We start from the raw sequence: 115,343 nt of genomic DNA on the forward strand, positions 1-115,343 counted from the left end.
ATCGGAGAATTTAGTAGGCTCTCTATCTTACAATTAATTTTACCCACCTACTTACGAGAAGCATTACCACCAACACGATACGAACTGCCGCTAGATCTAAAGCGTCAACTTCAAGCACAGGGAGAATTAGAATCTGATGTGTCTCTCGAAGCTCTAAAACACTATCGACAAAACTACTTTCAGCAACCCTTTCAGAAGGTGTTGGAGGCAGTTGCAGATTCTCAACGAGCAGTAATACTGGGCGATCCGGGGGCAGGAAAGTCTACGCTGTTGCAATATCTGGCGCTGGAGTGGGTGGAGGGCAAGACTAAATTATTGCCGCTATTAATTGAGTTGAAAGAGTATGCAGTTGCGCCAGTAAATAACTTTTTAGACTTTCTGCATCGTGGGCGGGGTGTCGATTGGCAGTTTGATCAACAGCAACTTGATCAGCATTTGCTGGAGCATTCAACGCTGGTGATGTTTGATGGATTGGATGAGGTGTTCGATCGCTCCACTCAATCCGCCATCATTGACGACATCATCCGCTTTGCCCAGCAATATCCGAAAGCGCAAATCTTGATTACAACGCGCACTATTGGCTATAACCCAGAACGACTACAACACGCGAATTTCCGTCACTTTACGATTCAGCCGCTCGATACTGATGAGATTCATGAATTCATCGATCGCTGGTATACCCTGGCATTAGGCAACGGTGCCGATAAGCCACGATTAGTGACGCGATTGAAAGAAGCGATCGCCAACTCCAAAGCCATTCAAAACTTAGCCGATAATCCCTTATTGCTGACAATGATGGCAATTCTCAATCGACGGCAGGAATTACCGCGCGATCGTGCCGATCTTTACGACCAAGCTTCACGGGTGCTGCTCTATCACTGGGATGTGGATCACAAACGATTGCAATTGCCGATGGATACGATCGGGCGACGAGAAAAACAGGAAATGCTACGCCTAATTGCTTACGAAATGCAAACTAGCGAAGAGGGGCTGAAGGGAAATTTGATTAGCGCCGATCGCCTGACTCGAATTTTGACCGACTATTTGCGCGATCAGGGCTTTGGTGAACCGCGTGAAAAGGCGAATAGATTAATCGATCAGTTGCGGCATCGGAATTGGATTTTGTGCGATCGGGGTGCCGATACCTACGGCTTTGTTCATCGCACTTTTTTAGAATATTTTTGCGCGATGGAGATTGTTTATCGCTTTGAGAAATCGCGCACTTTGACCTTTGAACAATTGCGAGATGAGGTCTTCGGTCAACACTGGCAGGATGAAACTTGGCATGAGGTTTTGAGGCTGATTTGTGGAGTGGTTGACACGAGTTTTACATGTCAGCTAGTTGAGTTCTTGATTGAAAAAAATGATGAATCGAAAGAGTTCATAAATATATTTTTAGCAAACGAATGCTTATTTCAGGTCTTCAGCAAGAAAGACGTTTTCCATTTAAGACTTAAAGCTTTTGAGAGAACAAAAAAGATACTTCAATACGTTTATGAACCTAACAGTTTAGGACACTCAGAATTCATAGGCCTTGTTAATAAAGATCCTACCGGATATTTAGAGGCTTTTTCCCTTCTGTCTGAATCAATGCGGGAAGATGAGATTGAGTTTGCACATTCCGAAGAAGTACTTGATGACACAGAGAAAAAAATGTCTCAACTACTTACCTTGGCTATCGAACATTATGCTCCATCAGTGATTCTCCTTGTGCGAGCAATTGAGTCGATTGCTTATCATTACAAAGATATTCCACACAGTTTTGAATTCCTTTTACATTGTGCAAAAGATTCAAGTAGAGATTTTAGAATAATAGTTTTGGAGAATATTATCAGATATTATTCCAACCATCCCAAAACAATCGAGCTGCTGCACGATCGCTCCCTCAACGACCCCGACGAGCAACTGCGAAAATGGGCACAGGAGCAATTAGAAAAGATGGCAGGTGAGAGACAATAGAGACACGATCGCAGAAAGACAAAACTTAATTGGTGGAGAAAACCGTGGAAATTCAAGAACTGAAGATGTTAATCAAAGAAACTATGCGGGAAGTTTTACGGGAGGAGCGATTGATGCTCTGCAAAATCCTGGTGCCCTATGTTGATGATGCTGAACAAGCAGAACTAGAAGCCGAGTTTGGTTCGCCCGCTGATTATAACGAAGATGAAGCGACTGATATGACAGCGTGGGTGAAGCATGGCAATCAAGTTTCGTAAACAAGCAGTCAAATTTATCGAGAAGGCTGACCCTAGCACCTTCAGCCGAATTCAAGCAGGTCTGAATCAACTGCTGATTGTTGTTGAAGAACAAAGCATCATTCCGTTTACAGAACTTGACATCAAACAGATGAAAGGGAAATGGGAAGGCTTCTACAGGCTCCGAATTGGCAAAGTTCGACTGATTTTCACAGTTGATATCGCCTCTGGTGATATCGAAGTGTATGTCATTGGCAATAGAGGTGACATTTACAAGAAAGATTAATTGCTATACCCCCGATCGCACCCATCCTAGAATCCTTAAACTGCTGTGCGATCGAGCAACTCACGGCAAGCCAGAAAACTTGCATTAGCCTGTGAAGTCATGAATCCAGTTAACTATATTCGGAGAGAAAGCCCATGACGGACTCTACCCCAACCCTGAACGATACTCAACTTTGAGTCAAAGCGATCGCCGCTCTCAAGAAAGAGCTAGGCATGGTAGCTACTCTACGCTTTCTAGCTTTGATCAACCACAACTCAACCGACTATGTAGAAATTTCTCGTCAGATTTACGAAGAGCAGCAATTGGACGAAATTTTTTCCAGAGCAAAGGAAAACTGGAAAGGTTAATTGCTTACCCATTCCAAAACTCTTGAACTGCTGCACGACGCTCCCTCAACGACCCCGACGAGCAACTGCGACAATGGGTACAGGAGCATTAAAAATTCAAACTATAGAATTACAAATGGAGGACATGCCATGACATCGCAACTTCAACAAGCGATTAATCTCGCTCAGTCGCTTTCATTCGCAGAGCAGCTTGAACTTCTAAAAACACTATCCACCATCATTCAACAAACCCATTCTCTGGAAAATCAAGCCACGCCGGAAGCAGATACAAACTTTTCAACAGAAAGCTTTCGTAACTCCTGGCAGCAAGCAGTAACCGGACAAACCCTACCTCTTTCTCAACTTTGGGAGGGTATTGAAGTTGACTGACGACGCATCCTTGGTGGAGATTAGACTGACTCCTGAGTTTCAACATAAGCTGAAAGCATTAGTCAAGAAGTATCGCCAAATTCGAGCTGATCTTCAGCCCATTCTTGAGCAATTGCAAATTGGAGTATCTCTAGGAAATCAAATTCCTGGTATTGGTTCCACAGTTATGAAGGTGAGGCTCAAAAACAGCGACAGTCAAAAAGGGAAAAGTGGTGGCTATCGTCTAATTTACTGGATCGTATCTACTGAGTTGATTGTTTTGTTAGACATTTACTCAAAGTCTGACCAGTCAGATATAGAAGTAGATGAGATTCGTCAAATCATCAAAGGATTTAACACAACTTTTGAAGAAACAAATGTCTGAAGCTTTCCTCACCAATATTCTACCCATCCCAAAACTCTCAAACTGCTGCACGACGCTCCCTCAACGACCCGACGAGTAACTCCGAACATGGGTACAGGAACAATTAAAAATGCAAAGTGTAAAATCAAAAATGGAGGACGCATGAGCAAACTAACATGCATGTGATTACACGCAAACGGCTTAATGAATTTGCCAAACTGCATCCAGATACAAAAAACGCTCTGGCTCAGTGGTATAAGCTCATTAAGCAAGATGAATTTGATTCATTCGTTGAACTTCGTGAACTCTCTCCATCTGCCGATCAAGTCGGGAAATTAACTGTCTTCAATATTGGAGGTAACAAAGTTAGACTCATTGCAGCGATTCATTACAATCGCAAAAAAGTTTATATTCGGGCTGTATTAACTCATGGCGAATACGATGATGATAGGTGGGAAGAATAATGCAAAACCTTAATCTAGATCAAACAATTGTTGCCTGGTCATCCATTGCAGAGACAGTTTTTGTTCCTCATACCGAACAAGAATACGATCGCCTAGTCAAACTACTTGATAGTCTGATTGATCAAGTCGGCGAAAATGAAGATCATCCCCTTGCTTCGATGATGGATGTAATCGGTGTCTTAATCGAAAACTATGAAGCTGAACACGTTCCTAAGTTAGAAGAAGTGGCGTAGCTTACGGTTTTACCCATCCCGAAACTCTCGAACTGAGGAGCGATCTCTTCGAGTTACCCGCAAGCGATCGCGCCAACAGTCCTTTACGATAAACCAATCGGCAAAAATCTCATCTCCAACCTCTCTTATGCTTAGTCGCGTTGCTGACTCAATTTACTGGCTCAATCGTTATGTCGAACGGGCCGAAAACATTGCTCGATTCATTGATGTGAATTTGACCCTGCTGCTCGATTCGCCTTTGGGATTGGGACAACAGTGGGAACCGTTGGTGATGACAACCGGAGACTTGCCCCTGTTCAAAGAACGGTACGGCGAAGCCACCCAAGAGAACGTGATTCGATTTTTGACCTTCGATCGCGCCTATCCCAACTCAATCCTGTCTTGCCTTCAGTCCGCACGAGACAACGCCCGATCGGTGCGAGAAATCATCTCCTCCGAAATGTGGCAGCAGGTTAACGCCTTTTATTTCCTGGTCAAAGAAGCCTCAGAGAATCAGTCCTTGTCTAATCTTTCTGACTTTTTTGTCGAAGTCAAACTCGCCAGTCATCTCTTTGTCGGAGTCAGCAACGCCACCATGACCCACAACGAAGGTTGGCACTTTGGGCAAATTGGACGATTTCTCGAACGCGCCGACAAAACCACCCGCATCCTCGACGTGAAATACTTCATCTTGCTCCCGTCGGTCAAAGATGTCGGCACTACATTAGATGAGTTGCAATGGATGGCCTTGCTCAAGTCAGCCAGTGCCTACGAGATGTATCGCAAACGAGGACTCCACCGCATCTCGCCCCAGTCGGTTGCAGAATTTTTGGTCTTAGAGCGAGAATTCCCCCGATCGATTCGTTTTTGCATCCAGCAAGCCGAACGATCGCTCCACGAAATCACGGGCACGCCACCGGGAACCTGGAACAGCCCAGTCGAACGCGCTCTAGGAAGATTGCGATCGGACTTAGACTACATCACGATCGACGAAATCGTTCACACTGGCCTTCATGAATTTCTCGACAATCTACAAGGACGCACTAACGATGTTGGTAAAAAGATCTTCGAGACATTCTTTGCACTGGAGCCGATCGGATAAAAAATGCGGGTTGAGTCCCCGAAACACCGTCCCACCTTCAGCGATCACAAACTACCCATTTCATCCCTCATCCCTCATCCCTTCTCTCTTTGCTTTACCAAATCACTCACACTACCACTTACACCTACAGTCAGCCTGTGATGTTGCAGCCTCATCTGGTGCGATTGCGACCGCGATCGGATGGTTGGCAAACCCTGCAAATGTTCATGCTGACCGTCACTCCCACCCCGTTGTCTCGATCGGACATCACGGACTTAGATGGCAACACGCTGATCAAACTATGGTTTCCGCAAACGCTTACAGACTCCCTAGCGATCACAGTTCAATCACAGGTCATCACTCATCAGAGCAATCCTTTTAACTATCTAATGGAGTCTTGGGCACTCAAACTGCCGATCGACTATCCTTCCTCACTGCTCTCCCAACTTCAGCCATATCTGATCGGACAAGGGTTGAAGTACCCCACTGCCATCGACCCGATCGCCCTACAGCTAGCCCAGGAGATTCAGCAAACTACCCAAAGTGACCCGATTCAATTTTTAGGAGAACTCAATCAGTGCATCTACCAAAACTGCCAATACATGATCCGCGAAACAGGCGCACCTACCCCACCCGGAGTCACCTGGAGCGAGAAGAAAGGTTCCTGTCGAGATTTCGCTGTTTTGTTTATCGAAGTGTGTCGAGCGATCGGACTGGCTGCCCGATTTGTCAGCGGCTATCAAGAAGGCGATTTGGACAGCGCTGATCGTCACCTCCACGCCTGGGCAGAAGTGTATCTACCGGGAGCAGGTTGGCGAGGCTATGATCCGACGCATGGGTTAGCAGTGAGCGATCGTCACATTGCCTTAGTTGCCAGTTCCCTGTCTAGTTACGCCGCCCCCATCTCTGGTAGCTTCAAACAAACAGGCGGCATACAATCTGAGATGAAGTATCACCTGCAAATTCAAGGAACGTGAGTTTAATCAGGTTTTTCGCTGTGTTGTTTAGCGCTTCTGCCCCCCAAACTGCCAACTTTGGGAGACTTTTAGATCAGATTTCTGGTTCAAAGTCCCCCAGCCTTGAGAGATTTAGGGGGCTGACCCGATTAATCACCGTAGACGAAAGATGCCATCGAATTCACGTTAATTTATAACCGGAATGAACAATCTCATCTAGTCCTTTAACCTGGTGCAAGAGCGGGAGTCGTCATGTTTAAGATTCGTTTGATGTCTAGTAGAAGAATAGTCGTTGTCGTTTCCTCGTGGGGGATGACCAGCGCATGACTCGCGATCGCTAGCACACCAGACAACGGGCTAGACTGCGGTAGTCGCTGCATGTTCTCTCCCAAAAACTCGATACAACTCGGTGGCTCAGAGACTGGAATTGCACAAAACTCTCCTGGAAAACTGTGTGCAATCAATAAAAAAGGCCGTGAGGTCGGTTTTGCTCCTAACTGCTGGTGCAAATCTAAAACTCGAACCATGTGCTGACCAATCTGCACTAGCCCCATTTTGTCGACTTTGGGATCTGTGCTGAGAGGACACCTGACCACTTGCAGAACTTCAGCGATCGGCAGCGCCAGATCATAATCCTCCACAGCAAATGCAATAAACTTCTCCGCTTTTGACTCATTTTGCATCGGTTTCAGATTATCCTCGCTCGGATACAGCATTGAGTACATTTCTGGCTAGTAGCTCTGACACGATCGCTAACAGTTTGTGCTCCATATAAGGCTTGACCATATAGGCGGTTGCTCCCAATTGCGCGGCGAGTGTTTGATGTTTTTCACCACTCTGAGACGACAGCATCAAAATCGGAATGTCTGCTAACTGAGGGATTTGTTGTCGGCTTCTCAGCAACTCAAATCCATTCATTCGAGGCATTTCAACATCACAAATGATCAAGCGAATCTCAGACTGACGTTGAAACTGCTCAAGGGCTTCATAACCATCTTGAGCCTGAAACACACGGTGGCCCGCTTTTTGCAGCGTCAGCGTTAGAGATTCGCGGGTTGTGATGGAATCATCTACTACTAGAATGCGCGTGTCTGACCTGGTATCTGAAGCTGGGAGGTTTGGAAACGTGAACTGAGATTGAAGCAGCGATCGCTGCCTGTTTTCTGGAAGTGACGCAACCGTAGACATTGCCCAACTGTTCTCAATTCCAATGTCGCGCTGCTGATCAAACACTTTTTGCAGCAACATCGCCCCATCCATCACTAAGGCCAATCGTCCGTCAGCTAAAACAGCGGCTCCGTGCAGGTAGTTTGGCGACCCGATCATGGTTCCTAAAGGACGAATAACCAACTGTTGTTCGCCGACTAAGCGATCGACCTCTAACCCCAGCAGCGTGTCTTGACAGCGAATCACAATCACAGGATTGACTGACTGAGTAAGAGCAGGAGACTGAAAAGGTTGGGAAGCTGGGATTGCATCATACTCCAGAATGCTTGTCAACGAGTAGATAGGAGCGACCTTCTCATCTGTGCCTTTAGTCCAACGGAGAAACTTACCCCCATTGCGCTCCTGAATCTGACTAGCAAGCGGAAGTAGAATTTGCTCGACGGCATCATCTAACAAAGCATAGGTTTTGGAGCCAACTTCACAGACAAACAATTGAGCGATCGTTAGACTCAGCGGAATTTGTAACCTAAACGTAGTTCCTTGATGTAGTTCAGACTCAACCGTTACTAACCCGCGCAGAGATTGTAACTGACTTCGCACAACATCCAGCCCAACACCGCGCCCAGACAAATCACTGATGTGAGACACCGTAGAAAACCCTGGCTCAAACAGTAAATCGGCTAGTTGAGTTGGATTGAGACGATGTGCTTGATCGAATGAGAGGAGTTGTCGCTCGATCGCACGTTGTCGAATCTGCTCAAAATCTAGTCCATTTCCGTCGTCCTGCACGTCAATCACCAGATGCCTTCCCTGGTAGTAAGCAGCGATTTTAATCTGCCCTTTCTCTGATTTACCGCGCTGTTGGCGAACTTGGGTAGCCTCAATCCCGTGGTCAAACGCATTGCGAACTAGATGAAGCAGGGGGTCAAATAGCTTCTCAGCAACCGCCTTGTCTACCAAAACATCGTTTCCTTGTAGTTTTAGCGAGACGGGCTTGTTGTGCAGAGTTTCTAGCTGTTGCAAAGTCTTAGGAAAGCGACCAAAAATCTCGCCCAGCGGTAGCATTCGGGCTTCGATCAAAGCACTCTGAATAGAGGTTAGCAGTTGATGTTGTTTTTCGAGTGTTTGATTAGACTCGCGCGTTAACAAATCAATGGCATCCGCTGTTTCTGCCAACTGCACAACGTGATCCAAAATTGTCTGAATCAACGCAGCATTACTCCCATAGTCCCGCGCTAAGAAATCAGAGCGAGTTTGGTGTACCTTCCCTTTCTTAGAAGCTCTATGGGCCGCTTTAGAAGACCTTGAACGAGAAGTTGTAGGATTCCCGGTTTGCGATTGTTTTAGCAAAGTTACCTGATGGTCAGACTGATTTTGAAGTTGGTTGAGGAGTTGTTGATGCTGCTTGATTTGGGTGAGCAGCGTTTTACTCGCAGACTGTAGTTGCTCGGTCTGGAGCGCCTGACGACTTTGGGTGGTGACGAGTTCTCCGACTGAGTAATTCAGGTGGTCAAGATGTTTGACGCTCACTCGCACACTAGGAGACAGTGAAGCTGAATCTTTTTGAGACCAGGAATTGAGAGAAGTCGTCGATCGCTCCGGTTGGGGAGAAGCGTGTTCCTTGGTAGTTTGCTCACTTCTGACCTCTGATGAGGCCATGAGTTTTCCTAGCTCGATCGCTGGCTCGTCTACTGTAGACTGCATTCCCCAGATGCTTTCTAGAAGAGGCGCGTTTGGCTCCTCGCTTAACAACTCATTGCCTTCTAGTCCAGCCTCTAGTGAGAAGGTATTCGCACGAGGCGGAAGATTTGCTAGTTGTTGTAGCTCAATCGAAGGTTCGCCCCCCTGACTTCGATCGCCCGCGAGTACAGCCGCCTGTCCTGCTTGAAAGTCTACTAACGCAGTTTGAGCGATGATCACAGACTGTTCCGGGTGATTGTCTAAAGCGGTGAGAACAGTGTGAGCGATCGCCCCAAACCCAGCTAAATTCAAAGATTCGGCTAACCCTAAGAGAATTTCAGCCTGAGTGTGCAGGGTCGTGGCAATTTTCTCAGGTGATTGACTGTCTAGCGCCGTCTTGATTTGCTCTAGCTGCTGGGTGACTCCAACTTCAAACAAAGATTGCGTCAAATCAAAGCCCAAATCAGTTGAAGTCGGCAGATAAGCCTCGTGACCAAAACAGTCTCCCAGTTTCCCTTGTAGTTGAGAAAAAATGGTGGCGGCTCGATCGAGAATTTCAGCATCATCAACCGATCTGCCTGTGAGTTGAGCCATGAGAGGCAGGCGCAGACACTCCATGCCCTCAAACAGTAGCGCTTCGGACTCCAGATCAAGGGAGACATTGGGCTGACAGAGCGCTCTAAAGATATCCTCTAAAGAGTGAGCGACAACGGAGATAGTCTCTAAGCCTACGCTCATCGCAGCCCCTTTGAGAGTATGGGTAGCTCTCATCAGGTTGTTGACTTGATTGATGCCCCAGTTTTCTTTGAGGCTCAACAAGCCTTCTTCGATCGCGTGCAGGAGTTCGGGGGCTTCTTGGAGAAAGTATTGATAGGTTTGCTCGCGGATGGTAGGGTCTAGGGACATGATAGAAGTCCAATACGCTAGTTGACTTTGAATTGTTCACTCTTAGATTGCAGGTCTTGAGCCGTTGCCAGGAGATGCTTAAAGGATGCAGAAATCGTCACCGAATCTTCAGAAGTTTTGTGAGCGATCGCGGCTACCTTCGACATTGTTTGGGTCACTGATTGACACTGCTGAGTCTGGGCTTGAGTGGCTTGCGTAATGCCTGTGACCAGTTGACTAATTTGAGCCGTCGCACTGACAATCTCATTTAGATTTTGCCGAGCTTCATTCACAACCGTGGTTCCTGACTCCACCTGTTGAATTCCGACCTCCATTGCAGTAGACACCTCAGCCGTGCTTGCCTGAATCTCTTGAACAAGCTGCTCAATCTCGGTGGCAGCCGTCGCAGACTGTCGAGCCAGCGATCGCACTTCATCGGCAACTACGCCAAACCCTCGCCCAAACTCCCCGGCTCGTGTGGCTTCGATCGACGCATTCAGTGCTAGTAGTTGGGTCTGAGTCGTAAAGTTACCAATCAAGCTGACAACTCTAGAAATCTTTTGAGAAGATTCGCTCAGACGCTGGAGCCGCTTGCTGGTTTCTACAACGGTTTCTCGAATGTCTTCCATCTCCTCGACAGTGCGGTCGATCGCAGCATCCCCCGCCAAAACAGTCTGGTTGGTTTGTTGGACTGCGGCTTCTACTTGCTGGGCGTTAATTTCCACTGCTCCTGTTGAGTCAACCATCGTCTGCACTTGTTGGAGAGCTTGGTCGATTGAGTGGAGTTGTTCTTGAGCTTGAGCAGTCAGCGTTGTAATAGATGTATCGCTCGTTTGAGTTGTCTGGGTGACCTGACTGGCGGCAGTTTGCATCTGCATAACGATTTGTCGCAAACTGTTTAGAGTATTGTTGTAAGCATCGGCAACCGTTCCAACTTCGGTGTCTGTAACCGGAGCGCGAACCGTCAGATCACCTTCTAACGAGGGTCGGACTGACATCAAGACTTGAATGACTTCTTGCTGAAGCTGCTCTTTCGCGGTCTTCTCTTGTAGGGCTGATTCTGCTAACTGCTGCGATTGTTCTTTTAGCTGTTGGGCATAACCTCCCTGCTGGATTGCAACGCCGACTTGAGCGGCAATCTGTTTGATAAATTCAATTTCTGTTTCTTGCCAATGTCGAGGTTCGCTGCAATGGTGAATACACAACAAGCCCCACAGTTCCTCACCTTTAAGAACGCCTACGACCAGATCGGCTTTTACTTGAAACTGGGCAAGTACTTCGATGTAGCAATCCGTTAGCCCTGCATTGTAAATGTCATCGATCGCGCAGACTCGCCCTTTTTTGTAGTGTTCCGCAAATCCATCGCCAAAGCAGTGGTCTTCAACCTTAATAGACAGGGCTGAAACAAAACTGGGTTTAACACTCTCGGCGATAGTTTCTCCGATCGTGTAGCCAGATTCAGGGTAGAGCTTGAACAGAGCAACGCGATCGACTTCCAAAAAGCCTCGAATCTCTCTAGCAGTGGTCTTGAAGGTCTTCTCTAAATCAAGCGACTGCCGAATTTGCTCAACCACCTTGGCGGTAAACTGTTGCTGTTCGACGGCTCTTGCCAACTGTTTGGCTTGAGTTCGCAGTTGTTCGATGTACTCCGCCTGTTGTAGGCTAAATCCAAAAGGAGCCGCCACGCGCATCATTAGCCGAATGTCTTCCTCTTCCCAGTGTCGAGGCTTGCTATTTTGAAACGCCGACAGTAGCCCCCAAAGCTCTTGCCCGTGGAAAATAGAAACCACCAGACAAGCTTTAACGCCATAGTTCTCTAAAGCTTCTATATGGCAGTCGGTGAGACCTGCATTGTAGATATCATCGATCACTAAGGGTTCGTTATTGAGAAATCGACCGCCTTTGTGTTCCTGAAGGTAAGGGTCTTCCCAGCTACTCCCGACCAGTTGAGGTAAGCCTTTAGCCTCTGACTCCGCTACAAAGTCGCCCAAAAAGTCTGAGCGAAACTTGTAAATCGTTACCCGCTCGACATTGAGAAGTCTGCGAATCTCTTGAGTGACCGTCTTGAAGATGGCATCTACTTCCAGGGTTTGGCGCAGTTTGTCGATGACATCGGTGATTGCTTGCCCATGTTCAATTTCCCGGTTTAACTGGATGGATTGCGATCGTACTTGCTCCAAAGATTCTGCTTGTCGAAGTGCCAGCCCAAACTGCTGACCAACTTGAACCAGCAAACTGACATCAGTCGGCTCCCAATGGCGTGGTTTTGAGTTTTGGTAGGCAGCCAGCAAGCCCCACAGGGTGTCTCCATCAAAGATTGGGGCAATGGCATAAGCTTTGACTTCAAACCCTTCTAGAATCTCAATGTGACAGGGACTGTGACCTGCGTTGTAGATATCGTCAATGGCGATCGATTCATGGTTGCGATAACGACCGCCCTGCGTCTCTTGCATGTAGGTATCATTCCAGGCGGTTTCCAGATTAAGTCCGACCAGTGCAGTCCAGGTTTTGCCTACTGATTCTGAGATAAACTGACCTGTCCAATCAGGGTTAAAGCGATAGACAGCAACGCGATCGCACTTCAACTGCTGCCGAACTTCGTGAGTCGTCGTCTGAAAGACACTGGACACATCCTGAGACTGGTGAATCTTATTGATAACTCTTGTAATAATCCGGTCTTGCTCAACTTTCTTTTGCTTTTGGGCCCGCGCGACGACAGGCTGAAGATGGAGTCTCAGTTCTTTAGCAATTTGGTTAAGTCGATCTAGTTCAAACGCCTGCCATTTGCGCGAGTCAGCACAGCGTTGAGCAACTAATAACCCCCAGAGTTGCTCCTCGACCCAGATTGGGAAACTAAGACTAGCCTTCACCTGAAACCGTTCTAGTAGCTGAAGTTGATGAGGGGTCAGAGATTCTTGATCCTCTAGAGCAATAAAGGCTTGCTGTTGATAGTCTTGTGCTTGTTTGGCTCCAAACGCGATCGCAGGTAAAAACTCCTTCAAACTGGGCGTGTAGCCGTTAACCATCGACTCAGCTAAGACAACACCCTGTTGGTTATTTTCAAAGCGATAAATCAGTACTCGATCGGTTTGCAAACATTGTCGAGCCGCAGACACAGTAGTTTCAAATAGATGCTCTACTGTTTCAGCATGGCGCATCTGGTTAGCAATGTTAACTAACCAACTCAGAGCAGAGTGATCAGCGTTTTCGGTCAGTGTCTCGCCGCTATGGATCGAGTTTGGCATTGGATGAGTCGTCTCGTAGGTAGGTGGGTGGATAATCTCGTAACTAGGATTGTGACTTGATTCAGATTGCTCTAGTTTTTGCATGATTGTTGGTGTCTGTGCATCATCGTCTAGTTGAGAAAAATGAGAAACTTCCTCTTCCTGAGCAGTCAAACTTGCATCAGCACGCTCATGGTGTGAGTCATCGAGATCGTCTAGTTGAAAAGTGTGGGAATCAGCTTCCAGCCTTATTTCCTGGGTAGTCAAGCTGGCATCAGGGTGTGTATCAATAACTTCTGGTGCTTGTGAGGGGTCACTGCCCACGAGCTGCCTCACAAATCGAACGGTTGGAGAAGCGGATAAAGCAAAAAACTTCAACCCTCTCCGCCTGGGTGTTTTTTCCATAGGGGGCAATGAACGATAGTTTTGAGATCTAAGACCGCATCGCTGCACCCAGGTAACGTACCTTGAACAAGAGGCAATAGCTTAGGAGGAAATAACCCGATCGTGGCTGGCTGGAGTTGCTGGAGATCGTGTAGTTGAATGTCATCGACTTGGGGAACTGCAAGCCCGATCGACTGATGATTGATCTGAATCACAATGATCGAGATCGCATCCAACGAGTGCGTGAACAGCGGAGAAGGGTAACCCACAAAGTTATTAAAGTCTACTAGCCAGAGCATTTCTCCTCGCCAGTTACAGATTCCCATTACACAGTCTGGCATTTCGGGAACGGGTAAAATGCCTGAGCGATCGAGACTGAGAATTTCTGTAATTTGTTCTAGAGGCAGGAGCACACTATCTTGAGTCCCCAGAGGAAAGCAGAGCAGCCGTTGACGAGTGTCTGGAGGAGGAGGCGCTAAGAGTAGCGCGCTCAGGTTACTGATGGTGTGTACTAAATCAAAGGATTGCATTGTAGAGTGGCTTCCTAAACAGCCGTTAAACGAAGGATGATGTTCGTAAACTCTTTCTGGTCTACAGGCTTAGGGAGGTAAGCATCAGCTCCCAACATGGCTCCCCACATCTTATCGACATCCGTTCCTTTGGTTGAGCAGATGACGACCGGGATTTGTGAAGTACTCGCCTGTGTCTTCAGTTCGCGGCACAACTCAAACCCGCTTTGCCCTGGCAAGATCACATCGAGAATAACCAGATCTGGTTTATTTAAGCCAAGCTTGATTCGAGCTTCTTCACAGCTAGTCACACTAATTACTGCTAACCCTGCTTGTTTAAGGTAGTAGGTGAGCACTGTGGTTTCTGTCAAACTATCTTCAACTAAAAGGATCGTAGTCATGAGCAATGTTCTCGTAATACAACGTTCTTCAAATCGGCACCCTGATTAGAATGTTACGGAGGAAACTGATAAATGCTGCCGTAATGCAGATAGCACTTTGTCTGACTCGATCGGCTTTGCCAAAAAGCCAGAAGAGCCAACAATTTTTGCGCGCACGCGATCGACAATCCCGTCACTACTCGTGAGAATAATCACTGGAGTCTCTTTAAACGCTGAGATGCGACGAACTTGGGCACACACTTCATAACCATTGGCGACTGGCATGAGTAAGTCCAAAAAGATCAGGTCAGGTTTGTGTTCTAGTAACATTGGTAGCGCCTGTACTGAATCGCGAATGTTGATGAACCGATAGCCAGCCGGGATTAGAATGCGCTCCATTGTTGCACTATCAAATCGGCTGTCGTCAATGTAGGCAACCAAAGGCCCTTTACTAGGCTTGACCTGAAAGGCGATGTCGCTGACCAGCGTTAGCCCCATCATCCCTTGAGTAACGTGGGGCATGAGAGACTGTGTTAAGGGCACCAGGGGTTGTTTTAGCTTGATGGCCAAGTCCCGTAGTGTCCAACTGCCATCGGCAAACGTAGAGAGGTTGTGGTAAGCAAGTAGAGACGTTTGCTGTCGCAGTCCCTCTTCGTCCCAGATAATCGGAGCCAGGTTAGGGGAAAAGTTAACCAAGCCTGCTTGTTGCCAAATCGCCCAGGCTTTTTCTGCGTGCTGCCAGGCCTGGTCAGCTTGAATCGAAACCAATGTTGAATGAATGAGTTCTTGAGGGAGTTTGTTGTAGTAGTCCAGCTTCATTGCTGAACGTTGATGGGGGTGTTGTTCTGCCTGAATGACATCAAACAGGATCTCTAGAATGTTACCTCCGACGATCGCTGCCAGCGTTCCTTGCTGAATTTTTCCCTGTTTTACCTGGTTGATCAGAGATTTATAGTCCCAGTGCTGAGGACGGCCTGTTTGTTGTTCAAAAGAGTCAGCGACTAAATGTGGACAGTGCTGATAGAGTTGTCGATTCCAACGGCGCAGCGGATGCATTTCACCAGCACTCCAGGTTAGACAACCCAGTCGAAAAAACAAACTCCACATGGCTCCCTCGCTGTTGGGAACACTCAAGTCGAGCCGCCCTGAGATTTTTTCACGGGTAAAAATTTGAATATGTCTTGCTAGTTCATCAGTCGTCTCCACTTTGTAAGTTGCGATCGGAGGCTCTATCGATTTCACAGAGGAGGGAGTAAACATTGTTAAGAGAAAGTTTTTGGATGTGATAGAGACTCAGCGCCCCAAAAACAGCAGGGCTGGAGCAAAAGAATTTTGAAACCATGATTCTTGAGATGGATGGTGAAGCAACTTGCCCCAAAGCAAACCGGAACAATCAAGATTTTTGGGAGTTCCTTCTATTAAAATCGCCTCTGCCTTCAAGCCTGCCGTTTACACACACGTTGATCGATCTGTCATTGCTGAGATCCTTCGCCCCCTAAATCCCCCAAAAATGGGGGACTTTGAGCCGTCGTCCTGGCTTTGAACTTTGGAAATCTTTCCTTTGTCAAAGTCCCCCAGAATGGGGGATTTAGGGGGCTGAAGCCGCCTGAAACGAAGCGACAACGACTTGTGTGTACACGGTAAGCCTTTAAGCAGGAACCGAATTCACAGTCTCCTTTTGTAAGGGGACTAGTAGATTCTGTTATCGATCGAACTTTCCAAACAGATGCTCAGGATGCTTTTCTGCATTATTGAGTTAGTTATGAAGGGATGTCTCTAGCCGTAACTACCTTCGTCAAAGGCACCCGATCGACTTTTAATCTTGTCTGTGGTAGCTGCATCGATGTGAACACCCTGGTGAGTTTCCGTGGTTTTAGGTGTTTGAGTCACAATCCTTGTAGTGGTAAAAGCCCTTAGTTCCCTGAAAATCTCGTTCCAACAGCCAGGGTTGAATTCTCTAAAATCTAAGTTACCATCATTCTTGCTATTTTCTCTCAAAATTTCCAGCATTTTTGCTGAACTTCATACGCCGTTGTTAGTATTTTTCTAGCACCTTTATACCAACTCAACAATGATTAGTATCTCTACTGAACCCTAGCCCAACTTCAGGAAAAACCAATCTTTATTTGAGAAGAAACTTAATGTGCAATCAGGATTAGTCGATCGCAAACAACCACTTTCAGCAAAACACACCACTAACGTTTGAAAGCGGTGCGTCTCACAAAGCTCAATGTAACCTGATCTTTGGGCTTATTTAATTTACAGTTCTTGGGATGCTGACAATTACTACAAGCTCAAAGGACAAACTTTTGATTTGCCTGAGCTTGCCAAGTCCAAATTGCATACCCTCGCTTAGTATTAGTTATAATGACCCGCTGATGTAAGTCAGCTAACAAGGCTGCAACTTTGAGTGCATTCTCGCGCGTTTTCTCTAACTTGACGAGGCAATAAGACTGGTCATCAAACAAGATGGCAAACTGATAACGGGAAGAACCAGGTAGGGTCACACGATGAGTCTGGTAGGGTGGCTGTAATTCTAAAATTGGCATCTCGATCGGGGGTTGGGCAACCGATCGAGACCCATTCTGGGCAAAACTATGGCGTTCAGCGACGACCCCTTCGGTCTGTGAGTGGGAGGCTGCTGAATTAGAGGTTACTGCATTAAAGACTGGTGAACGGAAGAAGGCAACATCATTCCAGCTAGTTGGTTCAGCTTGGGGAGCAAGGACTGCAACATCAGAAGATTCGTCTAGAACAATCGTTGGCGGCAAGTCTAGATTAAAGGTTTCTGGTAGGGCAGTGTCTTTTTCAGAATCGAGGAAATCATTAGCCAGGAATGAAGGTGTGGCAACCTCTTCTGTCGTCACAAAATGCTGGGTGACCTCAAATTGCTGCAACTTTTCTTGAATTTTTGTTTGAAACTTATACCACCTTCTGAGCATTTCAATGGTGGCTATTCCAGACGCGACACTCAAAATAATAGACACCCCAACATGGCGAATCGCAAGTTCCTTACGCTCATTTGTTAATAGCCGCTGAACAGTGCCCTCCTGCGATGGGGTTGTTTCGGCTAAAAAGAGCGTTGACTGCCTCGATGTCAATGTGAAGATTAATCCCGAAAAAGTAGCACAAGCAACTAAAATGCCAGGCAACAGGAATTTCTTAAATAAGGACTTGTCCATGATGGGTGATTCACATAAGGAGGCATTGAGAGGGAGTCAATAGCGCGATGGAGATGAATTTGAAGTTGCACATTGCATTAAATCGCAAAGTAGAACTAAATTGAAGACGCTCCGTAATCCTGCATGATAGATGGGTAAAGGGTTCTACCTTCAGGTTAATTAAGCTGACCTACTTTAAATTTGAGCACAGAGATAATATTTTTTTCAGAAAGACACTCTCAAAGTTACGAACCCATCTTGCAATAGTCCGGAGGATTTTGAGAGAAACCGGAACCTCCCAACAAAAAAAGAACTTTTTGCAAGCACAGGGTTACCTCGTTCGCGTTAGAAGACTCGACCAATGCATCCACTAGAAAGATTGAATTGCGTTCAATGCTCTACTATGTAAAACACAGCTTAAAGAACACAAACCCGTTAGCCAAACTGTTCAATTATAAAATTTCCTCGTGTTAGCCCTGCTGATCAGGGTTACTAGCTTGTTTTTAGATATAGTGAAAGCAGTTTTTCTCAGTGTCTTGTTGGTGCCTTCTACTGAGTAGACTTCCTGGAATCTGAGAAGACCAGCCTGTTCTGCTGAACCCTAATGAAACTTTTCAAACCTCCTCTAATATCGTTCAAGCCATCTTGCGATCGAAACCTTTGGCAGTTGAGAGCTTAGTGTTGGGTAAAATTTATGACTTCACGTTTTCTGTTCGTTGCACTCATCTTGCTAACCACTTCAATATCAGCAGCATTCTGGTTGCGACGATCGCTCGATCAAACACTGGTTGCCCAGCCAGTTGGCTCTTCTGTGGTACAGTCATCTGCTTCCACGGTAGCCCCCACCAAAGCGGCGAATCGGCAGACGCTGTTAGACACTAATCAATGCATCGGTTGTGATCTGAGTGGCGTTGATTTGAGTGGCTTGAATTTAACCAACGCTAATTTGAAAAATGCAAACTTAGCAGGAGCCAACTTTAGTCGCAGTCAATTTAGCAACGCTATTTTGAGTTATGCTAACCTGCGAGGTGCCAACCTTCAGAACGTCAATTCTCAAGGGGCAGATTTTCGAGAAGCTGATTTGACGGGTGCCAATGTCAATCGATCGCAGCTTCTCAACATCAACCTGACGAAGACGATCCTTAAAAATACAACATTTGTGAACACTGAATTGCGCGATGCAAACTTTAGACGGGCGCGATTTGATCAGACTAATTTGCAGGATGCAAGCCTATACGGAACGATATTAATTGAAGCCAAACTAGTTAATACTAATCTCAAGGGTGCAGATATTCGGTATGCCAATTTTCACAAAGCACAGCTTGTTAACACTGATTTGAGCAACTGTTGGATCGATTGGACAATCATGCCAGACGGGTTGACGTACCACGGGACGACTCCGTACTAGAACTCCGGAGTTAAACTAGTCGCTTTATCTGATCTTCATAATAATCATTGATTTTCATTAATGTCTCACAAACCAGTCCTATTGAGGTAATGAATTCAGTAACATGTCGGATGCAAGTGGGTGGTACTACTGAAGGGATTGACCCAACGTTTGTTCGTTGACGAATGCAACCATTTTGAAGCTTTGATCAGGTGCAGATGTTCCTGATGTGCAATCATTTATGCGGATTAGTGAAATAAATGTCACCTCAAAAGTCTAAATACCTTTGGGCGGTTAGCAACCGATGTGATAATAAGTCTGCATCAATACTTAGTAGGGCTTTAATCCTCTATAGGTAGCATATCTTTTGAATCAGTCCAACCAGGGTTCGCAAATCATTCGTTTTAGTGTGCTTGTACCGATTTAATGGGCTTGTACCGACAATCTAGGCTGCTGATTGTGTCGGTTCAGAAAATCAGGGACTTCAGATTTTTAGTTGCACGTCATCTTGGCTAAAGTTGCAGTGTTCACCCGCGCTATTATTACCCCAGTTGTTGAAAATACATGGATTTTGTAGCCTACCCTCCGTAACTGCCATCAGCCGCAGAGTTTTGTGAGCAATGCTCACCTGATCAGGACTGCACTTTCTATGATTGCTGGGTTAATGACCAAATCTGAGTTTGTCAACCTAAATCCCTGCTGATCCGGCATTTTAGCTTGAGAGAAACCGTCTCTCTACAAAAAACGCCAAATTTCTTGTACGTCAAATTCACTGACTTTTAGATGACACACATCCAGAATTCAGTTCTAACGATCGGTTCTAAATAACTGATTGTGTGTGCCATGCCATTTTGAGGAGAAAGTATGTATTCTCAGGTTAAACGCTCGATTCACGCTAGCAGGCTGAATCGGTTATTGTGGCTTAGAGCAGGTGGGCTATTAGCGCTCACGGGAGCGGGGATTAGTGGATTGAGTGAGCCAGTGTTGGCAACGCTGCCGCCGGAGCTGGTAGAAGATGCGCCTTTGATCAATCCAGCGAGTCTGACTAACCATCTTGGCAGTGAGAAATTTGCTAGCTTCTCAGATGAGGTGACTAGTCCGGCTTCTGTTGCGTCTATTTTGCCTGACGAAACAGCGATCGCCAATGCAGAATCTCCACCTTCGATCGTCCAATCCCAGAACAGCCCAGCCACGCCGTTTACTCGATCGCAGACCGTTTATAAACAAAAGAATGATTCATTAGATAGCGCTAAGTTAGACAATCCCAGATTAGACACCAGAGTGATGGCGACCTATTCGAGTCGGACTGATTCTATGTTTGGGGCAGTCGTAGAGTCACGCGGTAGCTTGCCACAGACAGAATTAGACCTGGCGCAGGGCGATGTTCGAGGGATGGGAGAGTCGAGGTTGATGACGCTGCCGCCAGAGCGATCGACGAGTGCGCCTTGGGTCGATTCCGCTAATATGACAAGCTATGTTGGCAGTGAGCGATTTGTCGGGTTCTCAAATGGTGCAGATTCCACAGTATCTAGCTTGCCTGATGGTTCAATGTTGGCTCAAGCCAGTTCAGAACCGTTGCCTTCAGCGGATGTCCGACGGCAGGGAAGCGCAATTTTGGGACGGCCCTCGATTCAACTACAGGGCGTTTTCAAACAGGAAGGAAGTGAATCGTCAGCGAGAGCCAGGGTAACAGGAACTTATGCCATTACGCCTCATTCTATGTTTGGGGCAGTCGTGGATCTGACAACTGGCAATGCTTTTGCTGATTCACCCCGAACGGGATTAGACCTCAACGAGTTGTACTTCGCCACCTCGCCTGCCAACCTGCCAGAGTTGCGGTTTGTGGTGGGACTAATGGATTTAACCTCCTACTTCGATCGCAACAGTTTCGCCAAAGATGGCGCGAGTCACTTTTTTAATCTAGCGTTTCAAACCAATCCAGCTTTAAGTGCGGCGGGAGTCTCATCGCGGATTGGAGTGCTGGCCAACTGGAATCTGACCGACAATATCGAAGTCAAGGCGGCAACCTTTTCGGCGAACCGCGACTTGAGCCAGTTTGCTTTAGATAGCTTTGCGGGAGAGTTGGGAGTGCGCTTGGGGCCCGCTATCATTCGGGGCACCTATGTATCTTCTAGAGATGCTGGACGGCGGACGGGGTTTCGGGAGATTTTTCAGTTTCCTCGCGACGATGGGTTTGGGTTAGCCAGTGGCGATCGAGAGACTGCTTACGGAATCAATGCAGAAGTTTATATCCCACAGTTAAAAATGGGCTTATTTGGGCGCTATGGGCGCTATGACAACATAACGCTGGGGCAGGGCGGCGATACCTTCAGTTTTGGGGTGACCTGGCTAGATTTGTTTGGACGAGACGATCGCCTAGGGATTGGCTACGGACGACAGTTATCCAACGAAGATCTGCGTCGCGATTCGGATGCCAAAGTTCCGGATGTCTTAGAGGTCTATTACGACCTGCGAGTGTCTAAGTTTTTGCGGGCTGGGGTGATGGTTCAACAACGAAATGAATTCTCAGAGACGGTGGTTGGGTTTCGCTTGAGAACAGAGTTTGATGTGAGTCCACGGGGGAGAAGATGAACAATATCAAAGACGTTATCAAAGACGTTGAGCATCAAAAGACTCAATCTACTAGAGAGAAGATTGCACCGTCTGGTCAGCTTTCCTGGCTCAATTATCGATTGTTGAGTGTTGCGATCGCGAGCATTCTAACACTGGGCACCGTCACTCCAATTCTGGCTCAACCCGCAAGTCCTGGTTACACCTTATTAAACAAAGGTTGGGTGGATCAAGCGATCAAAGCCTTTGAGCAAGCTTTGCAAAGGAATCCTCGATCGCTGGATGATCGGTTGGGGTTAGCGATCGCTTATCAAAAAGCTGGACAGGATGCCAACGCTTGGAACGCTTATCAGCAGGTATTACAGTTAGATCCTCAAAATCGCGCTGCCTTGACCGCGGTGGGCATTCTGGGAAGCTATCGTCCGGTTTGGCAGGCAAAGGGAATCGAAGCCCTGACGACGCTATTAGCCCTAAATCCGAACGATGATCAAAGTCGATCGCAACGGGCGCTACTACTGGGCTATCAGGGCCGATTTACCGAAGCGATCGCAGATTATCAACTGGTGCTGCCCCGCAGTCCTAAACCAGAGGTGATTTTGGAAGCCGCGCAAATCTACACGTTTAGCGGTGATTATCAGGAGGGATTGAGGCTATTCGATCGCTATCGCAAACTCGGAAAAACGGTGCCAGACAATGCGCTACCTGCCTATGCGACAGCCCTCCGCGAAACGGGCAATCCAGCCGCCGCCGTTCAGCTTTTAGAATCCCGGTTAACCGCAACATCCTCTGTCGAACTGCGAACCTCTTTAGCTTTGGCGTATCAGTCCGCAGGTAACTCCAATCGAGCCGCAGAAGTCTTAGAACCGCTCCGCACCGACCCCCAGGCAACCCTGCCATTAGCAAGAGCGCTGAGTACGATCGCTCGTCAAACCGGAGATGCTACACAACTTCGGCAAGCGATCGACCTGTATCGTCTGGCGCTAAAACAGGAGACTAGTCCATCTAGGGGGCTAGCGATCGAAGTCGCAGATGTGTTGAGTGAACTGCCAGACACCCGCGCCGAAGCATTGCAGCGTTATCAGCAGATTGCTCAACCGGATCTCAGTCTGACCATCAAACAATTAGGCTTACAGCGACAGCTAGGAACCATCAGTCGGCGTGAATTGAGCCAGCAGTTAAAGAGCTTGTTGCAACCCTTACCTACGAGTGTCGCAGAGCAGCAAAGCCTGGCACGATCGCTGGCGCAGTTAGAAGCTCCGGATGCTGACCTGTTGCCTGTTTATCAGTCCCTACTAGAGAATCGTGTGGATGTGCCATTTCTCAACTATCGGATTGCTCAAATGCTGTTGCAAACGGGCGATTTTGGGGCAGCTAAGGGAGCGATCGCAGCCTATCAGCGCAGTGCGATCGGGGCGCAGGATCTCACGGCTGAATTGCTACTAGCTGAAGTTGAACGACGGGAAGCAAAACTAGATGCCAGCGCTCAACGCTACGAAGCCTTGGTTGCTCGTAATCCCAAAGCGACAATTCGCAGACAGGCTCTACTCGGATTAGCTGGCATTCGACAGCAGCAGGGACGGTTTGACGAAGCGATGCAGGCGTATGACCAACTGTTGATGCTAAACCCGCAGGATGAGCAGATCAGGCTGGGTCAGGTTGGGCTGGCTTACCGCGCTCGTCGGATTACTCAAGTAGACGCAGAAGCTGCATTAAATCAATGGTTGAGTCGATCGCAAGCTCAACTGAGTGATCCCCCCCCTGAGTTATTCAGCTTAGTCGGCATTTTACCTGCTGCTCCCCAACGAGAAGACCTATACAATACCTTGCTGGCGATTGATCCTGATAACTTAGCCATTCAGCGGCGATTGATTCAAGTGTTAGCGATGCGCGATCCGGCACAGGCAAAATCCCGCGTTAGTCAGATGATTGAACGCAACCCTGACAGCATCACTGCTTACTTTATCCAGGGTGAACTAGGCGAACAGTTGCGCGATCTCAATCTGGCGAGTCGTGCTTATGAAACTATCGTGCAGCGTCAGCCTGACAACTTAGATGCACTGAGTGCTTTGGGTGGAGTGCGCTTTCAACAACGGCGATTAAACGAAGCCAGACTACTGTATCGCAAGATTCTAGCGCTGAAACCAGATTGGGAGACCCGACGGATTCTAGCTGAAATTGATCTGGCCCAAGATCAAGCCTTCTCGGCCCTTCACCAGTTGCGAACTATCCAAACTGAACGAGCGGCGAAAGCAACACCAGATTCTCAGCTATCCGATCGCATTATCCAGCTAGAAGTCGATCGCCTCAAGCGACGAGGATTTCAACCCGCCTGGGAACGGTACTAGGAATGGCAATTTGACCTGTGGCGACTTCTGTCTCATTGTTTGTGGTTCGGTGATGTCGAGGGTGTATGGATTGTGGAATGAAGGTGACTAACAGAATGAATGCGATATCAGGTATGGGGTTGAGACAGCGACAGGTGGCAGGCGAGAGGGGGAATCAACCATTCCTCTGGCTAGTGAGCACAAACAACAGAGACGGTAACAGAGTCTATCAGAGGAGTGGGGTATGAATCGGCGATCGCGAATCCTTAATGCTTTTATTTTAGGAATACTCCTTAGCTCACTGGGCTGGCAGTTATTCGTCACCCCACCTCAGATCGCTCAGGCTCAGACCCCACCTCCCGATCAGCCTGCCGCCGACACCGCTCCCGATGCAGCGACTGAGATGCCACCTCCCAAGTCGCCCAATGTAGAACCCATACAGCCCCAGGAAGAAAATCCTCAGCCAGGAACCGTCAAACCAACAGAATTCATTCAGCCAGCTAAAGCGGGTCAGTATGTGTTGGAGTTTAATCGTAGCCCGATCGTGGGACATCGCCTCCGACTTCAAGGCATCTATGACGAAGCGCGACTACAGGTGACTCGCCCACAAAATTGGCAACCTAAATCCGCAAAAGTGATGCTGCGGTTTCGACATTCTCCAGCGTTGTATGCAACCCGATCGAATCTCACTGTTTTGGTCAACGGCACCAGTGTTGGAAGTGTGCCTCTCAATCGTAAAGAAGGTGAGTTAGCCGATGCGGTGTATGATGTGCCGACTCGCATTTTGCAGGACTACAACGAAATTGTAATTGCGGCTCTGCAAAACAACTCCCCCACCTGTACCCAAGATCCCTTTGATCCGTCATTGTGGACTGAGGTACTGCCTGATTCTAAACTGGTGTTTGACTTTGAGCCACAGCCCGTGGCGCTAGACTTTAACCGCTACCCCTACCCGCTCTATGACAAGCTCAGTCTAGAACCAAACCAGATTTCTTATCTGTTACCCGACCAGATGAATGAAACCTGGCTGACAACCACAGCGCGACTACAAGCCTCACTGGGACGACTGGCTCAATTTCGCCCGATCGAGACTCGCTTGTTAAAAGCCTCTGACCCCCTACAACCCAATGAAAAACTAGTCATTGTTGGAACACCCAAAGCGCAACCGATATTAACCAAGCTCAAAGCACCGATCGCTTTCAAAAATGGGCAAATTCTGGATCAAAAACAACAGCCCCTTCCTGCCGATGTCGGTGTTTTGTTCTGGACTAAAGTAGAAACCGAAAAGCTGGTTTTAGTCGCAACGGGCAATGGGGAAGCAGGGGTTGCTAAAGCCGTACAGTTTTTGATTCAAGCCCGCGATCGTCAACTAGGAACTGGACAAACCCTGATCATTCAGACAGTAGACGAAGTGCCCACGCCGCCCCTACGAGAATGGCCCGCCTACTTGCCAACGACGAATTCTTTTAACCTGAGTGATCTTCGAGATTTTGACAACAAACCATTCTCAGATGTCACTGTGCGCGGGGCTGAAGCGCCTCCGATTGAAATCGATTTTCGCGCCTTACCGGACGATCGCTTTAAGCCAGGCAATGTAGTAGATTTGCGTTTTAGCTATAGTCCCCAGGTCAACCCACTCACCTCCATGATGGAAGTGCAACTGGATGGAGTTGCTGTGCAGGGTAATCGCCTTGACTCTGACCAAGGAGCCGTGCGGCAAACCATGCGCTTAACGCTACCAGAAGATCGCATCAAGCCATTTTCTAAGCTTCAGGTGCGGTTTCAACTTGATCCTCGTGAACGGCGATCGTGCAATCGTGCGACCGATCAACAACTGTGGGCGACCCTTCACAACGACACTCACTTTGACCTCAAACGCGACACCCTGGCCCAAGTTCCTGATCTGCAACTGTTGCAATATGGGTTTCCCTTTGCGGCTCCGCAGGATTTGTCTCGCACGGCGATCGTAGTCCCCGAAAACCCTACGTCTGCCGATCTGTTGTTAATGCTAGAACTGTCCGAACGACTAGGCCGCATCAGTCGGGCTGAATCCGTCAAATTGGATGTGTACCAGGGCAAATTACCCAACCCGATTCGCAACGATCGCCATCTCATCGCTCTTGGCACCCGAAACAACCTTCCTCTCACCCAAGGCTTTGAATCCGGAGGGTTTAACTTAAAAGCACTCTTCTCGCGCCAGCTTAACGAGGCACAACTCCAAACCTTGTCTGACGAACAGGGCGTAATCAAAGAAATTGTCTCACCCTGGAACGCCGATCGTGTCTTACTCACCTTAAGCGGACAAACAGACAAAGGATTAGCACAGGTGCGCGATTTACTCAGCCGCGACGATTTGTTTTATCAACTCAAAAACGACACGGTATTAATTAAAGCCAATACCGCAAATCCCTCGCCCTACGATCCCCAAGCCTACAGCCTGGAGTTTTTACAAAACGCTCGCCAAACCCGCGAACTCACCGACGCGAATGTATTTGGACAACTCTGGCGATCGCTCTGGAACAATTGGTTCACCATTGCTCCCTTTACTATCGTTGCCTCACTTCTCCTCTACGCCATTTTCCAATCCTATCTGAAACGTTTTAGCCAACCTACAGTCGATTCAGAACTAGAAAAACCTGTCAGGCGGAAGCGTTAATAGTAGATTTGTCGCCCAGTCATTCAGTGTTTCAGTTGATTTAATTCAAGATTCAAAGCCCCATGATTCTCCTAGCGCCCATGCTCTCCAACTTACCAAAATTGAGAATAGACGGTTTATTAAGCTGGCTAGTCGATCACTTGCCTGATGCTGCAAACCATCTTTTAAAAGGATTGGGACGACGGCAAACGCTGATGTTGTTGGGGGCTGGGTTGTGGCTTTGTTTGCCACTGCTAACAATCCGTCTGGCTAGTTGGGAGCAGGGTGTCTTGGCAGTCATCCTTGTCGCAGTCGGCGCGATCGTGTTGCGTTGGGAGGAACAATCTGCCGATCGCCATCACAGCGAACAGTTGCACTTATTTCTACTGACCATCAGCGCCCTCACAACGGGACGGTATTTTTATTACCGCACCAACTACACCATTAACTTTGATGGTTGGCTCAACACCCTATTTTCGGTGCTGTTATACATTGCAGAAATGTATGCGGTTGGGACGCTGTTTCTGTCTTACTTTCAAACCTTAAAAAGTAAAGATCGCCAGCCCATTCCTCTATCCAGTCTCACACCAGAACAGCTTTTGACCGTAGATGTCTACATCCCAACCTACAGCGAAGACGTTGAGATCGTTCGCAAAACGGTACTGGGGGCCCTGGCGATCGAGTATCCGATGGCTAAAAAACAGGTCTACATTCTGGATGATGGGCGAGCCGAAAAATTTGCGAACCGCCGTGAAGCCTTGAGACAACTCTGCGAAGAACTCGACTGTATTCTGCTAACTCGCGATGACAACAACCACGCCAAAGCAGGCAACATCAACACGGCTTTACCAAGAACCCACGGTGACTTAGTTCTGATTTTGGACTGTGACCACATTCCCGCACGGGGCTTTTTGCAGCATACGGTAGGCTTTTTCACCAATCCCAAAGTAGCGCTGGTACAAACCCCTCATTGGTTCTACAATCCTGACCCGTTTGAACGAAATCTACTCACCGCAGGTCAGGTTCCCGTTGGTAATGAATTGTTCTACAAGGTGCTGCAAAAGGGCAATGATTACTGGAATGCGGCCTTCTTTTGTGGCTCGGCTGCGGTGATTCGGCGGGAGTATTTGTTAGAGATTGGCGGGATTGCAACCGAAACCGTTACAGAAGATTGTCACACCTCGCTGCGCTTACACTCCCTCGGCTATGAGACGGTCTACTACGACAAAATTATGGTGGCAGGGTTAGCCCCCGAAACATTCTCAGCCTATGTGGGACAACAAGTTCGCTGGGCGCGGGGCATGGCGCAAATTTTACGGTTAGAAAATCCGCTCTTTAATCGCAAGCTCAATCTACGTCTAGCACAGCGAATCTGCTACTTTAGTGCAACCTCTCACTTTTTCTTTGGGTTTCCGCGCTTGATGTATGTAGTTGCACCAACGCTTTACCTGCTGTTGGGGGTCAATCCTGTCAAAGGACTGGGCGTTGAAACGCTGTTTTATGCCTTACCTCACATCATTCTATCGATGCAGACAAATCACATTCCTTATAAGCATGTACGCTTTTCGTTTTGGAATGAAATCTATGAGTTTGCGCTATCTTTCCAGGCGGGCATTGTTACGCTGTTGGCGCTCGTTAATCCTAAATTGGGAAGTTTTAACGTGACCGACAAAGGCTTAACCGTCAGCAAGCGTAGCTTTGATTTAGAAAGTGTGCGGTATCTTGTGATTTTAGGAACGTTGACTGCTGCATCTTTGTTAGCGGTGCCTTTTTGGTTGATGTTAAGTCCCGGTGAGGCGCAGGCTGTGCTGATCAATGCCTTTTGGTGCATTTTTAATCTGCTATTAGTAGTCGCCGCCTGCTTGGTAGCCTTTGAACAACCTCAACTGCGGCAATCTCACCGTCTACCTCGCGAGTTGACTGCAATCATTCACAGCAGCGACCAAAGTTGGACAGGTAAGACCGTAAACATTAGCGAAACGGGGTGTCAAATTATGTTGGATGTTTGGCCCAATACTCACGACGAAGTGCGGGTAGAGTTAATCGGGGATTGGGGTGCCAGAGCGCTGTTAAATGCTCAAATTATTCGGGGAACTGCAACCAGTCGGCTCCAGGCTTTGTTAGCCGTGAGGTTTATCAATCCTAGCCGTACCCAACTAGACGATTTGATTGTAGTACTCTACTCAGATGTTCAACAATGGTATTCTCAGCAACGTCTAGAACGTGATCACCATCTACGATCGCTCAAGTTTATCACCACCAGCATCATCAGAGTCTTTCGAGAACTGCAACCAGAAGCAGGGATGAAAGTTCGCCAGCAGATGCAGCTACCAGCGCAGGTTTCCTGGGAGGGCTGGGGCGATCAGATTCCCTGGGTGAAGATTACAGCAATGGGAGCTAGAGAGGTGCGTCTGGAAATGGATAACTACCCCTGGTTAAAGCTGGCGCTAATCCAACAAACAAAACCTTTGCTGGGTCTGTTGATTGCGACAAGCGAAACACAATATACGCCACAGAGTTTAGTAGCGCAGGTGCAAACGATCGGATTTTTGCCCCAAACCATCAGCCGCAATTCGAGTCCGAGTTCAGTGGTCACCCGCGATCGCATTGTTCTAGAACTAATTTTTCCAGACTCACTCCACCGCCAACAGTCTGACAAGATTAAGCAACTGCTGCGCTCCCTAAATCCCTCCGATTAAGGCTGAGAGGATGCCTTAAAGGTCATATTGCTGGTAGCAGAACAAGTTACATCCCCCCTAGCCTCCTTAAGAAGGGGGACACAAAGTTAGAGTTGTGCATTGTAAGAATTACCTGTTGATAAGTTTTAGAAATTTCATAAAACTAACTTGAGCCTACTTTGAAAGCCAAGAAGAACTAATTTATAGATGTATCTTGATGACATTCTCAAGAAAAAAGATGTATCTCTACATGAGTATTTGTAAGCGAGTTGTTTAAATTAAGACATAGCTAATTCACTTTACGGATTGAACTCTAATCACTCAAGTCTTGAATTATCAAACTTAAGTTCCTTTGACAGCGCAGCAACACGAAATCGAGAGCAACAATGGCGGCTTCCCTTACGGGTCAGCAATTCAAGACACTAGTGACTTAAAGTACATCTAAAATTCATCGATAAAGCTCATTCAGAAATCTATCGTTTCAGGTGCTAACAAGTGATAAAACCACTGCTTCTTAGAATTTTATTTCTGCGTCAAGCTCCTCTTTAATACTCATTATTTTCCTGTGTTAACCCTGGAAGGAGTAGCAAGAGGTTTACTCTACTAGGTTTGATTTAAATTTAATGTAAAGTCAGCTTTAAAGGTATAGCAATTGATCCCATTTATCCATATTATGAGGTCTTAATAGGGTGATGTTTAAGAGATAGTTACTAGCTTTTGAGATTGCTTATTCAGTCCGCAATCCTCGCAGTAACCTTTTTAGTAAATAGGTCAGCTTAATTAAACTGATTAACATAGCTCCTGGTTATCGTCTTCCCTCTTCTCAATGGAGACTACAGGATTTCCTATTTGATTCAGTGATTTGATCCAGTGATTTGATTCAGTGATTTGCGCGATATCATCACAAAAAGCAGAACAATGATGAACACCCTGTCTACAGTGGAACAGCAACCTTTTCAACGACTACATCCACTTAGTTTGTTAGCTCAATTAATTAGCCGCCACTCCAGTGGTTGTCTCCGGGTTGTAGATGGATCAACGGATTGGCTCATCTACCTAGATCAAGGGTGGCTAACCTACGCCTCTAGTTCCGTCGATCCATTTGAGCGGCTCGATCGCCATCTCCGTCACCTCAGTCGTCAGATTCCAGGGTTAGTGAGTGCAGTCCGGGTGCAGGTGCGAGTGTTGTTTGAAACCAATCCTGAGCATCGACTCACCCCCAATGCCGACTTTCAAGCGATCCGCTGGTTAGTTGAACAACATTATCTCAACCTGGCTCAAGCTACCGCCTTGATCGAAGCGATCGCTAAAGAAGTCATCGAGTCTTTTTTGGTGATCAATGAAGGAAGCTACGAGGTCGTCGAGAAGCGTGAGTTTGCAGACTATCCAAATTTGTGCCAGCTTGACCTGCGATCGCTGGTCGAACATTGTCACAATCAACTCCGCGTCCGCCAGTTTAGACAGTCTCCCGCTGCGGTTCCTTCTCCACCCGTAGTAGAACGCTTACCTGAACCAACGTCTAGTAGCAGACAGCAAGAATTTTCGCGATCCTCGGCTCAGTTAAAGACTTTTAATCGCAATGGAGGAGCCGCTTCAGCAAGCAGTTCTAGAACTCGCCATACGATCGCTTGTATCGATGACAGCCCCACAATTTTACAGTCGATTAATTCATTTTTGGAGGAGGAAGAATTCTCGGTTTTAATGATCAATGACCCCGTTAAAGCCTTGATGCAAGTTGTGCGGAGTAGACCAGATTTGATCTTGCTTGACGTAGGAATGCCCAATCTGGACGGCTATGAGCTTTGTTCACTATTGCGGCGGCATCCCAACTGTAAGAATACCCCGATCGTCATGGTGACTGGCAATACCGGGTTTATCGATCGAGCGAAGGCCAAGTTAGTTGGGGCATCAGGGTACTTGACTAAACCTTTCACTCAAACCGAGTTGCTCAAAATGGTGTTCAAACATCTGACCTAAAACGAAGTTGTCCAAAGCGGGTTTCAACAATCCGCTGGCTACTTCTAAAAAGGGCAGTAATGGACAACTAATCCAACAAGAATACTGGCCGGATGGCTGGTTAAAAACTGCACTGTCTGTCGAAGTTCAAAGCTTTGCTAAACTGCTGCGTGTAGTTGGACACCGCAATTAGTCAAATCTCTAAGAATGGCAGGGCGATGCTTTCAGGAGAATGGTTCGTTATATGAGTTTGACCCTAATGAGTACGGTTTTAATTGTTGAGGATACCCTCTCAGAAATGGAATTACTGAGCCATTATCTGCGGGAAGGGGGGTATACTGTCGTGGGAGCCTTAAGTGCCAAAGAAGCGCTCGACAAAGTAATAGAACTCAAGCCCGATGTGATTATTACCGATGTTGTGATGCCTGGGATGAGTGGCTTTGAACTCTGTCGAAGTTTGAAGAAACAGCCAGAAACCGCAAAGGTGCCCGTGATTATTTGTTCTTCTAAGTCCCAAGAGATCGATCGCCTGTGGGGAATGCGCCAGGGTGCTGACATCTACATTACCAAGCCCTTTACTCGCGAAGAGTTGATCCGCGCCGTTAAATCTTTAGGAGACTAGTCATGGCGGGCCTTTCAGCACTGACCGTCGCTGCTCAAAACCCTCAAAAAGTGTTGGGTGAAGCCTATCTTAAGTTTGAACTAACCCCTGACACCCCCGCCATTGTGTCGATGAAGTCGATTCAGGAAGTACTCGCGCTACCTGCTCAACGGTTGAGTGCCATGCCCAAGATGCCTGCTTGTATTCTGGGCTTGTTAAATCGGCGAAGTCACGTTCTCTGGGCGGTCGATCTGGCCAAGTTGTTAGGGATTGGTCGGCTAGATAGTCGGGCCCAACAGTATGATCTGATTCTGGTACGCTCAGGCGCTCAAGCGATCGCGCTAGCGGTGCATCGAGTCGAGGGCATGATTTGGTTACCGCCAGACGAGATTCAACCACCCCCCAGTCATGCTGCTACCCATTTGGTTGGCTACTTGCGGGGCTGTGTGCTTCAGGAACAACAATTGTTTTTGGCGTTAGATACTGAGGCAATTTTACAGTCTTCAGTTTTACATCAGCATTAGCTCACTGCTTGCCCCTGGCTCAATATCGTTTTCCTTGTTCAACAAGGCTTTAAGAACTGAGGTTCTGGACTAAAAATCAAAGGTTCACAGTCTCAGCTTCTCCGCCAATCTCAAGATTTTAGTTGACCTGTTGTTGATACTTGCCATTTCTCATTGTTCTCACTTAATCCGATTGCCCTATGGTTGACCAAATCGATGTTAGTAATCAGCGAATTCAGCAGACGACTCAACCTGTTTCCTCGCGCACCGGACTGCCCGATCTACAACCCGACGAATCGCGGACTCCGTTACCGAGCGATCGCTCCCCTGATCGGTTGATGCCACAGGTCGATTCTGAAATGGTTAATCCTCCCCGTTCTCGCTTAGTGCGGCGCTGGCAGAAAGTAGGGTTGGGCAATAAAGCGACACTTTTGGCGATTACCATTGGCGTGTTGCCTGTATTCAGTGTTGGGGCGATCGCGTTTACCTTGACAGACCACTCCTTGCGCCAACAAATTAGCGCCACCCGACAGGCTAATGCAGTCAAGCTATCTGATCAGGTCAATCGCTTTATGCTAGAGCGTTATGATGATGTGCAAGTTCTGGCTCAGTTACCTTTGTTGACGATTGAAAAAGTCCGAGAGAGTACCTCTTCTGAAGAAAAGCAGTCCGTACTCAATAAATTTGTAGAAGCCTCTGAGATCTATGAAAATGTAGCGGTACTCAACCTGAATGGGGATGCGATCGCACAGTCTAAAGGGCGCAATGTTCCTAATCAGAAAACTGAAGCCTACTTCCAGGCGGTACTACAGAGCGATACTCCCTACATTGAGAGCGTTGTTGCTAACCTCAGTCGCGACCCTGTGGTTTACCTGGCGGCTCCTGTGATGGATGCTGTGAGCGGTAAGACGATTGCGATCGTTCGCACTGTGATTCCTTTAAGTCGCTTAGGAGAGGTCGTTCAGCCCTATCTAACACAGGGACGAGAGTATAATCTTGCTGACTCGACTGGCAAGATTTTTGTGTCTTCCCGTAAAGAGAATTTGGGACGAGAAGCCCCGCAAACCACCCCCTCATTAGCCTCCTTGAGAGCAGCTAAAATTGCTAGTAGCGTTGTGAGCAACAATGGATCTGGGGCTGGAGAACTCGTGAGCTATAGTCCGCCCACAACCCTAGAAGGACTTCCTCCACTCGGTTGGGAAACCTGGTTGGTTGAGGATACCACTACCGTCTTTGCTCCCTTGTATCAACTGCTGATTGCGATCGGAGTCGGCACACTCCTTACAGCAGCAGTAGTCGGCGTGATAGCGGCTCTGCTTGCAAAACGGATGATCGAACCGATGTTGGTCGCGGCTAGTCGAGTAGAAAAGTTGGGACAAGGGGAATTAGACACTCGCCTGCCCGTCCAGGGACAAGACGAATTGGCAATGCTGGGGTTCAACATCAACCAGATGGCTAGTCAATTAAAACTGTTGTTAGACGAGCAGACACTAAATGCCCAACGCTCGCAGCGTCTAGGAAGCGTCATCGCCAACCTTCAACAAGCTGTCAGCTTTGATGACGTGTTAAAAACGGCTGTGAGAGATCTGCGGGGGGCGCTACAAGTCGATCGCGCGATCGTTTATTTGTTTGATAGTACCTGGCAAGGCAGCATTGTTGCCGAATCCGTTGCTTTTGGCTTTAACTCGACACTCAATGCCAACATTGCTGATCCTTGCTTTGCTCAAAACTATGTCGAGAAGTATCGGCAAGGCCGGGTTCAGGCGATCAACGACACTGACACCGCCCAACTCGATCCCTGTTATCGAACTCAACTCGACCTCTTTCAGATCAAAGCCAGTATCGTTGCTCCCATTATGGTGAATGCCCAATTAATTGGTCTGCTGGTAGTGCATCAGTGCTCTGTCCCGCGATCGTGGCACAATGCTGACCTCGATTTTATGCGTCAAGCGGCTGTACAGGTCGGTTTTGTACTCGAACAAGTAGAACTGTTTGGTCAACGCGAACAGGCCCGCCAAGCGGCAGCAGAGCGGCAGCACCAGCAGCAGGAACTACAAACTCAACTCTTGCAGCTATTAGAAGACATTGAAGGAGCTGCCCAGGGAGACCTCACCGTGCGGGCAGATGTGACAGCGGGTGACATTGGGATTGTGGCTGACTTCTTTAACGCGATCGTTGAAAGTCTCCGGCAGATTGTGACTCAGGTCAAGCAGTCTGCGGTGCAGGTCAACACTGCCCTCAACGACAATGAACAATCTATTCGCCATCTAGCCGACACATCGCTTAAGCAAGCCGAGGAGACGACTCAGACCTTAAATGCGGTGGAGCAGATGATGTCTTCTATTCAGTCAATTGCGGACAATGCTCGACGAGCTGCCGCCGTCACCCGCACTGCTTTCAACACCGCCGAAGCAGGAGGGGGAGCAATGGATTTGACAGTCCGCAACATTTTGGGTCTGCGGGAAACCATTGGCGAAACCACTAAAAAGGTGAAACGGTTGGGCGAATCGTCTCAACAAATTTCTAAAGTGGTGTCGCTGATCAACCAGATCGCGATGCAAACCAATCTACTGGCCATTAACGCTGGGATCGAGGCTGCTCGTGCAGGTGAAGATGGTCAGGGCTTTGCGGTGGTGGCCGAAGAAGTGGCTGATTTAGCGACCCGATCGGCTACTGCTACCCGCGAAATCGAACAGATTGTTGCGACGATTCAGCGAGAAACCAGCGAAGTTGTGCAAGCAATGGAACAAGGCACGACTCAGGTTGTAGAAGGGACGCGATCGGTAGAAAGCGCTAAACAAAGCTTAGAGAACATTGTCGGGGTTTCACGCGAACTTGATCAGCTAGTGCAGTCGATTTCTACCGCTACTGTCTCTCAGGTGCAAACCTCCAAAACTATCACCACTTTGATGGAAAAAATTGCTCACATTTCTGGCAACACCTCTAAGTCCTCTCTGGAGGTTTCTCACTCATTGCGGCAAACGGTCGAAGTTGCCCAGGCACTTCAAGCCTCTGTCGGCACATTCAAAATCAGCTAACTTAACTACCATCCTTGTAGAGGCGACTTCTTTGAGTTCTCCTTAAAAAACTACCGTGTACACACAAGTCGTGAATGGCTTCGTTAATCGCTTCGTTTCAGTCGGCTTCAGCCCCCTAAATCGGCAATGACTGACCAATCCACTTGTGTGTACACGGTAGCCCCTTAAAAAAAGGGGACATGGAATTAAAGTTGCACATCGCGTTAATTCATCAAAAAACGAGCATAAAAAACAATTGACGGTAAGTTTCCATCATAATTCACCCTGCCCCATTACTCCACGTCCCCAGACCCCTATGACACAGAATAAGGAACTTGAAATTCGTCACCAGTTCCTCGAGGAAGCTGAAGAGTACTTGAGCGTTTTGGATAGTTCTCTATTGGGATTGTCAAATCGGCGGGTCGATCCGCAGAAAATTAATGCTGCCCTGCGCGCCGCCCACTCTATCAAAGGGGGAGCCGGAATGATGGGGTTTCAGGTGCTGAGTACTCTGGCACATCGACTCGAAGATTCATTCAAAGTTTTGAAGGTAGATACCTCGCTCGAAATTGATCCGCCCCTTGAAAATCTTTTGCTCACCGCGATCGACCGACTGCGCTGGGTAGTCGCTTACGATCGACAGCATCAAGCGATCGAACCCCAGTGGGTTGCCGCTCAGATCGATCCCGTTTTTGAGCAATTACATCAACGCCTGGGTGATCCTCAAGATGAAAATGCGGCCTCTTTACTGTCACCAGAAGAGGGGCAAGATATTATCCCACTGCTGTTTGAAACTGAGGTTGAAAGCTGTTTGCAGCGCCTGGAGACAGTGTTAGATAATCCTGCTCATCCTGACCTGGCCGAAGAATTAGACATTGTAGTGCAAGAACTTGGTGGCCTCGGCGAAATGCTGCAACTACCCGCCTTTCTGGACTTGTGTACTACGGTTGCCCAAACACTCCAGACGCACCCCACTCACCTTGTATCCATTACTCAAGCAGCTTTACAGGCTTGGCGACGATCGCAGGCTCTTATCTTAGTCGGACAATCAGAACAGTTACCCACCACGCTAGATTGGATTCCACCAGCCCCTTTGCCCATCATCGTTACAGACAAGGAAGTTGCTCCGACTGTTGAGACTTTCTTCGTTAAAGAGATGACTGTAGAGGAGACCTTTCAAGAGGAAACGATTGTATGGGAGACGACGATCGCGAATTCCAAGCCTTTCGAGATTCCTCAGACCACCCCACCTGATCTAACTAGTTCCAACGCTGAGTTTGAACCTTTTGTGTTTGCGGTCGAATCTTTTGCAGAACCCGAACCTTCCCCGATCGTCGAGCCATCCGTAGACGAGGAGCCATTCGCCGCCCACTCGCCGCAGATCACCCATTACAAAATTCTAGATACTCAGCCTGATGCAACGCAGGGAGCCGACAACTCCGATAGCACGGTGCGAATTCCAGTTCGGCAACTCAATCAACTCAATGACTTGTTTGGGGAACTGACGATCGAGCGCAATGGCTTAAATCTTCACGTTAATCGGTTGCGCCATTTGAGCAAAGCGCTTCGCTCACGGATGCAAACATTAGAACAGATCAACGCCCAGATTCGCACTGCCTATGATCAGGGGCAAACCTTGAATCCAACCTTACCTCTCCTGAGTGGCTCACACAATGGCGATTATTCAACTAGTCGGGCAAGTAGCAGCCTTAATCATGCCGTTGCTAGTTTCAAATTTGATGCCTTAGAACTCGATCGCTACAACGATCTACACACGCTATCGCAACAGGTGATGGAAACGATCGTTCAGATTCAAGAAATCACCGATGACGTGGATTTGAGCCTGGATGACACCGAACAAACAACTCGTGTCCTTAACAAAACCGCCAAACAGCTACAAACAGGGCTAACCCAACTGCGAATGCGTCCCCTCGCGGATGTGGTCGATCGCTTTCCACGGGCACTCCGAGACCTCTCTTTGCAGTTTGGTAAACCCGTTGATCTAAAGGTGACTGGGGCTAATACTCTGATCGATCGCAATGTTCTAGAAGCCCTCAATGATCCGCTGATGCATCTATTGCGAAACGCCTTTGACCACGGTATCGAAGATTCAGCAACTCGTCGATCGCGGGGCAAAGGGGAGACTGGACAAATTGAAATTCATGCTTTACATCGGGGTAATCGTACCATTATTACAATCCGAGACGATGGTGAAGGCATTCCGATTCACAAAATCCGCGATCGAGCCGAGCAGATGGGACTCGATCCGACGCTACTAGATGCCGCCAGCGATGAAGAATTACTATCACTGATTTTTGAACCTGGCTTTAGTACCAACAGTCAAGTCACAACGCTCTCCGGTCGAGGGGTCGGTATGGATGTTGTGCGGAGCAATCTCAAAGATATTCGCGGGGAAATCAACGTGAATACTCAGGCCGGTGTCGGCACGACTTTCACGCTGTCGCTACCCTTTACCCTGTCTGTTGTTCGCATTTTACTAGCCGAAAGCAATGGGATGTTGCTGGCCTTTCCAACAGACATGATTCAGGAGATGTTTTTGCTAAAACCAGAGCAGATCATTTCTAGTGTTGGCAATGAACTGCTCAACTGGCAGGGTAAGCTAGTGCAACTGGTGCGACTAAACCACTGGCTAGACTTTAACTGTCCGCACCCTCCCCACAACTTTGAAACGCCCGCTACGATTCGCTCTGCTTGCGTTTTGATTGTGCAGCAAGGAAATCAACTAGCCGGGCTACAGGTCGATCGCTGTTGGGACGAGCAAGAGGTCACGATTCGGCGAGTCGAAGGGCTTTTACCCCTGCCTACTGGCTTTAGTAGCTGCACTATTTTGGGTGATGGTCGGGTTGTGCCTTTGGTCAATATTCCCGACCTGCTCAAGTGGATCGCCAGCTACGAGCGGTTTGGGGCAGACAGTCCGCTACCCGACTCGCCCAACCCCGTCCTTGAGCTGCCACCTATCTCGTCCACCCAGACCATCTTGATTGTGGATGATTCCATTCATGTCCGCCGCTTTCTGGCTTTGATGTTAGAGCGGGCAGGCTATCAAGTCGAACAAGCCAAAGATGGACAAGAGGCTTTGGAACGATTAAACACTGTGTCGGTGACCGCCGTGATCTGTGATGTAGAAATGCCTCGACTAGATGGCTTCGGCTTTCTAGCAAAACTAAAAGCCCATTCGCAGTTTAGTCACCTTCCAGTCGCGATGCTCACCTCTCGCAATGGCAACAAACATCGTCAACTCGCAACTCAATTGGGAGCCGTCGCTTACTTTACGAAGCCTTACAACGAACAGGATCTCCTCAATACCCTGACCCAAATAATCGCCGCCGCCCATTAGAGCGCCTCCCGACAGCCCGATCGTCTATTTCCCCTAATTTGTATGAACAATCGCACTCGCTCCAAAATCCTCGAACAACCAGTGCCTCTGATTGTGTCCCGTCCGCAGGCTCCTATTGGTCAGCCAAAGATCCAATCACGACCACTTGCTAGTTCACCTCGTCGATCGTTCTTTAGGGACTGGTTTGCAAATCTTCCAATTAGGCGTAAACACTCGATCGCGCTAGTCACCTGTGAATTAGTCCCCATTTTGGGGTTGGGGGTTGGTTCTACCCTAGTGCTCACCAATAGTTTGCGAACCCAACTGTCTGACCAGGCAAAGTCTGAAGTCGCTGTTATCGACCTGACTTATGCTGTCAAAGTCAATCAAATGAGCTTTAGTGCGCGAGGGCAATCGGACAATATCGCGTTGATTAGTGCGGCTAAAAGCAATGTTGAGGGCGGCTTGCCGAGTGATTTGCAGGGAAAGGTCAAGAAAATTTTGCAAAGTGAAGTCAAAGCCCACAAAATGGAATACGCTACCCTGGTCGGCAAAGATCGCAAAATCATTGTGAATGCTAACAACAATCGAGCCGGACAGGTTTTTGATCCTCATAGTTTAGTGAGTGACGTGCTCAGAAATGCTCGACAAGTAAGAGTTAGTACGCTAGTTGAGCAAACAGAACTCATTCAAGAAGGCGCGCCCTTGCCCAGCACTTATGACCCGCAAACTCGCAGCGCTCTGATCCGCTATGTGGTTACCCCGATCAAAAATCCCGATACTCAGGAAGTGATTGGCGCACTGGTGTTTGGGGATGTTGTCAACAGTAAGCCGTCGATCGTGGAAAGCACCGTCAATGCTCTGGGAGGCGGCTACAGTGCTATTTATTCACGCCAGCCTACAGGACAATTTACCCTGGCCACAGCCCTGGAGCGCAGTAGCCTCGCAGCCCCACCTCGCCTACAAATAGAGTTACCCGATCAATCGCTGTTGACGCAGGCCGCGGCCGCCGAAAAAGGAAAGCCAGTCACTCAACGTCTGACGATCGATAACCAGTCCTATACGCTGGCTGCCATTGCCCTACCAGAACGAATCATTGAAACGCCTGATGGATCTACTCCGGTGTTTAGTGCCACCCCCACTGCCTTCTTAGTGCGCGGTACGCCTGAAGCCAACCTCGACACCCTGCTCTGGAACAGCCTCCATCAAGAAGCACTACTAATCTTGCTGTCACTGGTTGCGATCGTCGCCTGGAGTGTGATCTTCCGGCGCACTGTGCTAAATGCCATCACCCATCTCGACCAGACTAGCCAAAACTTTGTGCAGGGCGATCGTAATGTTCGCGCCGAGGTCGGTTCTATTGACGAAGTGGGGCAGCTATCAATGACCTTTAACCAGATGGCGGATTACATTGTCAAATCAGAAGCCAACCTGGCCGTCGAAGCTCAACGTGCTCAACAGTTCAGTGATATTACGCTACAAATCCGACAGTCCTTAAAGCGAGAAGACATTCTCAGGATCACGGTGCAAAAAGTGCAGCAGGCTCTAAAAACCGATCGCGTCGTCATCTATCAGTTTCACGAAGATTGGAGTGGTACGATCGTAGCTGAATCGGTGCAACCCGGTTGGAAAGCTATTCTCAATGAAACCGTCAACGACCCCTTTCGCGTAGGGTTAATTGAGGAATACCGCAATGGACGGGTGCGAGTCATGCCTGATGTCAATGCTGAAGGATTGTCTGACTGTCACCGCGATATTTTGAGCAACTTTCAGATCAGAGCCAGCATGATTGCTCCCATTCTCAAAGACAACCAACTGCTTGGGTTACTGGGTGCCCATCAATGTGACGGCCCTCGACTCTGGCAACCCTCCGATGTAGCGATGTTTAAGCAACTCGCCGCTCAGATTGGCTATGCGCTTGACCAGGCAGACACCTTGTATCAGCAAGAACAAGCCCAACAACAAGCCGCCGCCCTATTTGAGGAGCAGCGTTGTCAACAAGAGAGGTTGCAGCAGCAATTAGTGGCGCTCTTAGCAAATGTCGAAGGCGTTGCGGGCGGTAATTTGACAGTGCGGGCTGATGTGACGGCGGGTGATATTGGCATTGTGGCTGACTTCTTTAATGCGATCGTCGAAAACTTGCGCCATATTGTAACCAGGGTCAAACACTCTGCGGTGCAGGTCAACAGTCTACTGGGTGCCAACGAAGGCGCAATGCAAAAACTGTCTGAAGAAGCCCTCCAGCAGGCGGAGGAAACTAGCCGGATTTTGGACTCGGTGGAAGCCATGACTCAATCTATCCAGATAGTAGCGGACAAGGCTAGTCAAGCTGCTGAGGTCACTAAGACTGCCTTTACAACGGCCGCTAGTGGGGAAGCGGCGATGGATCAGACGGTGCAAAGCATTCTTACTCTGCGGGAGACGATCGATGCAGCCGTTCTTCAAGTCAAGCAGTTAGGAAATGCCACACAGCAGATTTCTCGAATGGTCTCTCTCATTGATGATATTGCCGTTCAGACTGATCTCCTCGCTCTGAATGCAGGACTAGAAGCTTCTCGCGCCGGAGAGCAGGGACGCGGGTTTGCCATCGTCGCTTCAGAAGTCGGACAACTGGCTGCGCGATCGGCGGCGGCTACCCGTGAAATCGAACAGATTGTAGGAACGATTCAGCGCGAAACGAATGCGGTGGTGGTTGCGATGAGTCAGGGCACCACTCAAGTGATCGAAGGGGCGGATTGGGTAAAAGCGGCAAAACAAAGTTTGGGTCAAGTGGTGCAAGTTTCTCGTCAGATTGATAACCTGGTACAAGCTATTTCTCAAGCAACGGTGTCTCAGGCGGTGACTTCTCGATCGGTTGCCTTGTTAATTAAAGACATGACTCAAATCTCAGAGCGCACGTCTAATTCGTCTCGGCAAGTATCGAGTGCTCTCCGTCAAACCGTGGTCGTCGCTCAAGAACTGCAAGCATCGGTTGAAACCTTTGAAGTAGGGGATGTGGAATAAGTCTAAAAGATGGTTGGGAGGTCTAAAGCTAAGGAGATTTCCTTTAATAAATTTACCCGGCTGTCTCCATCGAGAGTTCTGAAAGTCAAAGTCCCCCAGAATTGGGGGATCTAGGGGGCTTCCCAAGGTTGGTAACTTCTTTGCTAGAAATCTCCTAAGTACGATCGCAAGTGAGGATTTTTAGTCGGCCCTAAGTCAAGAGATCTCCCCTAGTCCCTCTTAAAAAGGCTACCCTGTATATACAAGTGGATTGATCATTCATTGCCAAGATGCTTCGCTCCCTAAATCTCCCAGTCAGGGAGACTTTGAACTAGAAAGATTTCCACGGTTCAAGCCATTTCTCACGGATTCAAAGTCCCTCACGGGTGGGGGTTTTAGGGGGCTGAACTGAAACAAAGCGATTTACGACTTGTGTGTACGCGGTAGCTTAAAAAGGGAGGGAACCGGATTCAAAGTCAGTCTTTTTGAGGCAACGTCTCTCCTTTGCAGGGCGATTTAGAGGAACCGAAGTTCGGCACTCAACAAAACAATCTCAATTTGCGATCTGCTAAATCTATGAATGTTTACGATTTACAACAACAAGTTGGTGACCAGTCCCTTATTGCTGCCCAGCTAAAGTCAGTTGAGCTAAGTGGGGCGCTGTTGCGAGGCGTTGATCTATGGGCTGCTGACCTGCGCGACGCTAATCTGTGGGGAGCCGACCTGCAACAAGTAAACCTGCGACGGGCAAACCTGCGGGGCGCTAATTTGACGGGCGCTAATCTGCGGGGAGCCGACCTGCGCGAAGTCGATCTGCGGGAAACTCAATTGCAGTCTGCTGATTTACAAGGTGCTTTGTATGATGACACCACATTGTTTCCGAGTAACTATGAGCCGATCGCAGCTTTTAAGCTAGTTCCGGGTGCAGTTATCAGTCAGTCTGATTTAGCAGATGCCGACCTCAGTGGGGCAGACCTCACTCAGGTTGATTTCACTCAAAGCAATTTGCAGCAAGCGACTCTCTTTGGGGCTAGTCTCCAAAAAGCCATTCTCACAAGAACAACCTTAACCGCTGCTGACTTGACCGAGGCGGACTTACGCGCTGCTAACTTGAGTAGTGCTAATCTGCAAGCTGCCGATTTGAGGGGTGCCGATTTGCGGCGATCGTTGCTCAATCATGCAAACTTGGTCAACACTAATCTGACGGGTGCTGACTTGCGGCAGGCTCACCTGTTTGGAGTAGACTTCACCACGGCTATCCTGAGTGAAACCCAACTAGAAGGAGCGCTCTACGACCTTGATACCCAATTTCCTGAAGGCGTTGATCCGGCTAAGTTGGGAGCGCTTTTAATTGCTCCTAGCATTGACCTCAGCGGTCAGGATTTAAGTGAAGCCAAGTTAGTCGGGGTCGATCTTAGTTACGCCAATCTCAGCGATGCTCACTTTGAAAGTGTTGATCTCTGGGGAGCTAACCTGAGTTACGCTAACCTGACGGGCACAAATCTGACTCAGGCTAACCTCTGGGGCGCTAACTTGACGGGTGCTACTTTAGAAGACGCTGAGTTAACCAATGCTAATTTGCTAGAAGCTAACTTGACAGATACCATCCTGGCTAATGAGTTGTAGAGGCAGGGGCTTCTATGACATACAAGCTATTAGACCTCCTGCACGAATACTCTACCCTCACCCTAGCCCTCTCCCCAAGGAGAGGGAACAAGAGAAAACAAGAGAGTCTGGCTCTCTTCTCCCTGGGGAGAAGGGTTGGGGATGAGGGCGATTCTGATTCACGCAGGAGGTCTATTGACTGATGGGATGCAAGATTTATAGTGCTCGATCGCTGATATTACTGTTTGCCTGCTTGAGGAATTATGCACCACAATCATCGTACTCTTTGGTTAATCCTTCCCTTGGTTTTGCTGGGCGGCTGTACGCAGGTGCGAAATTTGTGGCGCGAAAAATTAGGGCAAGCTAACCTTCAGTTTCAAGTAACGCCGGGTGATCTATCCGGTTCATACAAGGTAGTCGGTAAAGCTGATCTGCCCGACCAGACCGAAATTCGTGTTGCGGCAGTCCGATATCTCTATCCCACAACCCTGGCATCCAATAGCCTGACTCCCAAACCCACGTACTCCATTCTGGCTTATCAGACGACAGAGGTGAAAGAGGGACAGTGGCAAGCACAACTGAACCTCTGGCAAGTTGCCCCCAATGGTCAATTTCAGGAGGATTGGCAACTCCACGAAAAACTAAAACTCTCCCTCAAACCAGCTTCAGATGTTGTATTTCTGGCGACCCTGGCTCCGGGTGATAAAGCTGATCAACTCCAGCAGGTCGAAGTTAGTTTGCAGAAGAGTAAGAAGGTAATCGACACTGCCTTGATTCGGCAAACAGTCGTCGGCGATCGCTATCTTCAGTCCAATCAGGTGTTGACAGTTGCTTTGCCCACAGGCAGTACTACGCCACCGCCCATACAGGACAAAGATATTAATGGCGGTTGGGGACGACGCTATCTAATTCCACCAGAAGCTCCCAATCCAAACAACTTAGCGTTTCCTGAAAACCGCCGCACGAATGCTCATCCCGCCCCAACAGAATTTATTCGCTAGAAAATGCAATCAAATATGATCGGCTCGATCGCTAAATGAGTTCAACGCCTGATGCGACAGATGGGATTGTCTGCGTTTCCACGGAGTTGGGCTTTGCGCTATCCTATCCCAAACGGCGGCGATCGAGAGCCTATGTCGAAAATCAATCGGACTACAAGCAACGCACTCAAAATGAATTGCCCCCAGAAGCTCAAAGTCTGAAGGCAATGAATCAATTTAGGAGAACATTCGATCGCCTAAGCTAAAAGTTAGCTGAATGTGGAAAGCGCGATCGCTCTGCTTTCCTGGGCATCTTCACAAGTCGGTATCCAACTACAGATCCAAGTAACTGTCAGCCTGGTTGCAGGGGGGTTTCAGTCCCGTTGCCGGGATTTGGGTTTGTGAAACATGAGTGCATCGAAACTCCTCGCAAAGAGGCAAAAAGTTTCAGTCCCGTTGCCGGGATTTGGGTTTGTGAAACGAGGCGCTCAAACACCTGGATTAACTTGGCCGCGCAAGTTTCAGTCCCGTTGCCGGGATTTGGGTTTGTGAAACGCCAAAACAATTAGGGGGCGCACTATTGATTAGGGCGTTTCAGTCCCGTTGCCGGGATTTGGGTTTGTGAAACGAAAGCGATCGAACGCTTCGACCCGTCCAAGGGAGTGTTTCAGTCCCGTTGCCGGGATTTGGGTTTGTGAAACTGAGACAGTGGTGGGAAAACGACGAAGGCTATCAGTTTCAGTCCCGTTGCCGGGATTTGGGTTTGTGAAACTTGACACAAGTAAATGGGGGGGGTAGCAAATCATGGTTTCAGTCCCGTTGCCGGGATTTGGGTTTGTGAAACGGCGCAAGGGGCGCATGGGAATGGATCTACGCCTTTGTTTCAGTCCCGTTGCCGGGATTTGGGTTTGTGAAACAAAGACAAACGCCCTGGACTAGATGAAGCGATCGCTGTTTCAGTCCCGTTGCCGGGATTTGGGTTTGTGAAACGCATACGTTTGTGAGTCATTCGTTGATGGCGGGTCAAGTTTCAGTCCCGTTGCCGGGATTTGGGTTTGTGAAACGGAACTGTTACCCCAAAGCGGACGATCGGTTGTCGCGTTTCAGTCCCGTTGCCGGGATTTGGGTTTGTGAAACACGTAACGATTGTCGGAACGGTTGCAGGAAGCATAGTTTCAGTCCCGTTGCCGGGATTTGGGTTTGTGAAACGCGGAGGATTCTGAAAGTTTGCCTGAACAGATTTTGTTTCAGTCCCGTTGCCGGGATTTGGGTTTGTGAAACAAATTCGCTTGTCCAAAATTGGTCTGCTCACACAATGTTTCAGTCCCGTTGCCGGGATTTGGGTTTGTGAAACCAAGAGGAGCTGCATTAGGAGCAACTAGAGTCGAAGGTTTCAGTCCCGTTGCCGGGATTTGGGTTTGTGAAACTACGCTGTAACTCGTGTGGTGGCAAGTGATGCGATGTTTCAGTCCCGTTGCCGGGATTTGGGTTTGTGAAACCCTGTCAGCTAAAACCCCCACGAGGAGGGATGTTCAAAACCGATTTTGGCAAACCTCAACTGAAATATTGGTTTCAGCCAAAATCATTTAGCGACATAATTTAGCTCCATCCCAAAACTATTGGATTGTCGAGGTTCTGGGGTTTGGCAAACCTCCCAGGGTTTTCGCCCTCGCTTCGGTTTGCCAAAAGTCACTTGCCACATCATAAACCCAACCTCCCGATCTGTCGATGTTTTTCCAACCAGCTATAACCCCAACAACCCTCCTCTACCGCAACCCATAGCGATCGCACATCCCCAACACTTCCTGCTTAACCAACTCGCGCACAGACTCCGGCGAAACAACCTCACAATCTTGTCCATATCGCAGAATCTCCCGAATCAGCCAAAACGTACTCGACACTTGCCGGACAACTCGCTTCACCTGCGGCAAACTCTCATGCCACTCATTAACTTCATCGATCGCACGCTTACTTCGATAAGCAAACGCCAACCCTCGAAACAAATGTAACTCCACCGGAATCGTGGTCAACCCAGACAACAACCATTGCCCCGAAACACGACTAACCGCCGCATCGGTAATCCGATCAATCCGCAGCGATCGATTGTGCTGTAACTCTGGCAACCCTCGTGTGTCCTCCGTTTCCTCACACCAACAATCGAGATATTGCCGATCCTCGTGGGGCGCGATCGCAGCATAGCGAATCGTAAACTGCCACAACCGCTCCGCCGCATCCTGATACGACAACTGAAATGGTTGCTGCTGTCGGATATATTGCTCCACCCCCAATCGCCAGGGCTGAGTCGGCTGGGCCACAAATTGCTCTAACTGCATCCTCAAAGGAATCGTGAGTTCACCGCGCTCTAGTAAAAGCTGTGCGATCGCCAAAGCAGCCTCAATTTTTCCAGCATCGATTAAAGCAGATCGGGCTTGATTTAGAGCATTAATCCGCTCAATCTTCCAGTCGTGATTGGGAGCAATCAGCAACTGACGACGTGCGATCGCTTCCACTAGCTTCGAGATGTTGGCACGATCGCCCCAGGTCATGCCTAGTTCCAGAGCAAGACTTTCGAGTTGCGCTTTATCCCGTTCAGAAATTGACAATGTAATTGACTGACCTTTTCGACTCATAATTTGTCCGTGTACTTTATCCGTTTAGCGTCTTCTCAATCTCTATAATCGCTGTTATATTCGAGTCAATCAAGTCTTTACGGACAGAAATAAAGGCAAATCAGGAAATATAAACTTTTCTAAACTCTATGCACTAACTAAGATTGCAGGTATAAATTATGACAAATCTTGAAAAATTAGAGAGCATTTTGGCGGATGGAAATTGGCATTCGACCGAAGAATTGGTACAAGCTGTGGGTCATCGGTTCTCAGCAACCATTCATATTGCGATTCATCAGCATCATTACCAGATTGAGAAAGTGCGATCGTCTGGCAATCAATTCGAGTATCGAAAACTACTGGGAAATCAGGCGAAGTCACAAGTCGATCTAGAAACTCAGCAAAGAAGGTATTGAAACGTGGAAGCATTTTCTGTCCGGCTAAAACCTGTTTACTCTTGTCCTGCTGAAGCAATACCCAGCCAAATCAAATTACCCTCCGAAATTCCGAATCTCTCCTGGCATCAAATTAGGACATGGGAGTTGTTGAATGATCCAGAGATTGACATTGTGTTCAATACGGCGATGACGGGTGATGGGAAGAGCCTTGCAGCTTATCTCAAAGCAATGACAGGCAAAAACTATACGTTGGCAATGTATCCGACCAATGAGTTGGCTCGTGATCAAGAACGGCAAGTTCAGAACTATAAAGCGCTATTTAATCCCGATTACGATCCTCAGATTTATCGATTGACGGGTGCGACGCTGGCGGACTTTGTTGAAACTAGAAAGCTTTCGTCGAAACAGCAAGGAATTATCGATCGCGTAGATAACTCAGAAATCTTGCTTACAAATCCCGATATTTTCCACTACATTCACTCATTCTGCTATCTCAGACGTAATCCTAAGAATCCGCACAAGGGAGACAATGCAGATAAGCTTTTCAGGAAAATTGATGACCTGTACAAGCTATTCATTTTTGATGAGTTTCACATCTTCTCTTCGCCGCAAATTGCGAGTGTGATGAACACAATTTTATTGATGAAACATACTTCACCGGGCAAGAAGTTCTTGTTTCTATCGGCAACTCCGAACGAAGCTCTTCAAGACTTTTTGCGTCAAGCTCACTTAAGGTTTGAAGTCATTAGTCCAGTTGATGAAGACAAGTATCGATTTTCGCTAACCCCGGAAACTTCAACATGGCGACCTATTAGCCAGCCGATTACTCTCACCTTTCCCAATGAACTAGAACCGAATGTAAAGGCAAGCTATGAATGGTTAGTCGAGAATGCCGAAAATACTATCTTGCAGTTTTTCCTGGATCACCCTGGTAGTAAAGGTGCGATTATTCTTAACTCGATCGCATCGGTCTACAAACTATCAAGACTTCTAAAACCTCTCTTTGAGCAGCACAATCTCAAAGTATTGGTGAATACAAGTTTGACAGGTGAAACAGAGCGATCGCAGTCGATTACCGAAGCAGATTTATTGATTGGGACTTCAACGATCGATGTTGGTGTTGACTTCAAGATTAACTTTTTAGTGTTTGAAGCTTCTGATGCCGGAAACTTCATTCAGCGCTTTGGGCGATTGGGCAGACATCCAGACTTTCTACCTCGTCCTTATCAAGCCTATGCGTTGATTCCAAACTTTTTGGTGAGTCGATTGTTTGGAGAAGCTGGGAAATTGCGCGAGGGTGAGGACTGCGATCGCGTTTCTTTCAATGATGCGATTCGAGAGAGTTGGTCTTTCGTGAATCAGTTTGAAGGCTATCCATCGCGGTGGGGCAGCTTTCAATCTTGGAAGGTGTGGAATGAGTTGTGTTCGACGCACATGAAGACGACCTATCCTAATGCGGCTGAAGGCTTTAGGACTGATGCAGAACAGATGTTTAGGTTCGAGATGTCGCAGAGACGCGGACAGGTCTATCACTGTATGAAGCAGAAACAGCACAAAATTATTGATGAGGCTTTGTCGTTTCGGGGGAGTAGTCAGCTAGATTGTGCGGTGTATGATACGACGAATCCCAATGAGCCTGAGCGAGAACGATTTAAGACCTACAATTTACCAGGACTGTTGAGCAATTTTGTGTTTGAGTTGATGGAGAAAGATGAGTTTTTGGAGCGAGTTCGATCGGCAAGGCTTCCCCTAAACCGATTTCAGGATGCGTTGTGCTATCTCAGACTGATGGATTACCGCGAGGTTCGAGAAAATTGGTACTTCTACTATGCACAGGATGACTTTAGCAGAGTCAAACAGTTGGGCAGAGTGCAGATTTTGAAACAGTTGGAGATTGAAGGCACAGATATCCCGACCAAATTGAGAAGGGCACTGAGTCATCGTGGGATGGTTTGCTATGTGTCTGATCGCGATCGCACCACGCTCCGCACCAAACTTGGATTACCGATGCAGTTTCAGGCGTATGGATTAAGCGATCGCACGAACGATCGAAGTCCTGCTTATACGATTGCTTTCGGACAGTCCGCCCTGATGTTAGAAACTCCAACCCGACACTGGAAACCAAAGGAAGACATTCCGTGGATTTGCTAAATCATTGTTTCAACAATTTCCAGCCCAAAGAACTATGAACAACGAGTTAACACCCCTTGAGAATGACGATCAGCCGCTAGATTATGAGGCGAGTCGGGACGACGAAGAGCCAGTTCGTGAGCCAGAACTGCTGACGATTCAGTTGTTTAAGCAAGCGATCGCGGAATCCGCAGGAAATGCAGACGATGAAATTTTGAGAGATTTTGCTGAGTTTGTTTTGCCGAACTTGATACGAAAGCTGGCAGGCGCAACGGCGAAGGGAGGCATGTTCTTTGAGCGGATTGATGCTCGTCGCAAAGCAGAGGGCAAAGATCCAGTTCGCCGAGATAATGCAGGAGATCAGTCTCTTCTCGCACATCTGCTGAATGGCTTTTTCCCGACCTATCGCATTCTTAGATACCTGAAACAGAAAGACTTTCAGAGAACCCAAGTGAGAGCTTATTGTGGTGATTTGCAATGTCGGGTGTATATTGCATCGTATCTTCTGCATGACTATGAGAAGTTTCCAGATTATCAGCATTGGTTGATTGCGACCGGAGCGTTTGACGATCGCGATTGGATCAAAGACTCACCCGAAAAACGTGATGCACCAAACTTAGGACGCGACTATATCAGACAAAAAATTCTCGATTTTGAGCTAGATCGCTTTCTTGGCAATCAGTGGCAAGACTATGTTGACGACATCATTTGGATTAGCAGTAACGCAGGCGACAAAAACGATGCAGACTTGGGATTGATGACCCGTGGACTGAAGCCGCTAGAGGACGATCGCTTAGATGGTAGAACCCGCAATGTGCTTGTCAATCTCGTGAAGTTGTCCGATCGGTTTGCGTCGGTGATCAAACATCCACGCGATGCAATGTCTGAGGGAAGTTTACCTTTTATTTTGCAGAATCTAAGTGATGACCAGTTCAAATTTAGCTATCATTCCCTGTCAGATAATCGCGGTGTTTTAACCAATGTGGTGAACAATGCAGTGATGGAACTTCATCCCGAAGAATTCTATTTACCGCTGTTGTATCTGCCCGATGGGGTGGTTTATGTTGCCAAATCTAATGCACCTCCCATTGATGCAACTTTGATTCCTGATCAAGTTGTCGCTAAGATTAAGCATCTCTGCGCGGATAAGCTCAAAGAAACCCAAACTGGATTTAGTCGAGACGGAAAAGGGATCAAGTTCGCGGACTATTACTGGCTTTACTTTGATATTCGATCGCTGATGGAAGTTGCGGTCAATGCGGCTTGTCGGATCATTTCTTCTATCAAAACTTCATCGGGTGCAAAACGTAGCGCCAGTTTGGACGGATTTAAGCTTAGTGGAGAACTTCCAAGCGATCTCAATGTTGCATTTGGCGATGATTATCGCATCGATCGATTAGCAGAATTTGGCGATTTGCTTTGTCGTCGAATTTGGCAAGGATGGCGCGATCGCTTCAACGATTGGCAAAAGCAACAGCCTAAAGCAGCCCGCAAAGTTTTACCTGAGCTAGATCTGACTCAAAAGTTAGCAGAGCATCTGGGCTTGTCTGATGCGATCGCGAACTTACGTACTGTTCAGTCCATTAAAAATACTGGAGGCGTGCCGCTCGATTGGTACTACCTGGCAGCACAACACAATCAGAGAAATCCTGAACTAGACGATTATCAAGTTCGGCAAGTCATGGAGGAGATGGTTAAGGTTGCTGCTAGCTTGATTCAGCCCTTAATTGAGGAAGTAACATTACCCGATGGCTGGGATGATTTGCGAACCTACGTGAGTCGAATTGTGACGCTACCGAGTGGAGCAGTTGTACTTCCTGAAACTGATCCATTCTTGCTAGAACTGTCTCGATACCAAGCCGCCAAGATTACAACCGGGCGAGGACGAGAGAGCGTCTGTGCTATGTCGAGTTCTGCTTACACTGTGACTGAGCAAATGGAATCAGCAACGCTATTTGCACCGCAAGTTTATAGCAATCGCCAAATTCTATTCAATGTGCAGGCAGCCAAGCGGCAAATTTGCTCAATTTGGTCAGTTGAGATCATGCTACGGCAGATTTTGATGAACCAAACGAACGCAACCGGAGGAGACTTTGAAGGACGCAAATATCGCTATCTCTACTTGTATCCTGCCTACTTCTTCACGCCTGAAACCAATACATTTTTGCAAAAGGCTTACAGCTACATCCGAAAAACTAAATTTGATGCGGATGTTCGGAAACATCTAGTCAATGACCGGAATGAGGCAGAATTCAGTATCGAAAACTATCAGAAAGTTGATTCTTTGCTCATATCAGAGACCTCTGAGCACGATCAAACCTTCAAACTGAGCTATCCACCAAAACAGCCTCTAACATTCTTCTTCATGGCAATTCCGCCTGGACGAGATGCCACAGATACCGAATCTTGGGTGATGCCTGCTTGGTTGGCGTTTGCACTCCCGATCGTACTGGATGTAAAAGTGGTGGCTTCCGAATCGCCTGTACCGCCGTTTATCAGTGGTGCAGAGTTCGAGAAAACCACAATTTTAGATGGAGTGCATCAAGCGATCGCATCTTTGGTCAAGCAGGAAAAAGACGGCACTCGATTAGATGCGATCGCTCCATCCGATCAATTCTCGCCGCTCAATGCTCTCAGCGCGGCATATTGCATTCATCTGGAGGTCAATCGTAAAAAGGATGGTGATCCTGACTGGGGTAAACTTGCAGCACTTGCACGGGACTTAGAAACCAGCCCGTTGTATGTGTTTCACTATCTCACCAAGCTGGTTCGCAAGCTCGATTGGGATTCGCCCCCGATTTCCAAAATCAAGCTTTATCGGCAATTTTATTACTACTTCGATCCTAAAGGAACTGAAATGAGCAAACTTCTTGATCTGACAAAACTCTACCGTCGCTTCTACCGCGCGAAAAGCAAAGGAAAGGCTCCTAAACCAAATGCAGTTTTGAAGCCTATTGACGAAGCTGCCAGCACAATTCTGAAGTTTGACAAAGATTTGGTAGATGACGATCAGGCATTGACTGAGGCGGTTGCTGGTCGCTTGGCAACTTTAATGCGGAATGTTGGTCGTGAGAGTGCTGAAGGAAAGCGCCCTTGGTTCTTGGTAGATGGTCAATGGAAACGACTAACTTCTGAAGAGGAACGGCAAGCAATCTATGAGTTTGCAGATTACTTTATAACCAAAGTCTTTAGGGATGCTCTTAAGGGAGATCGCGCTCGACTTGCTGGCATTCAACTTAATCTGATTCGAGACACCTGCGATTATCTCTATCGCTTAGAAGACGATCGCGATCGTCAAAACAATCAAACTCCTGAACCCGAAGACTTACCCGAAGAAATTGAAGCGATTGTTTAATTTTGACTACCCTATTCACAGTTTGAGGAATCCCCATGACTTTTCTAAAATCCCTTGATGCCAAGCATTTTCACACTGATATCCCGGCTAAACCAATGGGCAAGTATGCTCATTTCGTGACGATTCGAGTAACAGAATCTTACCCACTGTTTCAAACGGATGGCGAACTCAATCGAGCGCGAGTTCATGCTGGCATGAAAAAAGATGATGCAGAAAGCAGAAAGATCATCAGTCGTCTAGCCATGTTTAAGCGCAAGCAATCCAGTCCTGAGCGATTGACGGGGCGCGAACTGCTCCGTAGCTATCAGATTGGAGACTGGGAAAAGTGCGACTACAATGTTGATTTTAGTAAAACCACTCCCGACTGCATTTTGTATGGCTTTGCGATCGGTGATGCTGGTTCCGAAAAATCCAAGGTTGTCGTCGATACCGCTTACTCAATTACTCCATTTGACGACTCACATCTGAACTTCACCTTGAATGCTCCCTTTGAAAATGGAACAATGAGTCGCAACGGGGAAGTGACTAGCCGCATTAATAGTCAGGATCATATCTTGCCACAGGTCTTTTTTCCTAGCATTGTTACATTGAAAGATCCGACAGAAGCAGGCTTTCTCTATGTCCTCAACAACATTCTCCGAACTCGCCACTATGGAGCGCAAACCACTCGTACAGGTCGCGTTCGCAATGAATTGATTGGCGTGGTGTTTGCAGATGGTGAAATTGTCAGTAACCTTAGATGGACTCAGAAAATCTATGACTTGATGATTGAGAAGAATCAAATTCAAGACCCTGACCCACTCAACGAGGATCATGTTGTGCACGCAGCCCAAGCAGCAATGACTCAACTGATGGGTGAAGAATGCATTCACCATACTAACCTGATGGAAGAGGAGCTACAGTCTTTGTTGTCGGAAGTAAAAGCAATTACTGGTGACGAAACTCAGCTAAAAGCAATGCTGACTCAAGCTAACGCAGAATCGATGGCATATGCTCAGAAGTACATTTTTAAGCCAACTGTCGAAAAGGGTAAAAAAGGAAACAAGAAAGCAACTACAGCCACAGCGGAGTAGAAGCGGATGACCACAATCTATCGCTGTACATTAGAATTGCACGACAGTCTCTATTTTGCGACTCGTGAAATTGGAAGGCTTTACGAGACGGAACCTGTGTTGCATAACTACGCATTGTCTTATGCACTGGGGTTAGTGGATAGCGATCGCTATGACACAACGGTTTCTGAAGAAGATTCCTACCGTTACTTCTGTTCGGAGCAAGTGCCTAAATACAAACAGCATTTAACACCACTAAACCAGAAGGGAATTTATGTTACACCTGCCAGAGCTATTCACTATGCAAGCACTCTAAACACTTGGAAGTATGCCAACAATAACTACCATGTTGAGATGGAAAAGACCGCTCGAAATGTCCCTAGTTTTGGCAGAACCAAGGAAATTGCGCCAGAAAGTCGATTTGAGTTCTTCGTCATTTCTAAATCAGATCTAACGCTTCCAAGGTGGATTCGCATTGGAAAATGGGCAAGCAAAGCGGAAATTTTGGCTCAACCCCTTACGCCTGAATCGATTAGAACCGTTGAGGAGATTGTTTCCTATCCGCTCAATCCTTTGGATGTCATGTTCACAAATCAGGTCTTGAGCTACGACACAGTGAATATGCCTCCTGTGAGTTTGATTCGCAATGTCCGCATGGTCGGGGAGTTTTATACCTTCGAGAAGATTCAAGGATTGAAACTGCCTGCACAGATGGAGTATCGCTTTGGACAGTAATCACTTACCAAAGCCTTTGTTGATCTGCTTCTTTTTGAGAGGTGTTAGTCGCTCCCCCAAAAATTCTGCTGCAAATCCACCTCGATCTTGAATCGCCAGCCCACGGGTACGTTTGCTCTGGTAGGCTTGTAGCTCTTCTGCTAGAGGATGCGCTGGATCAACCCTTAAATGGGTAATTGAAACTGAAAAGACTTCCTTACCTTCAGGATCACCCTTGAGGGAACAAGTAATGCCACCCATGTCTCCAGCGTAGATCACTGAATCTACTGTGTACTGACGACTTGGGTCAAGGAATTTGCCCTGAGCCTTCAACCTTTTTGCCATTTGCTTAGTAGGGTAAACCTGGAGCGGGAGACTGGCTTTAAGTTTTTCAGTTAGCTCCATCGCCTGTGCGTAATCATCAATTTGCATTGCTCTTCCTATCCCATGATGAACAGCTTATGCCTCATAGTTTAGTCCTAAATCTCTTACCTCAATCTCCAATTCCCGCAAGTCATTTGAGTGGGCGACATCTCCATGCGTTGTTTTTGGATTTGGTAAGGTCACAAGATCCCACGCTTAGCGAAACCCTGCACAAACAGACCGCTGATAAGTCCTTTACGCTCAGTGCTTTGCAGACTCAGAATTGCGGTCATGTACTTCAATATCAGCATGAACGAGCGATCGCCGCTGCAACCCCTTGCTGGTGGAGAATCTCACTCCTGGATGATGCATTGTTTGGTCAGTTGGCGCAGCTTTGGCTGATGTTGAGTCCAAAACAACCGTGGCATCTGGGAGCCGCCAATCTGAGCGTGACGAGCATTTTGGGAACGGCGCAAGCGAGACAGCCCTGGGCAGGCTTTAGGTCGTATACCCAACTGTATGAGCAGGCATCAGAGCGCGATCGTCAGATTAAATTTCAGTTCTGTACGCCGACGACGTTTCGGCAAACTAAGTATGACAGTGCATTGCCGACGAAAGAATTAGTGTTTCAAAGTTTGTTGCGGCGGTGGAATCAATACAGTGAGATTCCGTTTTCTGACGCGATCGTTGAAGCGATCTTTCCGAGTTACTTTGATATTCGGACTGAGATCGTGATGGATAGTCGCAGTAAGTTGATTGGCTGTGTCGGGGAAGTGACGTTTCAAATCTTGGGCGATGTGGATTCTCAAACAATTCGGCAGATTAACACGTTAGCAGATTTTGCACTGTATGCCGGGGTGGGCCGGAAAACACCGATGGGAATGGGAATGGTACGAAGAAAATAATCATGAATGCTGAAAACTATCTGCCTCTCTCGTATTTGAATGCTTGGGAGTACTGTTCGCGGCGGTTTTATTTGGAATATGTGCTGGGAGAAATGGCGGAAAATGAGCATATCGTGTTGGGGACTCATTTGCATCGCAACATCAATGAAGCCGGGGTGACGCAGGAAGGCGAGACGGTAATCCATCAACAGCAGTGGGTTTGGTCAGAACGCCTACGGGTGAGCGGCATCATTGATGCAGTGGAGGAACGGTTGGGGAACCTAGTTCCGCTGGAGTACAAGAAGGGGAAAATGGGGCGGCATTTGAGCGATCATTTTCAGCTTTGTGCGGCGGCGTTGTGTTTGGAGGAGCGTACTGGGAAGGCCATTGCATTCGGCGAAATTTTCTATTATGCAAATCGGCGGCGACAGAGGGTGGAGTTTTCGACTGAACTGCGACAGATGACGGAGGAAGCAATTCGGGCGGCGCAGCTTGCAGAGTCTCGTCCGATGCCTGCCCCGATCGACCACAAAACAAAATGTCAGGCGTGTAGTTTGCAGAGTATTTGTCTACCGATCGAGATAAAGCAATTAAGGAGCTAAGATGCCTGTTCTCTATGTGACTCAGCCAGATGCCATTCTAAATAAATCCTATGAGGCGTTTACGGTTAAGCTCAAACAACCGGATGGGTCTTGGAAAAAACAAACGATTCCCGCGCAGACGGTTGAGCAAGTGGTGCTGATGGGCAATCCGCAAGTGACAGGCGATGCCTTGATGTATGCGTTGGAGTTGGGGATGTCGGTGCATTATCTGTCCAGTTTTGGGAAGCATTTGGGGTCTGCTTTGCCGTCTGAGTCGCGTAATGGTCAGTTGCGACTGGCGCAGTATCGGAGGTATGAGGATCAGGGGCAGAAGTTGGCGTTGGTGAAAGCGATCGTGACTGCCAAGATTCACAATCAATCGACGGTGTTGTATCGTCACGGGGTCAAGGAGCATCCTTTGAAGCAGCGAAAGGCGAGTGTTGAGGGGCAGTCGTCGATCGACCAGGTGCGCGGGATGGAAGGATTAGCAGCGCGGGAGTATTTTGCCTGCTGGTCACAGATGTTGAAGGAACCTTGGACGTTTTCGGGACGCACGCGCCGCCCGCCGACTGATCCGGTAAATGCGCTGTTGGGGTTTGCTTATGGGTTGTTAAAGTCGCAGGTGACGGCGGCGGTTCACTTAGCAGGACTTGATCCTTATGTTGGCTATTTACATGAGGTGACGCGGGGGCAGCCAGCTTTGGTGTTGGATCTGATGGAGGAGATGCGATCGCTGATTGCGGATAATGTGGTGCTGTCGGTGCTAAACAATCGGGAGCTTCAACCCAAGGATTTTACGGAGAGTTTGGGGGCGTATTTGCTTTCGGATGGGGGGCGGAAGACGTTTTTGGTGGCGTTTGAGCGAAAGTTGAGTGATGAGTTTACGCATCCGGTGTTTGGGTATCGCTGTACCTATCGGCGATCGATTGAGTTGCAGGCAAGGCTTTTGGCGCGGCATTTGCAGGAGGGGGTGGACTATAAGCCGCTGATCCTTCGTTAATCATGATGTCTACTTTGTTTTACTTGATTATTTATGATCTGCCGGATAGCAAGGCTGCCAACAAACGACGGACTCGGCTGCACAAGTTGCTGTGTGGATATGGCAAATGGACGCAGTACAGTGTGTTTGAGTGTTTTTTGAGTGCGGTTCAGTTTGCAAAGCTTCAGGTGCAAGTGGAGAAGTTGATCAAGCCGGATGAGGATTCGGTGCGAATTTATGTGTTGGATGCGGGGGCGGTGAGGCGGACGATTTCTTATGGGTCAGAAAAGCCTCGACAGGAAACGAGTATTATCTTATGATGAGCGTGATTCGATTTTTGGCAAACCAAAGCGAGGGCGAAAACCCTGGGGGGTTTGCCAAACCCCAGAACCTTGACAATCCAATAGCTTCAAGAATCGCGTATATGCTCTGGTAAAATTATTTTGGCTGAAATCAATGTTTCAGTTGAGGTTTGCCAAAATCGGTTGTAGAACCCTCTGCCAGAGAATGTTTCAGAGCGCGGGCCTTTCACAAACCTAAATCCCGGCAACGGGACTGAAACGCCTCAGAATCACTCCGCTTGATTAGAGCCTCACGCCTTTCACAAACCTAAATCCCGGCAACGGGACTGAAACTTCCATCCGCCAGCGATCAACACCCTCTCTAATCCTTTCACAAACCTAAATCCCGGCAACGGGACTGAAACTGTTTTCAGGGCTGCTTAAAGCGGCTCCTCAGATTCTTTCACAAACCTAAATCCCGGCAACGGGACTGAAACAATCGATGGAAAGTCAGTTTCCCCAGGAGAAAGGACTTTCACAAACCTAAATCCCGGCAACGGGACTGAAACTCGCACCTGGCGATTATGGTCTTTGTGTGATGGATCTTTCACAAACCTAAATCCCGGCAACGGGACTGAAACCAAGTCGCGGGGTCAGGGCTTCGAGAAAGGGGAGCCTTTCACAAACCTAAATCCCGGCAACGGGACTGAAACTAGCGTCCGAGCCTGTTGATTGCGACCCGTCGATCCTTTCACAAACCTAAATCCCGGCAACGGGACTGAAACCGTTAAAATATCATCGTCGGGGACGTTGCCCGTAAACCCTTTCACAAACCTAAATCCCGGCAACGGGACTGAAACAAATCACCTTCTCTCGCTCAGAGCAGATTTCTCGCATCTTTCACAAACCTAAATCCCGGCAACGGGACTGAAACATGATTGCGGGTGCTGCCTCGATCGGCGTTGCGTCTCTTTCACAAACCTAAATCCCGGCAACGGGACTGAAACTAAGCGAATGAAACGACGCAGGTTGATCGCTCAAACTTTCACAAACCTAAATCCCGGCAACGGGACTGAAACACCGCTCTGGCTGGCCCTGTTCCGGCTGGCACTCCCTTTCACAAACCTAAATCCCGGCAACGGGACTGAAACGCCGCGAATGCCGAAGCGTTGAGCTGTTGGGCAATGGTGCCTCGCTGCTTTCACAAACCTAAATCCCGGCAACGGGACTGAAACAAAATCACCTTCTCTCGCTCAGAGCAGATTTCTCGCTTTCACAAACCTAAATCCCGGCAACGGGACTGAAACTAAAAACTTTTGAAGGAATATTTAAAATCACCTCAACTTTCACAAACCTAAATCCCGGCAACGGGACTGAAACACTTGACCTCAACACACTCTTTGTCGATCGCTCTCCTTTCACAAACCTAAATCCCGGCAACGGGACTGAAACGTCCTGATGCCCCGAACAGAATTCTCAGAGTTTCGTGTCTTTCACAAACCTAAATCCCGGCAACGGGACTGAAACAAAAGCCAGTGCCCCCTGAAAAGTTGATGTGCTGGGGCCTTTCACAAACCTAAATCCCGGCAACGGGACTGAAACGGGCACGAATCAATTTCGATTTTGAGGGGCGGTAAGCTTTCACAAACCTAAATCCCGGCAACGGGACTGAAACGCTTCATGTTGTCGGCATAGGAGAAAAATGGCAAACTTTCACAAACCTAAATCCCGGCAACGGGACTGAAACAACTCTGCACTTCCACCGTTTCGTTTCTTCTTAAAGGCCTTTCACAAACCTAAATCCCGGCAACGGGACTGAAACTCCGAGTTCTAAGCGATGTGGCAAGTGTGGACATACTTTCACAAACCTAAATCCCGGCAACGGGACTGAAACTGGCGTGCTAAACGACAGCGATCGGGGGCTATTTGCTTTCACAAACCTAAATCCCGGCAACGGGACTGAAACGTAGCAATATTGAAGCTGCTCTAGAGTGGCTCAAAACTTTCACAAACCTAAATCCCGGCAACGGGACTGAAACTGTACCCACGTTAAATCACACATCGCTTGAACATTGCTTTCACAAACCTAAATCCCGGCAACGGGACTGAAACGCGAAGTTTATGAAGATTGGTTTAACGCCCTTCAAGACTTTCACAAACCTAAATCCCGGCAACGGGACTGAAACAGATAATGGTCTGACTTGAGATCCGACGCTTTCACGCTTTCACAAACCTAAATCCCGGCAACGGGACTGAAACAATGAAGATCTTGATAAGCCCAAGCGCAAAGCCAAACCTTTCACAAACCTAAATCCCGGCAACGGGACTGAAACTCACCCCTAACCCGATCGCCGTCAAACAAGGCATCACTTTCACAAACCTAAATCCCGGCAACGGGACTGAAACAAGGGAAGATTCGATCGTGCGGATGCTTAATGAAAGCTTTCACAAACCTAAATCCCGGCAACGGGACTGAAACTTTTGCGGGCGCGGCTATTTTGGAAGCCTGCGGGGCTTTCACAAACCTAAATCCCGGCAACGGGACTGAAACGCGATGACATGGGATACTTCGGGGGATAGATACGGCTTTCACAAACCTAAATCCCGGCAACGGGACTGAAACCCAAACGCGGTTTTTTCTTTGTTGTTTTTCCTGTACTTTCACAAACCTAAATCCCGGCAACGGGACTGAAACGCCAGACATCAAAATCATCTAAAAACACACTCAGAACTTTCACAAACCTAAATCCCGGCAACGGGACTGAAACGGGAGATCGATCTGCCAACACAACCGACAACTGTGCCTTTCACAAACCTAAATCCCGGCAACGGGACTGAAACCAGGTCACTGACCTCAAGGCTCAATTGGCTACCGCTTTCACAAACCTAAATCCCGGCAACGGGACTGAAACAATCTTTTTGTCAGCCCTGACTGAGCAGAGAGCATCCTTTCACAAACCTAAATCCCGGCAACGGGACTGAAACCCCCGCAGCAAAGCTGTTCGGGCGGTTTGTCAATTCTTTCACAAACCTAAATCCCGGCAACGGGACTGAAACCGATCGCAGACGTTCAAAAACAGTTGTAGTTCGAGCTTTCACAAACCTAAATCCCGGCAACGGGACTGAAACAACCGCTACTAATGCTCGAACTTGGCTGCTTTGCCGCTTTCACAAACCTAAATCCCGGCAACGGGACTGAAACGATTCAAGATTGCAAACTGCCGCTTCATGGCATAGCTTTCACAAACCTAAATCCCGGCAACGGGACTGAAACTTGTGATTGAATATCAAAAGCCAGCGATCGCTGTGCTTTCACAAACCTAAATCCCGGCAACGGGACTGAAACGCGCGATCGCCCCAATACTCCATTCGATTCTGATAACTTTCACAAACCTAAATCCCGGCAACGGGACTGAAACAGGATTCTTGCAAGGCTAGCGATCGCCGTGTCTAGCCTTTCACAAACCTAAATCCCGGCAACGGGACTGAAACATGCACTCGCGCAAATCAGACATCATCGGTCGCTTGTCGGCTCTGGCTTTCACAAACCTAAATCCCGGCAACGGGACTGAAACAAAATCAGCGAAGATTTGACCGGGGAAGTTAACGAACGCTTTCACAAACCTAAATCCCGGCAACGGGACTGAAACCTTCAATACCGAGCAGCGCTTCAACCTCTGACATGTTCTTTCACAAACCTAAATCCCGGCAACGGGACTGAAACATGAGAAACTGATTCTTAGCGATCGGGTTTAATTTACTTTCACAAACCTAAATCCCGGCAACGGGACTGAAACGCCACTCGCAATGGGCAAGGACTGAGTGAGGCTGACTTTCACAAATCTAAATCCCGGCAACGGGACTGAAACTCCTTGACATCTTGAGCCGTGCCGACTCTGGGCAAGCCTTTCACAAACCTAAATCCCGGCAACGGGACTGAAACCTCCGAGGTAAGCAACAAATTCTCCTGCAATCTATGCCTGTGGCTTGACCACACTGCTCGATTCAGCACCCGATGATAATTCTGGAAATGACATTGCTCTAACCTCATCACTCGCCAAATCGCGCTCACCGTCCGTTTCCCTAGTGCTAATGGCTCCCACAACTAATATGATTTGCCACACCCACCTGGAAAACACGACGGCAAACGGAAGCATCAAATTTAATCAGTCTTTTGGTAGCTTCTCTGTCATAACCCATTCATTATTCTTGTTCTGATTGTGCTACCTTTTCCACGCATCGAATCTCATCAAATGGATAAAGTTGAGAGAAACAGCACAAAATATTTAACCTACACAACTCCATTCTGCTTAAACCACGCTTGCAACCGCTTCCAGCCGTCTTTAGCATCCGTCTCTCGATAAGAAGGACGATAATCTGCAAAAAAGGCGTGTGGGGCATCAGGGTAGACAATGATTTCAGACTTACTGCGGCTGGATTTGAGTCGATCGTGCATCTGTTCCACCGTGTTAACGGGAATCCCGGTATCCTTGCCGCCGTAGAGTCCGAGAATGGGAACCGTCAGGGTTGATGCGATGTCGATCGGGTGCTTAGGATTTAACGGAGTCGCATCCCCAACCAATCGCCCGTACCAAGCAGCACCCGCCTTCACTGTAGGATTGTGAGCCGCATAGAGCCAAGTAACTCGCCCTCCCCAGCAAAAGCCTGTGATCGCTAGTTTATTGGCGTTACCCTTGGCAGATTTAGTAGCCCAATTGACCGTCGCATCCAGATCAGATAGAACTTGAGCATCGGGTACTTTAGCCACGATCGAACGAATCTGATCAATGCTACTCAATTTAGAAACATCGCCCTGACGCACAAACAATTCGGGAGCGATCGCCAAATAGCCCAACTTCGCAAACCGCCGAGTGATGTCTTGAATATGTTCATGTACGCCGAAGATCTCCTGGATGACAAGCACGATCGGGAAGTTGCTTCCTGTAGCAGGTGCGGCTCTGTAAGCAGGAATCGAGCCATCTTTAACCGGAATCTTGACTGCGCCTGCAACTAACCCCTTCGCATCTGTAGTGATTGTTTTAGCGGAAACGGGCTGCACTGCCAGCGCAAACCCCGTCGCGATCGTAGCGGTTGTAATGAATTGACGACGTGTGATTTCTTTCATGTTTCTGGGGTGTGAGTCTCTGTAATCATAGTCACTAAGAAGAATAATTTCTAGACTTGGCACTACAGTTAGACGATCTAATCAATCGACTTCCTGAATGAATATCTGTCAGGTAATATTAGGATGTGTTTTAACACTCTCTCGCTATTGTTGCAGACCCACATTGAACTGAAAGTTCACGCTAACAGAATTAATACCAAATTGATCTTTGAGTGCTACAGATCTTGGAGAGCAACCTAAATCCCCACTAGTAGGGGACTTTAAGCCAAAGAAGTCTCGGATTCTCAAAGTCCCCCAGAATGGGGGATTTAGGGGGCGAAGGATCTGTAGCATTAACTAATTGATTGGGTATAAGTCCATTAAAGGGAGTACTCCTTAGTTTCAGTCCCTTCAGTGGACGTTGTTCTGTTAGCCAGATTTTAATCACGGGTGGAATGCAACGGCAGCCAAGGGCTTTAAAACACACCCTAGCTTTGTAGAAGCCTTCGGCAACGCTGCTAATTAAACTCTCAACAAGCTGCTATAAAAACGTTGCAATCTCCTTGAGATAGACGCGACTTAGTGGCTCTTGGGCACCGAGTTGATATTGTTCGACAAGACCCTCACGGCGGATTGAAACATTCTCTCCTTCGGTTGTAACCACGATCGAGTCCTCAAAAACATCCCGCGCCAGCATTTGCTCAGTAGAAGTAGGCTGGTCTAATACGACAAGGTTACTTCCGTAGTAGCCCATTCCTTCTTTGTCTAGTACCGCTTCATCATACTCAGCAATCAGTAAATCTAGCTTGGGATTGCGTAATAGATTTTGAACATTGGTATTGTAATCGGGATGTAGATTCTTTTTAGACCGATTGACAAACACAGCAGACCGACAAACGGCCCCGATCGTCCAGTCAGGGTGGTGTAGCAGAATGTGATCAATAATCTCTTCAAGCTGTGGGACAGAAATTCGGTTGAAAGTAATGGTCGGAATCCGGGCATCAGTGCTGGATGAGAAAAAGGTTTTGAGAATGTGATGCGTGACATCAACCCGATCGCCGATCGACGGCTTGAGATGCATAAAAATGCCAGGAGCCGCATTGATCTCAATGATGCCAAAATTTCCTGCTTTCCAGGACTGGCTCAGATCACGGGCAATCACATCAATCCCAAGACAAGTCAATCGAAAATGCTGGGCGATATCTTGCGCCAACACAATATTGTCAGGATGAATAATACGAGTTGCATCAATACTCAGACCACCAGAAGATAAATTTGCAACCTTACGCAGATAAACGGTGCGATTAGATTCGACAACGCTATCTAACGTTAAATTTTGCTCCTCTAGATAACGCTCCATTGCATCGTCACACTTGATTTTTCCGAGTGGAGAAGTGGGCGTATCCGATCGCTCGACCGTCCGATTAGCCCGATCGATCAATTCCTGAATCGTAGAACTCCCGTCTCCGACCACAGAAGCCGGACGGCGCTCAGTCGCTGCTACAAATCGACCATTCACACAGAGCAACCGAAAGTCTGCCCCCGAAATACTCGTTTCTACAATTACCCGAATCGACTGTTCTGGAGGAATGGCTTGAACGGCGCGATCGAATGCCAACTCTAAATCATCTGCATCTTTAACATCCGCTGTCACCCCAATTCCTTTATGTCCAACCACAGGTTTGATGGCTACCGGATAGCCAATTCGTTTTGCTGCTGCGAGAGCCGCTTCCACATCGCCCACAATCTTGCCTGTCGGCACTGGAAATCCCAATGTACTCAGAAACGCCTTACAGTCATCTTTGCGAGTGGTGAAGTCAGAATCCAGGTGGCTGTCAGCATCAAACGTTGTCGCCACTCCTCGCACTTGTTTTCGACCATAGCCATACTGCATTAGCCCTTCATCCCACAAATAGAAAGCAGGAATGTCTAACTCGTGAGCCGTTTTGAGCAATGCATAGACCGTCGGGCCACCATAGACCGACTGCCGAAATAGCATTTGCAGCACTTCGATTTGATCATCGAGATAAAACGGCTGCTTTTGGGTTAGTGCCTCAAACCAATCCCATACACAATAAACGATCGAGCGACTAGTCCGAGCATGAAGCGCCTGAACCGCAATGCGAACAGAAGAATTTGATATAGGGGTGAGACTCCAGCGATCGAAGTGCAAATCCATTTCTAGTTTGCTGACTTCTGCCAGGGTACGAGCAAATAAATGGGCGACTGTAGGATAAGATTCTTCGCGCAGATGGGGATAGCGATCGCCTACGCCAGCGATGTATTCCTCTAGAGGGAGCAGTTCCGCATTCCCTGTTAGCGCAAAGTCAAAAACCGTTGCCGCTGTTTCTAAATAAGGATTTGGCCCAACATAATATTGAATGCTAAAAATGTCGAAGGCATCGGTTCTCCTAGCATTCACGCGAACGACATCAGTGCCCTGATCAAGAACCATAGCTAAACCGTAATTTTGTGCGATCAGACGATAACATTAGCTTGAGTCGTCTGCGTCTATCTAAGGAGTTGAGCCGCTATCCTGAGTGTTACTGATTCCTAACTTAATTCGATAGACTTCTCCTGCTGCGTTGCTCAGAGCTTCTGCCTCTCAAGTTTGGAGAACTTTAACTAAAATTTTGTCTCGATCGTTCCCTGCAAGTTGTCGTGGGCTGTTGATTTTTGCTGCAATTCCATTAGAAAGCAACTGTAAATAAACTCCTCCCAATGGGCTAGAACTATAGGTAGGTGTATTTTTAAGTAAAATCTAATACAGTTAGACTATAAGCGTACATAAGGAGACAGCAATGACTGTTACAGAAAACGCTGGTCTTAGAGATAAAGTTCACCAACTTGCCGAAGATGCTTTTCACCAACACTTGATCTCTGGGTATGGCGACGGAGAGTTTGAAGGCGAGTATCAGATTGTCTACAAAGGCAAGCCCAGACATGTGCCACTAGAGCAAGCGCGATCGTTTCTAACAAATCTCTTAAGTGGCAACAAAGTAGCAGATTAACCGAGCTAACGATAAGCGGCTAGTCGTTACCCTCCAAACAAGTGAAGCATGGGTAGCAGAGACTTCAGATCCTGGACAAAAGACATTAGACAGACAATTAAGAATCTACTTAGTTTGAAGTCCGAAGTCTATGGTCTAAAGTCTCTTATCCGATCGCAATCACTCACCAATCACATCAGCACTTTAGGACAGGTTTTGCGGCTGTTGAACACTTCTGTCAGAAGACGATTCAACGGGAGCATCCCAATTGTGTAGCACAGTCTTTCTGCCCTCACCCTCACCCTCTCCCCAAGGCTACCGTGTACACACAAGTTGATTGATCATTGCCGAGACCCTTCGCCCCCTAAGTCCCCCAATTTTGGGGGACTTCGAGATGTTGTAATGGCTTTGAACTTTGGAAATCTTTCCTTTGTCAAAGTCCCCCAGAATGGGGGATTTAGGGGGCTGAAGCCGATTGAAACGAAGCGATTCCGGACTTGTGTGTACACGGTAGCTCCCCAAGGAGAGGGAACAGAGATCTGACTCCCTTCGCCCCACTTCGTGAGGAGGGCAATCCGAGATTTTGCACAATTGGGATGCCCCTATTCAACCCTCTATTTGACCTTCAATCTTTTGTATCAGCAGACGCTTACCAGGGATTGCCAACCATTGTAAAGCCTGACCAATAGTAGGGATGAGAAAGTGGCTCATCGACAGTATCGACGCTGGCAGCAGGTAACGGAATGCCCCCGATCGCCCCTAATCCTTGAATCTGTCCGTCTTTGAGATAGACATCTCCTTTGATCATAGCCAACTGTGCCCGTCGTAGGGCTTCTGATTTAGTGGGAGCCGTTTTCAGGTTCTCATAAAACTTGATAATTAGAGCAGCCGTTCCAGCATCGTTGACGGCCCAAAGGCTTGCAACCGTTGTTTTCACCCCCGAAAGGACGGCTAACCCTGCAAATCCTAGTTCGGCTTCCTCGTTACCCAGGGCGGTTTTGCAGGCGCTCAATACCATCATCTCAACTTGCGGATCGTTTAACCCCAACTGCCGCACCTGATCAAGTCTCAGTTTGTCGTCCCAAAGTTGAATATAAGAGTCTCCGACGGGCCCCGGATTGAATGAAGCGTGAGTGGCCATGTGGAGAATGCCGTAGCGCTGTTGACCTCGGAGGGTTTTCAGAGTTTGCAGCGTGGTTTGGGTGTCGAGAACTAGCTGACCACGCCAGATTTTAGCGACCAGTGTAGACAACTCTACCGGGACGGCGGGTAATGGCTCCTGACCTTGAGTACTTTGAGACACACCCATCGCCAACAGTTGAGAATCCTTGATATCGGTGATCACTGTATTGGTCAAACTCAGACTGGGCATCAATCCGACACTATACCGCTCGACGAGATACCCTTTGCCATCATGGAGCGCAGCGATCGGCGTTGAGCGCAATCCAGTATCCGGCAAAAACACGAGATTGTTGATGTTGCGAGTTTGAAGTTCGGACTCGATCGGAGCAATGATCCAGCCATAAAGCTGTTGTGATAACTGTAAGTAGGTGTCGGTTCCCAGGTTTCTCTGATTAATCAATTCGTTGCGAAAATCGTCTGCTGCGCGCAGGACTTTGGCTCTAGTCGCGGCGGGAATGCGTTTGCGAATGGGTTGCCCTTTGGCAGTGACGACGAGTAGTTCTAGTTGATCGCTTTCCTGAGCGGCTGTAGTGCGGGCCGTTCTAGCAGTGCCACTCAAGTCAGCCGGGACGAAACTAGCATAGATAAATGCGGGTCGGGCCCCGGTGGCTTTTTCAACCTTTTGAGCCAGGGTTTGACCATCATCTTCGGTCTTGCGAGCGGGGCTAAAGATTCCCAAATAGTCGGCAAAAGAAGACGTAAATCGGTCTTCGGGGGTGATGTTGGGATTGAGTAGCGGCTGATTGGCAGGAGTAATTTGATCGGGCGTGGGGAGCTTACCGCCAGGGGGATTGTTCACGCAGTCAACTGTGCAGTTTGTCACTGTCGGGCCGGGAATGTTGAGTGCGATCGCTTGGGGGGTTGAGTCAGACACTTGATCGCTGGCCCGGACTCGAAAGGCATTCAGCAAGCCCAGTGTGTTAGTCGGTGGCGTGTAGTTGAGTGTTTCACCGACGACGATCGTATCGCCCACATTAAGAATCGTATTACCTCGACGCAGCGTTCCTGAAGCGATCGCATCAATGATTACGGTTGTATTATCTAAGTTAGTATCTCCTGTATTCGCAGTGAAGGTAAAAGAGAATGCTTGATTAGGGAGAGCATTGTTAGATAACAGCGGATTGGTGGTGACGGTAGGAGGCGTGTTTACCGAGATGATGGTAGTACCGGGAGGCGTTCCGGCAGCAGTGCCACCATTGGGAAGAACGGGAAAAGTCCCTGCGGCGATCGTCGTCGTGCCTCCGCCTATATTAATCGGGCCGGCTGTTCCGTTTAGGGCAGAATTCCCGATCGTAAATGGATCATTGTTCGCTCCGCCATCCTGCTGAATGGTTACGCCACCTCCTTGCAAGCTAACATCTGGAACTGCGCCGCCCCCAGCCAAAATCCCCTGTGTATTGATGGTGTCACCTGTTGCGGTTGTTCCGATGCCTTGAATGCGTCCGTTGGTCGCAATCTGAACAGCCCCGCCCGTGAGAATGGCTGCCCCAAAATCGCTGGTTGCTTGAGTGTTAATGCTACTAAACAGAATATTGTTGCCGGGAGTTGGATTGGTTGAGTTGAGGGTGACTGTTCCTGCGATCGCGCCTGCTACTCCATCGACATTGGTGGCGATCGCAGAAGCGTTAATATCCCCATTTACCGTAACGTTGTTTCTAGCGGTTAAATTGATGGTTCCTGCGGTTGCTGTAAAGTCTCCACTTGGGTTGATTTTTGTCGCAGATGCGTTCACAGAGTTTGCCGTAATGCTTCCTGCCAGGGCTGTGATCTGAACATTTCCGGCAACTGGTGCAAGTCCGGCACTTTCGAGAGTACTAGAGTCAATGTTTCTGAGATTGATGGTTCCAGCATTGCTAGTAATGTTGATGTTGCCACCCGAATAGCCATTTCCCGTAGTAATAATATCATTGGCGGTGATGTTGCCGTTTGCAGTCAGCGTGACAATGCCACTGTTAGTACTGCCTAAAAAACGAGTATCTAGATTGCCCAAATTTAGACTGTTTCCAGCGATCGTAATGTTGCCGCCCCTCGCCTGAATAGTGTCGGTTGGATTAGCAAAAATAACAGAGCCATTGGTAGAAGTCAAACTAAAGTTAGCGGCATTCAAACTAGCTAGACCAGGTGTTGTAATTCCGGGCGTATTGCCTGTGATCGGATTAATCGTAATATCACCCGTCGCCTGTAAGCTAACATTCGCTCCAAACCCTAACGCGCCGATCGCTCCCCAAGAAACTGTATTCGCCCCACTGTCCGGCAGTCCAAAAGGAATGTTTCCGGCTGTTGCATCAAAGGTTCCGCCTGCGGGGGCATCAATGATGGTCAGCGTTGTTGGATCAAGAAGCAAATTACCCAAACGACCATTAGGTGCTGACACATCAACTTGACCTTTAAACGTAAGCGCCTCTTTGCCCGACACTTCGACAAAGCCTCCATTACCCGAATTCTTACCACCCTGAGCCGCGATCGACCCAAAAAATTGAGTGTTCTGATCTGACCAGATAATGACGCGCCCGCCATCGCCATCTAGTAGGCTACTAGCCGAAATTTGAGTGTCAGGACTCACAAACGTTTGGGCAGCATTGGGAACGGTTCCTTTGCCCTGGTAGTCACCACCAATCCGGATGGTTCCTCCTTGTTGGGGTGTAGAGGCATTGAGATTCGCTCCAATTAGTCCAACTTGGTTGCCAAATACATTGATTTCGGGAGCTACTACTTCTCCGCTAATTAAAGTCGTTCCTGGTGTCGTTGGGAGTGGAGTTGTCGAGCTAGTCAGTTGAATCGTGCCATTCGGATTAACCGTAATGCCTGTTGCACTGCTAAGATTGCCGCCTGTGAGTAGTTGGGGCAGCGTCGCGATCGGGAGCCTCCAGTTTGAGGAAGTAGGATCGGGTGTTACTTCTAAGCTCAGAGGACTCCCAACTTGACCGAGACGAACTACACTTTGCCCAAGCACCGATGTTAGTGTGATCTGTCCTTGTGGGGCTGTGAGTTGTCCCGTATTCATGACTGTCCCGCCTAGTAGCATCAGACTGCCAGTGTTCACCCTGAGATTTCCAGCGTTGACGATTGCTCCTGGTTGAGTGGTTGTGAAAGCAAAGGCGTTGGGTGTTCCAACTAGCGTGGTGTAGTTGTTAGCTCCCGCTGCATTGAACCATTGATTGTTAAATCCAATTCCTGTTGCAGTGGTTGCAGTAAAGGAACCTGGCACATCTAACCGAGCATTCGTCCCAAAAACAATGCCAGCCGGATTCATCAAAAACAGATTGGTACTACCGCCACTAACCCGCACCAGCCCCTCAATGACCGATGCATTTCCGCCCGAAACCCGCCCCAGAATGTTTTGTAGCGCCGAACTTGATTCAAAGTTAACAATCTGCTCTGGTCTTACTCCAAACTCACTAAAACTATGGAACAGATTTGCTCCACTGCGTGTTCCACCCGTGACGTTAACTTGGGTAGCATTGGGAGTCACGATCGTACCCATTCCATCGATCGCAGGTGTGACTTGAGCTAAAAGCGGTGTTTCGACGAGAGCCATTAATGGAATGGTTGCCAACAGAGAACATACAGCAGCCTGACGAATCTGTTTTGAAGGGTTTACAGTCCGTCGTCGTAGCTGAAACTCACGATTAGACCATTGCACTTCGATTGTACGATCGTTTAATCCTCGACGCTCAAGCGCTTGCTCGATCGCTCGCTGTGACCAAACAATCTGCTCCACGTTTTGAGTGGTTGAAATACTCTCAGCATGACGACGATAAAAGTAAAGCGGTTGGCTGAGGTGATGGATTTTGGTAACTTCGGACAATTTCAAACATAGATCATAGTCATAAGCCGTTCCCGAAAAGCTGGGATCGATGCCGCCGGATTGTTCGTAGGTCGATCGCCGCATCAGCCGAAAGTGAAACGTCATAAAATCGACGAGCAGCCGTTCTGAAGAGTAGGGAATGTGACAGCGATGACCATATCCTGTAATCTTGCTGGCTGCGTCCATTTCAACATAGTCGGTGTAGACCAGCCCGATCGCCGCCTCCCGCTCCAAAATGCTAACTGTTTGTGCGAGTGCAGTCGATGCCAGGAGATCGTCACTGTCTACAAAGCCAATGTAGGTGCCGTGAGTTTGAGCGATCGCGCCATGAGCCGCTTTGGTCACGCCTTGATGTTCTGCTCTCACCACTCGAATTCGATGGTCTTGCTGCGCGTATTGTTGAGCGATCGCTGTTGATTGATCCGTCGAGCCATCATCCCAAATCAATAGCTCAAAGTTTGAATAGGTTTGTTTGAGAACACTCTCGATCGCGGCTGCCAAGTACTTTTCCCGGTTGTAGTTGGGCATCACAATAGAAACTAGCGTAGTCATGGAAACCTCTAAATTAAGGGATGAAGGATGAGGGATGAGGGATGAAAGGTGATGTGAGATTTTGGGTTCGGAGTGTTGGATTTTGGGTTTGAGGAATGACTGTTGAATAAGTGGTTTGACGGTAGTTTGATCTCTTCGAGTTACCCGCAAGGGGTCGAGATTTTTCGCTTCGTTGTCTAGCGCTTCTGCCCCCCAACCCCCCATTCTGGAGGACTTTAAACAAGCGTTCTAATTGAGCCTTCATTGATGGGCATTGATGGAGATTTGGGAGGCAATCTGAATTTACAACCGAAGCAAAGAAATTCATCAAATTCAGATCAATTTAAAACACAGAACCCATCCCTCCTCCCTCTTCCCTCTTCCCTCTTCCCTCTTCCCTCTTCCCTTCTCCCTTCTCCCTCATTTCTGAACCGTTCTCGCCAGTCCAACCTGATCGAGCAACAGAGCTAAGTCTGACTGTAATGTGGGGTTGGGTTTGCTGATGTAGGGAGTGGCTATCGCCGTCAATGCGTCATACCAGTAGCCCGATTGTGCGTAGAGCATGGCGCGATCGCGATCAGAGTTAGCTAACCGAAATTGTTTGGTTTCTTTGGCAGACAGTTGGACTCGTTGAATCCAGGCTTGATAGGTGGGATTGGTCGATCGTTCATCTTCAGAACGAATCAAAGACACTGACCAGCGATAGTCAGCATTGGGGGTGAGTTCTGGTAAGTTTTGTGGCATTTCGATTTTCGAGATTCCCGCCTGCTTGACCTGGACACGCTGCACAAAAATCGGAGTGCCCACGCCTCGTTTATACAAAGCAATTTCTACGGGCACCGTTGGAACGCTGGAGAAATACCAGAAAAAAGCAGGATGCCCAGCAGTCGTCAGTGCTATATGATCTTTGGGCACCAGCAACTCTACTTTGACCCGTAAGGCTTCTCCACCCGTCCGTGACCCGGCTCCTTGAGTGCTGACAATCTTCCGGGTTTTGGGCAGTTGATAGCGAAAATTAGAACGAGGAGCCGCGATCGCAGCGTTTTCTTTCAAGGGCGAAGGATTAGAAGTCAGGTCGATCGCTGCTAACTCTGAAAGAGTCAACATAGAAACGGCCGTCAAAATCAAAGTCGCTAATCTAAATGGACGCATCATTTTCACAGTAGTTTGATTGATTGAGAAGTCTGTCGATTGTCTTGTAATTTTTATACAAAAAGCTTCGCGAACATTACGGCTAACACTCAATCGTTATAGCCCAAAAAAATTATTCCCTACAGAAAATACATAGTTGAGGATGTTTATATTTACCAAAGCTTTGATCCAGTCCTCCGGAATTCATTTAAGTAAATATTCGGATACAACACAGGAGGCTTGAAGAAGACGTTGGACGTTGGACGTAAGGTTCGAGTTTAAGGAGTGTAGATTGAATAAAACCGACGATTGGTAGGTAGGTTGAGCCACGCAAAGTGACACGATTTCAACCGTTGGCGGGGCCTTTCCCTAGCGCTCAACCCACTCTACAAGATTCGATATTATTGAACTCTCATTTCTAACGTCTAAGCTCTAATAATGGCTAACGTCCCACCTCTCGCACTCCGGTCTAACATTCCAGAGGAATTAGGTTCTAGCATGTGGGCATGATAACTACATCAAATCTTTGGCGTTCAACATATGTGGAAGCAGTTAAGATACAAAGTCTGGCAATGGCGAATTGTGATTGCGATCGCCCCCAGTGTCGCCGGGCTTGTCATGCTCATTCGATATAGCGGATCGCTGCAACCGCTAGAGTGGTGGAGCCTGGATCAATTGTTCTGTCTGCGCCCTGTAGAATCGCCAGAGTCAAGAATTGTCGTCGTTGAGGTTCAGGAAGCTGATCTGAGAAAAGTCAAAAAATGGCCCATGTCAGACACAATGCTGGCAGATTTATTGACCAAAATTAGACAACAAACCCCAGCCGCGATCGGGCTGGATCTCTACCGAGATTTGCCCGTCGAACCGGGACATCAACAGCTAAATCAAATTTTTCAAACCACCCCGAATCTGATTGGAATCAAAAAAGCAATCAGTGATGGAAAGGGAGCCGCAATCGATCCGCCACCCAAATTAAAAGAACTCGATCAAGTTGCAGCGAACGATGTCATCGTCGATTCAGATGGAAAAATTAGACGGGGAATTCTTTATCTTACGGATCAAAATGACAACAATGTGATGTCACTTCCGTTAATGCTGGCGGCCATCTATCTAGAACAGAAAAATAAACCCTTAACCGTATCTGAGCAAGAACAGATCAAATTTGGTGAAGCTGTATTACCCGCCTTTCGTGAAAATGATGGTGGCTATGTCCGATCGGACGATGGCGGCTACCAAATTTTATTGAACTATCGCGGTACTCAATCCAGCTTTTTGAGGGTTTCGATGTCAGACGTTTTGGCAAATAAAATTCCTACTAACTTACTGCGCGATCGCATTGTTCTAATTGGCCCCGTTGCCGAAAGTCTTAGAGATGTTTTTTACACGCCCTACAGTAACGATCTGCGAAACATTGCCAAACTGCCTCCTCAGATGCCAGGGGTTTATTATCATGCCAATCTGACCAGCCAACTGTTGAGTACTGCCCTCGACGATCGCCCCTTGATCAAAACCTGGGGCAAATCGATCGAGCTACTGTGGATTCTCGTCTGGTCGATTGTAGGAACGGCGGGTAGCTGGTTATTGCGTCCGACGGGTCAGGTTCGGCATCCGCTTCAGATTGTTGGGCGGCGATCGCTGATTCCCCTGGCGGCGGTGGGGTCGATCGGGACGGCTTATGCAGCGTTTCTCATGGGTTGGTGGCTGCCTTTGGTGCCGGGACTGTTGGCTTTGGGCGGTTCGACTTTGGCGGTGACGGCTTATTTTGCTCAACTCTCCGCCAGAATTCGCAGTACGTTTGGCCGCTATCTCACCGAACAGGTTGTCACCAGCTTATTAGAAACGCCGGACGGTCTAAAATTTGGCGGCGATCGTCGCAAAGTCACGATTCTCATGTCCGATATCCGCGGATTTTCGGCCATTTCTGAGCGCTGTCCGCCCGAAAAAGTCGTGCATTTTCTCAACATTTATCTCGAAGTGATGGCCGATGTGATCACCCAATACGGCGGCACGATCGATGAGTTTATCGGTGATGGAATTTTGGTGATTTTTGGGGCGCTACAGCCTTCAGAAGATGATGCCCATCGCGCGATCGCCTGCGCCATTGCAATGCAATTGGCCATGAATCAGATCAATCAACAGATCCAGTCTTTAGACATCCCTAATCTAGAAACTGGAATCGGAATCAACACAGGAGAAGTCGTCGTTGGCAACATTGGATCGATCAAGCGAGCAAAATACGGGGTCGTCGGCAGCAATGTTAATTTGACCGGGCGCATCGAGTCTTATACCGTCGGCGGTCAGATTTTGATTTCTGAATCCACACTGCACGAAGTCGGGGCGATCGTTCGCATTGATGGGCAAATTCCCATCCAGCCCAAAGGCTTTCAAGAACCAATTATGATCTACGACATCGGTGGTATTGGGGAACCGTTCAATCTATTTCTACCCAAGACAGGACAGGTGTTTCACGAACTCACCGCCCCCATTCCTATCCAGTTTTTTGTTCTCGACGGCAAACACATTTCAGGCAGTCAGCTTTCTGGATGGATTACAAAACTCTCGCCCAAACAAGCAGAACTCAAAACCGAGCAGCCCATTCCCTTGCTCAGTAACCTCAAAATCACGCTCGCCGCCGCCCCCGGAGAAGATCTCTACATCAAAATTGTGGAACAAGCGATCGCCGATCAGCCCTGTTATCACGGCTACTTTACGTCCATTCCCGCAGCGACGAAACAGATATTATCCACCTTCATTTCCCCATCAATTCAATAACGCCACTTGAATCATCTGCCGCCCAAACTGCCTATTCTGGGGGACTTCCGAGCTTTGAATCACAATGGTTCATACCTGAATTCAGCACTGCTCATAACATTAAGCTCGAATCGCTATCTAGTTTGACGTTGGTTACAGAGTCGATCGTAAGCTGCCGCAAAATCTTCCTGGGTAATTTGAATCGCACTCGGATCGCTCAGTCCTTGACCTCGATAGCGACGCACTGCTTCTAGAGCCGCTTGATTGCTCAATAGGGCTAAGTCTGCTCCATTCCAATCGTCAGTTAAGTCTGCCCAGGTGTCCAACGCTACTTCTGCCAAAGGTCGATCGTGGTTATGAACCTGCAAAATCGCGAGACGACTCGTACGATCAGGCAAATCTACTTTTAGCTGCAAATCCAATCTTCCCGATCGCAACAAAGCCGGATCGAGCGCTTCAGGACGATTAGTTGCGCCGACTAAAAGCACATTGGGACAGTCGTGTAGTCCATCTAACTCAGTCAGCAGTTGACCCACGACGCGATCGCTCACACCCGAATCTCCCTGAAAGCTGCCCCGCGCTGGAGCCAGTGTATCAATCTCATCGACAAACACCACACAGGGAGCCGCCTGACGCGCTTTGGCAAACAGTTCTCTGACCGCTTGTTCGGATGCGCCCACCCATTTGCTCAACAGTTCGGGCCCATTGACGGCGATGAAGTTTGCTTGTGCTTGAGAGGCGACGGCTTTGGCTAATAGGGTTTTTCCGGTTCCGGGCGGCCCCCAGAGGAGAATGCCTCGTGGCGCTTTTGCTTTGGTTCGGTGATAGAGTTCGGGATACAGCAAGGCACCTTCGACCGATTCTTGGAGCGTTTGCTTGAGGTCATCCAGTCCACCGATCGCATCCCACGCCACATTAGGAGATTCAACCTCGACCGATCGCAAGACAGCAGGCTTGATTTGTTTGAGCGCTTGCAGAAAATCAGACTGAGTTACGGTGATTGTCGTTGGCACCGGGGCATTCAAAGCAGGCATCAATCGACGCAGCGCAGTGTAGGCCGCTTTTTGACAAAGTGCTTTCAAATCGGCACCCACCATGCCCACCGACTGATCGGCGATCGCGCCCAACTCCACATCTCCCAGCGGCATTGTCTTGGTCAGCAGCTTGAGAATTTCTAATCGTCCTGAGCGATCGGGCACCCGAAACTGCACTTCACGATCAAATCTACCGGGACGACGCAAGGCCGGATCGAGGTGGTCGGGGCGATTTGTCGCTGCCAAAACAATCACGCCCTGAGTCTGAGCAAATCCATCCATCAAGCTCAGCAGTTGGGCTACGACTCGCTTTTCGACTTCGCCTTCGACTTTGGAGCGATCGGGCGCAAGGCTGTCGATTTCATCAATAAACACCAGACAGGGAGCCGATTTCACCGCTTTGTCAAACAAACTTCGCAATCGGGCTTCGGCTTCTCCGTAGTATCGACCCATAATTTCTGGCCCGACGATCGCAATATAGTTGACCTCCAAATCTTCTGCCAACTTGCGGGCGGTCAAGGTTTTGCCTGTGCCAGGTGGGCCGACCAAAAGGACACCAGACGGCGGTTCTAGCCCCAATAGCGTCAGAAGATCCGATCGCTTGAGTGGCAGTTCGACCAGTTCTCGCAGTTCTCGCAAGACTTCAGACAATCCCCCAACCCCGGTGAGCGTGACAGCAGGAATGTCAGCTTGAGGCGGCGGCGTAATAATGACATTGCCACTAGAACTATCTGACTCATCGACAGTTTGACTCGAAGTGCGTGACGCAGTGCCAACCCTGGAAGCCTCGCCGCGAGAATGGTTAGAAACGTCTGGACTAAATGAGTTTTCGCCCCTGCCTTCGATCTCTCTGACAAAGCTTAAAAGTTCTTCAAATCCTTGATCTAGCCGTTCTTCAAGCTCTCTAAAAAGGTTATCCATAGGTTCGCACACGCCAATGCTTTTAGTATAGTTGGCAGAGTCTAGAGCGTGTTTTTGGCATGTCTGAGCCTGTCTGCCCTATCTTCAAAAGCACTCTGGACAACTTTGATGGCTTGAACCTTTAGCGACGATTTTTTTGGATAAAGCCTCAATAAGGGTTAGCTTTTAGCAACTTTCGATCGACTCCAGGATAGTCTTCAAATCCCTTCACAAGTCGTAATGTTACGTCAGTTCGATGAGAGTGGCTCGCTTCGTTTTAATCGGCTTCAGCCCCCTAAATTCCCTAAAATTGGCAGCTTGGGGGGATGAAGTGCTGAATAACGGAGCGGAAAACCCCCATCGAATTCACGTTAATATTGAATGCGCTGGATTGAGAAATCAAGATGTTTAGTCCAACGCTAGTCGCTAAAAGCCAACCGCCTGAAGTGACTCGACTATTTGGGAGCCACGCGCTCTTTAAAGGATTTGCCCGCAGAAAAAGCAGGTACACGGGTCGCAGGAATCTGCATCGTCTCGCCTGTTTTTGGGTTGCGTCCTTCGCGAGCTTGGCGATCTCTGACTTCAAAGTTGCCAAAGCCTACCAGACTCACTTTGTCTCCTGTAGCAACGGTTTCCAAAATCGTGTCGAGCATTGCGCTCAAAATGGCATCCGCTTCCTTTTTGGTGACATCCGCTTTTTGCGCGATCGCATCTACTAATTCGCCCTTATTCATTGAGTTTCCTCACATAACAGACGCTAAATTGTAGTTCACGATCGTCTAGTGTGCAAGTGTACTAGAAGAAATCATCTTTTGGTCAGAGACTTAACGAGATTTTCTACAAAACACAAGACGCTGACCCGTGACTTTCGGCATAAAGTTTCTCAAACTGAGGAGGGGATCTTCTAGCTCAAGTATCCGTTTTTGGCGTTGTTGATTGGAGGGATGAATCTGTGAGAAGTGTCCATCTTTTCGCCCCCTAAATCCCCCAAAATTGGGGGACTTTGAACCTTGGGTTTCCCGCGCTTTGGGGCAATTCATCCCCTGATTCAGCAACGCCCCGTTTTTAACCAAACAGAGTTCAACCCAAAGACATTAGCCAGAGACGAAAGAATCCCTGCCTTCCCCTGATGTCCACAGCCCACAGCCCACAGCCCACAGCCCACAGTCCACAGGACAAATAGGGACAACGCTTTCGTGCACCTTCGGCTTAATTTTCTTGCCTCAATTCTCTAGCTCGTCATCTGTTGCACCAGAGCTAAGACCTGACTGCGACTCAGCTTTTCAGATCCATGCAGCATTGCGTCGAGGGTGGCGTGACCCAGCGCGAGAATGATTTGACAAAAGTCCATTGCAGGGCTACCCAAAACCAGCGAAGCAGTATAGGCATCGGCTAACTGAATGTTGCGACGGGCATAGGCTTGCAGATCATCGCTCGTCCAGCCGTCTGGGTAAAAATCAACGCCGCGCGTCAAGTCTTCACTGTGGTTACGAAGAATGTTGACCGCCTGCAACCCTCGACCAAAGCCGATCGCTTCAACTCGATCGGTCTTCGTGCCGTCATACCAGGCCCACAGATCTGAGAGCAGCAGACCCACCGAACCCGCTACGCTAAAAGTATAGCGATCGAGATCCTGTTCGGTTTGAATTTTCCAGTTGCAGTCGGCCCAGTGCGCCATGCGATCGGACATTGCAGCGGTGGCTTCCCAGATGCGCGGCGCAATCGAGTTGGGAGCCAGGGTTGCCCATTCTCCAATTCTCAGCGACACCTCTGGCAAGCGATCGACCGATTCACCAAACGCAGATTTGAACGCATCTTCTCCAAATCCGTCGATTCCTGACTGCAAAGTGAGACTAATTTCCCGTAAAATTTTGGCTTTAGTCGCATTTTCAAGCAGGGGATCGTCTTCAATTTCGTCGATCGCCCGCATACATAAATAAGCAGATGCAACGGCTTCTTGAAGACCTGAAGGCAAACGACTGATGGGAATAAAAAAAGTCCGACTGGTCTCTTTCAGAATCTCTAAAGCGTCTTTACGTGGGTTCATGCTGTGTTCACTCCTCTCTCGAAACCTTTATAGCAGGTTGTGATCTAAAAATGGCGATTACGTTAGAAAGCACCGTTCTTAACTGACTTAAAGCAACTGGTTTCGATCGCACAATTTTCACTATTTTTGTCATGAATTATTGGTTAATGAAATCTGAACCCAATGTCTATGGGATCGCTGACCTCAAGCGCGATCGTCAAACGATTTGGGATGGAGTCCGCAACTATCAAGCGCGAAATTTTTTGCGATCAATGCAGTCTGGAGATCTGGTCTTCTTTTACCACTCCAACACGCTGCCTCCGGGGATTGCAGGTGTGATGAAAGTCATCAAATCAGAGGTTGCTGACCCAACGCAGTTTGATCCTGATAGCCCTTATTACGACGCAAAATCAACGCAAGATTCTCCCCGATGGCAAACCGTTTGTGTGGAATTTGTCGAAGAATTGCCCGATTTAGTTTCTTTAGAAATGCTGCGATCGACGTTCACCTCAGATGAATTGCTCGTCGTGCGTCAGGGCAATCGACTTTCCGTAATGCCAGTTCCTGAAGCGGTAGCTAAAAAGATTCTGACGATCGTGCCTGAGTAAATGCCTCGGGTGCCTGCACCTCCTCATTTTCTGTAGGTTGGTGTTGAGCAGAGCGAAACCCAACAAAAGCCCTTCTGCACCCAAAGCGAAAGAATGGTTACTCACCCTCACCGAAATTGCTCGATCGTCTCTTGTGTCCAGAGATCAAGAGATGGAGTCAATCGACAAATCGACAAATCGATCTGTTTTACAAAAGCCCAAGGCAACGCTTAACACTTCATCTGTTTTTGTAACCGCTAAGATAGAATTGTTAAGGCTTCTTTACTGTGTTCGCTTCATCTGCGTTTTTATAAAGAAGATCCCAACCCTATTGCAGACTTCCCTAATCCTTTTCGCAGGAACCTTCCTATGACTCTCCCGATTCGCAACGTTGCGATTATTGCCCACGTTGACCACGGTAAAACAACTCTCGTCGATGCACTGCTCAAGCAAGCTGGCACGTTCCGCGAAGGGGAAGCCGTTCCGGACTGCGTGATGGACTCTAATGATCTGGAGCGGGAGCGAGGCATTACCATTTTGTCCAAAAATACGGCTGTCCGCTACAAAGAGACGCTGATTAATATTGTCGATACGCCCGGACACGCTGACTTTGGCGGAGAAGTAGAGCGCGTGTTGGGCATGGTAGATGGCTGTTTGCTGATCGTCGATGCCAACGAAGGCCCGATGCCTCAGACCCGCTTTGTGTTGAAGAAAGCACTAGAGAAAGGGCTGCGCCCGATCGTCTTCGTCAACAAAATCGATCGCCCGCGTGCCGATCCTCACGTCGCCGTTGATAAGGTGCTGGATCTCTTTCTAGAGCTGGGGGCTGATGACGATCAGTGCGAGTTTCCTTACCTGTTTGGGTCGGGTCTGTCGGGGTTTGCCAAAGACACCCTCGAAGAAGAATCGCCCGATATGAAGCCGCTGTTTGAGGCGATTTTGCGCCACGTTCCGCCACCTGTGGGCGATCCTGAAAAGCCCTTACAACTTCAAGTCACGACGCTCGACTACTCAGATTACCTGGGTCGGATTGTGATCGGCAAGATCCACAACGGCACAATTCGCATGGGTCAGCAGGCCGCGATCGTCACCGAAACAGGCGCGATCGTCAAGTCCAAAATCTCCAAGCTGATGGGTTTTGAAGGTCTCAAGCGGATCGAAATCGCAGAAGCCACAGCGGGAAATCTGGTTGCGGTGGCTGGGTTTGCTAATGCCAACATCGGTGAAACGATTACTGATCCCAACGATCCGCAAGCGCTGCCCTTGATCAAAGTAGACGAACCGACCCTACAAATGACCTTCTCGGTCAACGATTCCCCCTTTGCAGGTCAGGAAGGCGATTTTGTCACCTCAAGACAGCTACGCGATCGTCTCTTCCGCGAACTCGAAACCAACGTGGCTTTGAGAATTGAGGAAACCGATTCTCCTGACAAACTCGCCGTTTCAGGGCGGGGCGAACTTCACCTGGGCATCTTGATCGAAACCATGCGCCGAGAAGGGTATGAGTTTCAGGTGTCTCAGCCGCAAGTCATCTTCCGCGAAGTCAGCGGTCAGCCTTGCGAACCTTACGAAACCCTCGTCTTAGACGTACCCGAAGAAGCGGTGGGCGGCTGTATTGAGCGCCTGGGTCAGCGCAAAGGTGAAATGCAAGACATGCAGGTGGGCGCAAATTCTCGCACTCAGTTGGAGTTTGTAATCCCGGCACGGGGGCTGATTGGCTTCCGGGGTGAGTTTATGCGGATGACTCGTGGTGAAGGCATCATGAACCACAGCTTCCTTGATTACCGTCCGCTCAGTGGCGATATCGAAACTCGTCGCAATGGCGTGATGACCTCCTTTGAGGAAGGCGTGGCCACCTTCTACTCGATGCAGAATGCGGAAGATCGCGGCGTGTTCTTTATCCGTCCAGGTGCCAAGGTTTACAAAGGCATGATCGTCGGCGAACACAATCGCCCTCAAGATCTGGAGCTAAACGTCTGCAAAACCAAACAGCTAACCAACCACCGCGCTTCTGGGGGCGAAGAATTGGTGCAGTTGAAAGAACCGATCGACATGAGTCTAGAACGCGCTCTAGAATACATCGGCGGCGATGAACTGCTCGAAGTCACGCCTGCCTCGATTCGGTTGAGAAAGATCGCTAAAGCTAAAAAGCTGGCGAAAAAATAACTGAGTAGGGCGATACTCAAATCGCCTCTTGCCTCAAAAACTCAAAAGGGACAGATTCAGCAAATTTGCGATCCGTCCCTTCTTTTGTTGTTTGTTTGTTTGTGTTCGTTGTCTGAATTTATTCCAGCCGCTACACCGGATTGTATTCTCGTGCCGTCGGGTCAAACTCGCGATTGGACGATCGTCCCGGATCGTACCCTTCGTTGCGAACTCGTCGGCGCAGATCTCCCGCATCTGGCGAGGCTTTGACCGCATCGTCGGGGCTGATTCGACCCAACAGGATCAGTTCACACAGGGCTTGATTCATCACCTGCATTCCTTCATTGGTATCGGTCTCCATGAGCTGGAAGGCATCAGTTTCTAAACCTTTGAGCAGATAATCTTGCATCGCGGGAGTGTTGAGCAAGATCTCGTGGACTGCCGTCCGTCTGCCGTCTGTGGTAGGCAACAACTGCTGCGAAACCACCGAGATTAGCGATTCTAGAATCTGAGTCCGCATCGCAGCCTGTTCGTCAGGGTTGTAGATGTTGAGTAGACGATTGACCGTCCCGATCGCGCTCTTGGTGTGCAGCGTTCCCAAAACCAGGTGCCCGGTCTGAGCAGCTTTGAGCGCCGTATCGACGGTAATTCTGTCCCGCATTTCCCCGATTAGAATCACGTCAGGATCTTCCCGCAGTACAGCCCGCAGCGCCTGGTGAAACTCGTGAGTGTGTAGTCCGACTTCTCGCTGACTGATCAGACACTTGTTAGAAGCGTGAACGTACTCAATCGGATCTTCGATCGTCACAATATGCCGACTGTCTGACTCGTTGAGTTCTCGAATCATCGCGGCGATCGAGGTCGATTTCCCTGATCCAGTCGGGCCCGTGACCAAAATCAACCCCTGGGGATAGGTAACCAGATGTTTGAGAACGGGGGGCAACCCCAACCCATCGATCGACGGCACATCCAGAGAAATCAGACGCAGCACGATCGCCCCACCTGTTAGCGTTTCAAAGCAGTTGACCCGACAGCGCAGAAACCCTGGATAGTAGATCGCCGTATCCAATTCTTGTTCAGTTTCAAACCGTCTACGCTGCTCAGGGTTGAGAATTTCCTCCAGGTATCGCTTAAACAATTCTGGGCTGACAGAGGCCTGCTCGCCGACGCGCGTAATTTGCCCCCGCACCCGAAATCGAGGCGGCTCACCCACGCGGATGTGAATGTCAGAAGCTTGTCGAGAATGGGCTTCTTTGACCATTTGCTCGATCGTCAAAATTCCCCCGATCGGTTTGGCTCTAGGTGTTCCTAACTGCACGGGAGGCGGTGGCGGCGGAACAGAATCAGCCTGGGATCGAGGGGAAGGAACGCCCTGCATTGGCATATCTCTTTTCGCTTTCTCGTCTAAAGGGTTGGAGTTGGTCATAATAAATCAGGCGGGTTCCAGTAAAGTAAGCTCCTGACCGGACTAGTTTGAGCGTCCACAAATTTTATCGGACAACTCAAAGATTTTCTAGCTTTTGCGAATGTACCTAAAATTCTATCGGCTATAAATCCTGTCACTCATGTTTTTTACGATTATTGTCTATTCAGGGGCAAGATAAAGCCTGAAACGAGAGAAATTTAAGAAGATTTGTGACTATCTCTTGAGTATTTTGTGAATATTTTATGAAGACTCTTTGAATAAATTGAGAATGAGCTTGCAAACTCGATTCGCACACTGGCTAGAAACTCACTGGTTGACCCCTGCCTATAGCGGTTGGGTGCTGGGTGGGTTGGCTTTGTTCTTTTTTATGGCGGCGACAAATACGCTGGCGGGCTGGCTGTATGTAATCAGTGGGGTGACGGTGGCGCTGTTGGCGATCGCAGCCTTCCTCTCGGCCCAAAATCTGCGGGGCATTCAGATTGTGCGTCGTCCAATCTATCCGGTTAGCGCGGGAGACGACCTGACGATCGAGTTGTTGATTCAAAACACAGCCGCCAAGCCCAAAAGCCTGCTGCAAATTCACGATTTGATTCCTCATGTATTGGGAGAACCAGTCAGCAAAGTGATCGAGACGGTAAATGTCGAAAATCCGCAGTATTGGGTCTATCAGCAGCCCACGCAGCGACGCGGAGTTTATCGCTGGCAAACGGTTCAGGTGCGATCGGCGGCTCCGTTGGGGCTATTTTGGGGGCGACGCAGCCAGACGGTAAAGGCAACGGCGATCGTGTATCCAACTGTCTTACCGCTAACGCGCTGCCCGCTCGTGGATGAAATCGGTCGAGAATCGAGTTTGCAAATTAACAGCGATCGTCGCGCTCAGACTGCGAGTGAAGGATTGACGCGATCGCTGCGTCCCTATCGCTGGGGTGACTCGACTCGTCTAATTCATTGGCGCACCAGTGCCCGCTATGGAGAACTGCGAATTCGCGAACTCGAACGCTTTACCGGAGGTCAAGAAGTTATCGTCTGTCTGGACAGCGGAGCCACCTGGGAGCACGAAGCGTTTGAATCGGCCGTCATCGCGGCTGCCTCACTCTACTTCTATGCCGCTCACCAAAATTTCAACATCCGTCTCTGGACAGCCGCCACAGGTCTAATTCAAGGCGAACAGCGGGTTTTGGAAACTCTGGCGGTCACCGATGCAGGCGAAGAAAATTTGCGGGGCGATCTGCCAACCTTACCGCTCATTTGGCTGACCCAAAATCCGCTCAGTCTGGATGGGTTGCCCCAGGGGAGCCGCTGGGTACTGTGGCAGTCAGCGTTAAAAGAAAAAGCTTTGGCTCCTGGCATTTTGATTCGAGACGATCGCTCCCTTCAATCTCAGCTTCAAGACGCGCTCGATCGCTTCTAAAAACAAAGCACACAATTTTCTGGCTTCAGATCCGCTAATGTGAAGACACCCTTCAAGTTAAAGAGGCGACGCTCTAGCCTCAATCTTCGTTGCATTGTATGAATTCTGATTCTTTCTCCGAATTCTCTCAGCTTGATTCTTCTCAAGTGGCTTCTGGAGATGATTCGGATTCATCCGCACGCTTTGCGATCGTCGGGATTGGCGCTTCGGCAGGCGGTTTAGAAGCCTTTAGTGAGTTGCTGAGTCATTTGCCAACCGACACAGGCATGGGATTTGTGCTGATCCAACATTTAGCGCCTTATCAAAAGAGCCTGCTCACTGAGCTTTTGACCAAAACGACCTCGATGCCTGTGAGTGAGGCGCAAGACGGCACGATCGTCGCACCCAATCAGGTTTATATTATTCCGCCCAATACTAAGATGACGCTGGTAGAAGGGGCACTGAGACTGATGCCGCGCGAAAAAATTCGGGGGACTTATCTTCCGGTTGACGCTTTTTTTACATCATTGGCCCTGGATCGAGGACACACTGCGATCGCGGTCGTTTTGTCGGGTGGCGATGGAGATGGATCGGTGGGCATTGACGCAATCAAAGCAGCAGGCGGCGTGACGTTTGCTCAATGTGAAGGAACGGCGAAAAACGAAAGTATGCCGAATACCGCCGTCGCCACTGGGCATGTCGATTTTGTGATGACTCCGAGCGCGATCGCCGCAGAACTGTCCAACCTCAGCCGTCACCCCTTTGTCTCGGCTCCGCTGCAAACGGTGGTTTCTTTGCCAAATAGTGAAGATGCGCTGTCTACCTTGTTTGGGCTGCTGCGATCGCGCATGGGCGTTGACTTTACGCACTACAAACCCAAGACGCTCGATCGCCGGATTCAGCGACGAATGCTGGTTTATAAATTGGAACGGCTAGAGGATTATGTCCAATATTTGCAAGACAACCCTACTGAAGTCGAGGCGCTCTATCGAGAAATTTTGATTCATGTGACGCATTTTTTTCGTGACCCCGAAGCCTTTGAAGCGCTCAAAAAGCAAGTGTTTCCGGTGATTACGCGACACAAAGCTGACTCCCCGATTCGGATCTGGATACCCGGCTGCTCGACGGGTGAAGAAGTGTACTCGATCGTCATCTGCCTTTTAGAATTTTTGCAGGATGCTGGCATTAATCCTCAAATTCAGATTTTTGCAACGGATATTAGTCAAGGGGCGATCGATACGGCTCGATCGGGCGTTTATCGCGAGAGTCAGATGGCGGATGTCTCACCAGAGCGGCGCAGCAAGTTCTTTTTTGAGGTCGAAGGTGGCTATCAGATCAGTAAGCTTGTCAGAGAACGGTGTATTTTTGCCAGACAAGATTTGAGCCGTGACCCGCCGTTTTCTCACCTCGACTTGATTAGCTGTCGCAACGTGCTGATTTATCTGGGCGAGACGCTGCAAAAGCAGGTGATTCCCATCTTTCATCATGGACTCAGGACAAATGGCTTTTTGCTGCTGGGCACGTCTGAGAGTATTGGTCAGTTTTCTGATTTGTTTGGGTTAGAGAATCGGAAGTACAAAATTTATTCTAAAAAGCTGACAGCGACTCGCCCCAGTTTTTCGTTTGTCACGAGCAAGTATCCCATGATCAAAGACACTGCCCATCAGCCGATCGGTGATCGATCGATCGATCACCGATCGCGCCATTTGACCTGCTCAAAGAAGCCGATCGAATTACTTTAGAACGGTTTGCTCCGAGCGGAGTCTTGATCAATTCCAAGTTAGAGGTTTTACAGATTCGAGGAGAAACCAGCCGCTATCTCAGATTTGCCCCCGGAAAAGCCAGCCTAAATTTGCTCAAAATGGTGCGAGAAGGGCTGGTTGTCGGGCTGCAAGCCGCCATTTATCAAGCCAAAAGTCAGAATGCTCCCGCTCAAAAAAACGGACTACAAATTGACGCTGATGCAGATTCCGGCTTGGTCAATCTTGAGGTGATTCCTTTTAGAGCGCCGATCGCCGATGAACCTTATTTTCTCGTGCTATTTCAACCCGTTGCACCTGCGATCGCACCCTTGATCATCAATTCTCCACAATTAGAACAGACAGACTCAGAGCGAGAAGTGATCCAGCTTCGACAAGCCCTGGAAATCGCTAATCAGGAGCGCACGATCGCCCAGGAATATCTGCAAGCGATCGTTCAGGAGCATGAAAATGTCAATCAAGACTTGAGCATCGCCAACGAGGAAATTTTGTCGAGCAATGAGGAGTTGCAAAGCACTAATGAGGAGCTTGAGACAGCAAAAGAAGAGATTCAAGCGACCAATGAGGAACTCAATACCACCAACGAAGAGCTTCGCAGCCGCAATCTGGCCCTTTATCAAGTCAACAACGATCTGACAAATCTGCTGTCCGGAATCAATATTCCGATCGTCATGCTCGAAAGCGATTTGCGAATTCGACGGTTTACCCCAATGGCTCAGAGCCTGTTTAATCTAATTGCCACTGATATTGGGCGACCCTTTAACGACATTCGACCCAATCTTGACCTTCCCCATCTAGAACGAGCGATCGTCGAGGTGATTGAGACGCTCACTGTCCAGGAGTTTGAATTGCAAACTCAAGACGGACACTGGTATAACTTGCGGATTCGCCCGTATCGCACGATCGAAAATCAAATCGATGGCGCAGTCTTGATTTTGATTGATATCAATGATCTCAAACGCAGCGCAGCCATCCTGGAAACTGCCCGAAATGTCGCTGAAGCTGCTAACCGAGAAAAAGATGTCTTTTTGTCCACCGTCTCTCACGAACTCCGCAATCCACTCAGCGCCATTCTGGGCTACGTTCAACTGCTCAAACTTCGTAGACTCGACGAAGCAAAAATCACCCGCGCATTGGATGTGATCGAACGCAGCGCCCGATCGCAATCTCAACTAATCGAAAGTTTGATCGATACCGCCCGCATTACAAGTGGCAAGATCAAGTTGGAGACTCGACCCCTCAATCTGAATTTGCTGATAGACACGGCGATCGCCACCATTCACCCATCTGCTGAGGAAAAAAACATTCAGATTACGTCTCGCCTCGCTCCGGTTACGGTAACGGGTGATGTCGATCGCCTAAATCAAGTGCTGGGCAATTTGCTGCAAAATGCGATTAAGTTCACTCCTTCGGGCGGCCGAGTCGAAGTCACGCTAGACACAGTAGAGACGCAAGCTCAGATTCGAGTGATCGACACGGGGCGCGGCATTGCGGCAGATGCTCTACCTCATATCTTTGAGCGATTTCGGCAGGGAGCATCTGACACTACAATCAGTCAAGGGTTGGGATTAGGATTGGCGATCGTTCGTCATCTCGTCGAGCTTCATCAGGGCACTGTTTGGGCAGAAAGTCCGGGAGAAGGGCAAGGCACCACTCTATTCGTCAACCTGCCTTTATTGCTGAGTGGCGCGAATTTATTAACCTAAAATTCTCTAAATGTGCTCGGTCAGTTGATTTTGGCTTCGTTTCAATGGGTTGCAGCCCCCTAAATCCTCCAAATTTGGGGACTTTGAAGCTCGAACCCGTTTTGAATTCCAGAATTTTTTTGATCTCAAAGTCGTCCAGAATGGGGGATCTAGGGGGCGAAGTAGCTTGGCGATAAACGATCTTATTTAATTCGCGATCCTGAGTGACCCATGAGCGACATACCTGAAGAGTTTTGGCAAGGGGTTGAACAGTTTAATCAGGGCGAGTTTTATGCTTGTCACGACACCCTAGAAGCCATCTGGATCGAAGCCCCTCCCTTAGAGAAAAATTTTTACCAGGGAATTCTCCAGATCGCGGTCGCCCTCTACCACCTAGGTAACCAAAACTGGCGTGGGGCAGTCATTTTATTGGGAGAAGGTGCCAATCGACTGTGCAAATATCCAGAAGACCATGCCGGGATCGATGTCGGGGATCTGGTTGATCGATCTGTCGAACTGTTGTCAGCCTTGCAACTAGCCGGAAGCAACTGCATTCAAGATATTGTATTGACACCTTCTTTTGACGCGGATTCTGACCACGAATCGCAGAAAGTCTTCCTTCGTCAGCCAACAATCCAGAAGCTTGGGCGATCGGCTGTAGAGTGACTTGATACAGTAGAGCAACTTCTCAATCTGTCGCACGTCATATATGGGAGTCGATCTCCTTGAGATACCCGCAAGGGGTCGTCTGCCAAAAACTACATCTGTCGCGCTCAGGTAAGAGTGATTAACCTGCTGATAGTGATATATTCGAGACGATTCGCCAAGTTTACGCCGCTTTCTATCCTCTGCTTGCTGTAGCCATCATGACATTCTTACCCGTCTTCCGCTTCTCATTTCAGCGCTTGGCCCTGCTGCTGTCTGCAACGTTGATGATTGGGTCTGCTGTGGTCGATCGGGCTGCTGATGCCGTTCCTACTCGCCCTGGCTCGGCCGTTGCTCAAGCGGCTGCACCTTCTCAACCCTTGACGCTGCGGGCCAATAGCACCGTGGCCAATGCCAAAACTGGAGTCGTCGTCGCCAGAGGAAACGTCCAGATCAACTATCCGTCTCGCCAGATTCAAGCTACGGCCGCCCAGGCTGTCTTTTTTAGCAAAGAAAATCGAATTGTCTTGACTGGAAATGTCTACGTGCTGCAACAGGGCAACAGTTTGCGGGGTGAAACGATTACCTACCTGGTCAATGAGGGGCGATTTGAGGCGCTGCCAGACTCCAACAAGCAGGTCGAAGCGATTTATCTGGTTCAAGATGTGCCGCCTGTGCCCCCCGCTGCCCCGTCTGCTGCTGCCCCCACCGCTCCTCCACCCGCCGCCGCCGCTCCTTTTGACTCAAAGCCACAGTTTCAGACACCCGCTTCTACCAAGCGCTAGAATCTTTTAATTAACAGAAAATTGTCACTCAGGAATGAATGGAGCCACGGAGACATCCCAGACTCCCGGTTGGGCTATTTGAAGGAGCGAGTTTGTGAGGATTGTACTAGAGAATATTCATAAGTCGTATGGGCCACGGGCGATCGTCAATCGAGTCAGCCTCTCGGTCTCGCAAGGAGAAATCGTCGGACTGCTTGGGCCCAACGGAGCCGGAAAAACCACGACCTTCTACATCACCACAGGTTTAGAAAAACCAGACAGCGGACGGGTTTGGCTCAACGATCGTGAGATTACCGCTCTGCCCATTAACCAGCGAGCAAAATTGGGGATCGGCTATCTGGCGCAAGAGGCCAGCATTTTTCGATATCTCACTGTTCAGGAAAACATTCAATTAGTGCTGGAGCAGACCAACGTCCCTCAATGGCAATGGAACGATCGCCTCAGCAGTCTGCTCAAAGAATTTCGGCTCGAAAAAGTCGCTTCTACACTAGGGATTCAAGTCTCCGGAGGAGAACGTCGCCGCACAGAATTAGCCAGAGCGTTAGCATCAGGAGTTGAAGGCCCAAAATTTCTGCTGCTCGATGAACCCTTTGCCGGAGTTGACCCGATCGCTGTCGCCGAAATCCAAGAAATCGTCGCTCAACTGCGCGATCGCCAAATGGGAATTCTGATCACCGATCACAATGTTAGAGAAACGCTGGCCATCACCGATCGAGCCTACATCATGCGCGACGGTCAAATCCTTGCCTCTGGCAACGCCGAAGAACTCTACAACAACCCCTTAGTCAGACAATATTACCTCGGAGACAACTTCCAACCCTGACCACTCCTCACTCCTCACTTCCCCGCCCATGTCGCCAGGACTATCTCAGCAAAATTCATTTCGTCCCGTACGGCGGCTGTTGGGGTTGTCGGTACTCGATCGCTATATCGCCAGTCAGCTTACGTCTCCTTTTTTGTTTGGAGTTGCTGCATTTTCTTCGATTTTGGTGTCGGTTGGGGCGCTATTTGATCTGATTCGCAAAGTAACCGAAGCGGGACTGCCTTTCTCACTGGCCTTCCGGGTGTTTTTGCTGAGGATGCCCTATTTCGTCAGTTTGGCGTTTCCGATGGCGACTTTGTTGGCGACGTTGATGGTGTACAGCCGACTTTCGACTGACAGTGAGTTGATTGCACTGCGGAGTGCGGGGATCAGTGTCTATCGATTGATCGCGCCGACGATCGTGCTGAGTCTTTTCGTCACTGCCTTGACCTTTAGCTTTAACGAAGCGATCGTGCCCGCCGCGAACTATCAAGCTTCTTTGACGCTCGATCGGGCCCTCAATCAAGAACAACCCGAATTCAAAGAGCGCAAAAATATTCTCGTTCAGCAGTTTCGTAAACCCAGAGCGGCAGACGGCGAAACCGAGCAGGTTCTCGATCGCATCTTTTACGCACGACGGTTTGATGGTCGTCAGATGAAAGGCTTAACGGTACTGGACTTTTCTCAAAACGGGTTAAACCAAATTGTCGCCGCCGAGTCAGCCGCCTGGAATCCCGTCAAGAATCTGTGGGACTTTGCCAACGGTACGATCTACATCATTGACCCCAACGGTTCTTATCGCAACATTCTCAAGTTTGAGCGTCAACAGATTCAACTCCCCCGCACACCGCTCGATCTAGCAAACCGCAAACAAGACTCTGCCGAGATGAATATTGCAGAGCTACGCAATTCGTTGGATATCGTAACCCAGAGCGGTGATGAGAAAGAGTCTCAAAAGGTGCGGCTTCGTATCAACCAGAAGCTGGCTTTTCCGTTTGTGTGTCTGGTATTTGGTCTGACGGGGGCGACTCTGGGAACCAGTCCTCAACGCAGAAGCGGCAGGGGTACAAGTTTTGCAATTAGTGTGATTATCATCTTCACCTACTATCTGCTCTCTTTTATCTGCGATTCTTTGGGGCTGCTACAAGTGCTATCTCCCTACGTGGCTGCTTGGTTGCCCACGGCTCTGGGACTGACCGCGGCGGGATTTTTGCTGTTTCGGGCTGCCCGGTAAAGCTTGTCCAAAGTAGGTTGAATCAACAGCTAAAAGTAGCCTCTCAAACTGCGTCCTTCAGAGCTTCTACCCCCAAGCGGCCAATTCTGGGGGACTTTAGGAGAAGACTTTTGGTTCAAAGCTCCCTACTCTTGGTAGAGCTGATTCATTCTACCAAGAGGGAAAGTCCGCCATGCGTAATCCCAAATCAACGGTTACTTGCTACAGATCCTCGCCCCTAAATCCCCCAGTCTGGGGGACTTTGACTAAGTTTGACTGATCAATTGGTTGCAGCTTATTTTCAACCTGGTATAACAACTGGTCTAATACCAAGTTGATCTTTCATTATCAATTTGTTAAGGCTACAGATCCTTCGCCCCCTAAATCCCCCAAAAATGGGGGACTTTGAGCCGTCGTCATGGCTTTGAACTTTGGAAATCTTTCCTTTGTCAAAGTCTCCCAGCATGGGGGATTTAGGGGGCGAAAAGATGGACACCTCCCACAGATTCATCTCTCTAATTAGCAACGCCTTTGCGCGTGATCTGCTGCATTGCTCTTCACGATCCAACGCTACCAATCGAATCGATCGCCCCCTGGAAATCGGGCATTGCTAAATCACGTGTGCCCCCAATGCGAAGGGAAACCAACGATTCAAAGTCCGCCAGAATGGAGGGTTAGGGGGCGTTCCCGGATCTGCAACCGCAGCGAAAGATTCCGTCGAATTCACGTCTCGTTAAAACCAGTTCCAATCACATTCCTCATCCCTGACAAATCGCCTGGAACTTCTGAGGTACAATAGGCTCCACTCAGGGTCAATTTGATCGCCTTCCCCATGCAAACCGTTCAGCTTGACGATCGCTCTCCGATCGCCCTCCTACGTTCTCCCCAAACCATTCGTGATCGCTGCGGCATCTTGTTCACACTGGCACAATCCGATCAGTTGCAGCATTTTCGCTGTGATTTGACGCATTTAGATCGGGTAGCTGACTACGTGTTACAGGTAACAAAAGAACAGTATCCTGACCTAAAAATTCCCTTTCACAGCCGTTGGCGACACTTTGAAGTTGGAGATATCTCACGGGTAGACAGACTCGATCGCGCTCTAGAAAATCTGTCCAAACTCGAAAAAGCCAAAGCAAAATTCGATCTCGTCATTCCCAGTGTGTTACTGGATGCGGGAGCAGGCGATCGCTGGCACTATTTTGAATCAGACACCGGGCAAGTCTGGGGACGATCAGAAGGATTAGCCATTGCCAGCTTTCATCTCTTTTGTCAGGGCGCATTCTCCAGCAATCCAGACAACCCTTATCAAACCGATGCCACAGCCCTCCAACAGGTGACCGCCGAATCCCTCGCGATCGGGTTTCAAGCAACGACCGAAAATCCATTAGTTGGACTGGAAGGGCGATCGCAACTCCTGCAAAAATTAGGTCAAACCCTACAAAACGCTCCTGAATTGTTTGGTCAAGAAGCGCGTCCTGGCAATCTGGTGGATTATCTGCTAGAGCAAGCGCCCTCAGACAAGCTATCCGCCACCACAGTTTTGAGTGCCATTCTGCAAGGACTGAGCGAAATCTGGCCCGGACGAATTACCCTCTCAGAAGTCAATCTAGGCGATGTCTGGCACCATTCCGCCCTGCCCAACGTAGACCCTTCCAGCCAGCTAGTCCCCTTTCACAAACTTTCTCAGTGGCTCGCCTATTCTCTACTAGAACCTCTACAGGAACTCGGTCTAGAAATCACCGACCTCAACCAAATGACTGGGCTACCCGAATACCGCAACGGCGGCCTGTGTCTCGACCTGGGACTCCTACAAGTCAAAAATGACGAAATCTGGCACCAGCGACATGCCCCCAGCTCAGAAGTCATCATCGAATGGCGTGCCCTAACGGTCTGCCTCCTCGACCAGATCGCCACCACCCTGCGCCAACAACTCACCCTGACCGAAGCCGACCTCCCCCTCGTCAAAATCCTACAAGGCGGCACCTGGACAGCCGGACGCAAAATCGCCGCAACCCTAAGACCTGGCGGCCCTCCCCCCCTCCAAATCGAAAGCGACGGCACTGTCTTCTAAAGTTATCTCCCGAATCCCAAATCAACCCAAAAGATTCAGCAACCTCCTGCCGCTCATCCTTCATCCATCCTCCCTCCTCCGTCCTCCCTCCTACATGCCCCAAGTCACCGTCATCAACCATCCCCTGATCCAACACAAACTCACCCTGATGCGTCGGGTAGAAACCAGCACCGCCAAGTTTCGATCGCTCATGACCGAAGTCAGCATGTTGTTGGCTTACGAGGTGACACGAGATCTGCCGCTAAAGTATGGCTCCATCAAAACACCTATGGCCGCTATGCAAGCCCCCATCCTGGCAGCAGACAAAAAGCTGGTCGTGGTGTCAATTATGCGAGCCGGACAAGGAATTTTGGATGGGATCTTGCAACTGATTCCTTCTGCAAGAGTGGGGCATGTGGGGTTGTATCGGGAGCCAACAACGCTGGTACCGATCGAGTACTACTTTAAAGTGCCTCATGACATCGAAGAACGAGATATGCTGGTCGTCGATCCGATGATGGCAACGGGCAACTCAGCCGTCGCAGCCGTACAGCGCCTCAAGCAAACCAACCCAAAATCCATGAAGTTTCTCTGCTTATTGGCGGCTCCCGAAGGGATTGCCCACTTCCACGATCAACATCCTGACGTTGCGATTTACACAGCAGCGATCGACGAAAAACTGGACGAACACGGCTATATTATTCCAGGACTGGGAGATGCGGGCGATCGGCTGTTTGGCACAAAGTAATTTAAAGCCAAAACTCGTCCCCCTAGTTTGGTATGATTGGAAATAGCTAGATATCTGGCGGCATGGCCAAGTGGTAAGGCAAGGGTCTGCAAAATCCTCACCCTCGGTTCGAGTCCGAGTGCCGCCTTCGATTTTTCACGTTTTGAAAATGCTTAAAAGCCTTGCTTAACCGGTGTGAAAGAATGGGCAGCCTCGACAAAAAACGGCTTGGTTGCCCGCTTTGACCTCTTCGAGCAACGGTTCTAGCTTCTCCTCATGAAAGACTTCTTGTTCCTGCAACTTGTCTGGATCGCTCCTTTTACCCGGAACAAATCCGACTTTGCATCGTCTCATCCCAATCCGTTGGAGAAACGCATTCACTTGCGTCGGACTGTGACGTATTCCCGTCAATTCCTCGATCTTCGCTTGGGCTTCGGCAATGGTTTGCGGAGGATGTGACTGAAATTGACACTCCCCATGCCCCAAGGCGAGGGAATTCTTGGCTCAACGAAACCACTTAACCTAGATTCCTTGCAGTCTCTAGACCAGAGGTGGGATTCTCCCCAAGCGTTAATTCGGGTATGCCCTACCCTATTCGCACGAGTGCGAGTCCTGTTTCGGTCTGAAGCCAATTCGCTTCAAAAGGCTGGTCGTCTAGCTCCTCTAAATCTTTTACCTACTGCGAGGAGGGAACTAGAACCATGCAGTAGAACCGCATAGATTTAATTGTCAAGGTGCAGCGTGTCTTTCGACAACCAGGTTTTTTAAGTGGTTGATTACCTTGCCACTAGAATGAGTGTACCAGATGAGTACACAGCATGACTGAAAAACAACTTCACGTTAGAGTCTCCGAGGAGGAAATGAAACCACTTGAGCGCTATGCTAAAAAGTCAAAGCGAACCAAGACAGACGTTGTACGTGAATTTCTGCGTTCCTTGTCGTGAGAGATTGGCGCTACCGCGCCGTCGCTATCCATCCCCATGCCTAAAGGCGAGGGGCTTTCCGCTCAATTTCGGTAAGTTTCCACCGTCGTCGCCTGGGCATTCAAGGAACTCGGTTGCCCGTGATAATCCAACTGTTTGAGACGCTCAATCCTCCCTTCTTGATACTGTCTGAGATAGACCGTCAGCGTCGTTTTGCTGATCTCACACAGTCGTCGAATTTCTTGATGCGCCAACCCCTGGCTTTTCAGGTACAACACCTCCATTTTCTGTTGCACTTTGGGGTGAGGATAGTGATGCGTTCATATTTCAGTTCAGCGATTTCTTCGGGTGTGAAGTCGATCCGAATCATCTCAGCAATTCTCAGTATGAGAACAATTCTCACAGGAACTCGCTTTTTTTAAGAATTCAGGTACCTGAAACCGCATTCTCTCGTTAGCGATCTGCATCTGGAAACCCAGTTTTTAGTACGGGTGTTTCAAACTGAGAATTGCTGGAATCATCTAGCGCTCCCCCATGTGCTCACTCATGCATAGATTCTTACTTTACCGTTGATGGAGAAGAATGCTCTAAAAGTCCATTTTTTAGTTGTAGTGAGTATCAGTAAAGACGGTGTGTTTCCCAGGGTAACCTCGTACTGAGCGCGACATAGTATAGCCCTTTGAACCAGCCTTCAAACTCCGCATTGGAAAAGCGAAACTCAGCATCTGACAGTGGCGACTCGTTTGGCTTGTCCATTGCACAAAACCAGTTCAGCCACAAGTTCTGTAACTTCCAGTGATTCTTCTTGACTAATTTCTGGGGGTTTCCTTCCAGGATAAGCTTGTCGATCGCAAAACACTCAATCCCAGTGAGAATCTGTCATCCTTGTTCTTGATCGCATTGTACGCCTGATAATCAACTAGCATTTGCTTCACAATCGGCTGTTGGCGGCGGTCGTAGTACATGCCAAAGCGAAGGTGACTCAATCCTTCTCCTTTTCAATCCTTCTCCTTTGAATTGGACGAAGATTCGCCCGGCTGATTGTTTCTGTCGCTTGCGAGTGCGGCATCGTCTTGGTCTACGGCGTGTTGGAGCATTTGCGGTTGAAGTCCGATTGCCAGCAGAAGGAGGTACTTAAATCTTGCACCATTGTCGATAAGCTAGATTTGGCAATGCTTTTAGTATGGTCTCAAATCCATACTGTGCAGCGAGAACAACTGAGTATTGAAGCTGGCGCAGCAATCGAAACCACAAGACTGAAGCAAACAGACCCGACAACGCAAGATCGCAAGCTATCTTCCAATCGAGTTGTGGCAGTGAAGCCGCTTGAACCATCCAATGGGGGAGGAGATCAGCAATCAGAGACAGCACCAGCCAGCGATAGACCTCACGTTTGGTGGATTGTCCAAAGCAATGGAGTCCAAACCGATGTTTGGTGGGTTTGAAGAAGCTTTCAATTGCCCAACTTGGTGCCTCAAGCGCACGAGACAAACGCCAGAGTAGTGGGACACGATGAATCTGAGTTCTCGTTTGCCATTGGCTTGTTTGAGTCAGAACCAAGAAACGGTCAGCGCAAAGGAAATGCCTTCAACAGAGACCTGTTGTCCCCGTTTGCTGTGACGATAAAGCTGTTTGAGACTTCTGCCATCTTGTGTAAAAACTTACCGCATTTCTCCAAGGTCGTCAGGTCAATCAGCACTCGCAACGGCGCATCTCGGCGAGGGCGATGCTGTGCCAGTTGTGCAAAAATGGCTTGTTGAGTGGCTCGAATCACACTGCGCGTAGACCCTGCGTAATGGTTCAAAAAGCGACTCAACGAACTCGCAGATTTCACTTGGGTAGACTGAGGTAGGGGATGACCCAGCGCTTCGAGAAATAATCCAAACAAGGCATTCAGGCTCGCTTTTTGATAGGCACTAGGCATCCAGCAAAGGAGACCATAGACTAGCGATTGGGCATGTTTAACGATGGTTTCCATAACCGTCTCATTTTTATTTCTACGCCCTTTCTTTCAGATTTTGATGCGTTTGGCAAGCCTTGTTGAGAATGGTGCAAGATCTCACTTATCTCAAACTAGCTCTGCTCTGTCTTAAGTTCAGCGTCTCAAATCCCCTCTTCACGGCTTGGTTCTCACTCGTTTCTCATTGGATTTTGAGGATTCCAGATCCCCAATCCCAGAATTCTGGCACGGTCTTGGGCGCGACTGAGGCGACGTTGATAGCGTGACTTTGAGACGGGGGAAGCTGCCAGAGCGTAGCCTTCAGCGACTAGCTTTTCGTTGATCAGCGTGTCCTTTGACCAGACGTAGACCGATCGTTGCCCGCGATCGTCTCTGGCAGATTCTTCTGAGTCTAACCGTACAGATTGATGGATCAATTGCGCTAGTTGAGTTTGGGCTGCTTCTCCCCAGGGTTTGCGGTTTTGAGCTGGAATGACAATTCCCGCCAGTCTTACTCGTTCTGTGATGGCTGGCTGTCCGGCGATTCCGCCAACTTCGAGTTCTTGCTGCGGAGTGACGTACTCAACGGGAACGATCGCACCCTGGGGCATCTCTGCCCTCTGACAACCCAGCAAAAAGCACAGCAAGAGCAACCCTAATTTTTGAGAAATTTGACGGAAGCGGACTGTCATTGTGATTTACTCTTCATCTAGTGGCAGTCCGACTCTGACCCTGCCTTTACCAAAGTAGCGACCAAACTGAAGCTCATACACTTCGTCTTCGTCCTGGGTTTCGACTTCGAGATCCGATCGTGCATAGCTAACACACAGCAGGGCATAGCCTTTTTTTTGCAGATCGACCGAAAGCCCGATCGCTTCTGGCTGATAGAGTTCCCCAGATAAGACGCGCACCGCACAAGTGGTACAGGCTCCGTTTCGACAGGAGAAAGGTAGCTCTACGCCTTGATGTTCGGCGCTATGAAGAATGTAGCGATCGTCTGGCACAGTCAGCGTGTGGTAAGTGTCTTTTTGGCGGTTATAAACGCGGATGGTGTGAAACTGAGTCATAAATTTGCAGAAATTTCGACGCTCTCTTTCCAGTATGAGCTAATTCTGCTAGTGGTAGACCTGTGACTGCAAAGTGTAGTCCTGCGCCCTCTGCCCTTACGCGCTGGAACAGTCGTGGCATCATATCCTGTCAAATTCACGTCAACTAAAATAGTCCTTTCATCAGGGCAAACGCATCTAGTCTAGATAGAATAACCAAAGGCTGAAAGTCCTGATATTCTACTATCGCTGAAAGCAATTTTGCTTAGTCTGTTGTCAAGAATCTATTCTTATTGAGAATAAGCATCTGGTCAAAATCTACGTCTTCAACGAGAACTCGGAGTTTCAAATATTCTCTGGAAATTAGATGCGTTTACTCTGATGGTTCATCAAATCCGCGGCGCTCAACCGCATGATTCAAATCGCTAAACCCGACAGCTACAAAGTTGAAGCTTGATACTCGCACAACTCAAGGCGACCCTGACCGTTTTTCCAATCATGCAACAAAGCCTGAAAACAACGAAATCTACCTTCGCTGACTAAACTCATCCAAAGTTTTGTTAGTCGGCGATGGCAGATTTTGTTCTAGTTGCTGTGATTTGAACCGCCAGGCTAAAAGTTGTGTGTGATAGAACTGGCTCGAATCAGCTTTAGAGTGAAGTGATTTGCCGACGCTCTGCTTCTAGTAGATCAATGAGTGTTTGATCGCCTTGTACTTGAGCAGCTTGCAGTCGACGTTGCAGATTGTTTAACAGATTGGTGTGATGCAGTCTGCCCGCTTCACGCTGAGGTGAAAAAATCTGCGTTGGTTTTCGGTTTGCAGGTAGAGTGGTCAGGTTCACTCGCCCCTGGTTGTCACGATCGAGCCGATAACGAGTGCCCCGATAGCTCAGGTCGTAGGACTCCGATCGAGCGGGCATTTGTGCTTGGGGATCAATCTGCATTGTCACGCCACGATACATCACGGTGTAGGGTGCCCGAAAGGATTGGGCAGATTGGGTGCGATCGGCGTTGTATTCGTAGGAATTGCCACGGTAAATGAGTTTCATCGCTTCTCCAAGAAGTAACTTGTTGTGAGGGGGAAGAGAAGCGCGTTCCTTCAGGAATGATCCTTACTTCCGTCCCCGTACTTTGTTGTGGATGGGGATGAACGTTTTTCCTTCTGTATCTAATCATACCGTTTTCTAAAAGAAAAGTGAAATCCCTCTCAGGTTAAGTTTTGACTCGTCCTCATCCCACTCACCTTTCACCCAAAATCTAAACCCAACGTGAATTCGATGAAGTTTTTTTGCTTCGTTCTTCAGCGCTTCTGCCCCCCAACCCCCCAATTTTGGGGGACTTTCAGACAAGATTTTGGGTTCAAAGTCCCTCACTCATGGGGGATTTAGGGGGCTGCCTGGATTAACAACCGCAGCGAAAGATTTCATCGAATTCACGTTAAACCCAAAACCTAAAATTCCAAACCCAAAACTTAAAATCCCAAGCCCAAAACCTGAAATCCCAAGCCCAAAACCTGAAATTCCAAACCCAAAACCTGAAATTCCAAACCCAAAACCTGAAATTCCAAACCCAAAACCTGAAATTCCAAACCCAAAAACCCAAACCTAAAACCCAAAACCTCACACCTTCTCCACCAATTCCCAAGTCTTTTCCTGATACAGTTTGAGAACGAGTGGGTGATAGTTAATTAAGGTTTCCCGATGCCCCACGCTCAGAAAAGTTAGACCGATCGCTTGCAGATGTTGATAAAGCTTTTCTTCGTTGCCCGGATCTAGTGCGCTAGTCGCTTCGTCGAGAATGGCGTAGTCCGGTTTTTGGAGGAGCAGACGGGCAAAGGTGAGGCGCTGTTGTTCGCCGAGTGACAGCACATCTGACCAATCTCGCTCTGCCTCAAAGCCCCCAAAACGATCGTCCAAATCCGCCAAATTTACCAACTGTAAGACCTGTTTTAGCTGCGATTCCTCGACTTCTAGCGTCAGATTGGGATAGAGAAGCTGATCGCGCAAGCTGCCCAACACCATATAAGGACGCTGCGGCAAAAAGAGAATGTGATCGGCACTCGGACGCACGATCGTTCCTTGTCCTGAATCCCACAATCCCGCCAGCGATCGCAACAGTGAACTCTTTCCACAACCACTGGCACCCATCACCAAAAGCCCTTGTCCGGTTGGCACGGTCACCGATAAGTCTTCGATCAAGGTGCGCTGATAGTTGGGGGTTTGTAGGGTGAGATGAGCGATTTCTAAGCGATCGGCTTCCACCGTTTGAATGGTTGGTTTGTCTGTTTTGGCTGATTTTTGCTCTAAGAATTCGGCAAATGTGTAGAGGCGATCGATGCCCGCTCCAAAAGTCGTCAGCGCTTGAAACCTTGCCACAACGACATTCAAAGAGAAAAAGACGCGAATGAATGCGCCTTGAGCTTCGGTGACTTTGCCGACTTCCATGTCGCCCGAAAAGATTGCGGGAGCTACGACTAGAGCAGGCAAAATAAAGGGAATGAATTCGTAGGCATTGGTTAATACGTTTAGATTTAATTCCCAGATCAGCAGCCGCTTGACGTTTTCAAAGACTTCTAAAAAGCGCTGTTTGACTTGTTGAGATTCGCGGTCTTCGCCCCGGTAAAAGGCGATCGCTTCGGCATTTTCTCGAATTCGCACCAGACTAAATCGAAAGTCGGCTTCTTTTTTAAGTTGCTCAAAGTTCAATCGCACCAACGGTTTGCCAAACACAACGGTCGTTACCAGCGTCCCCACGACGGCATACAGCACCAAAAAAACCACCAGCGGTTTAGAAATGCCCCACAGCACGCCGCTAAAGGCAATCACCGATAGCACAGACTCGACCAGTACCAGCAAAAAGGCCAACGATTCTTGGGTAAAGCTGCGAACGTCTTCGGCAATGCGCTGATCGGGGTTGTCAATTTTGAGTTCTGAACTGTTTAACAGATAATAGGCGCGATCGCTAAAGTAGCTCGTAACAAAGCGATCGGTGAGCCAACGTCGCCAATTCAAACTGAGACGATCGCGCAGATACCGATACCCTGCCAGCAGCGGCGCATAAATCACCAGCACAGCCACAAAGATGATCACCGTTTCCCAAAATCTAGATTCATCTTTAGCCGACAGCGCTGAGATGAGAACGCCCCGCTTGTTGTTGAGAACGACGCTTAACCCTGTATAAGCCAGCAAAAACAGCACGACTCCCAGCAACAATCCTCTCGCCTGCCATTTTTCATCACTCGACCAATAGGATTTCGCGATCGTCCAAAACTGCCGAAATACTTTGAAATTCAATCGATCCATTGGTTCACTGTCCTTGTGTTTGCTGAGAATGCGAGCCAGCACGAATCCTGATTTTCTACCCTCTCTGGGAAGTGTCGCAAGTTTCCTCAGAATGAGTCGTGTTGAAAACCAAAAGAATTCTCAAGTTGCAGCATTTGGGGAGGCACGATCGTAGACTGCAAGAAGAACGATCGTGAGTGTCGCCATGATGCAAGTTTGGGGTTCGCTGCTGATATTTATTCTCTGTCCGCTGTTGGGAGGGTTGCCGCTGATTGGTTGGATTACTTATGCGCTGACTCGCAAAAAACTCAAAGATCTAGGGACGGGAAATGTTAGCGTTTCGGCCGCTTTTTATCATGGAGGGCGGGCGGTTGGAATTCTAGCCGTGTTGTCAGAAGCGTTTAAGGGCGTTGCGGCAGTTTTGTTAGCGCGGGCTTTCTTTGCGGGGAGTTCTGAATGGGAAATCGTCGCCCTGATTGCTCTGGTTGTCGGTCGCTTCTGGATGGGTAAAGGTGCAGGCACGACGAATGTAGTTTGGGGATATGTGGCCCACGACCCGATCGCTGCCCTTCTGGTCTTTATTATTGGAGGCATCGGCTTCACCATTTTGCGAGAAAAGAACCAGGGACGAGCCGCCATTTTGATTTTGTTTCCATTAGTCACTGCGCTGCTGCATCCTCAAGACTCAGCATTGATTGTGATGACGATCGCCCTTGGCTGTCTGATGGGCTGGATCTATACCCAAATTCCCGATGATCTCGATCTCAAAGTCGAAACTGCACAGCAGGAGTCTCAATCGATGTTTCAATTTTTTCGCGGCGATCGGGCGATCGTTTCTCTCAATCAGCCATTACAAACTCATAAGGCAGGCTCAAAAGCGGCGACGCTGGCACACCTCAAACAGTTGGGCTATCCGGTGCCGGAGGGGTGGGTGTTGTTTCCGGGAGACGACCCGCAGCCGTTGGTCGAGTGGCTTCAGCCATCGGAAGCACAGCCTTTGGTGGTCAGATCGTCCGCGATCGGCGAAGATTCCGAATTTGCGTCGGCAGCGGGACAGTATGAGACGATTCTGAATATCACTCGCCGTGAGGATTTGTTGCCTGCGATCGCTCAATGTTTGGCTTCTTATGATCAGGCGGCGGCGGTGCAATATCGGCGCGATCGCGCAATGCCTGACGCTTCGATGGTCGTCTTGATCCAAAAGCAAATTCGCGGCGTGTATTCGGGGGTGGCGTTTAGTCGTGATCCGGTGACTCGACAAGGGGATGAAGTGGCGATCGAAGCCCTTCCCGGTGATGCGGTTCGTGTGGTTTCGGGGCAAGTGACTCCAGAAAGCTATCGCGTTCGAGTCCAGGATGTGCCAGAGAGTTGGACTTTACCAAACGATCGCTTATTAGAAATTGAAGGATCGGGCGACGTTCCATCCCGACTCATTCAGCAAGTCGCCTGGTTAGCCAGACGTTTAGAAACTCAGTTTCAAGGAGTGCCCCAGGATATTGAATGGACGTTTGACGGGGAAACTTTGTGGTTGCTGCAAGCGCGATCGATTACAACGCTGGTGCCGATCTGGACGCGCAAAATTGCGGCTGAGGTGATTCCGGGGGTGATTCGGCCGCTTACTTGGTCGATCAATCGGCCGTTGACCTGTGGCGTGTGGGGGCAGATTTTTACGATCGTTCTGGGCAAACGAGCAGCCGGACTGGACTTCACCGAAACCGCCACGCTGCACTATTCTCAGGCTTACTTCAATGCTTCACTACTGGGGCAAATTTTCTTACGCATGGGACTGCCCCCCGAAAGTTTGGAGTTTCTCACCAGAGGCGCAAAATTTAGCAAACCACCTTTGACTTCGACACTCAAAAATTTACCAGGACTCTTGAAACTGGTGCGTCAAGAACTACGACTAGAACGAGACTTTGAGCGAGACGATCGCCGCCACTTTTCGCCCTTTCTTCAAACGCGACCACCCAATCACTTATCTGTTGTCGAACTGTTGACCCGAATTGATTTGATTTTAGACTTGTTAAAAATTGCCACTTATTACAGTATTTTGGCTCCGCTGAGTGCAGCCGTTCGCAAAGGAATGTTCAAAGTTTCCGATGATCAAATTGATCAAGGCAACACGCCCGAAGTGTCAGCCCTGCGCGAATTTCAGAAAATTGCAATCACTGCCCAACCTCTCCTTAACGATCGGCAAAATGTATTAAACGAACTAGCCAAAACTACTGAAGGACGACAAGTGTTAGATCAGTTTGAGCAAGTGTTAGACCGCTACGGCTATCTCAGCGAAGTCGGAACCGATATTGCAGTGCCCACTTGGAAAGAAGATCCGCAAAGCATTCGATCGCTATTTGCCCAATTTTGTCAAGATCCGTTGCCGCCTTCAATTCCCACGCGAGGCAAGTCGAGTGTCCAGCGACGGTTTGATCTCAAAGGGCAAGTCACCGAAGTTTATAGTCGGCTGCTGGCAGAGTTGCGAAGTTGTTTTGTGTCGTTAGAAGATCTTTGGATCAAGTCAAACTTACTGACCGAAGTAGGAGACATCTTCTTTTTGGAGTGGGCCGAAGTTCGTCAAGTTGCTCAGTCAAATGTAGACATGTTAGATCGTCTGCCTGGTCTAATTGCTCAACGTCGATCGCAGTTCACCCAAGATAGCCAACTGACTCAAATCCCCGCGATCGTCTATGGCGAAGATCCGCCTACTCCCACATTGCAAAACTGGTCATCGTCCCAACAGCTACAAGGCATTGGTGCCAGTCCAGGACAAGTCGAAGGACGAATTAAAGTGTTGCGATCTCTTCGAGATACCCGCGAGGGGTCGCTTTCAACAGGAATTGAAATTGATGCCAATACAATTCTGGTGGTTCCTTACACTGATTCGGGCTGGGCCCCTTTGCTGGCAAGGGCCGGAGGATTGATCTCAGAAGTGGGCGGACGGCTCTCACATGGTGCGATCGTCGCTCGTGAATATCGCATTCCTGCCGTAATGGATCTGCACAACGCTACCCAAATTTTGCAAGATGGTCAACTAGTTAGAATCGACGGACAACGAGGCACGATCGAGATCTTGTAGATTATGGGAAATGGGCGTTGCTGAATCAGACTATGAATCGGTCTGTCGAAGCTGAATCCTCTCGCCCCCTAAATCCCCCATTCTGGGGGACTTTGAGAACTCCAGTTCCCTTCAAACTTGGGGGGCTAGGGAAGGCAGTTCATACCATCATTCAGAAACGCCTGTAGATCGTAGAAAATGCGATCGCGAAAGCAATGTTAGTCATGACAAAAGCAGTGTTTGCCACGACAAAAGCAGTGTTTGCCACGACAAAAGCAATGTTTGCCACGACAAAAGCAGTGTTAGTCACGACAAAAGCAATGTTAGTCACGACAAAAGCAATGTTAGTCACGACAAAAGCAATGTTAGTCATGCGTGAGGCATTTCTGAACAGAACTGGGTTTCGGGCATTGCTGAATCACAAGATGAATTGCCCCCAATGACGGAGGGAAACCCACAGTTCAAAGTCCCCCAGAATGGGGGATTTAGGGGGCGAAAAGATTGACACTCCTCACAGATTCATCCTTCAATCAGCAACGCCGGGTTTCGTCCTTTAACAACGCGCCACTTTCTAAAGTTGAATCGTGATTTTGTTGCTCAACTCCTCCACATAAATCAGGGCTGGATCATCCATCACAATGTCAAATCGGGTGAACGATCTCTGCAATCGATAAATAGGCAAAACACGAATCAACTGATATTCAGTCATCAAATCACTACAGCCATCCCACTTGAGATAGGCGAGTTGATTAGAGACAATTTCGCTCAATTGAGACACAAACTCGTCAATGCAATCTTCAATGTCAGGAAGAATTCCAGAAGCCACGATCAAAAACCGCTCTTGCAAATCCAAAGTGATCTGGACTCGATAACGCCGACCTGTCGAGAGATGCAACTCAACCGTGAACGCTACCGAGCCAGGAAAAATTAGCCTAACTCCCATATTGATTTGTTCTCCCTGGATTAGTGCAAAGAGAACTGGGGAGCGATGCCTGTCAAACAGCTTGGGGTCTGATTCCAACCTTTCAGAACCCCACAGCAAAGCTGACGGTGTACAATCATGAACGCCTCCTGAGTTAGTAGTCTTAACTTGGGATGGAAGACCTCGAAGGCTGATTTGCCGATCAGTTCTTCGGGGCACAACTCCATCACTGCGATGTATCCTACAAGAGATTTCGCTTTTTTTGAATCCTAAAAACTTAACATTTGCAGAGGTGCTGCTCCTGCCTCTAACGATATCAAGACTTCGCGAACTGAGTTGAGCAGGTTTTTGGGTAGCGACTTCAGCAGTAGGGCACCCAGAGAGTCGCACCATTGACGGATTCAATCCTTTAGCGAGTTACTGGGCAGTGAATATAAAGACTTCTTGAAGCAATAGGATTATTTTCCGATCCCAGAGATAGTATTCTGGGGCAAGCGTAGTTCTGCCTAAATTCCCGATTCAGGGTGTTATACAGAACTTTGTCTGCCCTAACCGCAGATTTGAGGAGTTAAGCTGATCGACATTTAGATTGATAGCCCGCTTCTTCATCGTAAAAGGGTTGCAGAGTTAGTTTGTGCAAGTTGAAAGTCGATTAGCTTATCCGAAAGTTTTTCAGCCTAATCGTCCTTTGGGAGGGTTAGCCAGACAATTTTCAGCCTAATCACCCAAATCAGGGAGGTTAGATAGATCAGATCAGTCTAAACATAAGTTAGGTGGCTTGAATCATTGGTGTTGTCGGTGCTTAGAACTTATCTGTTGGATTCATTAAACTTAAGAAGTTGAGTAAGCCCATTCTCAAATGGCTTTGAAGCTATGGCATTTGAATTAGATCATCTCTTTATCTGGACTGACATCGGCGCTTACGAAGCTGAGCGTCTAGTATCATTCGGTTTGGTGGAGGGAAGCTCTAATACGCATCTTGGACAGGGCACAACCAATCGCCGTTTCTTTTTTCATAACGCAATGTTGGAGTTATTATGGGTTCACGATCCAGAAGAGGCGCAGTCTGAGCTAATTCGTCCCACTCGGCTATGGGAGCGATGGACGCATCGGAACGATGGTGCCTGTCCATTTGGGATTTGCCTTCGTCCGGTCATAGGTTCTGGTGACACAGTTGCATTTTCCAGTTGGGCATATCACCCACCTTATTTGCCTAAAACAATGAGTATTGAGGTGGGAAAGAATAGTGATGTGTTGACTGAGCCGTGGCTGTTTCAGGCTCCATTTGGTCAACGTCCAGATCAATATCCTGTTGAGAAGTCACAACCTCTAGATCATGGTATTGGTTTACGCGAAATTACTCGTGTAGAGTTAGTCAGTCCTGCTGCGAATCATTTGTCACCCGAACTTCAAGCAGTGGTTAATACCAATCAGATCAGGTTACGGGTAGGAGTAGACTACTGTGTAGAGCTTGGGTTTGATGGAGAAGTGCAGGGACAGCAGGTAGATTTTCGATCTGGATTGCCGCTGGTGATGAGTTGGTAACGTAAACTCGCCACCTAACAAGTCGCTGCACCGGAACGATGAAGTTTGTTGGTTGCGTTCGAGAAGCGGTCTGCGTCCGGTGAGCTTGGTCGTTAGACATCTTGCAGAAATGGTAACTCTGCTATATAGCTATACAGAGATAAGTGAGCTATTATGTCCAACCTATGTCCCAAGTGCCAAACTACACAAACAATTGAACACAATGGCGGTCAGTGGTGTTCAAATTGTGGCAAGTTTGTAGTTCCTCCCACAGTTCGTCATCCTCCCACTTCTTACCTTAAGCAGAAGAAAGAAGCTTCACGACCGATTTTGCTGACTTGCTCTAGTTGTGGCAGCAATTCTCAGTATGAGAACGATTCTCACAGGAACTCGCTTTTTTTAAGAATTCAGGTACCTGAAACCGCATTCTCTCGTTAGCGATCTGCATCTGGAAACCCAGTTTTTAGTACGGGTGTTTCAAACTGAGAATTGCTGTAGTTGTGGACTCAAAGGCGACATGAGTAACGCATTATACGATGATGGAGAATGGACGTGTTGGGCTTGCATTGAAAGAATCTCTTATTCTTAATGAAGGTTAAGATGAGAGTGAAACGTTGAAATGACTCTAATGAAACTCGATCGTATTACGAGCAATCCAAACCGGATGAATGGGCAACCCTGCATCCGCAACCTTCGCCTTACGGTTCGTCGGGTGATTGAGCTACTGGCAACTTATCCTGATCGAGCAGAATTACATCAAGAGTTTCCAGAACTGGAGGACGAAGATATCCGGCAAGCCCTAATTTTCGCCTCTTCTTACTTGGACGATCGCATCATTGAGCTTTCTAATCGTTATGAAACTGTTGCTTGATCAGGGATTGCCACTCTCTGCGGCAGCGTTATTACGGGATGCAGACATCGACACGATTCATGTGGGTGAAATCGGGATGTCTGAGGCTGAAGATGCAGACATTATCCAGCGAGCTAGAGACGAGGAGCGTGTCGTTGTTACTCTTGATGCAGATTTTCATGCACTGCTAGCGCTTGATGTAGCAACTACCCCTTCAGTCATTCGGATTCGGATTGAAAGGTTACGCGCCCAAGCACTCACAGCCCTTTTACTGACAGTCATTTCTGAGTGTGGAGAGGATTTAGAGCAAGGATCAGCGATTACAGTTGAGCCGAGCCGTATTCGTATTCGCCGTTTGCCGTTGGTGTCAGATGTCTAACAATCCGCTTGCACACCGACCGTATCAAGTCTTTTCGTTGAGTTCGAGAGGTTGTTCGCGGCGGGTGAAGCGGAACGTTATGCCGCCAGCCCGAAGGTCATTCAACCCGGTTTTTGAGGGTTGTCGTTCACCCGAACATCAACGGTATTGAGAACGAGTTGGTGAACGCGAAAGTCAACGTGATTGATCACGATCGCGCGGACTTATCGGTGAGGACTTTGGCAGAGATTCTCCGTTGAGGTTGGGAGGTGACGGGTCGCATCGGATTTGAATACGTCCGCGATCGCCGAGTTCTTCGTCTTTCAAGAGTTGGGCTGGCGAAGTGGGGGAGTGATCGGTTGAGACGAGCCACGCATAACAACCCGATTGGAGCGGACTGTTTCTAGATCCGGGTGAGGATACAAAAATCGGCGTTGCTGAACAAAGGGATGAATCAAGTGAGTACGGGTATTGACCAATACTTTAGGTAATGGAGGAGCAATCGCAGCGAATGCTTTAGCATTTCGACCGACTTGGAGTAACACAAGGTCTTGCGATGCAATCGAGCTAAGTAGTGACGTAATCGGGTATTCTCGCCTTCGACTCTCGTCATATACGTCTTGCTCACAAGGTGGTCGCCTTCCTCAATAAAACCGGGATAAACCTTCCAGCCATCGGTGACATAGAAGTAGCAATGCCAGCAACAGACAATCTGCCACAAGGGTTTGAACGTCTCTGCGCTGTGATCTCCCACCACCCAAGCGAGAATGCCCGCCCGGAAATGGTTCACGGCTGTCCAGATCCAAATTTTGTTTTTTTTGACCCGACAAAGGTTTCTAGTTCGTCGAGTTCTCCCACCTCTGGAATCTCCGACTCCTGTGGGGCATCCGGCAGTTGCTGTCCGAGTTGCTTGACCCAATAAATCACCGTTGTGTGATGCACGCCAGTACAGCGCTCAATCGCGCGAAATCCCATGCCGTTGACGTAACGCATCAAGCAGTCCTGCTTGGTTTCCTCGCTGTAGCCTTTGGGTGGGTCATAGCCTTCAATAAATTGGCGACCGCAGGCGCGACAGATATGATTTTGCTTGCCTCGTCGTTTCCCGTTCTGGCGAACCTCAGTAGACCCACAGTATCGACACTGCATAGTACAACACCCTCATTCATCCCTCCATTATGCAACGCCCAAAAATCATTTACAGCCGCTCAATCGGAACGTTGGGCAGCCTCTCACGGTGAGCGCAAAGATGCAGGTTTCTCTCGTTCAACTCGTTGGTTCGAGAGTTTCGCGTTTGGTTTGCTTCGTTGTGAGTGGGTGCGTCGATCGCGTTGTTGCCAGGGTTTTTCGTGATGTGGCGCGAAGCGTTTCTCGCGGAGTGCGAACTAGCTCCCCAACCCGTCGCCGGACTGTTGATAGATTTCTCGTCTACCGTTTCGAGTCAATCTACAGCCGTTGAGCTTCACGTTATGCCGCGAGGATAGCGCCCGTGATGTGAAAACAAGAAAATTTTTCTAGACATATTCCCATGAAGACTTTTATGCAATCTGTAGCCGGACTCGTGATAGGGACGGGGTTTGCTTTAGTGGTTATGGGTATAAGGAGTGGATACTTTCAGGTAGCGATTTCTGGAAGTGCAATGATGCTTTCAGGAGCGTTCGTGTGGGCAGTCGCTTACGTGAAGGATTAACTAAGAAGAACGAATCAGAGCCTAGCCCTGACCACAACTAAGAAGGGATTGAAAGCTGTACAATCTCTCCATGTATGACGATACCTGCCGATTTCTTGCTGAACACTTCTCAGCCGACTTTGCCAGTTGGCTGCTGGGAGAGCCTGTCACGATGACAGAGCTTCAACCCTCTGAACTTTCCCTTGACCCGATTCGCGCCGATGCTCTGATTCTGCTGGAGTCGGACGAATCCATTTTGCATATCGAGTTTCAAACCCTGCCTAAAAATACGATTCCGCTCCGTGTTCTGGATTACCGAGTGCGAATGTACCGCAAAGATCCAACCAAACCGATGCAGCAGGTTGTGATTTACCTAAAGCAGACTGCTTCTGAGTTGGTCTATCAAACGAGCTTTACGATGGAACGGACACGCCACGAGTTTGATGTCATCCGGTTGTGGGAGCAACCTGCTTCACTCTTTCTGCAATATCCTGGTTTGATTCCCTTTGCGGTTCTAGGGCAAACTGCGGATGCAGAGGAAACGCTGCGCCAAGCGGCTCAAAGGGTAGATCAGATTGCAGACCCCACGACAAAAGCGAATCTGATGGCAGCATCAGGAATCTTAGCTGGGTTAAAATTAGAGCAAGAAGTGATTTATCGTCTATTGCGGAGGGACATCATGCAAGAATCCACTGTTTATCGTTCAATCCTGGCAGAGGGGAAAGCAGAGACACAACGGGAGATTGCTATGAATCTTCTAAAAGCGGGTATTGCCATTAACATTATTGCTTCTACGACAGGATTATTGATCGAAGAAGTGCAACAACTTCAACAACAACTGAACGACTCTGCACAAAGCTGAAGTTGATCGATGTTCGGGAAGTTGATCGTGAAGACACGGCATAATCGGGTCGCCGGAGGGTTTTCCCCTCCAGCTCCCACAGCACCCCGCATGCGGCTCCGCACGGGGCGCTTCCTCAAAGAGGTTTAGACGGTTTGAATCCGAAGAATCAATGTCCAGGGGTGGTTACGCAATTAAGCGCCGACAGTTTAGCTCCCCCATCCGGGTTCATCGCCACGTCGAGCTTTACGGCTCCTCCCTGCTCTCTGAAGTTCAGCCCAACACCGGAGTCCCACCCATTACGATGAGCCTTTGGCTACTATGGCATCTGCTGACTTCTGCTCAATCACCCCGTTACCACCAGACGTGCTACCTGAGCTTCCGTAGGGTTCTGTGGCTACCTCACCGTTTCCAGCTAGACCTCAATCAGACTCCCGTAGACACTCAGACCGCCGCTTGAGCAGATCTCCCCAGATAAGAGCGTGAACTGTCCCGCCGCAACCGTGTCATTTACTGTGTCCCCTGAACCAAAAGGCTTTGTGATGTTGTGCTCACAAAGCCACAGGGATCTCAGCCTTCTAGGACATTTCTGTTCGTCGGCTCGCAGGTTTGCCGCTGGCTTCCTTCAGACCCTTCCTCGCGGAAACGCCCTTGCCTTAAGCTAGTCGTTGTCGTCACTCGGATCTATAGAAGTGATCATTTGGACGTTGGTTCTCCGACAGGGGACTTTCACCCCATTAGTTCACGCCCATGCTGGGCGTACACAACACAGTGGAGCGGACGGTAGAGAGTCTTCGCACTTCGTTTTAGTTCTCTCGCCGCCGCTCACTTTAGACGTTATGCGGATAATAATGAAAACAGACCAGAATAAATTGGGGTGCTATGGTAGCTCGGTAACAACGGAGGTTTCAATGCGTGGTCTTGAAAGCTGGGGATTTATGTGTCTTATCGGTTGTCCGTTGTTCGTCGCGCTGTCGTTGACAGTTTTGACAGGCGGATGGGCAATTGCTGGGAATATCATTGCAGTCGTACTGGGTATTCTGTCCGGCGGTCTTTATGCAGCATCGGCTCGCCAACGGTGACAATCCAACGACTAAGCAGCACTCGTGATCGCGCTGCATAACAATGCCCATGAACCCCACCGTTGAGAGCTGATCGGTAGGCTATGATAGCTATTAGCGGCGGGTTATGGGCAACGTTATCTCGCTCATATCCTGCGTGGTGATAGTTGTTGAAAACTCATCTGTTTGTGGTTAGGTTTAGGTAGGATGTGAGCGATCATAGAGGTAGCCTAATTGCAATGAAGTCTGAAGTTATCACTGCGACGATCGCTGCAACAATCGCAGCGATTAGTACGATCGTTAGTATCTACAGTCAAACTCGCGTTGCAGAATTAACAGACCGTCTGGCTAAACAACGAGGATCAGCTTTTGGACTTAGGTGATTTGGAAATGAACTGTTGCTTGAGTGAATGACTTTTCAATCTCAATCAAGCATTCGGAGGAAGTTACAAGCAATTTGAGAGCAATTTTCAACTCTTTACTGGAGAACAGCGAACAATCGGTGAAATTATGATGGTTTCCCGCTTGAACAATGAGGTCGTTGAATTTGAATGTATTGGCTATGCAACGTTTGTAAAGAAGATGAGCAATCCGGAGTTCGCGAGTTGGTTCACAAATGGGATGCACCCAAGATGTCTAATGAACTGAGTGGACTCCTTGAACAGTTCGATCGCTGTTGACTGCCAGCGAATCGCACCGTATGAAAATTGTGATTCATCGGAGCTTTGAAGTACAATTTCTAAGGAAAATAGTTTCGCAGTCTAAAGATCGCGACTGTTGGGGCAATTAACTTGCAAAATCATCATGTCAGAAACACTAAATTCCCACCTGGAACCCCTCAAAATTGTGTTAGTAGAAGATGATCCAGTCATGCAGATGGGGTTGGTGCAATTTCTGTCATCACACTCGGCAATTAAGATCGTTGGAAAAGCGGCTGATGGATATGCTGCGATCGCCATCGTCAGTCAACTCCAGCCAGATTTGGTGATTATGGATGTAGGATTACCACAGCTTGATGGGATTGAAGCAACGCAGCAACTTAAAATAAAGTTGCCAAATGTCCGCATTTTGATGCTGACCTCCCATGCAGAAGAGACTGAGATTATTGCCGCATTATCCTGTGGGGCTGATGGTTATTGTATTAAAGGCACAAGTTTGCAGCAGCTTTTGAATGCGATCGCCGTTGTACAAGAAGGAGCCATTTACCTCGATCCGCAGATCGCTCGAATCGTGATTGCCCAGTTACAGCCCCCGCGATTGGCTTCGCCAAGCTCCGTAGGATCGCAAACCCCCAAAGTTGAACTGTCTCCCCGTGAATTAGAAATTTTGAAATTATTGGTGGAAGGGAAGACGAATCCAGAAATTGCAGCAATCCTGTATCTTAGCTTGAGTACGGTAAAGTCACATATTCGCAACATTATGAATAAATTAACCGTAGACGATCGTGTTCAAGCTGCTGTGGCTGCACTACGATCAGGATTGGTTTAGAGAAGATGAGATCGGTAACGTTAACCAAAAACAACTCCCCGCATTGGGTTGGCTGAATACGCCGATTTCGCCCTGATGTGCTGTGATAATCTGTTGGCATAAATACAGCCCCAATCCCAATCCAGGCATCCGTTTAGCTTTCGCGCCCCTAGTATAGAGCCGAAATAGATCAGGTAATTGCGTAGCAGGAATGCCAATCCCATTATCTTGCACCATACAGCGAATCCACTGCCTGTTTTGCCGTTGGACTAATGCGGCACTGATCTCAACTTGAGTCCCGTTAGGATTATGTTTCAGCACATTAGAAAGTAAGTTGCTAAACACCTGCCAAATTTGAATCTTGTCAGCATTGACCATTGGCAAATTGGGATTGATGTAATTTGCCACCGTAACGTCATGCTGCTTGAGAATCATAGCTAAATCTTCAACGACATCATTGACTAAAGAAGATAAATCAAGAGGTTGACAATGCAATACTAAACCTCCTGCCTCTACTGATTGCACTTCTAGTAGTGAGTCAATCAATTCGATTTGCCGCTCAGTCCCTGCTAACAAAGCTTCTAAAATACGGCGATCAAGGCTAATTTGTCGATCGGGCTGGATCAATAAGCCTTGTAAGGTCACGGAAATGCCCAAAGCTGGGTTCTTTAAATCATGGGAGATTGCACGAATTGCCCCACGTAATTGTCTTTGAAGTTCAAACTCTGATCGTTTTAATTTTTCATACAAATACACGCTTAAAATGCAAATCAACCCGATCCAACTAAAGCCAATTAAATTTGGAATAAAACTGTAATCATAAAATTCACGCTGACCGATTTTGGTTAATCCCAGGAGGCGATACAGAAAGAGGTAATGAAAGATGGGTAACAATTGGGTGAGCAAGTGCAACCGCCAGTGAACCGGAATTAATACTGCTACCGCTAAGAAAAAATAAGGCTGAGGGACTGATGGAATACCCAAAAACGTCCCGACAATCATGTCACTCCAAGTAAGGCTTGAAGAAATCAAGCAAAAAATGATCGTTGGCTGTCGCTTGCCCCAGTGGCTCTGCAACAGTCTCCAGCAAATCAAGAGCAACCCAAAAGTTACACCTAAATTGATGAACACCTGCATTCTTAATTTTGATACGACACTCGCATCACCCAGCCAACGCAAACCATCCTGAGTAAACTGTGTGCCATTCTCCAGGATTGCCCAGAACATTCCCAAAGTCGAAAGGATAATGACGGGAAAAGCAATGTTAAGGGTGATTTGCAGTCGATCGCGCAAAAACTGCCGCCGCCAAGCCTGATATTCCGCTGATCCGAGCGGTGGATGGAAGAGCAGGTATAAACCGCGATACAAGGATTTAAGACCAAACAGCATGACTTACGTTAGATTCTGTATCTCCATTTAATGCTGATTTTATCCAATCGCGAAATTGACCGATCGGTCAGACCTGTCAGTCGATGGATAACAAACAAGGACTGATTAGAGTGAGTGCTGTAAACCCGACTTCCTTTGAAGGACTCACTCACATGGATTCGATATCATCGACCCACCGCCCACTGACTGCAACTGTCAACCCTGATTCACTCCGAGCCGATCGGGGTTCGCTCTTCGGACTGGCAGACAACGATACCCGGCGCAGTGCGTCGCGCCAAGCCAATGTGCTATCCGGGAATGAAGGGAACGGTACCCTGAGTGGTGGTCGCCAGGATGATGTGATCAATGGCGGTGCAGGGAGCGATCAACTCTGCGGCAACAAGGGAAACGACTTCCTCAATGGGGGCGCAGGCTTTGATACTCTCAAGGGTGGCAAAGGCAATGACACGCTGGTCGATTACTATGGAGGCGATTCTCTAACGGGCGGCAAAGGCAAAGATATCTTTGGGGTGGGTGGCACATTGTCCAAAGTTGCCAGCATGATCACTGATTTCAAAATTGGCGAGGATCAACTCAAAGTTTTGCGGCTTGGATCTACGTTTGAGAATTTGACTTTTAAGGACAACAACTGTGGAACGATCGTGTTTGATGCAGGTCAAGCGATCGCGGAACTCCAGGGTGTGAAGGCTTCCGGGTTGAAAGCTGATAGCTTTATCTTTAGTCCAGCTAAACCTGTAAACACTCAGTTTGATGCTCAATACAACCAACTGTCAGCACTATTGGG

At 48.6% G+C, this 115,343-nt stretch carries 88 protein-coding genes, 1 tRNA gene, 2 pseudogenes, 2 CRISPR repeat arrays and 1 riboswitch (1 of these 94 running past the window's edge); of the genes and pseudogenes, 59 read left to right on the top strand and 32 right to left on the bottom strand.

Features of this window, described 5'->3' with window-relative positions:
* From ACKFKH_RS15730 to ACKFKH_RS15775, 10 genes are all read left to right on the top strand, one after another.
* Positions 1 to 1,959: NACHT domain-containing protein (locus ACKFKH_RS15730; protein WP_446859260.1), on the top strand; the 1,959-nt coding region annotated here is incomplete at its 5' end.
* Between the two features lie 44 nt (positions 1,960 to 2,003).
* A complete protein-coding gene (locus ACKFKH_RS15735) occupies positions 2,004 to 2,216 on the top strand; it encodes a hypothetical protein (RefSeq protein ID WP_446859261.1) in 213 nt (70 codons plus the stop codon).
* Positions 2,197 to 2,481 (top strand): type II toxin-antitoxin system RelE family toxin, encoded by a 285-nt coding sequence (locus ACKFKH_RS15740; RefSeq protein WP_446859262.1) that lies wholly within the window; start codon positions 2,197 to 2,199, stop codon positions 2,479 to 2,481. The genes ACKFKH_RS15735 and ACKFKH_RS15740 overlap by 20 nt, the downstream gene beginning before the upstream one ends.
* A 212-nt stretch (positions 2,482 to 2,693) precedes the next feature.
* Positions 2,694 to 2,828 (top strand): hypothetical protein, encoded by a 135-nt coding sequence (locus ACKFKH_RS15745; RefSeq protein ID WP_446859263.1) that lies wholly within the window; start codon positions 2,694 to 2,696, stop codon positions 2,826 to 2,828.
* A 129-nt stretch (positions 2,829 to 2,957) separates the two neighbouring features.
* Entirely contained in the window at positions 2,958 to 3,197 is a 240-nt protein-coding gene (locus ACKFKH_RS15750; protein WP_446859264.1) for a hypothetical protein, read from the top strand.
* On the top strand, positions 3,190 to 3,561 hold the full coding sequence (locus tag ACKFKH_RS15755) for a type II toxin-antitoxin system RelE/ParE family toxin (RefSeq protein WP_446859265.1): 372 nt from the start codon (positions 3,190 to 3,192) through the stop codon (positions 3,559 to 3,561). Before ACKFKH_RS15750 ends, ACKFKH_RS15755 begins: the two co-directional genes overlap by 8 nt.
* Before the next feature lie 155 nt (positions 3,562 to 3,716).
* Positions 3,717 to 4,004 (top strand): type II toxin-antitoxin system HigB family toxin, encoded by a 288-nt coding sequence (locus ACKFKH_RS15760; RefSeq protein ID WP_446859266.1) that lies wholly within the window; start codon positions 3,717 to 3,719, stop codon positions 4,002 to 4,004.
* Positions 4,004 to 4,237 carry a hypothetical protein gene (locus tag ACKFKH_RS15765; RefSeq protein WP_446859267.1) on the top strand — a complete coding sequence of 78 codons (234 nt, stop codon included), beginning with the start codon at positions 4,004 to 4,006 and terminating at the stop codon, positions 4,235 to 4,237. Before ACKFKH_RS15760 ends, ACKFKH_RS15765 begins: the two co-directional genes overlap by 1 nt.
* Positions 4,238 to 4,364: 127 nt before the next feature.
* Positions 4,365 to 5,318 carry an alpha-E domain-containing protein gene (locus tag ACKFKH_RS15770; RefSeq protein WP_446859268.1) on the top strand — a complete coding sequence of 318 codons (954 nt, stop codon included), beginning with the start codon at positions 4,365 to 4,367 and terminating at the stop codon, positions 5,316 to 5,318.
* Positions 5,319 to 5,407: 89 nt separating this feature from the next.
* Positions 5,408 to 6,274 (top strand): transglutaminase family protein, encoded by an 867-nt coding sequence (locus tag ACKFKH_RS15775; RefSeq protein ID WP_446859269.1) that lies wholly within the window; start codon positions 5,408 to 5,410, stop codon positions 6,272 to 6,274.
* 203 nt (positions 6,275 to 6,477) lie between these two features.
* Here ACKFKH_RS15775 and ACKFKH_RS15780 read toward each other — a convergent pair whose 3' ends face one another.
* From ACKFKH_RS15780 to ACKFKH_RS15810, 7 genes are all read right to left on the bottom strand, one after another.
* Positions 6,478 to 6,936: a chemotaxis protein CheW gene (locus tag ACKFKH_RS15780; RefSeq protein WP_446859270.1), complete on the bottom strand. Its 459-nt coding sequence runs from the start codon at positions 6,934 to 6,936 to the stop codon at positions 6,478 to 6,480.
* Positions 6,937 to 6,946: 10 nt separating this feature from the next.
* Positions 6,947 to 10,006, bottom strand: a complete 3,060-nt coding sequence (locus tag ACKFKH_RS15785) for a response regulator (RefSeq protein WP_446859271.1) — start codon at positions 10,004 to 10,006, stop codon at positions 6,947 to 6,949.
* A 17-nt stretch (positions 10,007 to 10,023) separates the two neighbouring features.
* Positions 10,024 to 13,614: a GAF domain-containing protein gene (locus tag ACKFKH_RS15790; RefSeq protein ID WP_446859272.1), complete on the bottom strand. Its 3,591-nt coding sequence runs from the start codon at positions 13,612 to 13,614 to the stop codon at positions 10,024 to 10,026.
* The gene (locus ACKFKH_RS15795; RefSeq protein WP_446859273.1) at positions 13,584 to 14,123 is read right to left on the bottom strand and encodes a chemotaxis protein CheW; all 540 of its coding nucleotides are present in this window, start codon (positions 14,121 to 14,123) and stop codon (positions 13,584 to 13,586) included. Before ACKFKH_RS15795 ends, ACKFKH_RS15790 begins: the two co-directional genes overlap by 31 nt.
* A gap of 14 nt (positions 14,124 to 14,137) precedes the next feature.
* Positions 14,138 to 14,503, bottom strand: coding sequence for a response regulator transcription factor (locus ACKFKH_RS15800; protein ID WP_446859274.1), 366 nt, complete (start codon positions 14,501 to 14,503; stop codon positions 14,138 to 14,140).
* A 45-nt stretch (positions 14,504 to 14,548) separates the two neighbouring features.
* Positions 14,549 to 15,724 carry a response regulator gene (locus tag ACKFKH_RS15805; RefSeq protein WP_446859275.1) on the bottom strand — a complete coding sequence of 392 codons (1,176 nt, stop codon included), beginning with the start codon at positions 15,722 to 15,724 and terminating at the stop codon, positions 14,549 to 14,551.
* 1,052 nt (positions 15,725 to 16,776) lie between these two features.
* The gene (locus tag ACKFKH_RS15810) at positions 16,777 to 17,664 is read right to left on the bottom strand and encodes a hypothetical protein (protein WP_446859276.1); all 888 of its coding nucleotides are present in this window, start codon (positions 17,662 to 17,664) and stop codon (positions 16,777 to 16,779) included.
* 673 nt (positions 17,665 to 18,337) lie between these two features.
* Between ACKFKH_RS15810 and ACKFKH_RS15815 the strand changes: the two genes are divergently transcribed.
* The 15 genes from ACKFKH_RS15815 to ACKFKH_RS15885 all read left to right on the top strand — a co-directional run bounded on the left by ACKFKH_RS15815 (position 18,338) and on the right by ACKFKH_RS15885 (position 44,485).
* The gene (locus tag ACKFKH_RS15815) at positions 18,338 to 19,051 is read left to right on the top strand and encodes a pentapeptide repeat-containing protein (RefSeq protein WP_446859277.1); all 714 of its coding nucleotides are present in this window, start codon (positions 18,338 to 18,340) and stop codon (positions 19,049 to 19,051) included.
* Positions 19,052 to 19,894: 843 nt separating this feature from the next.
* Positions 19,895 to 21,622 carry a hypothetical protein gene (locus ACKFKH_RS15820; protein ID WP_446859278.1) on the top strand — a complete coding sequence of 576 codons (1,728 nt, stop codon included), beginning with the start codon at positions 19,895 to 19,897 and terminating at the stop codon, positions 21,620 to 21,622.
* Positions 21,619 to 23,946, top strand: a complete 2,328-nt coding sequence (locus ACKFKH_RS15825) for a tetratricopeptide repeat protein (RefSeq protein ID WP_446859279.1) — start codon at positions 21,619 to 21,621, stop codon at positions 23,944 to 23,946. Before ACKFKH_RS15820 ends, ACKFKH_RS15825 begins: the two co-directional genes overlap by 4 nt.
* A gap of 223 nt (positions 23,947 to 24,169) precedes the next feature.
* Complete coding sequence (locus ACKFKH_RS15830) at positions 24,170 to 26,581, top strand: cellulose biosynthesis cyclic di-GMP-binding regulatory protein BcsB (RefSeq protein WP_446859280.1); 2,412 nt, start codon at positions 24,170 to 24,172, stop codon at positions 26,579 to 26,581.
* 62 nt (positions 26,582 to 26,643) lie between these two features.
* Positions 26,644 to 29,259, top strand: a complete 2,616-nt coding sequence (gene bcsA / locus ACKFKH_RS15835) for a UDP-forming cellulose synthase catalytic subunit (RefSeq protein WP_446859281.1) — start codon at positions 26,644 to 26,646, stop codon at positions 29,257 to 29,259.
* Between the two features lie 897 nt (positions 29,260 to 30,156).
* Entirely contained in the window at positions 30,157 to 31,215 is a 1,059-nt protein-coding gene (locus tag ACKFKH_RS15840) for a response regulator (protein WP_446859282.1), read from the top strand.
* Positions 31,216 to 31,222: 7 nt separating this feature from the next.
* Positions 31,223 to 31,387 carry a hypothetical protein gene (locus tag ACKFKH_RS15845; protein ID WP_446859283.1) on the top strand — a complete coding sequence of 55 codons (165 nt, stop codon included), beginning with the start codon at positions 31,223 to 31,225 and terminating at the stop codon, positions 31,385 to 31,387.
* A gap of 66 nt (positions 31,388 to 31,453) precedes the next feature.
* Positions 31,454 to 31,816, top strand: coding sequence for a response regulator transcription factor (locus ACKFKH_RS15850; RefSeq protein WP_446859350.1), 363 nt, complete (start codon positions 31,454 to 31,456; stop codon positions 31,814 to 31,816).
* A 2-nt stretch (positions 31,817 to 31,818) separates the two neighbouring features.
* Positions 31,819 to 32,319, top strand: a complete 501-nt coding sequence (locus tag ACKFKH_RS15855) for a chemotaxis protein CheW (RefSeq protein ID WP_446859284.1) — start codon at positions 31,819 to 31,821, stop codon at positions 32,317 to 32,319.
* Positions 32,320 to 32,498: 179 nt separating this feature from the next.
* Entirely contained in the window at positions 32,499 to 35,336 is a 2,838-nt protein-coding gene (locus ACKFKH_RS15860) for a methyl-accepting chemotaxis protein (RefSeq protein WP_446859285.1), read from the top strand.
* 295 nt (positions 35,337 to 35,631) lie between these two features.
* Positions 35,632 to 38,673: a hybrid sensor histidine kinase/response regulator gene (locus ACKFKH_RS15865; protein WP_446859286.1), complete on the top strand. Its 3,042-nt coding sequence runs from the start codon at positions 35,632 to 35,634 to the stop codon at positions 38,671 to 38,673.
* A 42-nt stretch (positions 38,674 to 38,715) separates the two neighbouring features.
* Positions 38,716 to 41,655 (top strand): methyl-accepting chemotaxis protein, encoded by a 2,940-nt coding sequence (locus tag ACKFKH_RS15870; RefSeq protein ID WP_446859287.1) that lies wholly within the window; start codon positions 38,716 to 38,718, stop codon positions 41,653 to 41,655.
* A 555-nt stretch (positions 41,656 to 42,210) separates the two neighbouring features.
* On the top strand, positions 42,211 to 43,260 hold the full coding sequence (locus ACKFKH_RS15875) for a pentapeptide repeat-containing protein (RefSeq protein WP_446859288.1): 1,050 nt from the start codon (positions 42,211 to 42,213) through the stop codon (positions 43,258 to 43,260).
* A gap of 242 nt (positions 43,261 to 43,502) precedes the next feature.
* Positions 43,503 to 44,240, top strand: coding sequence for a hypothetical protein (locus ACKFKH_RS15880; RefSeq protein WP_446859289.1), 738 nt, complete (start codon positions 43,503 to 43,505; stop codon positions 44,238 to 44,240).
* Between the two features lie 35 nt (positions 44,241 to 44,275).
* Positions 44,276 to 44,485 (top strand): hypothetical protein, encoded by a 210-nt coding sequence (locus tag ACKFKH_RS15885; RefSeq protein WP_446859290.1) that lies wholly within the window; start codon positions 44,276 to 44,278, stop codon positions 44,483 to 44,485.
* A gap of 105 nt (positions 44,486 to 44,590) precedes the next feature.
* Positions 44,591 to 45,718: a CRISPR direct-repeat array (repeat unit 37 nt; unit sequence GTTTCAGTCCCGTTGCCGGGATTTGGGTTTGTGAAAC).
* 267 nt (positions 45,719 to 45,985) lie between these two features.
* Here ACKFKH_RS15885 and ACKFKH_RS15890 read toward each other — a convergent pair.
* The gene (locus ACKFKH_RS15890) at positions 45,986 to 46,849 is read right to left on the bottom strand and encodes a helix-turn-helix transcriptional regulator (RefSeq protein WP_446859292.1); all 864 of its coding nucleotides are present in this window, start codon (positions 46,847 to 46,849) and stop codon (positions 45,986 to 45,988) included.
* 158 nt (positions 46,850 to 47,007) lie between these two features.
* Between ACKFKH_RS15890 and ACKFKH_RS15895 the strand changes: the two genes are divergently transcribed.
* Genes ACKFKH_RS15895 through cas5d form a run of 5 tightly spaced genes read left to right on the top strand, consistent with a single transcriptional unit; the run spans position 47,008 to position 54,498 of the window.
* Positions 47,008 to 47,244, top strand: a complete 237-nt coding sequence (locus tag ACKFKH_RS15895; protein WP_446859293.1) for a hypothetical protein — start codon at positions 47,008 to 47,010, stop codon at positions 47,242 to 47,244.
* Positions 47,245 to 47,247: 3 nt separating this feature from the next.
* Positions 47,248 to 49,377 carry a type I-D CRISPR-associated helicase Cas3' gene (gene cas3 / locus ACKFKH_RS15900; RefSeq protein ID WP_446859294.1) on the top strand — a complete coding sequence of 710 codons (2,130 nt, stop codon included), beginning with the start codon at positions 47,248 to 47,250 and terminating at the stop codon, positions 49,375 to 49,377.
* A gap of 34 nt (positions 49,378 to 49,411) precedes the next feature.
* A complete protein-coding gene (cas10d, locus tag ACKFKH_RS15905; protein WP_446859295.1) occupies positions 49,412 to 52,711 on the top strand; it encodes a type I-D CRISPR-associated protein Cas10d/Csc3 in 3,300 nt (1,099 codons plus the stop codon).
* A gap of 35 nt (positions 52,712 to 52,746) precedes the next feature.
* Positions 52,747 to 53,784, top strand: coding sequence for a type I-D CRISPR-associated protein Cas7/Csc2 (gene cas7d / locus ACKFKH_RS15910; protein WP_446859296.1), 1,038 nt, complete (start codon positions 52,747 to 52,749; stop codon positions 53,782 to 53,784).
* 6 nt (positions 53,785 to 53,790) lie between these two features.
* A complete protein-coding gene (cas5d, locus tag ACKFKH_RS15915; protein ID WP_446859297.1) occupies positions 53,791 to 54,498 on the top strand; it encodes a type I-D CRISPR-associated protein Cas5/Csc1 in 708 nt (235 codons plus the stop codon).
* Here cas5d and ACKFKH_RS15920 read toward each other — a convergent pair whose 3' ends face one another.
* Positions 54,499 to 54,909, bottom strand: a complete 411-nt coding sequence (locus ACKFKH_RS15920; RefSeq protein ID WP_446859298.1) for a hypothetical protein — start codon at positions 54,907 to 54,909, stop codon at positions 54,499 to 54,501.
* A 29-nt stretch (positions 54,910 to 54,938) separates the two neighbouring features.
* Here ACKFKH_RS15920 and cas6 point away from each other — a divergent pair, with 29 nt between their 5' ends.
* The 4 genes from cas6 to cas2 are packed head-to-tail and all read left to right on the top strand — an operon-like array spanning position 54,939 to position 57,604.
* On the top strand, positions 54,939 to 55,745 hold the full coding sequence (gene cas6, locus ACKFKH_RS15925; RefSeq protein WP_446859299.1) for a CRISPR-associated endoribonuclease Cas6: 807 nt from the start codon (positions 54,939 to 54,941) through the stop codon (positions 55,743 to 55,745).
* Between the two features lie 2 nt (positions 55,746 to 55,747).
* Positions 55,748 to 56,326: a CRISPR-associated protein Cas4 gene (gene cas4, locus ACKFKH_RS15930; RefSeq protein WP_446859300.1), complete on the top strand. Its 579-nt coding sequence runs from the start codon at positions 55,748 to 55,750 to the stop codon at positions 56,324 to 56,326.
* A gap of 1 nt (position 56,327) precedes the next feature.
* On the top strand, positions 56,328 to 57,305 hold the full coding sequence (gene cas1d / locus ACKFKH_RS15935; RefSeq protein ID WP_446859301.1) for a type I-D CRISPR-associated endonuclease Cas1d: 978 nt from the start codon (positions 56,328 to 56,330) through the stop codon (positions 57,303 to 57,305).
* Between the two features lie 5 nt (positions 57,306 to 57,310).
* The gene (gene cas2 / locus ACKFKH_RS15940) at positions 57,311 to 57,604 is read left to right on the top strand and encodes a CRISPR-associated endonuclease Cas2 (protein ID WP_446859302.1); all 294 of its coding nucleotides are present in this window, start codon (positions 57,311 to 57,313) and stop codon (positions 57,602 to 57,604) included.
* A gap of 205 nt (positions 57,605 to 57,809) precedes the next feature.
* Positions 57,810 to 61,508: direct repeats of the CRISPR family, unit length 37 nt; unit sequence CTTTCACAAACCTAAATCCCGGCAACGGGACTGAAAC.
* A 31-nt stretch (positions 61,509 to 61,539) separates the two neighbouring features.
* On the opposite strand, the gene ACKFKH_RS15945 is transcribed toward cas2, so the two are convergent.
* The 3 genes from ACKFKH_RS15945 to ACKFKH_RS15955 all read right to left on the bottom strand — a co-directional run bounded on the left by ACKFKH_RS15945 (position 61,540) and on the right by ACKFKH_RS15955 (position 65,124).
* On the bottom strand, positions 61,540 to 61,722 hold the full coding sequence (locus ACKFKH_RS15945) for a hypothetical protein (RefSeq protein WP_446859303.1): 183 nt from the start codon (positions 61,720 to 61,722) through the stop codon (positions 61,540 to 61,542).
* Positions 61,723 to 61,856: 134 nt separating this feature from the next.
* Positions 61,857 to 62,690, bottom strand: a complete 834-nt coding sequence (locus ACKFKH_RS15950; RefSeq protein ID WP_446859304.1) for a dienelactone hydrolase family protein — start codon at positions 62,688 to 62,690, stop codon at positions 61,857 to 61,859.
* A gap of 520 nt (positions 62,691 to 63,210) precedes the next feature.
* A complete protein-coding gene (locus tag ACKFKH_RS15955) occupies positions 63,211 to 65,124 on the bottom strand; it encodes an ATP-binding protein (protein WP_446859305.1) in 1,914 nt (637 codons plus the stop codon).
* A 346-nt stretch (positions 65,125 to 65,470) separates the two neighbouring features.
* On the opposite strand from ACKFKH_RS15955, the gene ACKFKH_RS15960 reads away from it, so the two are divergent.
* A complete protein-coding gene (locus ACKFKH_RS15960) occupies positions 65,471 to 65,680 on the top strand; it encodes a hypothetical protein (protein ID WP_446859306.1) in 210 nt (69 codons plus the stop codon).
* A gap of 628 nt (positions 65,681 to 66,308) precedes the next feature.
* On the opposite strand, the gene ACKFKH_RS15965 is transcribed toward ACKFKH_RS15960, so the two are convergent.
* Complete coding sequence (locus ACKFKH_RS15965; RefSeq protein ID WP_446859307.1) at positions 66,309 to 71,201, bottom strand: CHAT domain-containing protein; 4,893 nt, start codon at positions 71,199 to 71,201, stop codon at positions 66,309 to 66,311.
* Positions 71,202 to 71,600: 399 nt separating this feature from the next.
* On the bottom strand, positions 71,601 to 72,332 hold the full coding sequence (locus ACKFKH_RS15970; protein WP_446859308.1) for a DUF928 domain-containing protein: 732 nt from the start codon (positions 72,330 to 72,332) through the stop codon (positions 71,601 to 71,603).
* Positions 72,333 to 72,851: 519 nt separating this feature from the next.
* Here ACKFKH_RS15970 and ACKFKH_RS15975 point away from each other — a divergent pair.
* Positions 72,852 to 75,083, top strand: a complete 2,232-nt coding sequence (locus ACKFKH_RS15975; protein WP_446859309.1) for a CHASE2 domain-containing protein — start codon at positions 72,852 to 72,854, stop codon at positions 75,081 to 75,083.
* Between the two features lie 113 nt (positions 75,084 to 75,196).
* On the opposite strand, the gene ACKFKH_RS15980 is transcribed toward ACKFKH_RS15975, so the two are convergent.
* The 3 genes from ACKFKH_RS15980 to ACKFKH_RS15990 all read right to left on the bottom strand — a co-directional run bounded on the left by ACKFKH_RS15980 (position 75,197) and on the right by ACKFKH_RS15990 (position 79,043).
* A complete protein-coding gene (locus ACKFKH_RS15980; RefSeq protein ID WP_446859311.1) occupies positions 75,197 to 77,017 on the bottom strand; it encodes an AAA family ATPase in 1,821 nt (606 codons plus the stop codon).
* A gap of 434 nt (positions 77,018 to 77,451) precedes the next feature.
* Complete coding sequence (locus ACKFKH_RS15985; RefSeq protein WP_446859312.1) at positions 77,452 to 77,730, bottom strand: HU family DNA-binding protein; 279 nt, start codon at positions 77,728 to 77,730, stop codon at positions 77,452 to 77,454.
* Between the two features lie 497 nt (positions 77,731 to 78,227).
* Entirely contained in the window at positions 78,228 to 79,043 is an 816-nt protein-coding gene (locus tag ACKFKH_RS15990) for a squalene/phytoene synthase family protein (RefSeq protein ID WP_446859314.1), read from the bottom strand.
* Positions 79,044 to 79,174: 131 nt separating this feature from the next.
* On the opposite strand from ACKFKH_RS15990, the gene ACKFKH_RS15995 reads away from it, so the two are divergent.
* Together ACKFKH_RS15995 and typA are read left to right on the top strand one after the other, a co-directional pair.
* Complete coding sequence (locus ACKFKH_RS15995; protein ID WP_446859315.1) at positions 79,175 to 79,630, top strand: EVE domain-containing protein; 456 nt, start codon at positions 79,175 to 79,177, stop codon at positions 79,628 to 79,630.
* A 348-nt stretch (positions 79,631 to 79,978) separates the two neighbouring features.
* Positions 79,979 to 81,775 (top strand): translational GTPase TypA, encoded by a 1,797-nt coding sequence (typA, locus tag ACKFKH_RS16000; protein ID WP_446859316.1) that lies wholly within the window; start codon positions 79,979 to 79,981, stop codon positions 81,773 to 81,775.
* Positions 81,776 to 81,905: 130 nt separating this feature from the next.
* Here typA and ACKFKH_RS16005 read toward each other — a convergent pair whose 3' ends face one another.
* Positions 81,906 to 83,180, bottom strand: coding sequence for a type IV pilus twitching motility protein PilT (locus tag ACKFKH_RS16005; RefSeq protein ID WP_446859317.1), 1,275 nt, complete (start codon positions 83,178 to 83,180; stop codon positions 81,906 to 81,908).
* A 268-nt stretch (positions 83,181 to 83,448) separates the two neighbouring features.
* On the opposite strand from ACKFKH_RS16005, the gene ACKFKH_RS16010 reads away from it, so the two are divergent.
* The 10 genes from ACKFKH_RS16010 (at position 83,449) to ACKFKH_RS16055 (ending at position 94,388) form a co-directional block, all read left to right on the top strand.
* A complete protein-coding gene (locus ACKFKH_RS16010) occupies positions 83,449 to 84,591 on the top strand; it encodes a DUF58 domain-containing protein (RefSeq protein WP_446859318.1) in 1,143 nt (380 codons plus the stop codon).
* A 98-nt stretch (positions 84,592 to 84,689) separates the two neighbouring features.
* Complete coding sequence (locus ACKFKH_RS16015; protein WP_446859319.1) at positions 84,690 to 86,312, top strand: chemotaxis protein CheB; 1,623 nt, start codon at positions 84,690 to 84,692, stop codon at positions 86,310 to 86,312.
* 23 nt (positions 86,313 to 86,335) lie between these two features.
* Complete coding sequence (locus tag ACKFKH_RS16020) at positions 86,336 to 88,036, top strand: ATP-binding protein (protein WP_446859320.1); 1,701 nt, start codon at positions 86,336 to 86,338, stop codon at positions 88,034 to 88,036.
* 210 nt (positions 88,037 to 88,246) lie between these two features.
* Positions 88,247 to 88,681, top strand: coding sequence for a DUF309 domain-containing protein (locus tag ACKFKH_RS16025; RefSeq protein ID WP_446859321.1), 435 nt, complete (start codon positions 88,247 to 88,249; stop codon positions 88,679 to 88,681).
* 200 nt (positions 88,682 to 88,881) lie between these two features.
* Positions 88,882 to 89,445, top strand: a complete 564-nt coding sequence (locus ACKFKH_RS16030; protein ID WP_446859322.1) for an LptA/OstA family protein — start codon at positions 88,882 to 88,884, stop codon at positions 89,443 to 89,445.
* A 94-nt stretch (positions 89,446 to 89,539) separates the two neighbouring features.
* Complete coding sequence (gene lptB, locus ACKFKH_RS16035) at positions 89,540 to 90,268, top strand: LPS export ABC transporter ATP-binding protein (protein ID WP_446859323.1); 729 nt, start codon at positions 89,540 to 89,542, stop codon at positions 90,266 to 90,268.
* A gap of 28 nt (positions 90,269 to 90,296) precedes the next feature.
* Positions 90,297 to 91,481 carry an LptF/LptG family permease gene (locus ACKFKH_RS16040; protein WP_446859324.1) on the top strand — a complete coding sequence of 395 codons (1,185 nt, stop codon included), beginning with the start codon at positions 90,297 to 90,299 and terminating at the stop codon, positions 91,479 to 91,481.
* A gap of 811 nt (positions 91,482 to 92,292) precedes the next feature.
* Positions 92,293 to 93,534, top strand: a complete 1,242-nt coding sequence (locus tag ACKFKH_RS16045) for a URC4/urg3 family protein (protein ID WP_446859325.1) — start codon at positions 92,293 to 92,295, stop codon at positions 93,532 to 93,534.
* A 94-nt stretch (positions 93,535 to 93,628) separates the two neighbouring features.
* A complete protein-coding gene (upp, locus tag ACKFKH_RS16050; RefSeq protein WP_446859326.1) occupies positions 93,629 to 94,261 on the top strand; it encodes a uracil phosphoribosyltransferase in 633 nt (210 codons plus the stop codon).
* A gap of 56 nt (positions 94,262 to 94,317) precedes the next feature.
* A tRNA-Cys gene (locus ACKFKH_RS16055) sits at positions 94,318 to 94,388 on the top strand.
* A gap of 71 nt (positions 94,389 to 94,459) precedes the next feature.
* Here ACKFKH_RS16055 and ACKFKH_RS16060 read toward each other — a convergent pair.
* The 9 genes and pseudogenes from ACKFKH_RS16060 to ACKFKH_RS16100 all read right to left on the bottom strand — a co-directional run.
* Positions 94,460 to 94,705, bottom strand: a pseudogene (locus ACKFKH_RS16060) (IS630 family transposase); the annotation flags it as partial.
* A gap of 550 nt (positions 94,706 to 95,255) precedes the next feature.
* A pseudogene (locus ACKFKH_RS16065) lies at positions 95,256 to 95,533 on the bottom strand (helix-turn-helix domain-containing protein); the annotation flags it as partial.
* Between the two features lie 248 nt (positions 95,534 to 95,781).
* Positions 95,782 to 95,919: a hypothetical protein gene (locus ACKFKH_RS16070; RefSeq protein WP_446859327.1), complete on the bottom strand. Its 138-nt coding sequence runs from the start codon at positions 95,917 to 95,919 to the stop codon at positions 95,782 to 95,784.
* A 53-nt stretch (positions 95,920 to 95,972) separates the two neighbouring features.
* Complete coding sequence (locus ACKFKH_RS16075) at positions 95,973 to 96,149, bottom strand: hypothetical protein (RefSeq protein WP_446859328.1); 177 nt, start codon at positions 96,147 to 96,149, stop codon at positions 95,973 to 95,975.
* 148 nt (positions 96,150 to 96,297) lie between these two features.
* Positions 96,298 to 96,723 carry a hypothetical protein gene (locus ACKFKH_RS16080; RefSeq protein WP_446859329.1) on the bottom strand — a complete coding sequence of 142 codons (426 nt, stop codon included), beginning with the start codon at positions 96,721 to 96,723 and terminating at the stop codon, positions 96,298 to 96,300.
* A 7-nt stretch (positions 96,724 to 96,730) separates the two neighbouring features.
* Positions 96,731 to 97,141, bottom strand: coding sequence for a hypothetical protein (locus tag ACKFKH_RS16085; protein ID WP_446859330.1), 411 nt, complete (start codon positions 97,139 to 97,141; stop codon positions 96,731 to 96,733).
* Between the two features lie 152 nt (positions 97,142 to 97,293).
* Entirely contained in the window at positions 97,294 to 97,794 is a 501-nt protein-coding gene (locus tag ACKFKH_RS16090; RefSeq protein WP_446859331.1) for a thermonuclease family protein, read from the bottom strand.
* A gap of 6 nt (positions 97,795 to 97,800) precedes the next feature.
* Positions 97,801 to 98,169: a 2Fe-2S iron-sulfur cluster-binding protein gene (locus tag ACKFKH_RS16095; protein WP_446859332.1), complete on the bottom strand. Its 369-nt coding sequence runs from the start codon at positions 98,167 to 98,169 to the stop codon at positions 97,801 to 97,803.
* A gap of 629 nt (positions 98,170 to 98,798) precedes the next feature.
* On the bottom strand, positions 98,799 to 99,197 hold the full coding sequence (locus ACKFKH_RS16100) for a DUF4278 domain-containing protein (protein ID WP_446859333.1): 399 nt from the start codon (positions 99,195 to 99,197) through the stop codon (positions 98,799 to 98,801).
* Positions 99,198 to 99,236: 39 nt separating this feature from the next.
* Positions 99,237 to 99,303: riboswitch (Glutamine riboswitch) on the bottom strand.
* Positions 99,304 to 99,501: 198 nt separating this feature from the next.
* On the opposite strand from ACKFKH_RS16100, the gene ACKFKH_RS16105 reads away from it, so the two are divergent.
* Entirely contained in the window at positions 99,502 to 99,756 is a 255-nt protein-coding gene (locus ACKFKH_RS16105; protein WP_446859334.1) for a hypothetical protein, read from the top strand.
* An 11-nt stretch (positions 99,757 to 99,767) separates the two neighbouring features.
* Here the strand turns inward: ACKFKH_RS16105 and ACKFKH_RS16110 are convergent, their stop codons facing one another.
* The gene (locus tag ACKFKH_RS16110) at positions 99,768 to 101,450 is read right to left on the bottom strand and encodes an ABC transporter ATP-binding protein/permease (protein ID WP_446859335.1); all 1,683 of its coding nucleotides are present in this window, start codon (positions 101,448 to 101,450) and stop codon (positions 99,768 to 99,770) included.
* Positions 101,451 to 101,634: 184 nt separating this feature from the next.
* Here ACKFKH_RS16110 and ACKFKH_RS16115 point away from each other — a divergent pair, with 184 nt between their 5' ends.
* Positions 101,635 to 104,502, top strand: coding sequence for a glycerol-3-phosphate acyltransferase (locus ACKFKH_RS16115; RefSeq protein WP_446859336.1), 2,868 nt, complete (start codon positions 101,635 to 101,637; stop codon positions 104,500 to 104,502).
* A gap of 151 nt (positions 104,503 to 104,653) precedes the next feature.
* Here the strand turns inward: ACKFKH_RS16115 and ACKFKH_RS16120 are convergent, their stop codons facing one another.
* Both ACKFKH_RS16120 and ACKFKH_RS16125 read right to left on the bottom strand, forming a co-directional pair.
* Complete coding sequence (locus ACKFKH_RS16120) at positions 104,654 to 104,854, bottom strand: hypothetical protein (RefSeq protein ID WP_446859337.1); 201 nt, start codon at positions 104,852 to 104,854, stop codon at positions 104,654 to 104,656.
* A 198-nt stretch (positions 104,855 to 105,052) separates the two neighbouring features.
* Entirely contained in the window at positions 105,053 to 105,424 is a 372-nt protein-coding gene (locus ACKFKH_RS16125; RefSeq protein ID WP_446859338.1) for a hypothetical protein, read from the bottom strand.
* A gap of 852 nt (positions 105,425 to 106,276) precedes the next feature.
* Between ACKFKH_RS16125 and ACKFKH_RS16130 the strand changes: the two genes are divergently transcribed.
* The 3 genes from ACKFKH_RS16130 (at position 106,277) to ACKFKH_RS16140 (ending at position 108,156) form a co-directional block, all read left to right on the top strand.
* Complete coding sequence (locus tag ACKFKH_RS16130) at positions 106,277 to 106,948, top strand: hypothetical protein (RefSeq protein WP_446859339.1); 672 nt, start codon at positions 106,277 to 106,279, stop codon at positions 106,946 to 106,948.
* Positions 106,949 to 107,546: 598 nt separating this feature from the next.
* On the top strand, positions 107,547 to 107,798 hold the full coding sequence (locus ACKFKH_RS16135) for a DUF433 domain-containing protein (RefSeq protein WP_446859340.1): 252 nt from the start codon (positions 107,547 to 107,549) through the stop codon (positions 107,796 to 107,798).
* Positions 107,782 to 108,156 (top strand): DUF5615 family PIN-like protein, encoded by a 375-nt coding sequence (locus ACKFKH_RS16140; protein WP_446859341.1) that lies wholly within the window; start codon positions 107,782 to 107,784, stop codon positions 108,154 to 108,156. The genes ACKFKH_RS16135 and ACKFKH_RS16140 overlap by 17 nt, the downstream gene beginning before the upstream one ends.
* Before the next feature lie 433 nt (positions 108,157 to 108,589).
* Here the strand turns inward: ACKFKH_RS16140 and ACKFKH_RS16145 are convergent.
* A protein-coding gene (locus ACKFKH_RS16145; RefSeq protein WP_446857380.1) for an IS1 family transposase occupies positions 108,590 to 109,281 on the bottom strand; the annotation gives its coding sequence in 2 pieces (ribosomal slippage) (positions 108,590 to 108,957 and positions 108,957 to 109,281; 693 coding nt in all).
* Positions 109,282 to 109,445: 164 nt separating this feature from the next.
* On the opposite strand from ACKFKH_RS16145, the gene ACKFKH_RS16150 reads away from it, so the two are divergent.
* From ACKFKH_RS16150 to ACKFKH_RS16170, 5 genes are all read left to right on the top strand, one after another.
* On the top strand, positions 109,446 to 109,616 hold the full coding sequence (locus ACKFKH_RS16150; RefSeq protein ID WP_446859342.1) for a hypothetical protein: 171 nt from the start codon (positions 109,446 to 109,448) through the stop codon (positions 109,614 to 109,616).
* Positions 109,617 to 109,892: 276 nt separating this feature from the next.
* Complete coding sequence (locus ACKFKH_RS16155) at positions 109,893 to 110,663, top strand: Rpn family recombination-promoting nuclease/putative transposase (RefSeq protein ID WP_446859343.1); 771 nt, start codon at positions 109,893 to 109,895, stop codon at positions 110,661 to 110,663.
* A gap of 151 nt (positions 110,664 to 110,814) precedes the next feature.
* Positions 110,815 to 111,102 (top strand): hypothetical protein, encoded by a 288-nt coding sequence (locus ACKFKH_RS16160; RefSeq protein WP_446859344.1) that lies wholly within the window; start codon positions 110,815 to 110,817, stop codon positions 111,100 to 111,102.
* 840 nt (positions 111,103 to 111,942) lie between these two features.
* Positions 111,943 to 112,086 carry a hypothetical protein gene (locus ACKFKH_RS16165; protein WP_446859345.1) on the top strand — a complete coding sequence of 48 codons (144 nt, stop codon included), beginning with the start codon at positions 111,943 to 111,945 and terminating at the stop codon, positions 112,084 to 112,086.
* Positions 112,087 to 112,507: 421 nt separating this feature from the next.
* Complete coding sequence (locus ACKFKH_RS16170; protein WP_446859346.1) at positions 112,508 to 113,191, top strand: response regulator; 684 nt, start codon at positions 112,508 to 112,510, stop codon at positions 113,189 to 113,191.
* On the opposite strand, the gene ACKFKH_RS16175 is transcribed toward ACKFKH_RS16170, so the two are convergent.
* The gene (locus ACKFKH_RS16175) at positions 113,177 to 114,559 is read right to left on the bottom strand and encodes a sensor histidine kinase (RefSeq protein WP_446859347.1); all 1,383 of its coding nucleotides are present in this window, start codon (positions 114,557 to 114,559) and stop codon (positions 113,177 to 113,179) included. The two genes, ACKFKH_RS16170 and ACKFKH_RS16175, sit on opposite strands and share 15 nt — an antisense overlap.
* A 152-nt stretch (positions 114,560 to 114,711) precedes the next feature.
* Between ACKFKH_RS16175 and ACKFKH_RS16180 the strand changes: the two genes are divergently transcribed.
* Positions 114,712 to 115,343: the start of a calcium-binding protein gene (locus tag ACKFKH_RS16180; RefSeq protein ID WP_446859348.1), read on the top strand. It continues 1,528 nt past the right edge of the window; the window shows 632 of its 2,160 coding nt (coding positions 1-632); it begins with the start codon at positions 114,712 to 114,714; its stop codon lies off the right edge, out of view.

Source organism: Phormidesmis sp. 146-20 (assembly GCF_052939475.1).

Bases quoted from the DNA above. Each gene is read 5' to 3' on its own strand.
- ACKFKH_RS15995 (WP_446859315.1), top strand. From the start codon at position 79,175: ATGAATTATTGGTTAATGAAATCTGAACCCAATGTCTATGGGATCGCT.
- ACKFKH_RS16130 (WP_446859339.1), top strand. From the start codon at position 106,277: ATGGCATTTGAATTAGATCATCTCTTTATCTGGACTGACATCGGCGCT.
- ACKFKH_RS15790 (WP_446859272.1), bottom strand. From the start codon at position 13,614: ATGGAAAAAACACCCAGGCGGAGAGGGTTGAAGTTTTTTGCTTTATCC.
- cas5d (WP_446859297.1), top strand. From the start codon at position 53,791: ATGACCACAATCTATCGCTGTACATTAGAATTGCACGACAGTCTCTAT.
- ACKFKH_RS15810 (WP_446859276.1), bottom strand. From the start codon at position 17,664: ATGGACAAGTCCTTATTTAAGAAATTCCTGTTGCCTGGCATTTTAGTT.
- ACKFKH_RS16100 (WP_446859333.1), bottom strand. From the start codon at position 99,197: ATGAAACTCATTTACCGTGGCAATTCCTACGAATACAACGCCGATCGC.
- ACKFKH_RS15740 (WP_446859262.1), top strand. From the start codon at position 2,197: ATGGCAATCAAGTTTCGTAAACAAGCAGTCAAATTTATCGAGAAGGCT.
- ACKFKH_RS16155 (WP_446859343.1), top strand. From the start codon at position 109,893: ATGTATGACGATACCTGCCGATTTCTTGCTGAACACTTCTCAGCCGAC.
- ACKFKH_RS15840 (WP_446859282.1), top strand. From the start codon at position 30,157: ATGATGAACACCCTGTCTACAGTGGAACAGCAACCTTTTCAACGACTA.
- ACKFKH_RS15985 (WP_446859312.1), bottom strand. From the start codon at position 77,730: ATGAATAAGGGCGAATTAGTAGATGCGATCGCGCAAAAAGCGGATGTC.
- bcsA (WP_446859281.1), top strand. From the start codon at position 26,644: ATGATTCTCCTAGCGCCCATGCTCTCCAACTTACCAAAATTGAGAATA.
- ACKFKH_RS16010 (WP_446859318.1), top strand. From the start codon at position 83,449: ATGAGCTTGCAAACTCGATTCGCACACTGGCTAGAAACTCACTGGTTG.
- ACKFKH_RS15745 (WP_446859263.1), top strand. From the start codon at position 2,694: ATGGTAGCTACTCTACGCTTTCTAGCTTTGATCAACCACAACTCAACC.
- ACKFKH_RS16160 (WP_446859344.1), top strand. From the start codon at position 110,815: ATGTCCAGGGGTGGTTACGCAATTAAGCGCCGACAGTTTAGCTCCCCC.
- upp (WP_446859326.1), top strand. From the start codon at position 93,629: ATGCCCCAAGTCACCGTCATCAACCATCCCCTGATCCAACACAAACTC.
- ACKFKH_RS15950 (WP_446859304.1), bottom strand. From the start codon at position 62,690: ATGAAAGAAATCACACGTCGTCAATTCATTACAACCGCTACGATCGCG.
- ACKFKH_RS15820 (WP_446859278.1), top strand. From the start codon at position 19,895: ATGTATTCTCAGGTTAAACGCTCGATTCACGCTAGCAGGCTGAATCGG.
- ACKFKH_RS15895 (WP_446859293.1), top strand. From the start codon at position 47,008: ATGACAAATCTTGAAAAATTAGAGAGCATTTTGGCGGATGGAAATTGG.
- ACKFKH_RS16120 (WP_446859337.1), bottom strand. From the start codon at position 104,854: ATGACTAACATTGCTTTTGTCGTGACTAACATTGCTTTTGTCGTGACT.
- cas2 (WP_446859302.1), top strand. From the start codon at position 57,311: ATGTCTACTTTGTTTTACTTGATTATTTATGATCTGCCGGATAGCAAG.
- ACKFKH_RS15850 (WP_446859350.1), top strand. From the start codon at position 31,454: ATGAGTACGGTTTTAATTGTTGAGGATACCCTCTCAGAAATGGAATTA.
- ACKFKH_RS16015 (WP_446859319.1), top strand. From the start codon at position 84,690: ATGAATTCTGATTCTTTCTCCGAATTCTCTCAGCTTGATTCTTCTCAA.
- ACKFKH_RS15770 (WP_446859268.1), top strand. From the start codon at position 4,365: ATGCTTAGTCGCGTTGCTGACTCAATTTACTGGCTCAATCGTTATGTC.
- ACKFKH_RS15955 (WP_446859305.1), bottom strand. From the start codon at position 65,124: ATGGTTCTTGATCAGGGCACTGATGTCGTTCGCGTGAATGCTAGGAGA.
- ACKFKH_RS16005 (WP_446859317.1), bottom strand. From the start codon at position 83,180: ATGACCAACTCCAACCCTTTAGACGAGAAAGCGAAAAGAGATATGCCA.
- ACKFKH_RS15830 (WP_446859280.1), top strand. From the start codon at position 24,170: ATGAATCGGCGATCGCGAATCCTTAATGCTTTTATTTTAGGAATACTC.
- ACKFKH_RS15780 (WP_446859270.1), bottom strand. From the start codon at position 6,936: ATGCAAAATGAGTCAAAAGCGGAGAAGTTTATTGCATTTGCTGTGGAG.
- ACKFKH_RS15825 (WP_446859279.1), top strand. From the start codon at position 21,619: ATGAACAATATCAAAGACGTTATCAAAGACGTTGAGCATCAAAAGACT.
- ACKFKH_RS15945 (WP_446859303.1), bottom strand. From the start codon at position 61,722: ATGCTTCCGTTTGCCGTCGTGTTTTCCAGGTGGGTGTGGCAAATCATA.
- cas1d (WP_446859301.1), top strand. From the start codon at position 56,328: ATGCCTGTTCTCTATGTGACTCAGCCAGATGCCATTCTAAATAAATCC.
- ACKFKH_RS16030 (WP_446859322.1), top strand. From the start codon at position 88,882: ATGACATTCTTACCCGTCTTCCGCTTCTCATTTCAGCGCTTGGCCCTG.
- ACKFKH_RS15765 (WP_446859267.1), top strand. From the start codon at position 4,004: ATGCAAAACCTTAATCTAGATCAAACAATTGTTGCCTGGTCATCCATT.
- ACKFKH_RS15870 (WP_446859287.1), top strand. From the start codon at position 38,716: ATGAACAATCGCACTCGCTCCAAAATCCTCGAACAACCAGTGCCTCTG.
- ACKFKH_RS15815 (WP_446859277.1), top strand. From the start codon at position 18,338: ATGACTTCACGTTTTCTGTTCGTTGCACTCATCTTGCTAACCACTTCA.
- ACKFKH_RS15885 (WP_446859290.1), top strand. From the start codon at position 44,276: ATGAGTTCAACGCCTGATGCGACAGATGGGATTGTCTGCGTTTCCACG.
- cas4 (WP_446859300.1), top strand. From the start codon at position 55,748: ATGAATGCTGAAAACTATCTGCCTCTCTCGTATTTGAATGCTTGGGAG.
- ACKFKH_RS15965 (WP_446859307.1), bottom strand. From the start codon at position 71,201: ATGACTACGCTAGTTTCTATTGTGATGCCCAACTACAACCGGGAAAAG.
- ACKFKH_RS16085 (WP_446859330.1), bottom strand. From the start codon at position 97,141: ATGGAAACCATCGTTAAACATGCCCAATCGCTAGTCTATGGTCTCCTT.
- ACKFKH_RS16045 (WP_446859325.1), top strand. From the start codon at position 92,293: ATGCAAACCGTTCAGCTTGACGATCGCTCTCCGATCGCCCTCCTACGT.
- ACKFKH_RS15785 (WP_446859271.1), bottom strand. From the start codon at position 10,006: ATGTCCCTAGACCCTACCATCCGCGAGCAAACCTATCAATACTTTCTC.
- ACKFKH_RS15920 (WP_446859298.1), bottom strand. From the start codon at position 54,909: ATGCAAATTGATGATTACGCACAGGCGATGGAGCTAACTGAAAAACTT.
- ACKFKH_RS16090 (WP_446859331.1), bottom strand. From the start codon at position 97,794: ATGACAGTCCGCTTCCGTCAAATTTCTCAAAAATTAGGGTTGCTCTTG.
- ACKFKH_RS16165 (WP_446859345.1), top strand. From the start codon at position 111,943: ATGAAGTCTGAAGTTATCACTGCGACGATCGCTGCAACAATCGCAGCG.
- ACKFKH_RS15865 (WP_446859286.1), top strand. From the start codon at position 35,632: ATGACACAGAATAAGGAACTTGAAATTCGTCACCAGTTCCTCGAGGAA.
- ACKFKH_RS16095 (WP_446859332.1), bottom strand. From the start codon at position 98,169: ATGACTCAGTTTCACACCATCCGCGTTTATAACCGCCAAAAAGACACT.
- ACKFKH_RS15980 (WP_446859311.1), bottom strand. From the start codon at position 77,017: ATGGATAACCTTTTTAGAGAGCTTGAAGAACGGCTAGATCAAGGATTT.
- ACKFKH_RS15760 (WP_446859266.1), top strand. From the start codon at position 3,717: ATGCATGTGATTACACGCAAACGGCTTAATGAATTTGCCAAACTGCAT.
- ACKFKH_RS16175 (WP_446859347.1), bottom strand. From the start codon at position 114,559: ATGCTGTTTGGTCTTAAATCCTTGTATCGCGGTTTATACCTGCTCTTC.
- ACKFKH_RS15970 (WP_446859308.1), bottom strand. From the start codon at position 72,332: ATGCGTCCATTTAGATTAGCGACTTTGATTTTGACGGCCGTTTCTATG.
- cas10d (WP_446859295.1), top strand. From the start codon at position 49,412: ATGAACAACGAGTTAACACCCCTTGAGAATGACGATCAGCCGCTAGAT.
- cas7d (WP_446859296.1), top strand. From the start codon at position 52,747: ATGACTTTTCTAAAATCCCTTGATGCCAAGCATTTTCACACTGATATC.
- ACKFKH_RS15750 (WP_446859264.1), top strand. From the start codon at position 2,958: ATGACATCGCAACTTCAACAAGCGATTAATCTCGCTCAGTCGCTTTCA.
- ACKFKH_RS16040 (WP_446859324.1), top strand. From the start codon at position 90,297: ATGTCGCCAGGACTATCTCAGCAAAATTCATTTCGTCCCGTACGGCGG.
- ACKFKH_RS15860 (WP_446859285.1), top strand. From the start codon at position 32,499: ATGGTTGACCAAATCGATGTTAGTAATCAGCGAATTCAGCAGACGACT.
- ACKFKH_RS16135 (WP_446859340.1), top strand. From the start codon at position 107,547: ATGACTCTAATGAAACTCGATCGTATTACGAGCAATCCAAACCGGATG.
- ACKFKH_RS16110 (WP_446859335.1), bottom strand. From the start codon at position 101,450: ATGGATCGATTGAATTTCAAAGTATTTCGGCAGTTTTGGACGATCGCG.
- ACKFKH_RS15800 (WP_446859274.1), bottom strand. From the start codon at position 14,503: ATGACTACGATCCTTTTAGTTGAAGATAGTTTGACAGAAACCACAGTG.
- ACKFKH_RS15795 (WP_446859273.1), bottom strand. From the start codon at position 14,123: ATGCAATCCTTTGATTTAGTACACACCATCAGTAACCTGAGCGCGCTA.
- ACKFKH_RS16025 (WP_446859321.1), top strand. From the start codon at position 88,247: ATGAGCGACATACCTGAAGAGTTTTGGCAAGGGGTTGAACAGTTTAAT.
- ACKFKH_RS15975 (WP_446859309.1), top strand. From the start codon at position 72,852: ATGTGGAAGCAGTTAAGATACAAAGTCTGGCAATGGCGAATTGTGATT.
- ACKFKH_RS15960 (WP_446859306.1), top strand. From the start codon at position 65,471: ATGACTGTTACAGAAAACGCTGGTCTTAGAGATAAAGTTCACCAACTT.
- ACKFKH_RS15855 (WP_446859284.1), top strand. From the start codon at position 31,819: ATGGCGGGCCTTTCAGCACTGACCGTCGCTGCTCAAAACCCTCAAAAA.
- ACKFKH_RS16140 (WP_446859341.1), top strand. From the start codon at position 107,782: ATGAAACTGTTGCTTGATCAGGGATTGCCACTCTCTGCGGCAGCGTTA.
- ACKFKH_RS16070 (WP_446859327.1), bottom strand. From the start codon at position 95,919: ATGGACAAGCCAAACGAGTCGCCACTGTCAGATGCTGAGTTTCGCTTT.
- ACKFKH_RS16125 (WP_446859338.1), bottom strand. From the start codon at position 105,424: ATGGGAGTTAGGCTAATTTTTCCTGGCTCGGTAGCGTTCACGGTTGAG.
- ACKFKH_RS16170 (WP_446859346.1), top strand. From the start codon at position 112,508: ATGTCAGAAACACTAAATTCCCACCTGGAACCCCTCAAAATTGTGTTA.
- ACKFKH_RS15875 (WP_446859288.1), top strand. From the start codon at position 42,211: ATGAATGTTTACGATTTACAACAACAAGTTGGTGACCAGTCCCTTATT.
- ACKFKH_RS16115 (WP_446859336.1), top strand. From the start codon at position 101,635: ATGATGCAAGTTTGGGGTTCGCTGCTGATATTTATTCTCTGTCCGCTG.
- ACKFKH_RS15890 (WP_446859292.1), bottom strand. From the start codon at position 46,849: ATGAGTCGAAAAGGTCAGTCAATTACATTGTCAATTTCTGAACGGGAT.
- cas6 (WP_446859299.1), top strand. From the start codon at position 54,939: ATGCCTCATAGTTTAGTCCTAAATCTCTTACCTCAATCTCCAATTCCC.
- ACKFKH_RS15990 (WP_446859314.1), bottom strand. From the start codon at position 79,043: ATGAACCCACGTAAAGACGCTTTAGAGATTCTGAAAGAGACCAGTCGG.
- typA (WP_446859316.1), top strand. From the start codon at position 79,979: ATGACTCTCCCGATTCGCAACGTTGCGATTATTGCCCACGTTGACCAC.
- ACKFKH_RS15880 (WP_446859289.1), top strand. From the start codon at position 43,503: ATGCACCACAATCATCGTACTCTTTGGTTAATCCTTCCCTTGGTTTTG.